At 31.1% G+C, this 115,343-nt stretch carries 102 protein-coding genes, 1 riboswitch and 1 other annotated feature (2 of these 104 only partly in view); of the genes, 18 read left to right on the top strand and 84 right to left on the bottom strand.

The features are described 5' to 3' along the window. The 9 genes from J2Z43_RS01170 to J2Z43_RS01130 form a co-directional block, all read right to left on the bottom strand. A protein-coding gene (locus tag J2Z43_RS01170) for an alanyl-tRNA editing protein (RefSeq protein ID WP_209455481.1) crosses the window boundary here: on the bottom strand, positions 1-711 show its 5' portion. It extends 498 nt beyond the left edge of the window; 711 of the gene's 1,209 nt are visible here — the first part of the coding sequence; its start codon is at positions 709-711; its stop codon lies beyond the left edge, outside the window. Between the two features lie 190 nt (positions 712-901). Further along, a complete protein-coding gene (gene msrA, locus J2Z43_RS01165; RefSeq protein ID WP_209455480.1) occupies positions 902-1,855 on the bottom strand; it encodes a peptide-methionine (S)-S-oxide reductase MsrA in 954 nt (317 codons plus the stop codon). 211 nt (positions 1,856-2,066) lie between these two features. Further along, positions 2,067-3,035 carry an ABC transporter ATP-binding protein gene (locus tag J2Z43_RS01160; protein ID WP_209455479.1) on the bottom strand — a complete coding sequence of 323 codons (969 nt, stop codon included), beginning with the start codon at positions 3,033-3,035 and terminating at the stop codon, positions 2,067-2,069. Between the two features lies 1 nt (position 3,036). Continuing rightward, a complete protein-coding gene (locus tag J2Z43_RS01155) occupies positions 3,037-4,023 on the bottom strand; it encodes an ABC transporter ATP-binding protein (RefSeq protein ID WP_209455478.1) in 987 nt (328 codons plus the stop codon). Positions 4,024-4,032: 9 nt separating this feature from the next. Further along, the gene (locus tag J2Z43_RS01150) at positions 4,033-4,866 is read right to left on the bottom strand and encodes an ABC transporter permease (RefSeq protein WP_209455477.1); all 834 of its coding nucleotides are present in this window, start codon (positions 4,864-4,866) and stop codon (positions 4,033-4,035) included. An 11-nt stretch (positions 4,867-4,877) separates the two neighbouring features. Beyond that, positions 4,878-5,822: an ABC transporter permease gene (locus J2Z43_RS01145; protein WP_209455476.1), complete on the bottom strand. Its 945-nt coding sequence runs from the start codon at positions 5,820-5,822 to the stop codon at positions 4,878-4,880. A gap of 197 nt (positions 5,823-6,019) precedes the next feature. Then, positions 6,020-7,600 (bottom strand): ABC transporter substrate-binding protein, encoded by a 1,581-nt coding sequence (locus tag J2Z43_RS01140; protein ID WP_209455475.1) that lies wholly within the window; start codon positions 7,598-7,600, stop codon positions 6,020-6,022. Between the two features lie 303 nt (positions 7,601-7,903). Beyond that, a complete protein-coding gene (locus tag J2Z43_RS01135) occupies positions 7,904-9,481 on the bottom strand; it encodes an ABC transporter substrate-binding protein (protein ID WP_209455474.1) in 1,578 nt (525 codons plus the stop codon). A 264-nt stretch (positions 9,482-9,745) separates the two neighbouring features. Beyond that, positions 9,746-10,648: a patatin-like phospholipase family protein gene (locus J2Z43_RS01130; RefSeq protein ID WP_209455473.1), complete on the bottom strand. Its 903-nt coding sequence runs from the start codon at positions 10,646-10,648 to the stop codon at positions 9,746-9,748. Between the two features lie 440 nt (positions 10,649-11,088). On the opposite strand from J2Z43_RS01130, the gene J2Z43_RS01125 reads away from it, so the two are divergent. After that, a complete protein-coding gene (locus tag J2Z43_RS01125) occupies positions 11,089-13,710 on the top strand; it encodes a cation-translocating P-type ATPase (protein WP_209455472.1) in 2,622 nt (873 codons plus the stop codon). A gap of 224 nt (positions 13,711-13,934) precedes the next feature. Here J2Z43_RS01125 and J2Z43_RS01120 read toward each other — a convergent pair whose 3' ends face one another. After that, a complete protein-coding gene (locus tag J2Z43_RS01120; protein WP_209455471.1) occupies positions 13,935-14,681 on the bottom strand; it encodes an ATP-binding protein in 747 nt (248 codons plus the stop codon). A 107-nt stretch (positions 14,682-14,788) separates the two neighbouring features. Between J2Z43_RS01120 and J2Z43_RS01115 the strand changes: the two genes are divergently transcribed. The 4 genes from J2Z43_RS01115 (at position 14,789) to J2Z43_RS14645 (ending at position 16,573) form a co-directional block, all read left to right on the top strand. After that, positions 14,789-15,469, top strand: a complete 681-nt coding sequence (locus tag J2Z43_RS01115; RefSeq protein WP_209455470.1) for a Crp/Fnr family transcriptional regulator — start codon at positions 14,789-14,791, stop codon at positions 15,467-15,469. A gap of 375 nt (positions 15,470-15,844) precedes the next feature. Beyond that, positions 15,845-16,081, top strand: coding sequence for a cupin domain-containing protein (locus J2Z43_RS14655; protein WP_327786910.1), 237 nt, complete (start codon positions 15,845-15,847; stop codon positions 16,079-16,081). Positions 16,082-16,138: 57 nt separating this feature from the next. Further along, positions 16,139-16,276, top strand: a complete 138-nt coding sequence (locus J2Z43_RS14650; RefSeq protein WP_234925919.1) for a hypothetical protein — start codon at positions 16,139-16,141, stop codon at positions 16,274-16,276. A 48-nt stretch (positions 16,277-16,324) separates the two neighbouring features. Beyond that, the gene (locus tag J2Z43_RS14645; protein ID WP_234925918.1) at positions 16,325-16,573 is read left to right on the top strand and encodes a helix-turn-helix domain-containing protein; all 249 of its coding nucleotides are present in this window, start codon (positions 16,325-16,327) and stop codon (positions 16,571-16,573) included. A gap of 215 nt (positions 16,574-16,788) precedes the next feature. Here J2Z43_RS14645 and J2Z43_RS01105 read toward each other — a convergent pair whose 3' ends face one another. Continuing rightward, complete coding sequence (locus J2Z43_RS01105; protein WP_209455469.1) at positions 16,789-17,496, bottom strand: C40 family peptidase; 708 nt, start codon at positions 17,494-17,496, stop codon at positions 16,789-16,791. Between the two features lie 515 nt (positions 17,497-18,011). After that, on the bottom strand, positions 18,012-19,334 hold the full coding sequence (locus tag J2Z43_RS01100; protein ID WP_209455468.1) for an FAD-dependent oxidoreductase: 1,323 nt from the start codon (positions 19,332-19,334) through the stop codon (positions 18,012-18,014). A gap of 354 nt (positions 19,335-19,688) precedes the next feature. Here J2Z43_RS01100 and J2Z43_RS01095 point away from each other — a divergent pair, with 354 nt between their 5' ends. Then, entirely contained in the window at positions 19,689-20,432 is a 744-nt protein-coding gene (locus J2Z43_RS01095; RefSeq protein ID WP_209455467.1) for a LysR family transcriptional regulator substrate-binding protein, read from the top strand. Positions 20,433-20,779: 347 nt separating this feature from the next. Here J2Z43_RS01095 and J2Z43_RS01090 read toward each other — a convergent pair whose 3' ends face one another. Continuing rightward, a complete protein-coding gene (locus J2Z43_RS01090; RefSeq protein ID WP_209455466.1) occupies positions 20,780-21,202 on the bottom strand; it encodes a 4Fe-4S dicluster domain-containing protein in 423 nt (140 codons plus the stop codon). Between the two features lie 58 nt (positions 21,203-21,260). Further along, the gene (locus tag J2Z43_RS01085; protein ID WP_209455465.1) at positions 21,261-23,381 is read right to left on the bottom strand and encodes a molybdopterin-containing oxidoreductase family protein; all 2,121 of its coding nucleotides are present in this window, start codon (positions 23,379-23,381) and stop codon (positions 21,261-21,263) included. Positions 23,382-23,585: 204 nt separating this feature from the next. On the opposite strand from J2Z43_RS01085, the gene J2Z43_RS01080 reads away from it, so the two are divergent. Continuing rightward, positions 23,586-26,747: a DEAD/DEAH box helicase gene (locus J2Z43_RS01080; protein WP_209455464.1), complete on the top strand. Its 3,162-nt coding sequence runs from the start codon at positions 23,586-23,588 to the stop codon at positions 26,745-26,747. Between the two features lie 495 nt (positions 26,748-27,242). Here the strand turns inward: J2Z43_RS01080 and J2Z43_RS14640 are convergent, their stop codons facing one another. The 17 genes from J2Z43_RS14640 to J2Z43_RS00995 form a co-directional block, all read right to left on the bottom strand. Then, on the bottom strand, positions 27,243-27,734 hold the full coding sequence (locus tag J2Z43_RS14640) for a glycoside hydrolase family 73 protein (RefSeq protein WP_209455463.1): 492 nt from the start codon (positions 27,732-27,734) through the stop codon (positions 27,243-27,245). Between the two features lie 57 nt (positions 27,735-27,791). Further along, a complete protein-coding gene (locus J2Z43_RS01070; protein WP_209455462.1) occupies positions 27,792-28,043 on the bottom strand; it encodes a hypothetical protein in 252 nt (83 codons plus the stop codon). 350 nt (positions 28,044-28,393) lie between these two features. After that, the gene (locus J2Z43_RS01065; RefSeq protein WP_209455461.1) at positions 28,394-29,557 is read right to left on the bottom strand and encodes an AI-2E family transporter; all 1,164 of its coding nucleotides are present in this window, start codon (positions 29,555-29,557) and stop codon (positions 28,394-28,396) included. A 455-nt stretch (positions 29,558-30,012) separates the two neighbouring features. Further along, complete coding sequence (locus J2Z43_RS01060; RefSeq protein ID WP_209455460.1) at positions 30,013-31,854, bottom strand: ABC transporter ATP-binding protein; 1,842 nt, start codon at positions 31,852-31,854, stop codon at positions 30,013-30,015. Then, complete coding sequence (locus tag J2Z43_RS01055) at positions 31,847-34,177, bottom strand: ABC transporter ATP-binding protein (RefSeq protein WP_209455459.1); 2,331 nt, start codon at positions 34,175-34,177, stop codon at positions 31,847-31,849. The genes J2Z43_RS01060 and J2Z43_RS01055 overlap by 8 nt, the downstream gene beginning before the upstream one ends. A gap of 127 nt (positions 34,178-34,304) precedes the next feature. Then, the gene (locus J2Z43_RS01050) at positions 34,305-34,769 is read right to left on the bottom strand and encodes a MarR family winged helix-turn-helix transcriptional regulator (protein WP_209455458.1); all 465 of its coding nucleotides are present in this window, start codon (positions 34,767-34,769) and stop codon (positions 34,305-34,307) included. A gap of 245 nt (positions 34,770-35,014) precedes the next feature. After that, the gene (locus J2Z43_RS01045) at positions 35,015-35,578 is read right to left on the bottom strand and encodes a beta-class carbonic anhydrase (protein ID WP_209455457.1); all 564 of its coding nucleotides are present in this window, start codon (positions 35,576-35,578) and stop codon (positions 35,015-35,017) included. Between the two features lie 76 nt (positions 35,579-35,654). Beyond that, entirely contained in the window at positions 35,655-36,548 is an 894-nt protein-coding gene (locus tag J2Z43_RS01040) for an alpha/beta hydrolase (protein ID WP_209455456.1), read from the bottom strand. Between the two features lie 195 nt (positions 36,549-36,743). Next, positions 36,744-37,712, bottom strand: a complete 969-nt coding sequence (asrC, locus tag J2Z43_RS01035) for a sulfite reductase subunit C (RefSeq protein ID WP_209455455.1) — start codon at positions 37,710-37,712, stop codon at positions 36,744-36,746. Positions 37,713-37,723: 11 nt separating this feature from the next. Beyond that, the gene (gene asrB, locus J2Z43_RS01030; RefSeq protein ID WP_209455454.1) at positions 37,724-38,518 is read right to left on the bottom strand and encodes an anaerobic sulfite reductase subunit AsrB; all 795 of its coding nucleotides are present in this window, start codon (positions 38,516-38,518) and stop codon (positions 37,724-37,726) included. Position 38,519: 1 nt separating this feature from the next. After that, on the bottom strand, positions 38,520-39,527 hold the full coding sequence (gene asrA, locus J2Z43_RS01025; RefSeq protein WP_209455453.1) for an anaerobic sulfite reductase subunit AsrA: 1,008 nt from the start codon (positions 39,525-39,527) through the stop codon (positions 38,520-38,522). Between the two features lie 277 nt (positions 39,528-39,804). Continuing rightward, a complete protein-coding gene (locus J2Z43_RS01020) occupies positions 39,805-40,491 on the bottom strand; it encodes a Crp/Fnr family transcriptional regulator (protein WP_234925917.1) in 687 nt (228 codons plus the stop codon). Between the two features lie 63 nt (positions 40,492-40,554). Then, positions 40,555-40,971, bottom strand: coding sequence for a hypothetical protein (locus tag J2Z43_RS01015; protein WP_234925916.1), 417 nt, complete (start codon positions 40,969-40,971; stop codon positions 40,555-40,557). Positions 40,972-41,303: 332 nt separating this feature from the next. Next, a complete protein-coding gene (locus J2Z43_RS01010; RefSeq protein ID WP_327786909.1) occupies positions 41,304-41,603 on the bottom strand; it encodes a rhodanese-like domain-containing protein in 300 nt (99 codons plus the stop codon). Between the two features lie 240 nt (positions 41,604-41,843). Beyond that, on the bottom strand, positions 41,844-42,785 hold the full coding sequence (locus tag J2Z43_RS01005) for an ATP-dependent DNA ligase (protein WP_209455452.1): 942 nt from the start codon (positions 42,783-42,785) through the stop codon (positions 41,844-41,846). Beyond that, a complete protein-coding gene (gene ku, locus J2Z43_RS01000) occupies positions 42,786-43,571 on the bottom strand; it encodes a non-homologous end joining protein Ku (protein ID WP_209455451.1) in 786 nt (261 codons plus the stop codon). Positions 43,572-44,223: 652 nt separating this feature from the next. Then, positions 44,224-44,781, bottom strand: coding sequence for a hypothetical protein (locus J2Z43_RS00995; protein WP_209455450.1), 558 nt, complete (start codon positions 44,779-44,781; stop codon positions 44,224-44,226). 411 nt (positions 44,782-45,192) lie between these two features. On the opposite strand from J2Z43_RS00995, the gene J2Z43_RS00990 reads away from it, so the two are divergent. Beyond that, the gene (locus J2Z43_RS00990) at positions 45,193-45,657 is read left to right on the top strand and encodes a ferritin-like domain-containing protein (protein ID WP_209455449.1); all 465 of its coding nucleotides are present in this window, start codon (positions 45,193-45,195) and stop codon (positions 45,655-45,657) included. A gap of 550 nt (positions 45,658-46,207) precedes the next feature. Here J2Z43_RS00990 and J2Z43_RS00985 read toward each other — a convergent pair. The 11 genes from J2Z43_RS00985 to J2Z43_RS00930 all read right to left on the bottom strand — a co-directional run bounded on the left by J2Z43_RS00985 (position 46,208) and on the right by J2Z43_RS00930 (position 57,913). After that, positions 46,208-48,370, bottom strand: a complete 2,163-nt coding sequence (locus tag J2Z43_RS00985; RefSeq protein ID WP_209455448.1) for a cell wall-binding repeat-containing protein — start codon at positions 48,368-48,370, stop codon at positions 46,208-46,210. Between the two features lie 139 nt (positions 48,371-48,509). After that, positions 48,510-48,713: a hypothetical protein gene (locus J2Z43_RS00980; protein WP_209455447.1), complete on the bottom strand. Its 204-nt coding sequence runs from the start codon at positions 48,711-48,713 to the stop codon at positions 48,510-48,512. 17 nt (positions 48,714-48,730) lie between these two features. Beyond that, complete coding sequence (locus tag J2Z43_RS00975) at positions 48,731-48,952, bottom strand: phage holin family protein (RefSeq protein ID WP_209455446.1); 222 nt, start codon at positions 48,950-48,952, stop codon at positions 48,731-48,733. 518 nt (positions 48,953-49,470) lie between these two features. Further along, entirely contained in the window at positions 49,471-49,608 is a 138-nt protein-coding gene (locus tag J2Z43_RS00965; RefSeq protein ID WP_209455445.1) for a hypothetical protein, read from the bottom strand. 70 nt (positions 49,609-49,678) lie between these two features. Continuing rightward, positions 49,679-49,846, bottom strand: a complete 168-nt coding sequence (locus tag J2Z43_RS00960) for a hypothetical protein (RefSeq protein ID WP_209455444.1) — start codon at positions 49,844-49,846, stop codon at positions 49,679-49,681. A gap of 12 nt (positions 49,847-49,858) precedes the next feature. Then, complete coding sequence (locus J2Z43_RS00955; RefSeq protein ID WP_209455443.1) at positions 49,859-50,008, bottom strand: hypothetical protein; 150 nt, start codon at positions 50,006-50,008, stop codon at positions 49,859-49,861. A 443-nt stretch (positions 50,009-50,451) separates the two neighbouring features. Continuing rightward, positions 50,452-51,849, bottom strand: a complete 1,398-nt coding sequence (gene asnS, locus J2Z43_RS00950) for an asparagine--tRNA ligase (RefSeq protein ID WP_209455442.1) — start codon at positions 51,847-51,849, stop codon at positions 50,452-50,454. Between the two features lie 49 nt (positions 51,850-51,898). Further along, positions 51,899-52,128, bottom strand: a binding site (T-box leader). A gap of 244 nt (positions 52,129-52,372) precedes the next feature. Further along, entirely contained in the window at positions 52,373-52,567 is a 195-nt protein-coding gene (locus tag J2Z43_RS00945) for a CDIF630_02480 family spore surface protein (protein ID WP_024621112.1), read from the bottom strand. Positions 52,568-52,904: 337 nt separating this feature from the next. Beyond that, positions 52,905-54,524, bottom strand: coding sequence for a S8 family serine peptidase (locus tag J2Z43_RS15100; protein ID WP_209455441.1), 1,620 nt, complete (start codon positions 54,522-54,524; stop codon positions 52,905-52,907). 198 nt (positions 54,525-54,722) lie between these two features. Continuing rightward, positions 54,723-55,988 carry a glutamate 2,3-aminomutase gene (gene eam, locus J2Z43_RS00935; RefSeq protein ID WP_209455440.1) on the bottom strand — a complete coding sequence of 422 codons (1,266 nt, stop codon included), beginning with the start codon at positions 55,986-55,988 and terminating at the stop codon, positions 54,723-54,725. A 386-nt stretch (positions 55,989-56,374) separates the two neighbouring features. Further along, the gene (locus J2Z43_RS00930; protein WP_209455439.1) at positions 56,375-57,913 is read right to left on the bottom strand and encodes an Ig-like domain-containing protein; all 1,539 of its coding nucleotides are present in this window, start codon (positions 57,911-57,913) and stop codon (positions 56,375-56,377) included. 370 nt (positions 57,914-58,283) lie between these two features. On the opposite strand from J2Z43_RS00930, the gene J2Z43_RS00925 reads away from it, so the two are divergent. Both J2Z43_RS00925 and J2Z43_RS00920 read left to right on the top strand, forming a co-directional pair. Next, the gene (locus J2Z43_RS00925; RefSeq protein WP_209456334.1) at positions 58,284-59,234 is read left to right on the top strand and encodes a PTS transporter subunit IIC; all 951 of its coding nucleotides are present in this window, start codon (positions 58,284-58,286) and stop codon (positions 59,232-59,234) included. Between the two features lie 31 nt (positions 59,235-59,265). Next, the gene (locus J2Z43_RS00920) at positions 59,266-60,654 is read left to right on the top strand and encodes a peptide MFS transporter (RefSeq protein WP_209455438.1); all 1,389 of its coding nucleotides are present in this window, start codon (positions 59,266-59,268) and stop codon (positions 60,652-60,654) included. A gap of 224 nt (positions 60,655-60,878) precedes the next feature. Here the strand turns inward: J2Z43_RS00920 and J2Z43_RS00915 are convergent, their stop codons facing one another. The 5 genes from J2Z43_RS00915 to J2Z43_RS00895 form a co-directional block, all read right to left on the bottom strand. Next, complete coding sequence (locus tag J2Z43_RS00915) at positions 60,879-62,672, bottom strand: aminopeptidase P family protein (protein WP_209455437.1); 1,794 nt, start codon at positions 62,670-62,672, stop codon at positions 60,879-60,881. Between the two features lie 494 nt (positions 62,673-63,166). Continuing rightward, positions 63,167-64,960: an aminopeptidase P family protein gene (locus J2Z43_RS00910; protein WP_209455436.1), complete on the bottom strand. Its 1,794-nt coding sequence runs from the start codon at positions 64,958-64,960 to the stop codon at positions 63,167-63,169. 374 nt (positions 64,961-65,334) lie between these two features. After that, entirely contained in the window at positions 65,335-66,327 is a 993-nt protein-coding gene (locus J2Z43_RS00905) for a peptidylprolyl isomerase (RefSeq protein WP_209455435.1), read from the bottom strand. A 157-nt stretch (positions 66,328-66,484) separates the two neighbouring features. Further along, on the bottom strand, positions 66,485-67,576 hold the full coding sequence (locus tag J2Z43_RS00900) for a hypothetical protein (RefSeq protein ID WP_209455434.1): 1,092 nt from the start codon (positions 67,574-67,576) through the stop codon (positions 66,485-66,487). A 71-nt stretch (positions 67,577-67,647) separates the two neighbouring features. After that, positions 67,648-68,388, bottom strand: coding sequence for a tyrosine-protein phosphatase (locus tag J2Z43_RS00895; protein ID WP_209455433.1), 741 nt, complete (start codon positions 68,386-68,388; stop codon positions 67,648-67,650). A 295-nt stretch (positions 68,389-68,683) separates the two neighbouring features. Here J2Z43_RS00895 and J2Z43_RS00890 point away from each other — a divergent pair, with 295 nt between their 5' ends. Together J2Z43_RS00890 and J2Z43_RS00885 are read left to right on the top strand one after the other, a co-directional pair. Further along, a complete protein-coding gene (locus J2Z43_RS00890) occupies positions 68,684-68,845 on the top strand; it encodes a hypothetical protein (protein WP_161627540.1) in 162 nt (53 codons plus the stop codon). A 504-nt stretch (positions 68,846-69,349) separates the two neighbouring features. Continuing rightward, complete coding sequence (locus tag J2Z43_RS00885; protein ID WP_209455432.1) at positions 69,350-69,646, top strand: YciI family protein; 297 nt, start codon at positions 69,350-69,352, stop codon at positions 69,644-69,646. 133 nt (positions 69,647-69,779) lie between these two features. Here J2Z43_RS00885 and J2Z43_RS00880 read toward each other — a convergent pair whose 3' ends face one another. Together J2Z43_RS00880 and J2Z43_RS00875 are read right to left on the bottom strand one after the other, a co-directional pair. Beyond that, positions 69,780-70,496, bottom strand: coding sequence for a flagellar motor protein MotB (locus tag J2Z43_RS00880; protein WP_209455431.1), 717 nt, complete (start codon positions 70,494-70,496; stop codon positions 69,780-69,782). Positions 70,497-70,508: 12 nt separating this feature from the next. Further along, the gene (locus J2Z43_RS00875) at positions 70,509-71,327 is read right to left on the bottom strand and encodes a MotA/TolQ/ExbB proton channel family protein (RefSeq protein ID WP_209455430.1); all 819 of its coding nucleotides are present in this window, start codon (positions 71,325-71,327) and stop codon (positions 70,509-70,511) included. A 570-nt stretch (positions 71,328-71,897) separates the two neighbouring features. Between J2Z43_RS00875 and ytvI the strand changes: the two genes are divergently transcribed. Next, positions 71,898-72,953 carry a sporulation integral membrane protein YtvI gene (gene ytvI / locus J2Z43_RS00870; RefSeq protein WP_234925914.1) on the top strand — a complete coding sequence of 352 codons (1,056 nt, stop codon included), beginning with the start codon at positions 71,898-71,900 and terminating at the stop codon, positions 72,951-72,953. Between the two features lie 117 nt (positions 72,954-73,070). Here ytvI and J2Z43_RS00865 read toward each other — a convergent pair whose 3' ends face one another. Further along, a complete protein-coding gene (locus J2Z43_RS00865; RefSeq protein ID WP_209455429.1) occupies positions 73,071-75,188 on the bottom strand; it encodes a DNA topoisomerase III in 2,118 nt (705 codons plus the stop codon). A 269-nt stretch (positions 75,189-75,457) separates the two neighbouring features. On the opposite strand from J2Z43_RS00865, the gene J2Z43_RS00860 reads away from it, so the two are divergent. After that, a complete protein-coding gene (locus J2Z43_RS00860; RefSeq protein ID WP_209455428.1) occupies positions 75,458-76,255 on the top strand; it encodes a PIG-L family deacetylase in 798 nt (265 codons plus the stop codon). A gap of 267 nt (positions 76,256-76,522) precedes the next feature. Here the strand turns inward: J2Z43_RS00860 and J2Z43_RS00855 are convergent, their stop codons facing one another. The 4 genes from J2Z43_RS00855 to J2Z43_RS00840 all read right to left on the bottom strand — a co-directional run bounded on the left by J2Z43_RS00855 (position 76,523) and on the right by J2Z43_RS00840 (position 80,329). Further along, positions 76,523-77,239, bottom strand: coding sequence for a hypothetical protein (locus J2Z43_RS00855; protein ID WP_209455427.1), 717 nt, complete (start codon positions 77,237-77,239; stop codon positions 76,523-76,525). A gap of 189 nt (positions 77,240-77,428) precedes the next feature. Then, positions 77,429-78,949, bottom strand: a complete 1,521-nt coding sequence (locus tag J2Z43_RS00850) for a phosphohexomutase domain-containing protein (RefSeq protein WP_209455426.1) — start codon at positions 78,947-78,949, stop codon at positions 77,429-77,431. Positions 78,950-79,055: 106 nt separating this feature from the next. Further along, complete coding sequence (fsa, locus tag J2Z43_RS00845) at positions 79,056-79,706, bottom strand: fructose-6-phosphate aldolase (protein ID WP_209455425.1); 651 nt, start codon at positions 79,704-79,706, stop codon at positions 79,056-79,058. 50 nt (positions 79,707-79,756) lie between these two features. Next, complete coding sequence (locus J2Z43_RS00840) at positions 79,757-80,329, bottom strand: xanthine phosphoribosyltransferase (RefSeq protein ID WP_209455424.1); 573 nt, start codon at positions 80,327-80,329, stop codon at positions 79,757-79,759. A 531-nt stretch (positions 80,330-80,860) separates the two neighbouring features. On the opposite strand from J2Z43_RS00840, the gene J2Z43_RS00835 reads away from it, so the two are divergent. Next, positions 80,861-82,360 (top strand): IMP dehydrogenase, encoded by a 1,500-nt coding sequence (locus tag J2Z43_RS00835; protein WP_027702337.1) that lies wholly within the window; start codon positions 80,861-80,863, stop codon positions 82,358-82,360. A 358-nt stretch (positions 82,361-82,718) separates the two neighbouring features. Here the strand turns inward: J2Z43_RS00835 and J2Z43_RS00830 are convergent, their stop codons facing one another. The 3 genes from J2Z43_RS00830 to J2Z43_RS00820 form a co-directional block, all read right to left on the bottom strand. After that, positions 82,719-84,287: a BCCT family transporter gene (locus tag J2Z43_RS00830; protein WP_209455423.1), complete on the bottom strand. Its 1,569-nt coding sequence runs from the start codon at positions 84,285-84,287 to the stop codon at positions 82,719-82,721. A gap of 137 nt (positions 84,288-84,424) precedes the next feature. Continuing rightward, entirely contained in the window at positions 84,425-85,735 is a 1,311-nt protein-coding gene (gene grdH, locus J2Z43_RS00825; protein ID WP_209455422.1) for a betaine reductase selenoprotein B, read from the bottom strand. A gap of 19 nt (positions 85,736-85,754) precedes the next feature. Next, positions 85,755-87,080 carry a glycine/sarcosine/betaine reductase component B subunit gene (locus tag J2Z43_RS00820; RefSeq protein WP_209455421.1) on the bottom strand — a complete coding sequence of 442 codons (1,326 nt, stop codon included), beginning with the start codon at positions 87,078-87,080 and terminating at the stop codon, positions 85,755-85,757. 206 nt (positions 87,081-87,286) lie between these two features. Between J2Z43_RS00820 and J2Z43_RS00815 the strand changes: the two genes are divergently transcribed. Then, the gene (locus tag J2Z43_RS00815) at positions 87,287-88,444 is read left to right on the top strand and encodes a PucR family transcriptional regulator (protein ID WP_209455420.1); all 1,158 of its coding nucleotides are present in this window, start codon (positions 87,287-87,289) and stop codon (positions 88,442-88,444) included. A gap of 125 nt (positions 88,445-88,569) precedes the next feature. Here J2Z43_RS00815 and grdD read toward each other — a convergent pair whose 3' ends face one another. The 19 genes from grdD to saoD form a co-directional block, all read right to left on the bottom strand. Further along, positions 88,570-89,715 (bottom strand): glycine/sarcosine/betaine reductase complex component C subunit alpha, encoded by a 1,146-nt coding sequence (grdD, locus tag J2Z43_RS00810; RefSeq protein WP_209455419.1) that lies wholly within the window; start codon positions 89,713-89,715, stop codon positions 88,570-88,572. Between the two features lie 10 nt (positions 89,716-89,725). Continuing rightward, positions 89,726-91,261 carry a glycine/sarcosine/betaine reductase complex component C subunit beta gene (grdC, locus tag J2Z43_RS00805; RefSeq protein ID WP_209455418.1) on the bottom strand — a complete coding sequence of 512 codons (1,536 nt, stop codon included), beginning with the start codon at positions 91,259-91,261 and terminating at the stop codon, positions 89,726-89,728. A 137-nt stretch (positions 91,262-91,398) separates the two neighbouring features. Next, the gene (gene grdB / locus J2Z43_RS00800; RefSeq protein ID WP_209455417.1) at positions 91,399-92,709 is read right to left on the bottom strand and encodes a glycine reductase complex selenoprotein B; all 1,311 of its coding nucleotides are present in this window, start codon (positions 92,707-92,709) and stop codon (positions 91,399-91,401) included. A gap of 26 nt (positions 92,710-92,735) precedes the next feature. Beyond that, a complete protein-coding gene (gene grdA / locus J2Z43_RS00795) occupies positions 92,736-93,215 on the bottom strand; it encodes a glycine/sarcosine/betaine reductase complex selenoprotein A (protein ID WP_209455416.1) in 480 nt (159 codons plus the stop codon). A gap of 112 nt (positions 93,216-93,327) precedes the next feature. Further along, positions 93,328-94,614: a glycine/sarcosine/betaine reductase component B subunit gene (locus tag J2Z43_RS00790; RefSeq protein ID WP_027702347.1), complete on the bottom strand. Its 1,287-nt coding sequence runs from the start codon at positions 94,612-94,614 to the stop codon at positions 93,328-93,330. 105 nt (positions 94,615-94,719) lie between these two features. Further along, a complete protein-coding gene (trxA, locus tag J2Z43_RS00785) occupies positions 94,720-95,037 on the bottom strand; it encodes a thioredoxin TrxA (protein WP_027702348.1) in 318 nt (105 codons plus the stop codon). 67 nt (positions 95,038-95,104) lie between these two features. Then, positions 95,105-96,052: a thioredoxin-disulfide reductase gene (gene trxB / locus J2Z43_RS00780; protein WP_209455415.1), complete on the bottom strand. Its 948-nt coding sequence runs from the start codon at positions 96,050-96,052 to the stop codon at positions 95,105-95,107. A 277-nt stretch (positions 96,053-96,329) separates the two neighbouring features. Further along, a complete protein-coding gene (locus tag J2Z43_RS00775) occupies positions 96,330-96,704 on the bottom strand; it encodes a GrdX family protein (protein ID WP_209455414.1) in 375 nt (124 codons plus the stop codon). A 100-nt stretch (positions 96,705-96,804) separates the two neighbouring features. Continuing rightward, a riboswitch (glycine riboswitch) is annotated at positions 96,805-96,921 on the bottom strand. Between the two features lie 292 nt (positions 96,922-97,213). Further along, complete coding sequence (locus J2Z43_RS00770) at positions 97,214-98,908, bottom strand: M3 family oligoendopeptidase (RefSeq protein ID WP_209455413.1); 1,695 nt, start codon at positions 98,906-98,908, stop codon at positions 97,214-97,216. 155 nt (positions 98,909-99,063) lie between these two features. Beyond that, complete coding sequence (gene saoL / locus J2Z43_RS00765; RefSeq protein WP_268828375.1) at positions 99,064-99,687, bottom strand: MerB-like organometallic lyase SaoL; 624 nt, start codon at positions 99,685-99,687, stop codon at positions 99,064-99,066. 9 nt (positions 99,688-99,696) lie between these two features. Next, a complete protein-coding gene (gene saoA, locus J2Z43_RS00760) occupies positions 99,697-100,449 on the bottom strand; it encodes an ABC transporter ATP-binding protein SaoA (protein WP_209455411.1) in 753 nt (250 codons plus the stop codon). After that, entirely contained in the window at positions 100,449-101,258 is an 810-nt protein-coding gene (saoP, locus tag J2Z43_RS00750) for an ABC transporter permease subunit SaoP (protein ID WP_268828374.1), read from the bottom strand. Before saoP ends, saoA begins: the two co-directional genes overlap by 1 nt. Beyond that, the gene (gene saoB / locus J2Z43_RS00745; protein WP_349817853.1) at positions 101,225-102,031 is read right to left on the bottom strand and encodes an ABC transporter substrate-binding (seleno)protein SaoB; all 807 of its coding nucleotides are present in this window, start codon (positions 102,029-102,031) and stop codon (positions 101,225-101,227) included. The genes saoP and saoB overlap by 34 nt, the downstream gene beginning before the upstream one ends. A gap of 12 nt (positions 102,032-102,043) precedes the next feature. Next, positions 102,044-103,150, bottom strand: a complete 1,107-nt coding sequence (gene saoX, locus J2Z43_RS00735) for an ABC transporter substrate-binding subunit SaoX (RefSeq protein ID WP_209455408.1) — start codon at positions 103,148-103,150, stop codon at positions 102,044-102,046. Between the two features lie 57 nt (positions 103,151-103,207). Further along, complete coding sequence (saoX, locus tag J2Z43_RS00730; RefSeq protein ID WP_209455407.1) at positions 103,208-104,305, bottom strand: ABC transporter substrate-binding subunit SaoX; 1,098 nt, start codon at positions 104,303-104,305, stop codon at positions 103,208-103,210. Between the two features lie 25 nt (positions 104,306-104,330). Next, entirely contained in the window at positions 104,331-104,807 is a 477-nt protein-coding gene (gene saoC, locus J2Z43_RS00725) for a Cys-Cys-COOH (seleno)protein SaoC (protein WP_234925911.1), read from the bottom strand. Next, on the bottom strand, positions 104,785-105,867 hold the full coding sequence (gene saoE / locus J2Z43_RS00720) for an efflux transporter SaoE (protein ID WP_330617421.1): 1,083 nt from the start codon (positions 105,865-105,867) through the stop codon (positions 104,785-104,787). The genes saoC and saoE overlap by 23 nt, the downstream gene beginning before the upstream one ends. A gap of 126 nt (positions 105,868-105,993) precedes the next feature. Next, entirely contained in the window at positions 105,994-106,245 is a 252-nt protein-coding gene (gene saoT, locus J2Z43_RS14955) for a thioredoxin-like (seleno)protein SaoT (protein WP_268828373.1), read from the bottom strand. 168 nt (positions 106,246-106,413) lie between these two features. Beyond that, a complete protein-coding gene (gene saoD, locus J2Z43_RS00710) occupies positions 106,414-106,746 on the bottom strand; it encodes a DsrE-related protein SaoD (RefSeq protein ID WP_209455405.1) in 333 nt (110 codons plus the stop codon). Positions 106,747-107,024: 278 nt separating this feature from the next. Here saoD and J2Z43_RS00705 point away from each other — a divergent pair, with 278 nt between their 5' ends. Next, on the top strand, positions 107,025-108,491 hold the full coding sequence (locus J2Z43_RS00705) for a carbon starvation CstA family protein (RefSeq protein ID WP_209455404.1): 1,467 nt from the start codon (positions 107,025-107,027) through the stop codon (positions 108,489-108,491). 281 nt (positions 108,492-108,772) lie between these two features. Here the strand turns inward: J2Z43_RS00705 and J2Z43_RS00700 are convergent, their stop codons facing one another. Then, the gene (locus tag J2Z43_RS00700; protein ID WP_209455403.1) at positions 108,773-109,792 is read right to left on the bottom strand and encodes a LacI family DNA-binding transcriptional regulator; all 1,020 of its coding nucleotides are present in this window, start codon (positions 109,790-109,792) and stop codon (positions 108,773-108,775) included. A gap of 156 nt (positions 109,793-109,948) precedes the next feature. Between J2Z43_RS00700 and J2Z43_RS00695 the strand changes: the two genes are divergently transcribed. Beyond that, a complete protein-coding gene (locus tag J2Z43_RS00695; protein WP_027702366.1) occupies positions 109,949-110,254 on the top strand; it encodes a DUF1540 domain-containing protein in 306 nt (101 codons plus the stop codon). Between the two features lie 134 nt (positions 110,255-110,388). Here J2Z43_RS00695 and J2Z43_RS00690 read toward each other — a convergent pair whose 3' ends face one another. The 7 genes from J2Z43_RS00690 to J2Z43_RS00660 form a co-directional block, all read right to left on the bottom strand. Continuing rightward, positions 110,389-110,529, bottom strand: a complete 141-nt coding sequence (locus J2Z43_RS00690; protein ID WP_209455402.1) for a hypothetical protein — start codon at positions 110,527-110,529, stop codon at positions 110,389-110,391. A 61-nt stretch (positions 110,530-110,590) separates the two neighbouring features. Next, on the bottom strand, positions 110,591-111,115 hold the full coding sequence (locus J2Z43_RS00685; RefSeq protein WP_209455401.1) for a flavodoxin domain-containing protein: 525 nt from the start codon (positions 111,113-111,115) through the stop codon (positions 110,591-110,593). A 334-nt stretch (positions 111,116-111,449) separates the two neighbouring features. Next, entirely contained in the window at positions 111,450-112,016 is a 567-nt protein-coding gene (locus J2Z43_RS00680) for a transglutaminase-like domain-containing protein (protein WP_209455400.1), read from the bottom strand. Between the two features lie 652 nt (positions 112,017-112,668). Beyond that, on the bottom strand, positions 112,669-113,361 hold the full coding sequence (locus J2Z43_RS00675; RefSeq protein ID WP_330617420.1) for a YczE/YyaS/YitT family protein: 693 nt from the start codon (positions 113,359-113,361) through the stop codon (positions 112,669-112,671). Between the two features lie 165 nt (positions 113,362-113,526). Next, a complete protein-coding gene (locus J2Z43_RS00670) occupies positions 113,527-113,949 on the bottom strand; it encodes a DUF3785 family protein (RefSeq protein WP_209455399.1) in 423 nt (140 codons plus the stop codon). 227 nt (positions 113,950-114,176) lie between these two features. Beyond that, complete coding sequence (locus J2Z43_RS00665) at positions 114,177-114,374, bottom strand: hypothetical protein (protein WP_027702374.1); 198 nt, start codon at positions 114,372-114,374, stop codon at positions 114,177-114,179. 492 nt (positions 114,375-114,866) lie between these two features. Continuing rightward, a protein-coding gene (locus tag J2Z43_RS00660) for a biosynthetic peptidoglycan transglycosylase (RefSeq protein ID WP_027702375.1) crosses the window boundary here: on the bottom strand, positions 114,867-115,343 show its final stretch. It continues 483 nt past the right edge of the window; 477 of the gene's 960 nt are visible here — the last part of the coding sequence; its start codon lies off the right edge, out of view; it ends in the stop codon at positions 114,867-114,869.

Raw genomic sequence — 115,343 nt, 5'->3', positions numbered from 1 at the left:
ATGTAACATATAATCTACTGCTCTTTTACCTGCTAAAAATTCAACTCGAGTAGCTTTTTTATGTTTTTCAAATCTTTTTATCTTAATAACCCTAAGGTCTCCTGTGCTACTTGGGTGAACACCACAACACGCATTTATATCTAAATCTTCAATCTCGACCACACGTATTTCCTCTTCAGTATTTGGAAGATCTCTTCTAAGCCACATTTTTTTAAGTTCTTTTCTAGAAGGAGTTAAAAAATTTACTTTTAGATTTTCTCTTATCTTTTCATTCGCAAAAAATTCAACCTTTCTAATATCTTCTTCATTTAAATATCCTTCTATATCTACTATGCTTATATTACTTCCTAAATGAAAACTCACTGTATTTGCATTTAAAAGCTTATAAAATGATCCTGACAAAATATGTTGTCCAAAATGTTGCTGCATTCCATCTTCTCTTTTGTCCCAATCTATACTGCACTTAACTTTGTGAAGCTTTATCGGTTTTTCCTCAACAACATGATAGACTTTCCCTTCAACATCGTATACATCTAATACTATGTGTTTTTCTATGTTTCCAGTATCTCCAAACTGACCCCCACCACCTGGGAAAAATGCAGTTTTATCTAATAGTACATGAAATTTTCCGTCTACTTCTTTAATTTCTAAAATTTCCGCGGTAAAGTTTTTTTGATACTGATCTTCGTAGTACAATTTTTGTGTAACCAAAACACCACTCCGTTCTCTATACAATATACAATTAAAAAGAGAAGCAATGCTTCTCTTTTATATACTGATTTATTAAATTTACAAACCAATTATAACACTGAGAATTAATACTTAAATACAGTTTTAATATATTCTACCAAATAGCAAAAAAATTGTATACTATTTAATATCTATCTCAATGTAAATTTTATTAATCTAATAATTTTAGATATTCTCCATAGCCTTCTTTATCCATATCTTCCTTGGCAATAAATCTAAGAGAAGCAGAGTTTATACAATATCTCAGACCTCCAAGTTCTTTTGGTCCATCTTCAAATACGTGTCCAAGGTGAGAATTCGCCTTTGTGCTTCTAACCTCAGTTCTGCACATTCCTTGTGAAAAATCAGCCTTCTCCATTACGCTACTATCCTCTACAGGTCTGGAAAAACTAGGCCAGCCACATCCTGCATCAAATTTATCTTTTGATGAAAATAGCACTTCTCCGCTTACTATATCTACATAGATACCTTCTCTTTCGTTATTGTAGTACTCATTCTCAAAAGGAGCTTCAGTCATATCGTTTTGAGTTACTTCGAATTGCAATAACGTAAGAGATTCTCTAAGCTCTTCTCTATTTACATTATTTCCATCCCAGTAACTCTTAATAAAATTATATCTACCCGAATTCTTAAATTGCATTTTATAGTGTTCTGGTTGTTTTTTATAGTATTCTTGATGATTCTCCTCAGCTTTATAGAACTCTCCAAGGGGTAGTATTTGGGTAACTATCTCTTTATCAAATACACCACTAGTTGCTATTTCCTCTCTAGATTTTAAAGCCATCTCTTGTTGATCTCCATCTTGGTAGAATATAGCTGTTCTGTACTGAGAACCTCTGTCAAAGAATTGACCTCCATCATCTGTCGGATCAATCTGTTTCCAGAATATATTTAAAATATCTCTATAATCCATAATCTCGTCGTCATAAGTTATTTGAACTGCTTCAAAATGACCTGTATTTCCTCCACAAACCTCATCATATGTAGGATTTTCTACTAACCCTCCTGTATATCCTGAAACAACTTTATATACTCCATCGTATTTATCAAACGGCTTTACCATGCACCAAAAACATCCTCCAGCAAAAGTCGCAAGTTTTTTCATAGTTCACCACTCCAATCCATCTGTTTATTATATATATATTCCCTACAATCTCTTAATCTAATCTTTTAGTTTTATTTAGTAGCTTTATCTTACCAAACTACTCCCCCCTTGTAAATTTTAACTTACCACGAGAAAAAGTTTTGTTCTACAGGATTGAAATTTGTGTAGAACAAAACTTTTTATAAAATGTTGTTATAAACTAAAATCTAATCTAATATCTATGACAATAAACTAAATGCTCTTCTCCAAAGGAACTTTCATCTGGCTCTACATTTTTACATTTCTCAGTTGCATACTTACATCTGGTTCTAAATCTACAACCGCTTGGTGGATTTAAGGGACTTGGCAAATCTCCTTCTAATATTTCTTCTTCCAAATCTTTATCAATAGTCTGTATACTGCTAAGAAGTGCCTGTGTATACGGATGTTTTGGATTTTCGTATATATCTTTACTGGTGCCTATTTCAACAATCTTTCCTAAATACATCACACAAACTCTATCGCTAATATGTCTTACCATAGACAGATCATGTGCTATAAATAGATAAGTAATCCCAAACTCTTCTTGCAAATCTTCAAGTAGGTTTATTATTTGAGCTTGAATAGATACATCTAAAGCCGAGATCGGTTCATCACAGAATATAAATTCAGGCTTAACAGCTAATGCTCTAGCAATTCCAATACGCTGTCTCTGACCTCCACTAAATTCATGAGGATATCTGTTTTCATGTTCTTTACTTAATCCGACTTTAACAAGCATCTCACTCACAACACTATCCTTTTCTTCTTTACTCATATCAAAATAAAGATCTAGCGGTTCCTCTACTATTTCTTTGACAGTCATATTTGGATTCAAAGACGCATATGGATCCTGAAATATTGTTTGAACTTTTTTCCTAGCATCTCTAAGCCCTTTTTCACTTTTACCTGCAATATTATCTCCATCAAAAATAATTTCACCATCTGTGACATCGTAAAGTCTTATTAAAGTTCTTCCCAATGTAGACTTACCACATCCGCTTTCTCCAACCAATCCTAGAGTTTCTCCCTTTTTAATATTAAAGCTTACATCGTCGACTGCTTTAACGCTTTTAGTCTCTTTTTTTATTATCCCACTTGTCTGAGTAAAGTATTTTCTCAGGTTTCTAACTTCAAATAAATTTATATTATCTAAATCCATATTACTCAACTCCATCTAATTGCCAGCACATTACACTGTGAGTACCACTCAAGTTTTTTATATCTGGCAGTTTATTCTTACATATTTCTTTTTTCCTATCGCATCTATCATAAAAAGGACATCCGCTACTAGGATTAAGTAGACTTGGAGGAGTTCCCTCTATAGAAGACAACCTTTCTTTTTTAGAATCTCGTCCCTTGGGAATTGACTTTAGAAGACCTATTGTATAAGGATGTTTGGTTTCCTTAAATATTTCTTCTACTGTTCCCTTCTCCATTATCATTCCGCCATACATTACTATCACTCTATCACAGGTATTGTAAACCACACCCAAGTCGTGAGTAATTAAAAGTGTAGAGTTTTCATTTTTATTGTTCAGATCTTTAATAAGCTTCAGAATCTGAGCTTGTATAGTCACATCTAAAGCCGTTGTTGGTTCATCTGCAATAAGTAACTTTGGAGATGAACTAATTGCCATCGCGATACATACTCTTTGCCTCATACCTCCGCTAAATTCATGAGGATAATTATCATATCTTACCTTAGGATCAGGTATTCCTACCATACCTAAAATATCCATAGCCATATTTTTAGCTTCTATCTTACCTACTTTTTGATGTCTAATTATTATCTCAGTCATTTGTATACCTACTTTTATAAGTGGATTTAATGCTGTCATAGAATCCTGAAATACCATTGATATCTCGTTTCCTCTAATATTTCTCATCTGTTTCTCACTTAAACGCATAAGGTCTACATTATTAAATAAAATTTCTCCAGATTTAATATATCCTGGATTTTCAATAAGTCTCATAATAGATTTTGAAGTTATGCTCTTTCCGCTTCCACTTTCTCCAACTAATCCTACAATTTCATTTTTATATACATCAAAACTTACATCTCTAACCGCTTCTACTTCTCCTCTTTTAGTGCTAAAAGAGGTTTTTAAGTTTTTTATATCTAATATTTTATCTTTTTTATTATTCAATTTAATCACCTATCTCTCATTAGCCTTAGCTTCAAAAACAGATCTCAATGTGTCGCCTATCAGGTTAAAGCTAAGAACTGTTAATAGTATGAATAGCCCTGGAAACAATGCCATGTGTGGAGCATCCGCTAAAAATCCCTGAGCGTCTTTTAACATACTTCCCCAAGATGAATTAGGCTGTTGTACTCCTAAACCTAAGAAACTCAAAGAAGATTCCATAAGTACAGAGTTGGCTATATTTATACTAGCTGCAACAATTACAGTAGGAAGGATACTCGGGATTATGTGTTTAGTTATTATCTTCATAGGTCTTTGCCCTAAACTTTTAGCGTAAAGAACATACTCCCTCTCCTTGATAGATAATGTTTCAGATCTAACTACTCTTGCAACGCTCATCCATCCTAAAAGACCAATTACTAGTATTATATTTTTTATACTCGATCCAAAAAATGAATTTATAACAAGTATCAAGAAAAATGTTGGTATACTCATTAGTACATCTAAGCATCTTGTAATAATTGCATCTACTCTTCCACCGAAATATCCACTTACAGCTCCTACAAGGGTTCCAACTGACGTAGAAATAAGCATAGATAAGAATCCAACAGTAAGCGATACTCTTCCACCGTACAGTGTTCTAGTAAAGTAATCTCTACCCATATTATCTGTACCAAAAATATTAGTCTTATTTGGGGATAATAGTCTCTCCGTAATATTTATTTTATTTGGATCAAACGGGCTTAGAAATGCAAGGATTGAAGCTAAACAAAATACAAAAATTACTATAAAGGCTATCATCGCCAATTTGTTTCCTTTTAAATTATCTTTTAATCTCTCTAACATTTTTCTACCCCCTACTGCTTAATTCTTGGATCTACAAGTTGATAAAGTATATCTGCAATCAGATTTCCCACTATAAGCATCAGGGATGAAATAATTGTTATGCCCATTACTACAGGATAATCGTATCCAAATATAGAGCTAACTCCTAACTGTCCCATACCAGGCCACCCAAAAATCGTCTCAGTTATAAACGCGCCTGTTACAAGTTGTGGTAAAGCCATTGCCATAATAGTAATTACTGGAAGCAATGTATTTTTAAGTACATGATTAAAAAGAACTTCCACAGTCGATGATCCATACGCCCTTTGAGTAAGTACATAGTCTTCTCTAAGCTGACTTATAGTGCTTGATCTTATATATCTAGTAAATACACATAAATTGTAATACGCTAAAACTATTGTTGGCATTATCATGTGTTTTATCAAATCCGAAATAGTATTTACTCCTGCTGTTCTCATTCCTATACTCGGAAGCCAATTAAATTTTACCGAAAAAGTATAAATAAGTATCATTGCAAACCAAAAGCTTGGTATAGAAATTCCTACATATGAAATTACGTTTAGAACATTGTCTACAAGTGAGTTCTTTTTGTACCCTGAAATTAACCCTAGAGGAATTGCAATAACTATAGAAATAATTAAAGCTCCAACTGTTATAAGCAATGTGTTTGGAATTCTCTCGGCTATCATACTAACTACTGGTCTATGTGTAACCATAGAGTAACCTAAATCTCCCTTTAAGGTGTTAACTAACCATTTGAAATACTGAACTAATATCGGTTGATCAAGTCCCATATTATGTCTTACTTTTTCTATATCTACCGCACTCATTTGAGGAGTTATATATGCTTGAAGTGGATCTCCTGGAGCTAAATGCATAAGTGTAAAAGTCAGTATCGATATAAAAAAAAGCATCGGTATAATACTTATAGCTCTTTTAATAATTTTATCCTTCATACTATCCTCCTATTTTGATATTTTTGTATCATTGATATTTTGGCTATTTCTGTTGATGTCTAAAATCTCTTATAAAATGACATCTGACAAAAGTGATTGAGCGATCGATTTTATAATGGTATTAACTGCATGTAAACATTACATACAAATTTAATACATCACTACAAACAATCAATCGCCCATTTTTTAGACTGTTTCTATTTTAATTTAAGTTCATTTACATCTCTAAACATGTATATTGGAGCTGGTGTAGCTTCTTTTGCCCCATCATACTTTTTATCAAGTGCAACTATAGATTTTGAATAAGCTATTGGATAAAGTACCATATCATCAGCTAAAGTTTGTTGAATTCCCTTATAAATTTCATCCCTTTTTGTTTTATCTGTTTCTTTTAAAGCAGCTGTAAATTTATCATCCAGACTTTTATTTTCATATCCACCATAATTGCTCATATTTCCCGATATAAATAATGGAGCGTAATCATTAGGCTCATTTCCCATTACATATCCATTTAATCCAAGATCAAAATCTATAGAAGATGGATTGTTTAGTTTTGCAAAATATGCGCTCTTTTCCATAGGTTTTAATTCAACATCTATTCCTATTTCTTTAAGATTACTTTGTACGACTAAAGCCGTTGTTTCCAACTGGCTCTTATGAGTTCCAAATGCTATTGTAAGTTTTAAATCCTTAATACCTGCATTTTTTAGTAACTCTTTTGCCTTATCTTTATTTTGTTCATATTTTTCTACATCATCACTATAACCCATTACATTCGGTGCAAAAAGAGAATGTGCTTTGTCTGCAAATTCATCAGACTTGTATGATGCTTTTATAAGCTCTTCTTTATTTAAAGCATATGCAATCGCCTGTCTAACTTCCTTTTTCTTTAAATTATCATTTTTTTGTTGGAAAAATATTATATTGTCTACCATTCCTTCATCGTAAGTTATTATATCTACATTGTCCTTCGACTTAACATTTTCAACTTCATCTGGAGTTACATATTTAGCATTTACCTCTCCATTTTGAAGCGCTACATTTGCAGAGTTTGAATCTGCTATAATTCTATAGTTTACCGTATCTATGTTTGCCTTTTTTCCGTAGTACTCATCAAATTTTTCTAGAGTTATAAGCTCTCCTGATTTGTATTCTTTAAATTTATAAGCACCATTTCCTATTGGATTAGCATTTTTCTCGCTCTTTGAAAGATCTTTTTCACCTTCATAAATATGTTTTGCTATAGGTCTTATCTTCCCAATAGCACTTTCCATAGCTGAAGATACTTCAGGTAAAATAAATTCTATAGTAGTATCGTCTTTTTTCTTAATTACTACTGGTTTCCCGTCGATTATAAAAGAATCTGTATTAAGTGAATTTTGATTTTTATCTAGTATACTGTCCATTGTAAATATAATATCGTCAGCTGTCAGAGGTTTTCCATCATGCCACTTTAAATCCTTTTTAAGTTTAACAGTGTATGTTAAGAAGTCATCTGAAGCCTCAATACTATCAGCTAAATAAAATACTTTTTCACCATTATCATCTATAAAATACAATGGATTAAACATTGAATTCATTACTGTTATCGATACTCTATCATTAGCATACAGCGGGTTAAAGTTTATAGCATCTCCCCCAGCTGCAAATACTATAGATTGAGTTTGAGCCGAGTTTTCGCCTTTTGATTCATTTACTTCTCCTTTTGATGAGCATCCTGCGGTAACCAACATTGCTCCAACAATACCCACTGCTAAAATTCGTTTTGTAAATTTCATAAAATACCCCTAACTTATTAAACATCTTCGGTTTAATAAAATAATTTATTTTTATATAATATTGCGTTGACTATCAAAATGATAATCGATGTTCTTTATCTATATTATCATTTTGATAGTAAAAGTCAATAATTATTTCTTGCAAAATAAATAATTATAAGTTAAGAGTCTTGAAACTGCTCTATTTTAACCAAATTATCTTTTGGTACAAAACATACTTTATAAGACTTGTTCTATAAAACTTTTTAAAATTTATTTAAAATCATAAATCGATAATTTAGTTTATTTTAAAAAATTTTTACTTTATTTTAATTTTAATTCATTTAGATCTCTAAACATATATATTGGAGCAGGATTTGCTTCCTTAGCTCCATCGTATTTTTTATCTAAAGCAACTATCGATTTTGTATATGCAATTGGATAGAGAACCATATCATCTACAACAATTTGTTGAATCTCTTTATAAATTTCATTTCTCTTTACTTCATCCATCTCTTTTAAAGCATTTGCAAACTTCTCATCGATATTCGGATTATCATATCCTGCAGGATTATTTTCTCCATCCTTAATAAATAGTGATGAATAATCTGCTGGTTCTTTTCCCATTACATATCCATTTATAGCTAAATCAAAATCCGCTGTAGAAGGCTCGTATATTTTTGAGTAATACGAACTCTTTTCCATAGGTTTTAACTCTACATCTATGCCTATTTCTTTTAAATTACTTTGAATTACTAAAGCAGTAGCTTCTTGAGAACTTTTATGTGTACTAAATGCAAGTCTTAACTTTAGATTTTTTACCCCTGCATTTTTAAGTAATCCCTTAGCCTTTTCCTTATCTTGATTGTATTTTTCTACATCGTCACTGTAACCCATAGCATTTGAAGCAAATAGAGAGTATGCTTTATCTGCATATTCTTCCGACTTATACGTAGCTTTTATTAGCTCTTCTTTATTTAATCCATATGCAATTGCTTGTCTCACTTCCTTTTTCTTAAGTGCATCATTTGACTGTTGCATAAATATTAAGTTATCGACCATTCCCTCATCATATGTAACTATATTTACATTTCCCTTAGATTTTACTTCCTCAACTTGATCAGGATCTACGTATTTAGCATTTACCTCTCCATTTTGCAGAGCTACATTTGCTGAATTAGAATCAGCTATTATCCTATAGTTTACAGTATCTAAATTAGCTTTTTTTCCATAAAAATCATCAAATCTTTCTAGAGTTATAAGTTCACCTGATTTATACTCCTTAAACTTATATGATCCATTTCCAACAGGATTCATATTTTTCTCACTTTTAGATATATCTTTTTCACCTTCATAAATATGTTTAGGTATAGGTCTAATATCTCCAATTACACTTTCAATAGAAGAAGATACATCTGGCAATACAAACTCGACAGTAGAATCATCTACCTTTTTAGCTTGAATTGATTTTCCATCAATCATAAATGAGTCTGTATAAAGTGAATTTTGATTTTTATCACAGATAGCTTCAACCGTAAACACTATATCATCCGCTGTTAGCGCTTTCCCATCGTGCCATTTTAAATCATCCTTCAACTTAACAGTATATGTAAGAAAATCATCAGAAGTCTTTATACTATCTGCCAAATAAAAATCCTTTGCACCGCTATCATTTATAACGTAAAGAGGATTAAATATTGCATTCATAACAGTCATAGACACCCTATCATTAGCATAAAGCGGATTAAAGTTCATAGCATCACCGCCTGCCACAAAGGTTATAGAAGATGGAGCCTTTCCATTTGATGAGCCCCCTTGTCCTTCATTTTTTGAAGAACATCCTGATGTAACGAGCATTGCACCTACTAAACCGAGTGTTAAAATCCTTTTTTTAAATCTCATAGTACCCTCCTACTTAAACATAAGTTCATATTTTATTTGAATATAGAAATTTCTAGAATTTAAAGTAAGTAGTTATCTATTAATAATTTAATTTTCTATTTTTTTCTACATTCAACCATATAATATCACACAATATTACCTATCTATAATAGATTTTTTTTATACGCAAAATAGAAGTATAGTCTATTTAAATAGGAGAAAATACACAATTTGAACACTTTATAATGTATTAACTATATTTAAAAATAACTATACTTCTTAAATTTACTGCCACTTCATACCAAGCCAGCTTAACACATGCTCTATATTATAATTTTCACCTAAAGAATTTAAATAAGGTAGTGAAGCACAGTCATCCATTGGAATATTTTTCCCTAATTTGGGATCTAACCTATAGTAGTTATCCTTTAATAACTTCTGAGAAAAATACTGGCTTACCAATGAATTTCCCGCTAAAGTTATAGATAAAATAGGTAAACTAGGATCTTTATTTACCATCCAATCAATAGCACCCCAAGTCGTAGTATCATCTGATATACTATTGTGTTCAAATCCTGTACCAATAGACAACAATCTTATATCGTCTAGCCTTACTTCCATACAAGAATCTAAGGCATAAACAATACATGCCAAACTTGGATCAGCTGCAATTATTCCTCCGTCGATATGTCGATTATACGCTGGAAAAAAAACTGGTGCTGCACTGCTAGCAAGAGCGACATCTACTACATTGAATTCAGATGTCAAAGAATTTGGTAAGTTATTATAAAAAATAGGCCTCCAAGGCTCATTCCTATCACCTATATACAAAGATGGTATTAAAACCATCTTTTCTAAATCTCTAAGCTTCAAATCCTCAGGGAATATTCTAAGTAAAACTTCTTTCAAATTGTCATTATCGTACTTTGGTCTCAGCATCTCTGAGTGCTTATCTCCAAATATAAATTTAGAATTTTCAATAGAATACAGTTCTTTAATTTCTATAGGACTAACTCCATACGCTAGACCTAGGGCAATTAAGCTTCCAGTAGATGTCCCCCCAATTAGATCTGTATTTTTAAGTACATCATCTCTTCTATCCAGAATTTTTACAAAAATATCAATGCTAAGAGCTCCCCTAATTCCTCCACCATCAAAAGTCAATATATTAAAATTTGAAGTCTCCATAAAATCCTCCTATACAACGTAAAAGTTAAACTCATAATATATATATTTTTTATATTCTAAAAATATACAACAGCACTATTAATAGATAACTATTCGTGTTTTCCAAAATCTTCTTGCTTCTATTGTTTTTTGGTATAAGATCGCATATCCTATACCCTTTCAAGTATGTATTAATTATACTTAGTGGATAATAAATTTCGAGCTGTATCAAGTCTATCTATGTTTAAAAATCTGAAAACCAAAGTTTAAATAAAATATGACAGTATATTAAATAAATATAAGGATGATAATATTTAGAGATTGCTCATTTTAAAATAATTGTTAAAAAAATATTGTAAGAGCAGATGACTTTTAATACTATTAGACAAAAATATTTTTAAAATATACTTTTTATGCTATCTTATTCACACCAAAAATAAAATTTTTAGGAGGTAGAATTTATGATATGGTTTACTGAAGATATTGTCAATATTATAAAAAAGATAAACACAAATATTCAACAGGGACTGACCCAATCAGAAGCAGAAGATAGACTTATACTTTATGGAGAAAATCAATTTAGAGAAGAAAAAAATGAAACAATTCTTCAAAAAATCGGCCACCATTTAGTAGAGATTACCACCATTATACTATTGATTGCAGCAGGGATTTCTGCTTATATGGCAATTACCCTAGGGTATGGATGGCCGAAAGTATTTGTCATTTTATCTATTATTGTTTTAAATATCATTCTTGGTGTTTCACAAGAAAACAAAGCTGAAAAGTCTTTAGACGCCCTAAAAAACATGAATGCTAATTATACTACGGTAATTAGAGACGGCCTTAAAAGTAAAATCTATTCCACAAAACTGGTTGTAGGAGACATTATAGAACTTAACGCTGGTGATATGATACCCGCTGATGCAAGACTAATTGAAAGCAATTCTTTACTCGTTGAGGAGTCCGCACTTACTGGTGAAAGTATTCCAGTTGAAAAAGATACAAATTCACAAATATCAAAAGATGCCCCTCTGGGTGATCGTCTAAATATGTTATATTCTGGCTGCCTTATTGCAAACGGACGTGCAAAAGCCGTTGTTGTCGAAACTGGGATGAATACAGAAATGGGTAAAATTGCCGACTTGCTTAATAACACTTCAAAACTCATTACTCCGTTGCAGATACGCTTAAGACAACTGGCAAAACGATTGAGCATTGTCGCATTACTTGCGGGAATCTTAATATTTTTGGTTGGTGTATATATTCATGGTGAAACTTTAGTCGATATGTTGCTTATAGCCATTTCTCTTTCAGTAGCGGCAGTGCCTGAAACTCTCCCTGTAATTGTAACTATTATACTGGCTTACGGAGTTCAGAATATGGTTAAGAAAAATACTATTATCCGTCAGATTTCCGCAGTAGAAACCATTGGTAATACATCTGTTATTTGCTCCGATAAAACAGGCACGTTAACTCAAAATAAAATGATTATTCGACAAATATGGCACGTTAACTCTGAACCTAATTATGCAAGCCAACCATTTACAAACGAAGAATCTTCATTGCTGGAAATGCTTGCTGCTTGTACTAATGCAACGATTGAAACAGATAACGGTGAAGAGAAAATAATTGGTGACCCTACCGAAGTTTCCATAATTCGTCTCTTACTAGACATAGGTATTAAAAAATCAGAGGTGGAACAGAAATATCCACGTGTTTATGAATTACCGTTTGATTCAAATAGAAAATTAATGACAACAATTCATCAGGTAGATGATGGTTTCCTAGCAATTACAAAAGGTGCTTTTGACCGTATTCCAGTGCATTTTAACGAAGATTTATTGCAAAGAACTACAAAAGTGCATGATTCTTTTGCAGAACAAGCATTAAGAGTAATCGCCATAGGATATAAAAAATACAATACTATGCCAGCCGATTTGAATGCAGAAAGTTTAGAACATGACCTTACATTTCTTGGATTGGTAGGTATGATTGACCCTCCACGTCCTGAAAGTAAACAAGCGGTATATGATGCGAAAGCAGCTGGAATTAAAACGGTAATGATTACCGGAGATCATGTAGTTACCGCATCAGCAATTGCGAAAGAAATTGGTATTATGAACGATGGAGATCGCTCTTTAACAGGTTCTGAACTTTCACAAATGAGTGAAGGTGAACTAAAAAATCAAGTTAAAGATATTTCTGTTTATGCACGAGTTAGTCCTGAAGATAAGATTAGGATCGTTCAGGCTTGGCAATCCCATGGTGAAGTAATTACCATGACAGGTGATGGCGTAAACGATGCACCTGCGTTAAAGGCTGCAGATGTAGGAGCAGCAATGGGGATTACCGGTACAGATGTATCCAAAAATGCAGCTGATATGGTTATAACTGATGATAATTTTGCGACAATTGTAGATGCAGTCAGTGAAGGTAGAACTGCATATGATAATATCCGTAAAACCGTTTCATTCTTGCTCAGTGTTAATTTTGCAGAAATTCTCATTATGTTGATTGGGATTATTGTTGGATGGGGTCCTCCTGTAATTGCAATTCAGCTTCTTCTTATAAATGTTGTATCAGATGGAATTCCCGGTTTCTTTTTAAGTGTAGAGAAACCAGATAAAGACATAATGACAAGAAAACCTTTGAAGAAAAATTCAGGAATTTTTACTGCTGGTTTAGGTAAAACAATTGCACAAAGAATGATAATTTTCGTTATTATTACTCTTACTGGATTTTACATCGGTCAATTTGTTAAAATTAGTAATTCTACACTTCCAAGTTATGAAGTAGGAATGACAATGGCTTTTATCATTCTATCATGGTCATCAGTTCTCAATATTTTTAACGTAAGGAGTAATGAGTCTATTTTCAAAATTGGATTTTTATCTAATAAACCACTATTTTATGCTACAATATTCTCTATATTGTTTAGTGCTTTTATTGTACTTTTTAAACCATTAGCAAATATCTTCCAACTTGTACCAATTAGTTATATACATTGGATGCTTGCAATTGCTTTATCAATGGTACAACTAATTTTCGTAGAAATACAAAAATTTATTCAAAGCCGCAGTTAAAGATTCTAAAACTTATATATTTGAGAAATTTTAAAATAAATAAATCTTTAAAATATAAATAATTAGAAATTTATCTAAATATTAAATCACAAAAATGGTTGGAAATTAATTTCCAACCATTTTTGGAGTTTTCAGAAAACCATTCCACATCAATTATTATCCGAAATTATATATTTTATAAAATTAACATCTATTATTGACTTCTAATCCACTAACTCTATATTTTATAATTCATCTATTATTTTACCATCAGTAGATATAGTAACCACCTTCCAAGGAATAACTTTTCCACTGTTTTGTAATGCCTTTTTAACTGCGTTTGTAATACCACTACAACAAGGGACTTCCATACGAGTAACTACTAAGCTTTTTATATCATTTAATTTTAATATCTCTGTAAGTTTATTTGCATAATCTACTTCATCTAGCTTAGGACAACCTATTAAAGTAACCTTATTTTTCATAAATTTGTTGTGGAAGCTTCCATAAGCATAAGCTGTACAATCTGCAGCTACTAATAAATTAGCTCCATTAAAATACGGCGCATTTACTGGAACTAACTTTATTTGAACTGGCCATTGATTTAAGCTAGACTTAACTTCTCTATATTCCATTACATCATCTAAAGTATTATCACTATTAGGTAAGTCTTTTTCAGTTGTTCTATCTATACTCTTAGCCATCGATCCAGGACATCCGCATCCCATAGTCTCTTGATTTTTAACTTCTTCTTTAGCTTTAGCATTTGCTAAAACTGCTTCTTCATCATAGGGAAGGGCTTCTCTTTCTTCAAATGAAAGCGCATCCATTGGACATGCAGGCATACAGTGACCTAAGCCATCACAATAGTCATCTCTTAAGAGCGTTGCTTTTCCATCTATTATTGCCATTGCATTTTCATGACATGCATCAATACATAGTCCACATCCATTACATTTATCTTTATCTATTTTTATAATTGTTCTAATCATAATTTTATTCTCCTTTTTTAGTTCTCACATTATTTTTAACTTTTTATTAATCTAACTTGTGTTTATGTATATATTATAGTATAATAAAATCAAAATTTCGGTTGCATATGCAACAAGGATGTGATTTTATAAAAAAATATTTAGAAATCCTAAAAACTGTATCTTTATTTACAGGTTTATATGATAGTGAACTAATTGAAATGCTAAATTGCCTAGGCGCTAACAAACAAAACTACGAAAAAGATAGTATAGTAATCTCTGTTGGTAATAGAATTTCATCAGTAGGCATAGTCTTATCTGGTTGCGCAAATATAATAAAAGAAGATATTAACGGCAACAGAAACATTATCTCCGAGCTGAAAGCAGGTGACTTATTCGCTGAGGTATTTGCTTGCTCTGGAGCTCCAAGTTCGATATCAGTTACAACTCAGACTAATTGTGAAGTTCTATTTGTAGAATTCGAAAAAGTTATAAATACATGTTCATCAACATGCAAGTTTAATTCTAGACTAATTGAGAATATGTTAAAGTTAATCGCTTTTAAAAATATACAACTTCACGATAAGATTGATATCCTATCTAAAAGAAGTACAAGAGAAAAACTTATGGAGTACTTTTATAAACAGGTTGATCAAAATAACAACCACAAATTCAAAATACCATTTTCTAGAAATGAAATGGCAGATTTTCTATGTGTCGACAGAAGTTCACTTTCAAGAGAACTTGGTAAAATGAGAGATGAAGGAATTATCAATTTTAATAAAAACAGCTTTGAAGTAATTATTTAACACTTCAAAGCTGTTTTTCATTACCTTAATTAATTCTTTGTATTATTATATATAATTATTTTCAATCTTCAAATCAAGTTATAATGTGGCTCTAACCACTATTCCCCACCCTCTTTGCCAACCCACTACCTATACAAGACATTATCAATAGTCTCCTCTCCAAAAATTATTATAAGAAATAAATCTAATCAAAGATACCTGTTTATATTAATTTCTAATAAAAATGTTGACCATAGGTCAGATCTATGGTTTATACTTAACCTTATTAAGGAGGGATTCTATGGAACTTGAATATATGACTATTGGGAAATTTGCTCAATTAATGAAAGTATAAAGCAGTCTATGCAGATCTAATATGTATACTTAGCCAATATTTTGTTGTGGCATTGGCATAAGGAACTACAATTTTCGTATTGCCTTTATGATAAGGTAATCTTTTTTATTGAAAACCAGGAAATATCTTTAGAAGCTGGAGAAGGAATTATGGTAAATTCCAATGTACTTCATCAAGTTAAGCCATCTGACAATAATAATTGTATGATGTTTTCCATTGTCTTCAATCCAACTTTAATTGGAGGTACTCAACAGTCACTTATTGAAAAAAATACTTAAATCTAATCATTGAAATCCTTAAATGAAATCTTTTCCTTGTCGAATGAAGAACAATATGTGTTCGAATTAGAAATGAGAAATTGTCTATGTAGTCTTTGGCTAAATTTAGTTAGAGAAGTGAAAGAAGAAATTAAAGACGCTGAGCCCACAGTCCCAGTCCCATATGATGAAGAACGTGTAAAGCTGTCTATTTAATATATACACAGATATTACGCAAATAATATTCAATTAGAAAATATCGCAATGGCAGCTAGTATTAGTAAAAGTGAATGCTGTCGCAGTTTTAAGAGGATTTTAAGAGTGACTCCTTTCGAATATTTAATGGAATATAGAATTTTAAAAGCATCAGAACTACTATTGAAGAGTAAAAAATCTATTTCTATCATTGCTTTTGATGTAGGCTTTAATGGAACAAGTTATTTTGGAAAAGTATTTAAGAGACATATGAATTGTACACCTTCTGAATATAGAGATAAATATAGTGTAAAATAGTATCAGAGTTTAATACTATTTTACACTACAATCTCTTTATACTCTTTTGTAAATAGAAAAGGAAATTATTTTAGAAAATTCTTTTAAGGAATTTATAGCTAAATTTGATATACTTTATGTAAAAATCTATCCCTGGATATCCTGGTAATTTATACGAATCATTTATCTTGGATTTTCTAAACTTTTAAAAAAATATATTACATCTTTAAAGCTATTTATGGTCTTCTAGCACCTCTATAAGTTTTTTGGTAATAAGATGATGATAAATTAGATTTTTTAACTCCATCCCTGGCATTTGATGCATGAATAAACTCATCATTGCCTACATAAATACCAACATGGCTTACTCTACCTTTACCCATAGTATCAAAGAATACTAAGTCGCCAGGTTTTAAATTTTCTTTATCAATAGCTTGTCCAGTTTTACTTTGTTCATAAGATACCCTAGGTATGTCTTTTCCTAGAGCATTTTTATAAATGTATCTAGTTAATCCAGAGCAATCAAATGAGTCTGGACCGTTAGCACCCCATACATATTTTTTCCCTATTTGCGCTTCTAATAGCTTTATAGCATCATTCATTTTAGTTGATGCTGTAGATTCTGATGTTGTAGACGCAGCACTCGAGATATTTGTATTATTAGCAATATCATTGTTACTTAAGTTATTAATATGTGCTACATCTAATTTTACACTATTTAAATAACCAGTAAGTGTAGTCAACATAAGTAATTTACTTATTTCACCAATACCGCTACAAGAACATCCATCATTACTTCCAACTAGAGTATTTAATGTTTCATCAAGTATGTTATTAAATGAATTTGAGTTTGACTTAGAATACATTGAATTTCTATTATTTTCATTAACTCTACTTATATTATTTAAAAGAGTGGTTGCTACTATTTGATTTATATCGCTCATATGTACAGCTCCATTTCTGATTTTTTTATGATTTTAAGTCGGTTTATATATTAATTAAAAAAATTATTCGAATTGAACTTTTCTTAAAGTTCCTTTATCTTTTTAATTTAGTATAAATTTGTTATTTAATCCCATTATATTATCTTTTGTAAGGATATGCAATTTTTTAACATAATATTTGAATTATAACAACTAAGTCAAAATTATATTGTTCCTATATTGCTGTGTTTGGATATATCAATGCAAAGATTACTAAGTAAATCAAGACTAGTTTAACCTTACTACACATCTTAAAAAATTAATCAATTCTATCAGAATGGTTGTTTATTCTGCACTCGTGTGTATCGAGTCTATGATCAACTAAATTCATTCATATATCAATCTCCAATCATTATTTTATTGTAATAAATAAAGGGGTGTCTCAAATTATTTGAGGCATCCCTTTCTTGTACAAATTAATTATATTAAACAAGTTATGCACGTCTTCACACAAAATTAATTCAGTATATCACTAATTATAGATTTATTCCTTGAGGATAGTAAAATAAGTTAAATTGATCATATTTTTCTTTTACAATTTTTAACCAAGATACATTATTACCAAAATAACTATATAAGTAATTAGGTATATAAATGTCGCAATAGTTAAGATAACCAAAGCCCGCATATGGAAGTAAGGATGTTCTTAAACTGTTTACCCACATAATTGTCTCATTGGCATACATACTATACTCAAGAATCCATTCAGCCTCTATTTGTATTAATACTTTAGCACTCCTATGAGGATATGCGCTAGGCAGTTGTTCATTTTCTGAAATCTTTCCACCCAATAGTAGGAATTCAACTTGTACAGGTGGCTGTATAGATGGTGAATTATCTAAATAGTCAAAGAGTATTTGACAAGGTGCTTTTCCTAGATGCTCATAAGAAAATAATCCTGTATTCTTAAATCCTTTTGGTGTAGACTCAAAATCCGATCGTTTCTGTATATATTCTTTGTAACCTATATTCTTTATTGTATAATTCGTTTTATTAGGAACTTTTAATAATATACTTAAAGCTTGTTCCATTTCTTTTTCTGTACTTCTTAATCCTACTCCATATAGTTCAATAGCATCTTTAGTCATAGAAACCTGAATCGTATACTTATTATCCAAATGTTCTCCTACATTTTGGAATGCCTGAATTACTTCATATCTACTATTTTTAGGCCATTTAGCAGCCACAACTGTTACTTTATCAATCGTATGTACTTTAAAAGTAAGTGATACCACTACTCCAAAATTATTACTACCCGCACCTCTTAATGCAGCCAATAAATCTTGATTTTGATATGAATTAGCAGTTATTATCCTACCAAAAGCATCAACTATTTGTGCTTCTGCTAAATTGTCACATGCTAACCCATATTCTCTTTGTAAAAAGCCTACTCCCCCTCCTAATGCAACTCCTGTAACGCCAATAGAACCACAACTTCCTCCTACAAACGCATATCCATATTTAGTTATCATATGATAAAGTTGTTCTTGAGTATATCCTGCCCCTATTCTTATATAACCTTCGTTAGTATCTATCTCAAAACTATGTAAATTAGAAACATCTATTACAACAACATCATTTGCCACGGAAAACGATTCGTAGTTATGACGTCCACTTCTACAGCGTATATTTATTCCTCGCTCTCTTGACCAATTTACTGCATTAACTACATCAGTTATATTATTAGGGTATACTATTACCTTTGGGTAGTAACTAAAATACATATTTTCATTTCTACGAACATTATTATAGCTTTTATCTTCTTTAGTTATAACAAGCCCTGTTAACCCCTCTATCATATTGTTTTCCTCCATCCTTATTAACCATAAATTTTAATATTACATGCCATGATATTATATATGGTTATAACTTAGGAGCTATTCTTAAAGAAAATACATTGGTTACTATGCTAAAAGATCTTTTACTAGGAAAAACTTAACAAAAATTTTTTTGAAGTTAGGGTTTTAATAGTAAAATTTAATTTTCTCAAAATAGCTCAAACCATCTTTATTAAAATATGTTTATTAATATGTACTTTTAACAATAATGTTAATAGTGTAAAATATCTTTATAGGAAAAAATTGCTATTTTCCTAGTCATTTTATTTAAGTTCTTAAGAAAAATATAAATTTTATATAGAGGAGTAAATGTAAATGAATCTATATCAATTAGAATATGTAAAAGCTCTATCTAGGTTTGGTGATACGAAAAAATCATCTAAAGTAAGTCAGTACTTTTATGAAAAAGCCGAAATAATATTGGATCAAGAATCATCGCTAAAAGATCACTTTTTAAGTGAGGAAATAAAAAATACTGTTCGTATAGCAGCTCTACCAAATATAGCTTACATTCTCTTACCTCCAATTCTAAAGGAAATGAGTATGCTTGGCTATCACTATGAAATTTTTATAATTGATGAAAGTAAAATTATAGAGGAACAATTTTATATGGATGAATACGACATTGGCTTTGCTCAGGATCTAAAGCTGGGATCAATTTGTATGATAAAAGAACCGTATTATGCTATAGTACCTAAAGACTCACCGTTTTCAGAGAAAAACGTTACGACTATTCACGAACTTATGGATACTCCGCTTATTTTGCCAGACGTAAATTGTGATATTAGAATATCTTTTGATAAGTTACTAAAAAAATATAGCTATTGTCCAAATTCTTTTATAGAGGTTTCTCAAAATGAACCGATTATCTCTTTTGTAGAATGTGGTATGGGAGTAACAATTGCTCCAAAGATGATGATCAGCAACTTACCAAATAAAGTAAAAGCTATAGAGATCCTAGATGATAATTTTTATCGGACTGTAGACCTTCTTAGTAATTCCTATAGGCTGACAGACCTTATAGTGTCTACAGTGAACTTATTGTCCCGTTACAGTTAATATATAATAGTAAAATCAATAAAACTCACTAGGTATACAAGGCACTAACTTGTATTTTCTAGTGAGTTTTATTGATTTATATTAAACTTAGAGGTTTACAATTTAAAGCTACATTTATCATCTAAACGCACATTTTATTATATATCTTTTATGTAGAAATAACTAATTGCTCTTTTCTATATAAAAAACTGCCACTATTGCTAATACTTATATCCGTATATTTCTTTATCTATATTATGTTTGTTCTACTTTTTTAGTATGTTTTAGTTAGGTTTAATCATGTTTTATATAATTATACACCAATTGTTATATTTGTGTCCACCCTTTTAAAATTTATTAATTGAATTTTAAATTTCAAGCGTTAGAGCACCTGTTGGACAGACTTTAACACATGGTGCCCCTAAATCTCTTTCTAGCCTTTCTTTACAACCATTGCATTTATTGGCTTTTCTATCTTTACTAAAATTTATCGCTTCAAATTCACATGCACTGCTGCATTTTTTACATCCTATACACAAGCTGTTGTCTAATATCACAAAATCCCCATCTCTTGAAAAGCAGTTTTTTGAACATTCGTCCATACATTTTGCATCTCCACAGTGTAAACATCCTAATGAAAAGTACTCTACAAATTCTCCATCTTCTCTTGTAAAAATTTTACGAAATAATTCCTCATTGTCTATATCACTGTCATTTTGATCTATACATGCAAGTAGACAAGCACCACAAGCTGTACACAAATCTTTATTAAATTTAAATATACTCTTCATAATTAGCTCCTCTTTATCTAAATCCAAATTTATTATATTCACCTACTTGTAATTTTATCTACTCAGCCTTTTCTAATTTACAAATACAACTTCTAAAAGCCGGAAACCCTGAATACGGGTCGAAGTCATCACATACTATACTATTGATATCTGCTTCCCTGTACCCATGGTACATATGTACATTTTTTTCAAGTACTCTATCAGTTATATTTGATTTTACACAGATACTACCTAACTTAGTAGTTATTTTAATTAAATCACCGTCTTTAATTTCTAGTTCTCTCGCATCTTTACTATTGATATCTATAGTAGCTTCGTTTTTTAGTACTCTAGACATTTTTGTATCGTGAAGCTTAGAATGAAGTGCATTAGGTAACCTCGCTCCAGCTGATAACATAAACTGATACTCATCAGTTACTACATTATTAAACTCTTTGTAAGTAGGCAGTGAGTCAAGACCAAAATCGTTGTACTTATCAATTATGCTTGCTTTTAATTCAAATTTTTTAGATTTTGTATTGTATCCTTCTTTAGTATAATCTCCAACTACATAAGATTTGTAATCCAAGCACTTCACAGGAAGTTCACTGTCCTGTATCTTATCTACATCTACTACTGTATCTTTTAGCATATATCTAATACTAGCTTCGTATCCAGCTTTTATGAGACTATCATCTAGATTCATAGCATTTGCAAGCTCCGATATTATTTGAACATCTGATTTTGAATCAAATGAAGGCTCTATAACTTTATTTGTATATGTTATATATCCTCCTGAGTAACTTTTGCATTCTTCCCTCTCAAATGATGTACATGCAGGTAATAATATATCGGCGTACTTGGACGCATCAGTCATAAATAAATCGACATTTACAAAGAAATCCACTGTCTCAAGCATTTTAAACATCTTTTGAGAATTAGGGAACATTCGTGGATTTATTCCATGGCAGTAAAGCGCCTTTATATCGTGAGGACTTTTCTCTTCAATTTGTCTTGCTAGATCCATAGCCTGCATTTGTGTAGTCATTTCATTCCATAGAGGATATTTGGTTCCGCCTACCCTATCATGTAAATTCTTAGGTAATACCACTTTTACAAAGTTTGCTTCATATGTATCAAGTCCTCCTAGAATCCCAGCGTAGAAATCTTTTTTAGGAATATTTCCTCCTACCTTATCGTAGTTTCCAGTTATCGCTGATAGAGCCATAATAGCTCTGTAATTCTGGAATCCATTTTGATGGTGTACTACTGGAGCTGCACTTTCATTTATGCAAAATGGACCTTCTGCTAGCATCTCTACTGCTAGTTCTATGTCTTTTTTATTTATACTAGTTATTTCGCTAACTCTTTCTAGATCAAACTCTTTTACGTATTCTCTATACTCCTCAAATCCATATACATGATTTTTTATATATTCATTGTCTATATATCCTCTTTGTATAAATAAATTTGCCATTCCTAGAGCTAATGCTCCATCAGTTCCAGGTTTTATTCTAAGGTGGAGATCAGCCAGTTTTTGAGTTGATGGAGTTATACGTGGATCTACTATTATAACTTTCATTCCTTTTTTCTTCATCTTTTCAACTGGTATAGCATTTAAAAACTTAGAATAGTATGAATTAAATCCCCATCCCAAGAAAGTCCTTGTGTTAGTAAAGTCTAACATAGTAAAACTTCTTCCAGTTGCAGCCTCTCCCGCCATCTTTGCAGATGTTGAACATGAACTAGATTCGGTTCCATAGTTTGGAGATCCAAATGAAAATGCAAATCTTTGAAGGAAAGGTCTATACCACTTTGGATATCCTGTAAAAAATGCAACTTGCTCAGCTCCATATTCCTTTTTAATTCCATTTAACTTTTCAGCTATCTCATTATATGCCTCATCCCAAGATATTTCTTTAAACTTGCCTTCTCCTCTTTTTCCAATTCTTTTTAGTGGGTACTTTAGTCTATCTTCTCTATAAATAAATTCTTTATTGCAAAGTCCTTTAGTACAAAGTAATCCTTTATTCATAGGATGTTCTTCTGTACCTTCAATTTTTATAACTACTCCATCTTTTACGTAGGCATCGATTCCACAATGTATCCCTGGAGAACATATATCACAAAGAGTTCTTTTTATTTCAATCCCCGTTTCTTCACAAGGTATTTTCGATATAATTAAATTCTTATTAATCATAATATCTACCCTTTCTGTATAAACTATTATTTAACATCAATTTAATTATATAGTTTTTTTGAATATATTACCTATAGAATTTACTGATACAGCTAATCCAAAATATCTATAGTCGTTACTTTATAAAAATAAAGCTATAAGTCGTGTAAATTAAATCTATTTGGATTATAATATAAGTTATAGTTTAAAAGAAGAGGTGATAAAATGGTAACTGGAAAAATTTATAGCTTAATTAAAAAAATTTCACTTCCTTCAAGATGGTTAAGAGGTTTAAAGTATTTTGATAAGCAATTGATAGATTCAGTAGATGTGAGGATCCACGAAAATTACTTGGAATTTCAGAGTGTTGTAGAGTCTGAATACAACAATGAGGTATATCCAAACACTCTATATATAGATTTTGAAGATAACGAATTAGCTAATGCGTACTGTTCTTGTCAGGATTTTAAATCAAATTATAAAACTGACAATAATTTTTTATGCAAACATTTAGTGGCAACTGCCTTAAAAGGTATAGATAAAGTAGAAAGTGAAGAATACTTAAACAAAGGTTTCTCTGATGCTATAATAGCAAGTCATATTTCTAAAACTGTAGTTTCAACACCAGATAAAAAGCTACTTCACTATTTTAAAAATGCAAGTAAAGAGCAGATAAATCTAGATGTTGAAATAAATATTATTCCTGGAAGAATGTATGCTGAATTTAAAATTGGTCTTGATAGGATGTATATAATTAAAAGTATTAAGGAATTCGCTAATGCAAGACTTAACAACAAAAAATTAGAATACGGTGTGAATTTTACATACGATCCTAACAGCCAGTATTTTACTGAAAAAGATGAGAAGATAATAGAGGTATTGGAAGGATACGGAAACAATCTTCCATCGTACTCGCTTTCTTCTAATACTAAGAAATATTTAGAGTTAAATGTAAGCTCACTTAAACCATTTATGGAGTTATTAACAGAGAAAGACTTCTCCTTAGTTTATGCAAAAAATAAATATAGACCTAAAATTATAGCAGGCCCTTTGCCTATTGAATTTGAATTTATAAAAACAAATGATGGTGTATCGCTTACGGCTCAGGACTCTCTGCCTATACCTATAACGAAAAAGAACGACATAATTTTATATCAAGGCGATATCTATTTACTAAATAATGATGATGCTAATTACTATGGACAACTTTATGAAACACTTAACGAAAATAACACTGTTGTGTTTCAAAGAGAAGATGTTAAAGACGTACTAAATTTTATGCTTCCAAAGATCAAATCAATTACAGATAATGTCTACCTAGACAAAGAAATTGAAGATAATATAATTACATCTTTTAAAACGGAGCTTTATTTCGATATCAAAGGCTCTCAGGTTACGTGTGATCTAAAGTTTGTTTATGATGATTCTGAAGATAAATTTATAGTTCCCGATATTGAAAAGGAAAATCAAATTAAACTCGAACTTCTTGGATACAATTTTATAGAAAAGAGCAATGCCTTTCTATTTGCTGGAACAGATGAAGATTTATTTGAATTTTTAGATGTAGAACTTGAACAATTAAAAAATTTAGGCGATATATACTACTCAGATAAATTTAAAGGCAATAAAATCTACAAATCTGAATCGATTAAAGCATTTATAGATGAAAAAATCGGTAGTTACATAGACTTTAGTTTTAATATTGCCGATATTGATTTAAATGAGTACGATGATATAATGACTGCTTTTAAAGAAAGTAGGACTTTCTACAAGTTAAAAGATGGCAGCTTTATGGATTTAAGAGAAGATAAAACAAAAGACTTTTTAGATTTTATAGAAAACCTAGGATTTGAAGGAAAAGAAACAAGCTATAGAATACCTAATAATAAAGCTCTTTATATGGAAGAGTATATTAAGGACAAAAGTTTGGACTTTATTGAAGGAAAAGAGATTGTAGAAAATATTTGCAAAGGCTTTAAAAATCTAGATAATCTCGATTTCACAATTCCAGAGGAATTAAATGCCGAACTAAGAGGTTATCAAGAAAACGGATTTAACTGGTTTAAAATTTTAGATAACTACAACTTTGGTGGGATACTTGCAGATGAAATGGGACTTGGTAAGACATTGCAGACAATAGCTTTTCTACTTGCACAAAAAAATAAAAAAAGTATTGTTATAACCCCTACTTCAGTTATCTACAATTGGAAAAGCGAGTTTGAAAAATTTGCACCAACATTAAATGTACAGATAGTACACGGAGATAAAAATGACAGAAAAAATCTTATAGAAGATCACGAAAAATACGATATTGTTATAACAACATATGGAACATTTAAAAACGATATTGAATTGTATCAGGGCATCAACTTCGATTACTGTATAATTGATGAGGCGCAAAATATAAAAAATCCTACAGCCCAAGTAACAAAGGCGATTAAATCAGTCAATGCCAACTGTAGATTTGCCTTAACAGGTACACCAATAGAAAATAATCTCGTTGAACTGTGGTCTATATTTGACTTTATAATGCCTGGATATTTATTTAATAAAAAGAAGTTTCAAAATGTCTACTTAAAAAAAGAAGCAAATTTACAAAACCTGAAGTTACTTATAAAACCTTTTATGCTTCGTAGAACAAAAAAACAGGTTATGACAGAACTACCTGATAAAATTGAAAAGAATTACTTTGTAGAACTAAATAAGGACGAGAGAAATATATACAGCTCATATGCAAAAGAAGTTCAGAAAAAATTAATGGGAAGAGATCTTAAAAACGATAAAATAGTGATCTTCTCATACTTAACTAGGCTAAGACAACTTTGTCTAGATCCTAGCATAGTTGTTGAAGGATACAATCATCCTAGCTCGAAAGTAAACACTTGTATGAGGATAGTTGAAGAAAGTATTGAGAACGACCATAAGGTCTTACTATTCTCTCAATTTACAACGGTGTTAAAGAAGCTTGCATCAGAGCTTGATAAAAACAAAGTTAATTACTCATATATTGACGGTAGCACTAAAGCAAAAGATAGACTTGATTTAGTAGACGAGTTCAATGAGGAAAAAGAAAAGAAAGTATTCTTAATTTCACTAAAAGCTGGAGGTATTGGGCTGAATTTAACTAGCGCTGATACAGTAATTCACTTTGATCCTTGGTGGAACCCTTCAGTGGAAGATCAAGCGACTGATCGTGCCCATAGATTTGGTCAGAAAAACACGGTTCAAGTTATTAAGCTTATAGCAAAAGGTACTATTGAGGAAAAGATTCTTAAACTTCAGGAAAATAAGAAGGATCTTATTTCTCAGTTTGTTAATGGTAGTCTTGCTAATGAGAATATTCTTAAGAATTTGTCTGATAAAGAAATTGTTGATCTATTTAGTTGATGTTGATATGGATAATAAAAGAAATATGGCGTAAAATAATATTGCCGACTACCACAGCTTGGACTAAAGGCTGTAATGTAGTCGGCAATATTATTTTACGCCAACTTCCTTTTTATTTATTCCATCTTTCTTATACTTCCTGTTGGTTGTAAGGGCGAGATTTCTGTTCACAAATAAACATATACAGGATAGAACTGTCTAATCTATGTACTTTTATTTAAAATCATCTATGTTGCGCTGTGAAATATAAATTGATTCGTTGGTACTTTTAATCATCTCATTTCTAGCGTACATATATTTAAAGTAAATAAATAAATAGGATAATAACAAATTAAAGAGATTATGAATATATGGTTTATGGCAAATATTATAGCTCATGAATTTATGCCAGAAGATTACTGGGTAAAATAATTATAGTATTGTCGAAAATTAGTATCTACCTATTTCAGATACATTTGTGTATCAAGATGATGATATTATAAGGATTTATGAGTATTATAGATAGCAATAACCTGCTTTTTCAAGTGCATTAGCTTGATATATATAAGTCTTAGCATCAAAAACTCCATTTTCACTATATCTCTTATTTTTAAATAAAAACTCCGCATGGTCCTTTATAGAATTACCTTTGTCATCATATCTTCTAAACTTACTATTCACCATTGTGTCTTTATGTTCAAGCGTTTCTAAAGTTACATACTGGCCTTTCCAATTTGAATCAGCTTTTATACCAAATAAATTGTTGTAGTTCTTTGATAGACTTGACTCTCCCCAATTTGATTCAAGTATTGCCTGGGCTATAGTTATCGATGGCAGTATTCCGTATTCTTCATAGTTTTTAATAGAATCTACCTTTATATCATTAATAAATTTCATATATTTACTGTCTGAATGCAATCTATCTGGATTTGTTCCAAAACCTTTTAAATCATCTAGGTATCTATTTGCTAATTTTTTCTCCCTTTTATCAAACTTTAAAACCTCCATAACCTCATTTAGAGTATATAATTTTTGATCTTCTCCATCATTATCCTTGTCTATAAACTAATTTGCTAATTTATGTATCTGTACATCACTTATATCTTTCATTCTATTTTTATTTGAAACTGCTAGTATAGCTGCAACCTCTTTCCAGTTTACCTGAGCATAATTTCCACTCACTAAATCCGTATTTTCAATGTATTGATTTATATCGATTTGACTTTTATTGATTTCTTTTACATATAGTTTGTTAACTAATGAAACAACTAGAATTACCACTGCAATAAATATAATAATAAACTTTTTACCTCTCATAATTGCATCCTCCATATTGTCGATTTTCTCAATTGTACAATAGAATTGTTACAATAAGATTACATACAGAGTAAAATTCTATTAAAATTCATATAAGAAGAATAAATATTTCATTTTACAAAAAAGACTATTCAATTGTGAATTAAACAAAACAATATATCTATTAAACATCTAATTCGGAGAATTCCTAAGATACAGTTCCAAAATAAAGAGTTAAAAGATAAAACGAATTTTTATATGTATTAGTAACGATAATACTATATAAGTATACCAATATAGTAGCTAATTTCCATAGAAAGATAAAAAAAGCAGCAACCCCATAAAGGTCGCTGCTTTTTGCTTTAAATTAATTACATATAATCTTCCGTCTCTTTGGGGAGACCTCGTTTCTCTAGTTTATATTCAACAATTTCTTTAATTATTGAGTAAATAACTGCAAATAAAGGAACACCTATAATCATGCCTACAAATCCTAAAAGTTTTCCAGTTACTAGTAGAGAGAAAAGTATCCAAAACGCTGATATACCTATAGAATCTCCAAGTATCTTAGGGCCTATAATATTTCCATCAATCTGTTGAATTATAAGTATTATAACCATAAGCCAAAGAGCTTTAACTGGTGATACAAACATTACAATGATGATTGAAGGTATTGCTCCAATAAACGGTCCGAAGAATGGAATTATATTAGTTACGCCTATAATTACAGATATAAGCAACGTATAAGGCATCTTAACTATAGTTAAGACTATAAATGTAAGTATACCTATAATAAATGAATCTAATATCTTTCCACTTAGGAATTTACCAAAAGTATCATTACTTCTATGAGTAAGCTCTACAACTTTATCTGCAACCTCTTTTGAAAATGAAGCAAATATAATTTTTTTACTAAGTCCGAAGAATTTCTCTTTATCTATAAGTAGATAAACCGATATAATTAATCCCAATGCAATATTCCATATGCTAGAAAGAATATCTTTTAGCATTACCCCAAGAAGAGGAATTAAGTCAGTAGCAAAGTTTATAACATATTCTACAAAGTCGTTCCACTTTTGTGTAGCAAACTCTAAGTACTGCCCGCTAAGATTAAGATCATTCATAATTTCATCAATCAACTTTGTTGTCTGAGTTACATACCTAGGTATATCATTGACCAAACCAATTATACTCTCAATAAGTTGAGGTAAGACAAAGTGAATAAATAGATACATAAGCAACGCGCCAGTCAAGTATGTAAGAACTATTCCCAACGCTCTTTTTAACTTTGGCTTCATCTTTTTCAACCCATCAATGTTAAGCACCTTCTCTTCATAAAACCTAAGAATAAAGTTGAGGATATACGCAAGTGCAAATCCAACTATAAATGGCTGTAGTGTTGATAAGGCATTGCTTATCATACTATTAAACAAGTCCATCTGAGAAGCTATTAAATAAAACACTGTACTACAAATTACAACTAAAAATAAGTAGACGGCAATTGTAGTGTATTTTTTATTCCAATTTATTTTCATATTTTCCTCCTAATTACTGTCTATTTAGAGTTTAACATACATTGAGTTCTTTTATAACAAATTGTCATATAATCAATAAATTAAATCTAAATAAGAAAATAATATATCCATTCAAGTTTAAAAATAAATGTATGAGCAGGCACATTGTACTCATACATTCCTTCTGGAGTCTCCTTATCAGTAGAAACAGAAATAAGTAAACATTTTATGCACAAAAATGCGAGCATAAATATCTTTTATATCAAATATAACATTTAAAGAGATTATTGCATTAACAGAATGATATATTTATATTCGATGAATATACCAATTCAAATATATAAATTCAGTCCATAAATAATAAAGCACTAATAAATATAAGTTGCGAATATTAACTTGGATCAAAACTATCTCAATAATAAAAGGAGCTAATCGACAAATTGTATAACATTTATCGATTAGCTCCCGATCATTCCCTACATTGCATCTTCAAATTGCGAATTATAAAGATCTTTATAGAATCCACCAGCAGCAAGAAGCTCCTCATGGCTACCTTGTTCAATTATATCTCCATCATTCATAACAAGAATCATATCTGCATCTCTAATAGTTGATAATCTATGGGCTATTACAAAACTTGTTCTGCCCTCCATAAGATTATCCATAGCTTTTTGAATAAGTATCTCTGTTCTAGTATCTACAGAACTTGTAGCCTCATCTAGTATAAGTATCTTAGGATCGGCAAGTATAGCTCTAGCTATTGTAAGAAGTTGCTTTTGCCCTTGAGAGACATTATCTGCATCTTCATTTAATTCCATATTATAACCATCAGGTTGAGTCTTGATAAATCTATGCGCATAAGCTGATTTAGCCGCATTTATAACTTCTTCATCAGTTGCATCAAGTCTACCGTATCTGATGTTTTCCATTACTGAACCGTTAAATAGCCAAGTGTCTTGAAGAACCATTCCAAATAATTCTCTAAGCTCTCCTCTATTAAAATCCTTGAGATTGTGTCCATCGATTAATATTTCACCGCTGTTTATATCGTAGAATCTCATAAGAAGTTTTACAATTGTAGTTTTACCAGCACCTGTTGGTCCAACTATTGCTATTTTTTGTCCCGGTTTAACACTTGCACTGAAGTCGTTTATAACAGTTTTATCTTCTTTGTAACCGAAGCTTACATGTTTAAAGTCAATTTCGCCTTCTATATTATCGATAGAAACAGGATTTTCTGCAATTTGTTGCTCTTCATCTTCTTCTAAGAATTCAAATACTCTTTCTGAAGCAGCAGCAGTCGATTGAAGTAAATTGGCTACTTGAGCTATTTGAGTCATAGGTTGAGTGAAGTTTCTAACGTATTGTATAAATGATTGTATATCTCCTACCTCAATAGTCTTTTTTATTGCTAACCAACCACCTAGTATAGAAACTACAACATATCCTAGGTTTCCGATAAACGCCATCAGCGGTTGCATTATCCCAGATAAAAACTGTGATTTCCATGCTGAGTTGTACAGTTTATCGTTCAATTTATTAAACTCGTCAATACTTGATTCTTCACCGTTGAATACTTTTACTATATTTTGACCACTGTAAGCTTCTTCAACATGTCCGTTGACATTACCCAAATACTCTTGTTGCGATTTAAAGTATTTTTGTGATCTTTTAACTATTACTGAAATTAGCAACATAGATACTGGTAAAATCAATAGTACAGCAGCTGTCATAATCCAACTTATAGATAACATCATGAAAAGTACCCCTACCATAGTTGTAACAGATGTTATAAGTTGGGTCATACTTTGGTTTAAACTTTGATTAAGCGTATCAATATCATTTGTAACTCTAGATAAAATTTCACCATTAGTCTTTGAATCAAAGTACTTCATAGGAAGTCTGTTCATCTTTTCAGACAATTCTTTTCTCAAATTATAAGTAAGTTTTTGTGATATACCGCTCATTATAAAACCTTGAGCAAATGAGAATATCGAACTTATAATATAAAGTACTACTAATGTAAGTAAGATTTTTGAAATTCCATCAAAATCAATACCAGCTCCATTTATACCTGAAATTTTATTCATTAAGCCTTCAAATATTTTTGTAGTAGCTTTACCTAAAATCTTAGGACCTACAATTGAAAACGCCGCACTTCCTATTGCGAATATTATTACAAATATTATCGATACTTTATACTTCGACATATATGAAAGCAACTTTTTCATCGTTCCTTTAAAATCGGATGCTTTCTCTCCAGCACCACTCATTCCTGGACCCATCGGCCCTCTTTTCGGTCTATTATATTTACTCATTTTCCAGCTCCTCCTTTGAAAGTTGAGATAAAGCTATTTCCTCATAAACCTCACAATTTTTTAGAAGCTCTCTATGTGTACCTTTTCCAACAATCTTTCCTTCATCTAACACTATTATTTGTTCTGCATGTAATATAGTACTGATTCTTTGAGCTACTATAAGCATAGTACTATCTTTAACTTCTCTGTTTAAGGCTTTTCTAAGTTTAGCATCAGTTTTTAAATCTAGTGCAGAAAAACTGTCGTCAAATATATATATTTCCGGATTTTTGGCTATAGCTCTGGCAATTGAAAGTCTTTGTTTTTGACCTCCTGATACGTTCGTACCACCTTGTGATATCTCAGTATCATATTTATCCGGTTTTGTATCTATAAACTCAGTTGCTTGCGCTATTGTAGCAGCTAGTTCTATTTCTTCTTCAGTTGCATCTTCTTTACCGTATTTAAGATTTGACTCAATTGTCCCTGAGAAAAGTACACCTTTCTGCGGAACATATCCTAGTTTTTCTCTTAAATCGTGTTGAGACACATCCCTTACATCTACTCCATCTACCAGTATTTCACCTTCTGTAACATCGTAGAAACGAGGTATTAAGTTGACTAAAGTTGTCTTACCACTACCAGTACTTCCTATAAATGCAGTAGTTTGACCTGGCTTTGCAGTAAATGAGATATTCTCTAGTATTGATTCTTCAGAATCAGGGAATTTAAATGATACATTTTTAAATTCAACATATCCTTTTTTGTTATCGTCAAATTTCTTAGCAACTTTTGGATTATGTATAGTTGCCTCAGTTGTAAGAACTTCGTCTATACGATTAGCTGATACTGACGCTCTTGGTAACATTACAGATACCATTGATATCATTAAGAACGACATTATTATCTGCATTGTATATTGAATAAACGCCATCATATCCCCTACTTGCATTGCGCCTGAATCAATTCCGTAAGCCCCCTTCCACACTATTAGAACTGTAATAAGGTTCATAATAAGCATCATCGAAGGCATCATACAGACCATCATTCTATTTACAAATAAATTAGTCTTTGTAAGATCTCTATTTGCTTTGTCAAATCTGTTCTCTTCATATTTTTCGTTACTAAACGCTCTTATTACAGGAATACCTGTAACTATTTCACGAGTAACTAAGTTTAGTTTATCAACTAATTTTTGTACTAGTTTAAATTTAGGCATAACTAGCGCAAATAAAACTACAACTAATGACATCATAGCAACAACTGCAACTGCAATTATCCAAGCCATAGATGTATTTGTATTAAGGACTTTAATTACGCCCCCAACTCCCATTATCGGTGCGTAAAATACTATTCTAAGTAGCATTACCATAAGTAGTTGTATTTGTTGAATATCATTTGTACTACGAGTTATAAGTGAAGCTGTCGAGAATTTATTTATCTCTGTATTTGAGAAGCGCATTACTTTATCGAATACTTCTCCTCTAAGTCTTCTACCAACTCCGGCCGCAACCTTAGCCGCCAAAAACCCTACTGAAACTGTAGCTACAACACTTATAAGTGCTATTCCAATCATCTTAGCACCTGTAGTAAGTATGTAGTTGTTTTGAGTTTTCTCTGTATCAATTCCTACATTTTCGTACTCTGCCTTAACAAATTTAACTGCACTTTGAGCTACTATTGTGTCTGGCATATCATCTATTTTTTTGTATATCTCTTCGTTTACTTCTTTTAAGTTTTCTTTAGGCATTGACGAAAATACCTCAAACAAATCTATATCTTTCGCATCTGGAGTTTTCCCAGTTGGAACATTTTCTTGATCAGTTGGAACTTGCCCTTGCATTTGCTGTTGTTTCATCTGCTCCTGCATTTGCTTTTCCATATTTTTTTGCATTTCTTCTTTTATTTTCTTAGTCTCTTTACTGTCACTTTCAAAAGTTGATACTACAAGCATCGGCTTTGCAAAAATATCGTTTAGATTCTCTACAGTATCTTTATTTTCTGTGTTTAACATATAAAGTTTTTCAGATTTTAATTTAGGGTACTTATCCTCTAAATCTTTGTACTCCGACTCTGACATATCTTTCTTGTCTATTATTTTGTAGTTGTCTAATATCTTGTCTTCGTCCTTAGAATCTACAAAAAGCAATATTCTATCTAATTCACTCTTTCTTATCACCTCAGGTACTGCATTTACTACCCCACCCTGTTGTATACCTACATTGACAATATCAGAAGTATATGCTGGTAAAGAAAGGTCGCACATAGCTTGAACTACTAGCAATATTACAATTAATACGATCGATAAAAAAGATTTCTTTAAATATTTGATTAATTTGAACATACTCGGTTTCCTCTCAAAATTTTAACTTTTTATCTCTTTAGTCTATTCTATTTTTATTTATTCACTTTATATTTTCTACCTTTTCCTCTTACTCTTTTTTACTTACTCTCATTTACTTATTCTCTTCCTATTTATGTAGATGTCTACATTCTACTTTTGTATTTTCTAGTTTTATATTATCAATCATCTGCATAAGAAGACGCTTTAAAACTATTTTTTCTTCTTCGCTAAACCCTTTAAATGACTCTACCTCTAGCTCTTTTTGCAGCTCTTTGAGTTTATCGCAAACTCCTGATCCTTTTGCTGTCAAAAATACTCTCGTAATCCTTTGATCTTCGCTGTCCTTCCTTTTCTCAATTAACTCAGCCTTCTCCATTCTGTTTAGCATAACAGTATTTGTAGAAGGTTTTACACTTCTTATTTCCGCTAATTCTCTCTGACTCTGCCCATCCCTTTTAGATAACGATAACAATATTTGAGGTTGACCTGGGTACAATCCCAGCTTTTCAAGTTCATTATGCGATCTTATAAAGTGGGTTCTTATAAGTTTATGAAGAATAGTATTCACATTTTCTTCTGATTCGTGTTCCATATTTACCCTCCTTTCAAATATTAGTTAGACGACTAACAGTTATTATACTTTATCTAAGCTATTTCGTCAATATTTCTATATTAATTTAAACAAAAAATTTAAAATATAGCATTTTTTAAGTTTTTATTATAAAAGAAAACGTTTTATCATTAGCTGGCTAATAAATAATAACAGGCTAAAAACATAGATATTCGATGTTTTTAGCCTGTTATTTTATTGTTTTATTGTTTTATTCTTTTGTTTTTTTATTTTTCATAACCATTTACTATTACATCTATTTTTCCAGTTTCTGGCGACATAAGCAGTCCATGTACTACTACATTTTTAGGGACTAATGGATGATTTTTTATAAGATTTACACAGTCATTAACTGACTCTTCAGCTGAGTCAAATCCATGAAGCCACTTTCTAACATTTATCCCAGAATTATAAAGCGTGTCTATAACATCTTGTGATATACCTTTTTCGATCAGGTTGTCTACAACGCTATCTACATCTACTCTGCACATTCCGCAACTGTGATGCCCAACAACCATTATTTCATCAACACCAAATTCACTAATGGCTACAACTATACTTCTAGTCATACTCCCAAACGGGTGAGTTATAGTCGCTCCGGCATTTTTTATAATTTTAGCATCACCATTTTTTAAATTCATCGCCTCTGGTAGTAAACTAGTTAGTCTTGTATCCATACACGATAAAACCAATAATTTTTTATTTGGATTTTTTGAAGTAGCATAATCTACATACTTTTTATTATCTACAAAACCCTTATTAAATTCTAATATTTGATCTAATTTTCTCATCTCGCACCTACTTTAAAAAATTAATTGCTTTAAGATAATTATTTATACCCAAAAGCAAATAAGAATCATATTTATATTATTTTATATTTTTCAAAAATTTCAAAATACTACTTGTAGTAATATCTAGTTGTTTTTCTTGACTTACAATAGCTTCATTATCACCCTTTTGATCGCCATAATCCGCAAATTGAGAGTGATTTGCTCCTTCAATCTCTACATAAGTAGTGTCATCTGGAAGGTTTGCTTTCGCGTTTATTAAGTTTTCAAAATTTAAAACTCCATCCTTACTTCCCCAAATTGAAAGTACATCTTTGCCTAAATCTTTTAGCTCATCTCCCATTGGATAAGAAGCTAATAGAACAACTCCGTCTACATTATTATTATTTCTTGCAAACTTAGCAGCCATAGTTCCTCCAAGAGAATGTCCCCCCACTATCCAAGTATCAATGCTCTGGTATTTATCTATAACTTTTTCTCCTTTGTTTATAGATAATGTCGCTAAATTCAGGGGCATTGGAACGATGACAACTTGATATCCTTTTTCGGCAATTGCTTTACATAGAGGTGCGTATGCCTCTGGGTCTATTTTAGCCCCAGGATAGAATATAAAACCTTTAGTCGGAGTCTTTCCTATTGGTGAAAATGATATGAACTTGTTAACTGAGACTTCAACATTTTTATCACTGACTAGAGCTTCTTCAGCTAACATCTGTGGTTTATATGTAATATTAGCCCAGATGACAAATACAATGATTGCCATAATTAAAATTGCTGATATGCCTATCATAACTTTTTTCATAATGGAAGGCTTTATACCATTATCTCCATCATTTTTATTGTTGTTGTTCGTTTTATTACTTTTATTATTTTTATCATCCTCTAAATCGTAGAGTAATGGTTTTTCCAACTCCATAGTTATACTAAATGTGTCATATTTTTTCTTATTCTTTGCTTTAACATCTTTCCCCATTAATTTTACCTCCAAAACTGTTGAATACTATTATAGTTTAACGTAACTAAAATATTTTTTCAACTGACGAAAAAACTAAAACTTAGATCTTTTTTTATAATTATCTTTGTTATTATATCTATATAGTATATAATAAATTATCAAACAATAAAGTCATATATTTTATTAAAAATATATGACTTTACATTAAATAAATTAATACTTAATTCCACTCCAATATATATTATCATTCATATGTGTAATTTCTGTGAAGTTTACATCTTTTAAAGCATATTTTTTAAATTCCATAAAGCCAGTTCTATCTATAATATATCCTATGTGCTCTTTTCCATTAGTAGCATCCTTTGCAATATATTCTTTCACATATTTGTAAGTGTTAAGTATTATTTTTATTATATTTTCTTCGTCGACCCATTTTAGCCAATCTTCAGCTAGTCTTGGATCCTTCTTTCCAGTTCTTCCCATTATAACTAATCTATAGTATTTATTTTCGCTTCTAGTCCATGCAGATGTTGGGCAGTTTAAAACACATTCTCCACATCCAATACAAGTTTCTTCGTTTCTAACCACTTTGTTATTTTCAGTTTTAAGCGCTCCTACTGATACCTTTTTACACTTTTTAACACAAGCACCGCAATTTACACATCTATCCATATCGTAAACCGGAAGCGCCATTCCTATTATACCAAAATCATTCATTCTGGCTTTTATACAGTCATTTGGACATCCAGTTAAGGCTACCTTAAAATGTAGATCATTTGGAAATACTGCAGTTTCAATGCGCTTAGCAAACTCTGTTGTATCGTACTGTGCCTTTGGACAGGCTTTGTTTCCAACACATGCTGCTATATTTCTAGTTCCAGCTGCTGGATATCCTGCGCCTCTCTCTGCTTGATTTATATCCATTTTATCTATAACAGGTTGAATTAGTTTATTTACTTCTTCCATATCTTCCATCTTTATACCAAGTATTTCAAATCCCTGTCTTGTAGTTAAATGAATTCTACCATCTCCATACTCTGTAGAAATCTTTGAAACTACACTTAAACTTTCCGAATCTACCAATCCCCCGGGAACTCTGACCCTTAAAGAAGTCATATATTTATTCTTCGTTATTCTATAAGCATTTTTCATTACTTTTCTTGTATTTAAATCTCTAATCATTTTTTTCACCTCTAATCCACTAAATTTTTTGCTTCAGCATAATTAAATACAGGTCCATCTATGCAAATGTAAGTGTCGTCAATTTTACAGTGTCCACACTTTCCTAGACCACAACACATCTTTCTTTCATATGAAACCCAAATATTTTTTTCTGTAACACCGCGTTTTTTTACTTCAGCTATTGCAAACTTCATCATAATCGGAGGGCCGACTATTACTGCTGATACATTATCGATATCTTTTATCTCAAGTTCCGGTATATACTTAGTCACTAGGCCTACATTTCCCACGTAATCTTCACTAGCTCCATCTACAGTTACAAGTACATCTAACTTATCAGCCCATTTTTCTAAATCATCCTTAAATAGCACATTCTCTGGTGATCTAAATCCTGATATTAAATTTAGTTTTTCACATGTGTTTACATTGTTGTAAAAATATTCAACAATACCTCTAACTGGCGCTAAAGCACTTCCACCCGAAACTATAATAAGTTCTTTTCCTTTGTATAGATTTACATCAAATCCATTTCCGTATGGTCCCCTTACAAACAAACTATCGCCAATCTTATAGTTGTAAAGTTCCTTAGTTACTTTTCCTACATTTCTAATTGTAAAGTCTATATACTCGTCTGTAATACCACATACTGATATTGGACTTTCTCCGAATTTTGGTATAGATATTTCATAAAATTGACCAGGGAGTACCTTATCTGAATTCTTCTCCACTCTAAAAGTCCACTCTTTCTCTGTATGCTTTATTATGTCGAGAATCTTTGCTTTCTCAGGGATATATTTATTTTCCATACTATTTACCTCCTCTTTCTTTCTCGAATTTGTCTATTTTCTCAACACAGCTTGAGAACGATATATACTCTGGACAGGCATCGTCACATCTTCCACAGCCAACACACATGTTGTAACCAAATCTACTTTTAAAGTCGCTTATTTTATGCAGAACTTTGAATCTCATTCTGTCACCTTGGCCAGTTCTAAATGAATGACCACCAGCTATATCAGTATACCCTTCTACTTGGCAAGAAGCCCAAACTCTTCTTCTCTCACCCGCATTTTGGTTTTCTTTGTAAAAAATATCTTGCATTGTAAAACAAGTGCACGTAGGACAGACAAAATTACATCTTCCACACCCTATACATCTCTTGTCGTACTCTTCCCAAAGTGAATCACTTTTTATAGCTTCTACATCTATTTTTTGAGGGACTTCGATAGATATTTTGTTTTCTTTGACAAAATCTATCTCAAAGTCCACTTTTTCACCGTTAAAAACTTCTAGATCTTTATCTTTAATATCCATGTAAATAAAATCATCCTCTAAATTCATCCCTATTGAATAATCTTCAGTTTTATTTGATCCCATACTTGCGCAGAAACAGTTTCTAAAGCTCTCTTTGCATCCTATTAAAACAAACTTTACTTTATCTCTGATTCTCTTGTAGAAATAATCTTCTTCATTGCCGTTATTAAGGTAAATTTGATCAATTCTTTTAACCCCGTGAATATCACACGACCTCATAAATACAAGTAATTTCTTATCTTCTGTACTGGATTCTTTATACTGATCTTCAGTAAAATAAAAAAGAATCTGGTTAATAGGTAAAATTGTCTCCTTTGAAGAATAATTTGACTTTCTTTCAAACTCAATCTCATCAAATCTCTCTATCTCGCTGTAAGATATGAGATCAGTGTCAGAATAAGTGCCCTTAAATGGCATTACAGTCGGTGCAAATATTTTATACTCTTTGCTCAGTTCTTCTAATGCACGATTAAATTCAGATGTATCTATTTTTATCTTCATAATCAACCATCCCTTCTCAATTTAATATCTATATTGTTAAATAAAATTTTATCATTCTCTTAATTTTATTTCTGTGATTAATATCACATGCTATAAATTACTTTTAAAACACCTTATACTTGTGAAACTAAATAAGTATAAAAATAAAAAAGTAGTATCTCTTAAATGCATTTCACATCCTTAAGATACTACTCTTTTAAAATACTCAATTATTTAATAGAGTATTTTATATTGTTTAACCTATTATTAATGTAATAAATTTTCTATCTATTACAAACTATTCCTTAAAATACTTTACCAACTTATCAGTCTTAATATAAATCTGTTTGCCTTCATACCTTACTAAATTATTCTCTTGAAGTGTCTTCATCGCCCTTGATAAAGTTTCCCTCTTTGTTCCAAGCATGTCGGCTAAATATGTAATTGTGATGTTTAGATCTAGAAAAGTCCACTCTCCATCTTCAATTCCAAACTCTCTGCTCAACCTATATAATTTTGCAGCAAGCTTCTTATCTACCCTAAGAGATATAGAATTTTTTAATTGTCTGTATAGTCTTCTCATTCTTTTTTCAGTGTAATTAAATACATTAGCAGTTAGTTTAAAATCTTTCTTCATCATACATTCAAAATCATTTAAACTTATCTCTGCTAATAATGATTTTTCAAAAGCTTCACAAGTTACTGTAGATGTATGCTTTTCTTCAAATGATATCTCATTTATTAAATCTCCACTGTTTAGAATAAAAATTATTTTAAGTTCTCCATCCTCACTCATCTTCGATATAGATGCCTTTCCATCTATCAGAACATAGACTTTATCTACTTCATCCTTTTCATGTATTATGGTCTGCTTTTTTCTGTATGTTTTAAGTTGTGCTAACTCTAAAAATTTATTTTTTGTATACGGACTTGTATTCTTTAAAAATACAATTTTCTCAATATCGCTCATACTCAATTTATCCAACAAGCATCACCCAACTTTATATAATAATTACTGACTATTTGGTACATTAACAAAATTCTTCTTCTATTCTAATGAGTTCATAAGCTCTTCAAACTTATCTAAATCACCGATTACTAGTTTTTCAAAGCCTTTATCTTCTACATCAACTATCCACTGCTTATCTTCTCTGTTCAATTTAATTATTCCTTCACGCTCAGTAACTTTTGCATTTTTTATCTTTTCAATAAATAGCTTATTTATATCACTTTCTACATCGTTTCCATTTAAATAACCTGTTAACGACTCTTTAAAAATCTTAACAGTTAAATCTGTAAAATCAACTCCAGCTAGTTTAACTTTGACCGTAGCTGTACCACCGTCCACTTTTTCAGACAACACTTCTACTTTTATTTTTTTAAGGGCATCAACCATAACTTCTTGAAATTCAACTTCTTGCTCTGGCGTCATTTTTTCATCATCAAAGTTCATAAAGTCTTCCATATCCTCATAAAAATCGTTTTCTGATATTTGATTGAAGAATTCCTCTGTAGCTTTAGAAGGTGTTTGCCTTGCACATCCGGCAAATACCAGAGCAATACTTAAAAATACTGTAAGTAATGCTACTAACTTTAATTTTTTTTCATAACAATATCCCCCCGCCCCTCACTTTAATTATTCCTCGTATAAATTTTCCCAAATCAATGCAACTTTGTCAATATATTAATAAAATTCTTATATTTTATACTTTTTTGTTTTAAAATAGGGATGTCCTCAAATAAAACTATATTATTAAAGCAATATAGATTTATTATAGGACACCCCTAATATAACTGCTAAATCTCGTTATCAATACCGTTTTTTAGATTATAAAGATATCTAAAGCCCATATCGTACAAAATATTACATGCTATCACACTTCTATACCCGTGGTAACAGTACACTATAATTACTTTATCTTTATAGGCTTCAATCATATCTATATCATGATATAAGTCTTGTAATGGAATATTTACTGAGTTTTTTAATTTTTTTATATTAAAATCATCATTTGACCTTACGTCTAGCAGTAAAATATCCTTATTTGAATTTATCATATCCTTTAGTTGTTTAAAATTTATCTGCTTATAGATCACTCACCACCCCCAAAGTTGCAAAATTTGATACTGTATAAACATACCCAATAAATACACAAATAATCTTTTAACAATTATCGTGTATATTTACATGTATGTTCACAAAACAAAAAATGTGTGCCCTTTAAACAAGTATATTTAAATAATGACACACATTTTAAACTATTAATTTATTAAATTTTTTAGTTACAATGTTTTAATTCAAATTAACTCTTGAGGTGCACTTCATAATTACTACCCTTATTGCTCTTCTCTACATTCTATTGGCAATTTATCTTCTCTAATACCTTTTAAAACTGGTTGTCTTAATGCTCCTTTATCGTTTGGCATATATTCTACTATTGCAACTAATGTAGGTTCTAACCAAACAGCATTCTCATTTCCTTCTGGAACATGTGGTATCGATGGACTAGAAGCTATCTTATAATTATATTGTTCTAATTTCCTCAAACTTACTCCTAAAGTAACATGACCTTTATAAACTAATATTCCATCGTTTCCATATTGTGCGATAACTAAACTAGCCATATTATTTTCTTTTAATATATAACCACAAACTACAAAGTCCTTATCCTCTAAGAATTTAATCTTTATCCAATCCTTAGATCTTTTATCAAACAAATACTTACTACCTTTTAATTTTGCAACAATGCCTTCTAACTTCTGCTGTTTAGCAAGTTCAAATAGCTTTATTCCGTTATTTTCTATATATCTAGATATAGCAATTCTATCGTTTTCTTTTACTATCTTCTCTAAGAGTTTCTTACGCTTTATTAAATCTAGATCTGTTGTTAGTTCTCCATCTATATATATTATGTCGTAGGCTACAAAACTAGCAGGATGTTGCTTGTCAGCCAATCTAATTTTAAACGGATCACTCATCATTGATCTTCTTTGTATCTCAAAGAAATCTGGTACTCCGTTCTTTGATACAATTAATTCTCCATCTAATATGCACTTTTTCTTTACTTGTTTGTGAATTTCGTTTAACTCAGGGAAACGCGGCAACAATTTAAAATCTCTCTTATTTATTAATTCTGAACTATTTTTTTCTGGATCTAAATATGCAATACAACGTATACCATCAAGTTTAAGTTCAAATATATAGTCTGGAGAATCAAATGGCTCTTTCAGCTCTGAAATTAGCATGGGTCTTATGCCTTTTTTATCGAATAAATCCATTTATTTAGTACCTGTTTTTAAATCGTTATTCTGAGCCATATCCACTGTCTTTTTAAGTGCTTCCATGAGGTCTATTACATTGTTAGGCTTGTCGCTATCCGCAGATATGATCTCTTGCCCTGCAATTTTCTTTTCTATAGCATCTCGTAAACGTTCTTGGTATTCGTCATGGTATACCGCTATGTCGAACTCTTTAGTCATAGATTCTATTAAGCTATTAGCCATATCTAACTCTGACTTTTCTACTTGCGCTTTACCTTTAGACTTAGGCATCTCTTGTACTTCCTCTGCATAGAACAGAGTCTTTGCAATAATTCCTTCCTTAGTTGGATACAAAACAATAAGCGTTTCATTTGTCCCCAGTACTGTTTTTGCAATTGCAACCTTCTTTTGCTTTAGCATAGATTGCCTAAACAACTCATATGCCTTCTCTCCACCTATGTCTGGAGCTATATAGTAGTTTTTATCGTAGTATATATTTTCTATTTCACTCATTTTTGAAAATTGGATAATGTGGATTGTCTTATCTTTCTTAGTTTTTATCTTCTCTAATTCATCCGATGTTATTGTTACATATTTATCTTTTTCAAATTCGTACCCTTTTATAATGTCTGGTGCTTTAACTTCTTTACCGCAATCTCCACAGAATTTTTTATATTTAATCCTCTGATGTGTGTCTTTACATAACTGATTAAAATTTATGCTTATATCCCTTGTTGTTTTATACAATCCGCATGGAATATATATCATCCCAACAGATATAGCCGATTTATGTGCTACTGCCATACCAATCACCTCAAATTATATTTATATTTTTAGTTTAGTATGTGTAATATATGCAAATTTACACATAAGAAAAGATTGATATTTAATCTGACGCTTATAGAAGCATAAACTATAGAAAATAACTCATTTATTTAATATAATTACAACACTAGAGTTATCTTATAATTAAATATACAATAATAAATGTTATAATTTATATAATAATCAATCATGAAAAAGTCCATAATAGTTTTACTCATCAAGAACTTTATAACCAAGCTGAAAATGTAGGATTCAAGGATATTCGTATTCGAATTTTTTATCGAGGAAAGAAAATATTTTTTAATCAAGATGCCTCAATATTCATTTTTAAAGCGAAAAATAGTGTACCCAAAAGGGTCAATACTTTATTGTAAAATTACTTATATAAGAGAAGATTAAAATAAATTACAACTATTTAAGTCTAGATATAAACCTTATACTAAACAAGTCGAATTTTCATGAACGTTGTCAAATATAGGAACCTTAAACTAAAAAATAAGAGTAGCATATTTTGCTACTCCTTTACATTATTCTTGCATTCATTCCCTTTAATACAGGAAACAATCTAATTTTTATATTATTAGGTAAATTTAATATATGCTATTCCGTTAATTACGTAAAGAGTATATCACTATTTGATTGCATCCTCGTAAACATTTTTAGTATTTTCTTCCATCTGTTTTAATCTATCCTTAATACTATTTAGTTCAGACTTAGCCTTTTCTGACTCTGATTTATATTGATCCGTTTCAGCTTTTGCTCTACTTACCTCATACGATTTTTCAGAGATCTCTTTTGTTTTCTCCTTTATCTCATTTATTTTCTGTTGAATCTCATTTTGTTTATCTAACAACTGTTGTTTTAAATTTTTAATCTCTTCTACTGATGATTGGCTTCCTTGTCGCAATGAGTTCAACTCATTTTCTAATTGTTGTTTTTTAGACTCTAGTGTTGTTTTATCAACTAGTAATTGATCTTTATCTTTTTGTAAATGACTCGTTTTCTTCTCTAAAATCTCATTATCAGCCTTGCTTCTTTTTAAACGACTAGCTAGATCGTTTACTATATGTTCAGTTTTGGCTATGATCGAATTCCAATCAACTGAAGATTGTAATGCTAAGACTGTTCCTCCAGAAAATACAACGGCGGATATTATAACACCTATCCCAAATTTACTTAATTTTTTCATATTATTACCCCTTATTTTAATAGTAATTTACTTACAGCTTATTGATATTAGCATATTAGTTAGTTTTTGTAAATACATTTTCTACTCCAAAACTACTTCATCTAAATTATCTATACATATTCCTTTTATTACTCGCAACCCACAGAATATAAAATATAATTACCACTATAAAAATTATCTAACTTTAAATACATAATGGTAAATTATATTTAGTCTTTACTATCTTTGAAAACATATAAAATAGCGATTTGCCACTGAGTTAAAATTTACGGTGGCAAATCGTTATAATTACTATAAATTAAAATTTTAGGTGGGACAAGAAGAAAGTATAATATTCATTTGTAATATCCTTTTTGTATCCAAAATATTAATAGTACATATATTTATAGTAAAACAACTAGGAGGCTTACTATGTATGAATGTATTTACCCAAATCCTATTCAATTACAAAATTCAATAAATATGATAGGTGACTCTATAGAGTCTGAAAAAAAGGATGCGCAATTTTATCAATGGCTGATTGATAATATTCCATCCTCACTTAGTTCAAATCAAGCAAAGCAAATAAAATCTATAATAGAATCTATAAGAAATGATGAGCTCAATCATAATAAAATGTTTCAAAATATGTATCATCAACTGACTGGCAACATAGTGACACCAATTGATGAAGAATTCATACCACCAGAGAGTTTTAAAGTTGGGATAACAGATGCTCTAATGGGCGAATTAGAGGCTGTTAAAAAATATAGACTTATAATGTCTGGACTTCCTTCTCTATATTATAGAGATATAGTTTTTAATATATTAACTGACGAATTAAGACATGCAAGTTTATATAATTATATTTTTGCAAACTTATATAATTTAGTTTAGTTCCATATTCTATTTCTATAAAGCCAAAAGATATTCCATCATTTGGCTTTATTTTCATCTCTAAAGCAGAGTTCATCTACACCTCAACATTAGCTTTAATACCCTTTTTCATCGAATATATCCAACTATCTACCTACTTTGACTAGTATAGTCAATTATGGTTGTTTTAAGCATATTTATATCATCCTTTTTTTCATAGCTCTTCCCTTTTAATTTAATATTCACATATTATTTAAAACTGCATATTATAAAGTATCCATAAGATTATCTCTAATAATGGGTTCCTTTTCAATTTTATTGTTAGATTCATAAACAACTCCATTGTCGTGTTCATGGATCATATTAAAGTATCTTCCTTCCGGTATGTAAGATATAGTAAAATTAAAATGCCATCTTATTAAATATATAAGGTGGTGTTTTTTTGCATTTCCTTTTTTTTATCGAATATATCCACACTATCACCTCTTAAGTTTAGTATGAGATTATTTTAAGCATAAATAAGAGCTAGTAATTTTAAATTATCTAGCTCTTTTAATACTATAAATTAAATCTATTTTTCTCCTATTCCTATATTTACTTCGGATAATCTTTGGGAAATCCTCACTGCTGTTTCATATCTGTCCTCTCCAGCAACCCTCTCTTTTTTACTTACTCCTAGGTTATTCTCTAAATTTTTAGAAACTGAGTTGTATCCTCCGCCTATTAATACATTTTTAATTGACCATCCATTTATCTTTTCAGATGTTATTTTATTTAAATGATCTGGCTCTGTTAGCATTATTGGCGCTTTATATCGCGATGCTAAACTGTTTATTGTTATTCCATCGGGGAAATTTGTTCCATCAACTAGTATCATATCTGCTTTGTTACCGGTTAGACTTCTAACTTCTGTTCCTATTAATTCAGCCATTTCATATCTGTCTGCCCCACCTAATCTACTTACTTTGTCTATATCCAGACCATCTTCTATTACTTTAGATACTGAGTTATAACTTCCTCCTATAGTAATGTCATTGATTGCCCAAGTTTTTATAGTATCTTTAGTAGTCTTACTTAATTCACTTGGATCTGTTAGTAATATAGGAACTCTCTTTTGTGATGCTAACGTTGACATTGTTATAACATCTGGGAAGTTTGTTCCGTCCACTAACATTGCACTAGTTTTATTTCCTGTTATATTTCTTATTTCATTTCCGATCTTTTTAGCAGTTTCGTATCTATCAGATCCTGCTATTCTAGTTACTTTATAATCTAATAACTGTGATACTACCTTTTCTGATACTGAGTCTACCCCACCGGATATTAAAACCTCTTCAGGATTAATTCTTTTTATTTCTGCCATTGTATTATTATCTACTGAATCTTTTGTAGATAGAAGTATTGGTGCATCTTTTTCATTACCTAGTACTGTTGCTGTAAGTACATCTGTATACTTCTCTCCACTTGCTAATATAACTGTCTTGGATGAAGCTGGCGGGTTTACTGGTGGATCTATAGTTCCACCACCTCCACCAGAGTTGTTCTTGAAGTCTAATACTAATGGTTCATTGTATTCTCTTTCCTCAAGATGTTTATATGCTGCATTTTCACCTGTGAAGTTATTTATGTTAGAAGTCAATAAAAATGGTGTTAAAACTAATTTTCCAACTTTATTTAAATATTTTGAGCTTACTTTTTCAGGTATTTTTATTTCAGTCTCTAATATTTTTGTATCTCCTGGCTGTATTGTTCCTGGTATAACATTACTATTATTTTCACCATACTTTAATTCAACATCTGGATTTCCCTCTGTTTTTACAGGATTTTTAATAATTTCTTTTTCGCCGAAATCAACTCCAGACATAAGCCTGCTGTTTGGTATATTTTCACTAAAGTTTTGAATCTCTACTTTTAACTTTACAGTATCACCTGGTTTAAATACTTTTGGTGCTTCACTTAAGCTAAGTTTAATATCAGAAGTTTCGTAATATAGCCAATTTATAGGGTATGCTTTACTCATATGGTTATTAATATCTCCATTTTTATACCACTCAGCAACTCCATTAAGAGTACCATATGGCTTTTTAGTTGGTTTATCAACTACTTTATATGTTACCTTGAAAGGACCATCATTTGAAACTCTATTATAATTATCTATCTTAATTTCCGGATCACCATTTTCATTTAAAGTATTCATATATAAAATATTCTTATAAAGCTCTCCTAAATATGAATTATTTTTCTCTATATTCGCCATTATTTCATCTCTACTAATCGTAATTTCTTGTTTTTCATTTGGTTTTGTAATAGAGTTTTTAACCTCGTCAATCGTCTTTCTTAGAAAAAGTCTAAAACTACTATTTGTTCCTGTATTAATCCATTTGCCATCTTTAAACTTTTCAACAGTTATATTTGGAACATGAACTTTTTCTAGTTGGAAAGAATCAATATTAATAAAATCTGGATTATATTTATCAGTTTCTTCAAAATTTGAAAACTCAATTCTATAATCACTACCTATCGAATCCTCTGTATTTTCATATCCAAAGTTATCAATATTAAATGTAATTTCATTTCCAATTCTTGGAACAAACTTGTCTACTGTAACAGTTGTTTCTGTTGGTTCCTTTGGTAATTCTTTCTTATCTTCTGCAAATGTATTTAAACTTAAGGTTGTAAGTATTAAATTCAAAGCCAATGTTGCTGATAAAATCTTTTTTATCCTCTTATTCATTTTAACCCCTCCTGAAATATGTGATTCATAGAATTCTATAATATTATATAATGTACAATTAATTATTTGATTAAAATGTAGTGAAAGCACATTTTTTTGTAGTAGAATAACATATATTTACAAAATTATAGTTAATAAATTAAAAAAGAGCAGTACAATCATATATTTTATTTACATATGGTTTTGCATATTCTTTTATATATTTAACTACTAATCTATCTTGAGTACTTTCTTTTGTAATTATTGTGTTAGATCCATTATAAACAACTCCTACTGCACCAGAACCAGGTTTACCATCTAAACCATGTCCACCGTGTATTGCTAAGCTGTTAAATTTAATCATAAGTTATTCCCCCTTATCTACTGTTTAAATTGCTTAACTGTTTGATTTACTCCTATAGCTACACCCCAACACAAGATACCTTGCATTACTGATGTGACATTGAATCCAACTAAGCAAACACTAAATACAATTCCAAGTAATAATAAAATTACTGGTATGTATTTATTATTTAACTCGGGGTATCTTTTGCATGCTTCCCCTAATACGTACAGTGTTGCAACTATCAAGTCTATGTTCAATTAAATCTTCATTCATATATTAATCTCCAATCTTATTATGAAAAAATTATATAAGGGATAGAATTATGTACCCCACTGTTTTGTTTCAAAAAAAAAGCACCTACTACTGTAGATGCTTAACGTGAAAAAACACCTTTAGCATAGGGAAACTAAGGTGTTTTTTTCAAAAAGGAAATACTAGACACAATTAGTGATCAATTAATATTTGTTCAGTGTTATAATATATATACTATTTCTACTTAAAATTATTCATAAAATATAAAAGCATAAAATCACGAAAAAACACCTCTGGAATAGGAGTTGGAAGCAACTAATACCAGGGTGTCTTTTCTAGAGAAATTTATGTTGAGTACAATATTATTATGCTATAATTTATTATATTTATTCATAAAAAAAGACTACTTAGTATAGTCCTCGCTCGTTATTTCCTTATATTGTTGTGCTGTTATTACGTTTATTTTACTGCTAACTGTACTTGCTCTATATCCCATAACTTATTGTTATAGAAGTAATTTATATTAAAATACCAATTCATTAGTTAGTACCTCCTTGCAGTTGCATTCTTTTCCTGGTATGTTTTCTCCTTCTGTAATAGTTTCTACTAAAAAACCAGTTTTTAATAATTCTTCTTCTGTTTTTCCATAATTCTTTATCAAAAGGATAGAAATGTCGTGTTGTAACTATATTATTTTTATTAATTTCAATATATATCATTTTTATTCCCCCTTATCTTTTTTCAATTAGTGCGTATTCTGGATCAATTTCGGTATAATTCTCTTGAAGTATTACAGAATTTCCTGAAGATTGCCCACTAATAAAAATTTGTTTATTTGATGAAACTCCAATTGAAACTCCTCTATCCACTGGTCTCCACAATGAACAAAAAATCTGCATATTTTTTCTATATCATATATATATAAATGATGAAACATCATTAGACCCTTTTGATAATAAATATATATACCCGTCTATAATGTCAAAATCTATATAACCACCGTCGGCACTATATACATTTTCCAAACTTTTTCTAAGTTTGACTGTAGTATCCAAACTCACTAGCTCTCTGATTTAAAAGTGTATCGTAATTCTAAGTTAACATCACCTTATTGAATTGGTATGCAAGTTCTATATACAATTGTGCTAGTTCCGTATTGGTTGGTTCCAACATATTGTATAAAAAAGAACCCTCGCCCTTGTAGACTTTTAAATCTACGCTGTTAAGAGTTCTCTCTGTTATTTATTCAAAAGTTTGTTCATTATACACTTACTTCCACCTCCCCGTAAAATGGTTAAATCCTAAAGAGGTTCAAGTAAGATTAGGACATGCTAATATAAGTATAACATTAGATACCTAAGCTCATTCTTCGGATGACTCCGCTAGAAAGGTAGCTGATATTTTTGAAATTTTATAAAATGTAATTTGCCTACGAGTTTATAGCTCCGTAGGCAAATTACTGTTTTTATTGTTTTTTATATTTTGACATCAATCCATGTATCCCTTAGAATTCAGCGTTTTTAGGAGTTCTAGGGAATGGTATTACGTCTCTTATGTTGCCCATACCAGTCATATACATTATTATTCTCTCAAATCCAAGTCCGAAACCAGAATGTGTAGCAGTACCGAATTTTCTAAGCTCTAAATACCACCAATAATCTTCTTTGTTTAATCCCATTTCATTGATTTTAGCTAACAGAACATCTTCTCTCTCTTCCCTTTGAGATCCTCCTACGATTTCTCCAACTCCAGGAACTAGTAAATCCATAGCTCTAACAGTTTTTCCATCGTCATTCATTCTCATATAGAAAGCTTTTATGTCTTTTGGATAATCAGTTACGAAAACTGGCGCTCCGTATATTTGCTCTGTAATGTATCTCTCATGCTCAGTTTGTAAGTCGCATCCCCACTCTACTGGATACTCAAACTTGTGACCTGATTTTATTAACAACTCAACAGCCTTAGTATAAGTTATTCGAGTAAACTCTGAATTAACTAAGTTGTTTAATCTCTCTAACAATCCTTTATCTATAAATTGGTTAAAGAATTCCATCTCTTCAGGGGCATTTTCAAGAACATAACTTATAATGTATTTTATCATGTCTTCTGCAAGGTCCATGTTGTCTTCTAAGTCTGCAAAAACTATCTCTGGCTCTATCATCCAGAACTCAGATGCGTGTCTTCCTGTATATGAATTTTCCGCTCTAAAGGTAGGTCCAAATGTATACACATTTCTAAATGCAAGTGCCATTATCTCTGCATTTAATTGACCACTCACTGTAAGATGTGCTTCTTTACCAAAGAAATCTTCTGTGTAGTCTACTTTTCCTTCATCATTTTTTGCTACATTGTCCATATCTAAAGTAGTAACCCTAAACATTTCCCCTGCACCTTCTGCATCACTACCTGTTATAATTGGCGAATGTGCGTACACAAAGTTTCTCTCTTGGAAAAATTTATGTATAGCATAAGCAGCCATTGATCTTATTCTAAATACTGCAGAGAAAGTGTTACTTCTAGGTCTTAAATGAGCAATTGATCTTAAATACTCAAATGAATGCTTTTTCTTTTGAAGAGGGTATGAACTATCTGACTCCCCCTCTACAACTACTTTGTGCGCTTGTATCTCTACTGGTTGTTTTGCTCCTTCAGTTGAAACTAATTTTCCTTCAACTAATATTGCTGAACTTATAGCAAGTTTAGATATATCTTTAAAATTTTCTAATTTTTCATCGTAAACTACTTGCATATTTTTAAAGAAACTTCCATCATTTAGCTCTATAAACCCGAAATTCTTAGAACCTCTTGAAGTCCTTATCCAACCTGCAACAGTTACATCTTTACCGATATACTGTTCTTTGTCTCTATATAACTCTTTTACCGTTATAAAATCCTTTTGCATTTTTATTCCTCCTTGAAAATTTAAATAAAAAAAGCCCTTCATCCCTGTATATAGGGACGAAAAGCTATAATTTCGCGGTACCACCCAAATTGCCATATTGGCCTCTTAGTAAGCATTTGCTTAAAGTCTGTAACGGGACTTCCCGTCTAGGTCTACTAACTTTCGCTTTCGATTAGAAACTCCGAGATGTTCTTCAATATAAATGTCATATTGAGCTTTCACCATCCTCAACTCGCTGAAAATCTATATTATACCTACTCTTCTCTTCATAGTATTTATTTTATCATTATTTGCAATAATTAATAAAAGTATACCAAGTAAAGAATTTTAAGTCAATGCTTAATTACTTCTATTAAGTTATATATTTATTTTTATCGGTATCATTTATTATTTTTAACTTTTTTGTATCGAAATTTAAAAAATTAAATTAAATAAATTATAAAAAGCCAGCTTCTACAATTTAGTAAGAAATTGGCTTTTTAATTTAAAGTACATAGTTCTCAGCATATCTTTTTATATCTATTTATAGTCTACTGCCATTATCTACCCAATCTTTAGCATCCTCTACTGATTTTAATGATGGAACCGATACATTTGTTTCTTCTCTCAACTTATCTACATCTGCCCAAGCTGCTGTAGATTCAGTTCCAACTTCTGAATTTTTCTTCATTATTTTTTGGTTTACACCTTTTAATACTCTTTGCTTTTTACTTGACATATTTTCACCTCTAATACTTAATATTTAGTATTAGTTTTGGCAAAACTACTATAAATTATCCGAAATTTTTTGAATCGTCGCTATAAAATCTACTACACCATATCCTTGGGAATAATTAGAATAATCGTAGATATTTTTTCTTGTTGCACTTAAAAACAAATAAGATTTTAAAACTTGTGTATATAAAAGCCTACAGATTTGATTTTTTTACTATCTTTTTTATTATTTTTGTTTGTATATCTCCATTATTTATCATAATAATCAACCACTCTCTCTAAACTACTTTATCTCACTGCTATAAATTGTATAATTCATCGACATAATCATTTTAATTAGATCAATAATATTCCCCTGCCTCTGATTGATAATTAGCCATATTAGTAATATAAAGACCAGACATATCTAATTTTCCAAAACCACTTGCATCGTTTGGAAATTTTGTATCTGCGTCCCTTCTAGCTTGCTCTATTATAACAGATTTCGACCTTTGAGAATACATAAATAAATCATTTCCATCTGCTATACCCCACTGCATAAGAAGTGCACATACCCCTGTAACATGAGGTGTTGCCATGCTAGTTCCACTTAGCGCACCTAATGTTCCACCTGGTAAATACGATGAAATCCCTTCCCCTGGAGCCAATAAATCAGGTTTTATTATCCCTGAATTTACATCCCCCTCGCCTGAAAATACAGATACTTGATCCGTTCTTGAATTATAACTTCCTACTGTGATTACCCTAGAAGCCGTCCCAGGAACAGTTGTTGTAAGTGTTTTTGAAGGTGTTAAAAATCTAGTATTTACACTTAAACCTTCAGATGTTGGTAGGTATATATCTATACTGCCCATAACTATATCTATTGGCTCGAAGACTATTTTCCAGATACCAGCGTCGATTGCAGTATTTGATCTAAGTTGTATAGAAACCCTTCTAGTTGTAGAGTAGGGTGCAATCGGATAAAAATATCCTTCTATAGTTGTATTTAGTAATCTAATATTTAACTCCCTAGCTTCAATTGACATAAAATTTGTCCTTGTATTCGCTGGAGTTATCAATCCTACTCTAAATGTATCTACAAAATGAGGCCATAAATTTATGTTTAAAATCCGTTCATTTTCACCAATGACAAACTCGACTTCCTGAGCTAAATTATTAGAAAGATTTATCCTAGTATGACCCCCTTTATCCCCATTATTTCCAGCAGCAACGACTATATTATTTTTCCAAAATAAACACATGTCGTCTATATACTGTTCGAACAGTGAAAGCCCTCTATGTGATCCTTCATTGGTCCCATAGCTGATATTTATAGCAACAGGCAGTCTTAACTCAAGCGATCTATCTAGTATAAATTTTATTGCCCTCATAAACTCTGTACTTCTCGAAAATACATCTGTCTGTCTAGTGCCCACTCTAACAAATATTATACTTGCATCAGTAGCAATTCCTGCACATATTCCGGCTACATGTGTACCGTGGAGACTAGTTGTAGATATAGGTATAGTTTGTGGTCCATTTATCGATTCGTTTATTTGGGCATTATCGTAGACAGTCCCCTCTATAAATCCAGCTGGAGGATTTCCTTCTATAGATTGATCCCAATAGTAAAGTATTTTTGACTCACCTGTTGCAGTCCTAAAAATAGGCAAGGTATAATCAATTCCAGAATCTATAATTCCTAAAATAGTTCCCCTACCAGTTAGACCTGTTCTACTTTTAAACGATGTTATTCCCGTACTTGAAAAGCTTTGAACATCTTGAAGACCCAAAGTAAACGGTCTTTCTATATATTCTATTTCAGGGTATAGAATTAGCTGATTTACTTGTTCTATATTTTGAAAAGTTATTATCGCGTACATTTGGCTCAATATTTCTACTCTCACACCGAGTTCTTGCTCCAGACGCATTACATCTCCATTGTATTTAACAATAATTTCATTATCTATACTCCTCACCTCTATTCTAATAGTTATATATTCATATATATGTTCTCTTAATATTTTTTATTATATTTTGATATCATTTGATAATAATAAATAATTTAATTTTGCATAAAAAATAAACCAGGCTCAAAAGTAATTAAAATTTACTTTTGAGCCTGACCATTTTTTATTTAACAAATATTTATATTTTATTTATATTCTAATTATAATTTATTTAATACTTTTATCGATTACTTTTTTTATATCAAAGGCTGGATTGTCTTCCATCTTAACTACTTGACCTTCCCACGTCCTCATCATAATATAGTCTGTCCCTTTTGAAATCAAATACTGAGGCAGTATAGGCGTTTTTCCACCACCTTTAGGCGCATTTATAATATAAGTAGGAATAGCTAACCCAGATGTATATCCTCTTAGGTATTCCATAATTTCTAAACCTGCATCTACTGATGTATTAAAGTGTCTCGTACCCTTAACATGTTTACTTTGGAAAATATAATAAGGCTTTACTCTAATTTTAAGAAGTTCATGATTTAGTGATTTCATAACAAACTTATCGTTGTTTACACCATTTAATAAAACCGCTTGATTACCTAGTGGTACACCTGCATTAGCAAGTTTCTCGCACGCTTTTTTCGATTCCTCTGTTATTTCCATTGGATGGTTGAAATGTGTATTTATATATACTGGATGATACTTTTTAATTATTTCGCAAAGTTCATCTGTAACCCTCTGTGGCATAGTAACTAAAGCTCGACTGCCAAGACGGACGTAATCTACATGAGGTATACTTTTAAGTTCGCTAAGTATCCACTCTAGCATATCGTCTTTTAGTGTAAGAGTATCTCCTCCTGTTACAAGTACATCTCTTATCTCTTCATTTTTTCTAATATAATCTATTGATTCTTGTATCTTTGTCTTTGAATTATGGGAATCTGTTTGACCAATGTTTCTTCTTCTTTGGCAGTGCCTACAGTACATTGCACATTCATTTGTAACATTGATGATTAGCCTATCAGGATATCTTCTCGTAATACATCCCGCTGGATTTGTGTATTTTTCATTCATTGGATCTAGATCATTTTCATCGTCATCTAGCTCTACCTTCATCGGAATTGACATTAATTTAATTGGATCATATGGATCTTCTGGATCTATAAGACTTAGATAATATGGAGATATTGCCCATCTAAATTGTGAAGCTACCTCATTTATATTTTCTTTCTCTTTTTCGCTTAAATCTAAAACTTTTGATAACGTCTCTACATCGGTTATCCTATTAGAAAGTTGCCATTTATAGTTATTCCAATCTTCTTCAGTTCCATTTAAAATATTCAATATTTTTCTTTTTCTTCCTTGAATTTCTTCTTTTTTCTCAAGACCCCTTGATATTGACTTTCTGGCAGACATATAGTCATCTATTTTGTGTTTTAAAGTCTCAGCTCTTTCCAAGGAAATTCTAGTTTCTTCATTCATAACTAATTTATTATCAAGATACGCTTCCTTGATAATTCCTCCTTTCTAAATCATTTTAGCCTATAAATAGTTAATCGAATCATACGACTTTTCTGAATTTATTTGACAACTATCTATAATTTTACCTTTATTTGGTATAAATTGCAATTTTTCTTTCAAAAAAAATTAAATGCAATTTTAATTTCTGTCAGTTATTTTATCACAAATTATTTTTAACTACAAGTGATTATTATTGCCAAATCACCCTTTTTTATCTTATAAATACCTTTATTAAGACTCCATTTACAGCAAAAAAGCCATATCCAAAACTTATAATTAGTATCGAATACGGCTTTTCGTATTAAAAAATTTTTTTGTTAACTATCTTTCATTCTTATGGATTAAAATTACTTTAAATTTGCTACATCACTAGGTTTTGAATTGTTTCCATTATGTGTAGCTACAACGTAGACATCTATATTTAATTCTCCATCTTCATCTATTTCAGGTTTGCTAAAGGAATACTCATTTTCATAAATACCATTTTTGTATAAAGTAAAATCATTTTCTCCTACATCATTATTTCTAACATATACGCTATAAGTAGAGCCTTTAAAACTTACTTTATCCCATTTTAAATAAATTCTGTCGCTTCCATCTGTACTTATAGATAAATTTTCCACTTTAGTATTTCCAATTTCATTAGTTGTCTCTTCACCATTGCTGATATTGACTATTTTACTAGGTTTTGTCTGCAATCCATCGCCATTTCCCACAATATATACATCTATATCTGCTTTTTTATTTTTATTTAGATCTACTTCCATAGTGTAATAGACTCTTCCATCAGATCCTATTTCTTTACTAGTTACTTTTACAGATCCAAACCTTAAAAACTTTCCTGTTGTTAAATTATTTTTATAGAATATATCGTAGTTATTTACATTTGGCATATAGTCCCAGGATAAACCTATTATAATTTTATTTCCTTTGATAGTTTGGTTGTACATCAGATTTTTAATGCCTTTATTAGATATCAAATCTTTTACTACATTAACTGTTATAGTTTTAGACTCATTACCACAACTTATTTGTATTTTCTCTTTACCTGGTCTAAGTCCAACTATATTTCCATTTTTACCTAAGCTTATATTTCTTTCAATCGGAAGTTTAGATTCTGCTAAACTGTAGATAATTTTTGGAGGTTCTAACCCCTCTGGACTAGTTTCAACTTCTGGATTTATATTGTACTCTTGATCCACTTCTATAGTTATATTTTTACTTATATTGATACTGTCTACTAATGCTTGAACATCGAACTCTTTTTCAACTTCTTTATCTCCACATGTTGCAGTTATCGTAGCACTTCCTACTCCTATAGCCTCCACTCTTTTACCAACAATTTTCAGCACATCTGTATCGCTACTAGTAAATTCAGGCGTATACGCTACTTTAAATTTATCGTAATCAACATCTACAACACTCTCTATTTTTGCAGAATCACCTACATAATTTAACTTACCATCTATCTGCATATCTAAAGAATTCACTTTCGGATCTACTACTCTTATAGTAGCCTTTTTTAAAACCCTCGAATTTTTCATTATACCAATTGATGAATAACCAACCTTGAGAGCTGTCATTTTATTGCCTTGTATCTTTATTGTTCCGTTATTATCTAAAACATTGAACCATATGTTAGGATCTTTTGCATAAGAAGGTACCTTTATATACTTTCCTTTAGATAATTCTACGGTATCATTTAACTTTATAATATACTTATCTATATCCTTTATAAAATCTCCTTCAGATATTTCAATCTCTACTCCTTTAACCATTGGTCTAAATATCCCAATTTTAAATAGGTAAAACTGAGCTATTAGCAGTATAGGAATAGATAATAAAATAGCTATTTTTAAAGTTTTATGTTCTTTTATATATCTCATCCTCCCACTCCCTCTACTAAAATAATAATGATTATTAAAATATTTTTACCCTAAAAAGGATTTTTAAATACTTAAAATTCCAATTATATTAATTAGGACCTTATTTTTAATTATAAACTATAAATTAAAAATTTAAAACTAAAATTACATTTGATAAAACACCACCAAACGACTCGTAGCACTTATTTTAAATAGTATTTGCCAATATTGTACAAAATATATATAATAAACTCATGCTATAAATATTATTTTTTTAGGAGGTTTAAAAAATTTGAATCCAGATAATGCAAAAAACGGCGTTAAAGGTTTTTTAGAAAAGAAAAAGATAGAATTTTCGTTAAAAAATTATCTTGTAGATGCCACAGGTTTTATGGCTCTAGGATTATTCGCTTCCCTTTTAATCGGCACGATATTTAACACAATAGGTACAAAACTCGATATCAAGCTTTTTACTGAGGTTATTAGCCCAATAGCTACACAAGTTACTGGACCAGCGATTGCTGTTTCAATAGCTTACGGCTTAAAAGCTCCTCCGTTAGTGCTTTTTTCAAGTGTACTCGTTGGATCATACGGAAATGAACTCGGAGGACCTGTAGGTGCGTATATTGCCACAATATTTGCTACAGAATTTGGTAAATTGATATCAAAAGAAACAAAAGTTGATATATTAGTAACTCCTGCTGTTACAATACTTGTCGGAGTTTTCGTTGCTGGACTAGTCGGGCCAGTTATTTCTACGTTTATGACTTCATTTGGTAATCTGATAATGAAATCTACTACAATGCAGCCAATTATAATGGGTGCACTTGTATCTGCCTTAGTTGGAATCGCTCTTACTCTACCTATAAGCAGTGCTGCAATTTGCATTATGTTGAGCCTTGGTGGACTAGCTGGTGGAGCTGCTACAGTAGGTTGCTGTTGCCAAATGATTGGATTTGCAGTTATGAGCTACAAAGAAAATGGCGTAGGTGGTCTAGTTGCTCAAGGCATAGGAACATCAATGTTACAAGTGCCTAACATAATCAAAAACTGGAAAATATGGATACCTCCTACACTCAGTTCTATAATACTCGGTCCCCTCTCGACAACAGTTTTTAAAATGGAAAACATACCAATAGGATCTGGAATGGGTACATGCGGATTGGTCGGGCAATTTGGAACAATTACAGCTATGGAAAGCGTGGGTAGATCTGGACCTTCTATGTGGCTTGGAATTATATTACTTCATTTTATTTTACCAGCTATCATAACCCTTATCATAGCTCAATTTATGAGGAAGAAAAATTGGATTAAAGACGGAGACTTAAAATTAGACTTATAATTAATACACAATCTTGGAGGAGTAACAAAAAATGGATGCAATACTAAAAAAAGAAAACACAATTAAACAACCAAAAGCTTTATATTTCTGCTGTTCGATATTTACTATAGTTGGGCTGGCATATTATGGTGTTAAACTAGTTCTTTTGCTATTTTTAGCCGAAAATACTATAAACGGTGGTTTAGGCTTAAGTGCTGCACAAGCATCATCTATGGTGGCTTCTTTTCTGTCATGGGCATATTTCTCTCCAATAATAGGAGGTTGGGTTAGCGACAGGTTTATCGGTTCAAAAAACTGCATTAAAATAGGCCTAGTCCTAGTTTCGATAGGGTACTTCATCGGATATTTCGCTTTAAGTGAAAGCTCAATACACATAATGATATTTTTGACAGGGCTTGGGATAGGCTTTTATAAATCAAACCTGCATACTTTAGTAGGGAGTCTTTACAAGAATGAAGACCCCAGAAAGGACAGTGCATTTTTGATTACATACACTTCAACAAATATAGGAACACTAATTGGACCTTTTATAGGTGGACTTATAGCTAATGCTTGGTTTTCACATAAACTAGGTTCTGATGTTGTAGTATATGGATACAGATATGTATTTTTAATCGCTTCTATAATTACTATTATCGGATTGTTCGTTTTTATAATAGGGGATAAAATCTTTTTTAAAGAGGATTACGCCGAAAAACAAAGCAGAAAAGCAAAAATGAAAAGTACTTTAGAAGAAAAAAAGAAATTATCTTTAGTTCCGCTTACTAAAAAAGAGAAACAGAGAATCCTAATGATTTTAGTTTTAGCTTTCTTTACGGTATTCTTTTGGATAGCGTACAATCAAGCTACTATGTCAATCGCACTTTACACAAAAGAAAATATAAACTTATTTATAGGTAATTTTGAAGTTCCGACTTCTTGGATAGATTCATACAACGGGCTTTTATGTGTAATACTAGGTCCTACTATTTCTTATTTATGGATCAAAATAGCAACAGTTAGAAAAAAAGATGTAAGCGTAGTAAACAAGATGGGGTTAGGATTCTTAATACTAGCTATTGGATTCTTCTTTATAATTGGAGCAATCAAGCAAAACACATCTAGTGTAGATCCAGCATTTAAGGCAAGCATACTTTGGATAGTCGGATTTTTAACTTTCCAAAGTATTGGAGAGATTTGTTTTTCACCAATCGGATACGGAATGGTCAATAAACTTTCACCTGAGAAATATGTATCATCTTTAACAGCAGTTTGGTTCCTTGGCAAATTTGCTGCAAATAAAATTTCAGGTTATACACAAGCTATAATTGACAGTATAGGAATGTTAAGTGTATACATTGCAATTCCTACTGTGCTTATTATTTGCGGATCTATTTTATTTTTATTAAATAGATGGCTTATGAAATTGACTGAAGAATAGGGGGTGCCGCCCGAGTTATCGGGGAGAAGGAGATAAAATATTCATTTTATATTTATATTAGATTAACTTCTTTTTTAAACCCTCTTTAAGATCTCGTTTTTAAATTAAAACCGTCTCAATATTTTCCTTTGAGACGGTTTTTTATTCTTATTATGTATATCTATATCTGGTTAGTTTTTCCGATTTTCAGATTTTTATATAATATATAGTGTTAGTGATTAAAATTAAATAGCTCTTGTATATTCTTTCAACCATTCTCTCTCTTCATTAGTTAAATGTGGAGATATTTTTTCAAATACTTGTCCGTGGTACCAGTTTAGGTAATCTTTCTCCTCATATGTCATAAGCTCTGGCACAATTCCGTCTAAGTCTATTGGAGCAAATGTAACAACCTCAAAATCCATAAACTGACCGTACATATTTTTCTCAACTTTTCTAGTAACTAACTCATTCTCTGTTCTGATTCCATGGGAACCTTCTATATATATACCCGGTTCATTAGTAGTTACCATTCCCTCTTCAAGAACTGCTGTCTCAAATCTATCAGGATTTACTTTCCATCTAAATCCATTTGGAGATTCGTGAACGTTTAGAACAAATCCTACGCCGTGTCCAGTACCGCATTGGTAATCTATACCCATCTGCCAAATAATCCCTCTAGAAAGAACATCTAGGTTATATCCTATACAACCGTATAAAAACTTAACTCTAGATAAGCTTATCATACTTCTAGCCACTGATGTAAAGTGAAGTTTGTGCTCATCACTTATAGGTCCAAGTACTAATGTTCTTGTGATATCTGTAGTACCGTCGTAGTACTGTCCGCCTGAATCTATCAAGAACATTCCCTCAGCTTCAAGTTTGTAATCAGTTTCTGGAGTAGCACTGTAGTGCATCATAGCAGCGTGATCTTTGTATCCAGCGATTGTATCAAAACTTGGCTCAAAGAATCCATCCTGCTCTTTTCTTAAATCCTCTAGCTTTTGACTAGCGCTCATCTCAGATATTTCTATCTTTCCAATATTGTTTTTTACCCAGTACATAAATTTAGTAAATGCAACACCATCTTTTATATGAGAGTTTCTTATATTCTCTAATTCAACTTTATTTTTAACAGCTTTAAAGAATAGAACAGGATTAGTCTTGTCTACTTTTTCAACATCTTCTGGTATATTGTTGTAAACTGCGTAGTTGATTTTTCCACCATCAAGCAATACTCTCTCACTGCTGTCTATTCCTTTAACAAATTCATATATATCGTTATATGGTTTTATATTAACGTTTTCCTTTGCAAGTTCAGCGTTTATTGCATCGTTTAGTTTGCTTTCGTCAACAAATAGATATACATCATTTAAAGTTACTACTGAATAAGATAAAACTACTGGACTGTACTCAACATCTCCACCTCTTATATTAAACAGCCAAGCTATATCATCAAGACTAGTTATCACATGGTATGTAGTGTTTTCTTCTTTCATTTTTTCTCTAACTCTAGTTAGTTTTGAGCTAAAGCTCTCACCAGTATATTTTACATCTAGTAAAAATGCTTTACTCTCAGATAGCGCTGGTCTATCTACCCAAACCTTATCTATTAGATCGTATTCGTACTCTATTTTGATTCCTCTTTCTGCCAACTTATCAGACAAACTTTCACCTTCTTTGGCTGATATAACTCTACCATCGAAGCCTAGTGTCCCACCTTCTGGAATGTTTTCATATAAATATTCAGCAGTTGTTGGAACTCCTTCTTGTGCCATTTTAAATAATCTTACCGTACTTCCTTCTAATTGAGCTTCTGCTTGTATAAAATATCTTCCATCAGTCCATAGACCTGCATCATCTTGAGTTACTATAACTGTACCTGCTGATCCTGTAAATCCCGAAATAAATTCTCTCGATTTGAAATAATCACCTACGTATTCACTTTGATGACTGTCTGAAGATGGAATAATATAGGCATCTATATTCTTCTCTTTCATAAGTTCTCTTAACTTAATCACTCTATCTTTTACGTTCATCACAAATACCTCCAGATATTAATATTTTTGTGCATTAATTGTCAATACAACATACTTTAAATATATCACCAATTAAAGGAGTACTCAATATCTTTTTTCATAGTCATTATATTTTTATCAATATATGAATTTCCATATTTTCTGTAAATTGAATAATTCTTTTCATTTATTTTTTAGATATACAAAATACTCACCTTGAATTTTCAGCATTATTTTCATAAATATTAAAAGTAAAAATTATTTTGTAAATTAATTTTCTATAATATTTTACTTGTCCGTTCTATCTTATGATATTTAATTTTTATATTTATAAAATCAACAACTATAACCATGAAATTCGCATACTAATCATAATTTTTTAAAATCACTCTATTTTTAGTTTAACTTATTTCTCTAACGAATATTAAGCTTACTTCTCTATAAAGCAAAAACGTGCTAAACGGCACTTCTATGCCGAATAACACGCTTAGACATTTATCTAAATATAAAATTCATTATATAGCTCTTGTATACTCTTTTAACCATTCTCTCTCTTCAGCAGTTAAGTGAGGAGAAACTTTTTCGAATACTTGTCCATGGTACCAGTTTAAGTAATCTTTCTCTTCTTTAGTCATTATAGCTGGGTCTACAGCATCTAGGTCTAATGGAGCTAATGTAACAACTTCAAATTCCATAAACTGTCCATACATGTTTTTCTCAGCCTTTTTAGTTACTATTTCATTTTCCAGTCTTATTCCATGAGAACCTTCTATGTATATACCAGGCTCATTAGTAGTTACCATTCCTTCTTCAAGAACCGCACTGTCAAATCTCTCAGGAACAACTCTCCATCTGAATCCATTTGGAGCTTCGTGTACGTTAAGAACAAATCCTATTCCGTGTCCTGTTCCACATTGATAGTCTATTCCCATTTGCCACATAATTCCTCTAGAAAGTATATCTAGATTATATCCTCTACATCCGTGTAAGAATTTAGCTCTTGATAGTCCTATCATACCTCTAAGTACTGATGTAAAGTGAAGTCTTAACTCATCACTTATTGGACCTAGTGCATAAGTTCTTGTAATATCAGTTGTTCCATCGTAGTACTGACCACCTGAGTCAACTAGGAATAGATGTTCTGGCTCTAGTTTGTAGTCAGACTCTGGAGTTGCACTGTAGTGCATCATAGCAGCGTGCTCTTTGTATCCTGCTATTGTATCGAAACTTGGCTCGATAAATCCTTCTTGCTCTCTTCTCAAATCTTCTAGCTTTTGAGTTGCACTTATTTCTGTTATTTCCATTTTTCCTACGTTATTCTTTAACCAATACATAAATTTAGTAACAGCTACACCGTCTTTGATGTGTGAGTTTCTTATATTCTTTATCTCAACTTCGTTCTTTTGAGCTTTGAAGAACATAACTGGGTTAAATTGATCTATTTTTTCAACTCCCGCTGGTATGTTGTTAAGTATAGCATAGTTTATTTTAGATCCATCTATTAATACTTTTTCGTCTTTTCCAACTTGTTTTACAAAATCATAAACATCATTATAAGGTTTTATTTGTACGTTTTCTTTAGCTAATTCCGATTTTATTTCGTCGTTTAGTTTGTTTTCATCAAGGAATAAATGAACTTCATTTAATGTAACAACTGCGTATGAAAGCACAACTGGGTTGAAAGTAACATCCCCACCTCTTATATTAAATAACCAAGCTATATCATCAAGTGTAGTTATTACATGATAAGTAGTGTTTTCTTCTTTCATTTTGTCTCTAAGTCTTGCAAGTTTTGAACTAAAAGTTTCACCAGTGTATTTTACATCTAGTAAAAATGCTTTGCTATCAGATAGAGCTGGTCTATCTTCCCAAACAACATCTATTAAATCATATTGGTACTCTATTTTGATTCCTTTTGCAGCTAATTTCTCTGCATAAGCACTACCTTCTTTAGCAGATACAACTCTACCGTCAAATCCTAGAGTTCCACCTTCTTTTATTGTATCTAATAAGAATTCTTCGATTGATGGAACGCCTTCTTGTCCCATTCTGTATAAATCTACTGTGCTTCCTTCTAATTGTGTTTCAGCTTGTATAAAGTATCTACCATCTGTCCAAAGACCAGCCTTATCCTTAGCTACTACAACTGTACCTGCTGATCCTGTAAATCCTGAGATAAACTCTCTAGATTTAAAATAATCACCTACGTATTCACTTTGATGACTATCAGAAGATGGAATTATATAGGCATCTATATTTTTCTCTTCCATAAGCTCTCTTAATTTAAGTACTCTGTCTTTTACATTCATTATAAAAAACCTCCTCAAAATATTTCTAACCAAATATAAAGATATTTGAAATTATATATTCAACAAGTGGGTAAATTTACCTTCTTGATACGAATCATTAAATTTGTTATTACAGATTATTTAGATCCATTTATTTATATGAAACCGTTTCCATAATTAATCTTATAGATAAATGATATCATCTATTTATCTAATTCTCAACATTTTATTACTAATTTTTACATTCTTTTTTATTTTTACAATATAGTGTAGGTTAAATAAATAACCTTTCTTTTTCAAGAATTATCAGAATTTAAAGCAATTATTTAAATTCAAACTAAAAAATAACCTATTAATTTAATAGGCTATTTAAATGACTGAAAATTAGTTTAAATTTATTTTTTATAGTTGTATTCATCTACAATATTTAGATTGTATTTGTCCTTTAACTGTCTTATCAAATTGCTTTGTTTCTCATAAGAAATATTGTTTATTATTTCATTTTTTACTTCAATAAAATCTTTATATCTTTGTGATGTTCTTTTAATTATATGATAACCGTAGTCGCTCTTTACGACTTTATCGTAAATCTGATTATCATTTAATGAGAATACCGCTTTTTCAAACGACTCAACCATTTCTCCTCTTCCAAAATACCCCAAGTCCCCTCCGTACTTCGAGCTCGGATCTTCAGAGTACCCTTTAGCCAAATCTGCAAAATTAATTCCAGTCAATGCTTTTTTCAGAATTTGATCTGCCTTATCTTTAGCTTTATTTTTTTGCTTTCCTTTTAATTCATTTCCCTTAGAATCTATATCCTTTATTAGTATATGCGATGCCCTAATCTCTAAAAAATCATCTCTATTGTCATTGTAGTATTCCTTTGCCTCTTCATCGCTTACCTTACACTCTGTAGCTATAAACCTTCTCGCTATAAGCTCTTTATCTAACTCATTTTCAATGGCAAGCTTATCTACACTCAGTTTGTTTAAAATTCCGTCCTCATTTAAAGAATACTTCTCTTTAAGTTCACTTATTATTGTCGTATACTGTTTATTTATTTCATCGCCAGAGATTTTTATTCCACTTGATTTCCCTTCTTTGTACAGTATTTCAGTCTTTGTCATATGGTCTATTAAGTTATACTCATATCTCTTAACTTCCTCGCTACTCGTAGGTGATTTATCAGTAAGGCACAAGATCTGATCCATCTTTGTCTTTAAATCTTCTTCAGTAATACTAAATCCACTCATAGTTGCAACTATCTTGTCCTTACTATATGTTTTCTGTGAATACAGTATCTTTTTAATCGTAAACTTTCCTGACATATATATACCTAAAAATATTAGTCCTATTAAAGTTATGATAGATATTTGTTTTATTCTCAATAGATTACGAGATTTCTTATGTTTAAACTTTGAAGCTTTCACTTAATCTATCAGGCTCCTTCCGAATTATTACACAATTCTTATTGTATATTATTTTACATTATAAAAATTTTTATTGTGTGAATAAGAGTCGAAACTAATATGAATTTTTAATGAATCATATTTTTCTAAAACTATATCTAATATAATTTCTGTCTACTTTTGTATCTCCGCATTTTAACATTTCATGTACTTTTGTTTTATCTATTTCGAGGTAATTTGCACACTCTTCTATAGATTTAAACACCTCTAATACATCACCATTTTTCTTAACGAGCTCTACTTTTTTCTTACCTGTCCTTTTTATTATCTCTTTGTACTTATGAAAATAATCGTCGTATTCAGAATCTAAACACTCAAATGAGTAAGTCATACTAATCGGTTCAATTGTAGAGCTTCCCAATATATAGCCTCTCTTCTCTTCAGAAACCTTTGGCGAAAAAATTCGATCATTTAATTGCTTATAAGTTTCAAATGGATTTTTCCCACTATCCAAATACTTATCGCTCTTTCTTGAGTACTCCATTAACCCAAGCTGCTCACCGATATAGTTTATAGCATCTCCAAAGTAGTCTGTATATCCATATAAAATATTTTCTTTAATATAGCTTAAAGGTACTTTTAATTTTCGACTACAATCTGCGTGAGTTTTAAATTCTATATTTTCATTGGTATAAATGTTTATAGCTTTTATAGACTTTGCTCTTTTTATCTTTACCTCTTTTATAAAATCAGCGTCTACTTCTTCATTTTCTACTTCAAGTTCATTATTGGCAACGTCTTGATTATCATTTTCTTGAAGTGTCTCTTCTATTTCAAATACTTTTTCATCTCTTTTATCTTCAATCAGTTCTATATTATATTTTAATTCATTAGATTCATCAGTTTCTTCCGCCTTTTCTTCAGCTTCTTCTGATTTTTCTGATTTTGTTCTATTCTCAAGATCATTAAAACTATTATTCTCTATTTCGCTTTCTTCTTTTAACTCTTCTTCTATTTCACATTCTACTTCATTTTCTATTCTTAGTTTTTCAATGTCAACGTCTTCTTTTTTACTTTCTTCTGTTTCTATTTCGTCTTTAATAACTGTTTTTATCTCATCACTAATCTTCGCATCTATTTCTATTTCGTCTTCATATTCTGATAAAACTTTTTCTTCATGTTCATCTGTTTGCTTTTTTTTGATAATGTTAAACCATTTTTTTAACACTAAAAAATCCCCCTAAAATTTTTATAACAAAGTTATACTTAAATCCTAAGCTGTTAATTTCAAGATTTATATTACTCTAAATACATATTTCTCAGATTATTTAATTCATCTAAGTCTAATCCGAACTCACCATTTAAGTAGTCTTCTACAGTTTTGTACTCGTCATCTATTCTGTCAAAAGCAGCATTTATATAATCTAAATTAACACCAAAAATATGGTTTAATTTTTCTCTGTCTACTTTTTTAAACTCAGGTTTTTGTTCTATTAGATTATTTATTTCATTTTCTGCAAAATCATTGCTCTTTAAGTAATCTTTAATAATATTTTCTCTAGATACTCCAAGTATCATTAAAATTATAGCGCTCCCGACACCTGTCCTGTCTTTTCCTGCTGTACAGTGATTTAGCAAAGGAAGCATATCTGGATCTCTTACAAGCTCTAAAAGTCTTCTATACGAAGGATTATTTATCGGAAGCTCATGGTAATTCTCTTTAAGCATATTAAATGCACCAGATTTTTCAAACATATTGTCTATCATATCTTCGATTGATCCAAATTTAACCCCACTGAACTTTTGTAAATTCATCGCGGGAACTTGAATATTTTTAATACCTTCAATTTCTGTTGATGGATGGTTATTTGCTTCATTATCACTTCTATAATCGAAGATACATTTTATATTTAACTTCTTTAAAGTATCTACATCTTCTTTAGAAAGATTCTCTAAGTTTGCTGATCTATAGAAATACCCCTTTTTTACGACCCTGCCATCTTGAGATGCTATTCCTCCCAAGTCTCTAAAATTTTTCATATTTTCACCCCATTATTTTCTTCCTAATTTTTTAAAGTTATTTCTAATAATTAATATCTTAATTTTACCAATCTTATTTTCAAAACACAATAGAATAAGATTTTTTGTCAAACCTTATTGAAATTTATTTTATTATGTAAGAGTTCAAAATTAGTCATAAATTCAAAATAATTGACTACAATTGAATGAATTGCATACTGTATTTATATGATATAATATTAGAGAGATTACATAACAACCGGGTGTAAATCCATATAAAAAATTATCCCTTCATTATGATTGGAGGTGATAATATATGGGAGATTTTTTGAGTATATTATTTTTTATCGGCAGCACAATTACTGCGATAACTTTAATATTGAACAGGCTATCTAAGCTTATCAATACATATTTAAAGTTGAAAAATGACATCAAAAAATTAAAACACCCGAACGGCAATTCGGATGCTTCAGATTAAAATATTAACTATTTTATATTCTTTGGAGATACACCCTAAGCCCATAGTATGTAATCTCTTTTTCCTTAATAAAAGTATACCCTAAATAAACATTCTTAGTCAACCTGACTGAACTATTATAAAAACACTCCTAATCTATATATATGTAATATCTAATATAATATATCAGTATTTTTATTAAAAGAATTTGATATCCGTATATATCTTAAAGCAACTCAGGATCATATTATTTAATCATAATGTAATTATTACTTAATTGATATTCTTTAAGACTTATCATTAAGTTAAAAATATCAACCTCCTAAGCTAATCTAGTTTTCTTTTTATATCCAATGTATGTCTAACAAAATATATAAATAGCTATAGTTATTTATAAAAATATGTGGTGTTCTATAATTAAGTAAATAATTGTTTATTGATTAAAAAAAGATAGTATGGGTATTTATTACTTAAAATAAACTAAGATTAGAAATGAAAGCTATAAATTCAAGGAGGATTACAAAAATGAAATATTTTATTGTTGAAGGTATAATAAAAAATGCAGATTTAGCTGATGAAAATACGATGGAAAATCACATGGCTTATTCTCAAAAAGCAATGGATGAAGGCTTAATATTAATGTCAGGACTTAAAGCGAATATGAGTGGCGGAGTATTTATTATGAAAGCTGAAACTATTGAAAAAATAGAAGATTACTTATCTTCTGAACCTCTTAAAATTTCCGGCGTACAAGATTACAAACTTATGGAGTTTTCACCTCATTACTTTAATCAATCACCCAGCGGATGGTTTAATAACTAATTTAAAAATACCTTATGCGTGACTAAATATATAACGAACTAAAAAATCCAATAGATTTAGTCTATTGGATTTTTTAGTTCAAAACTATTTAATTTGTTGTAGATACAAATATCTAGGTAAGTAATAAAATAGATTAATTAATTCTATTTTTAGCATCTATTAAAATCTCAACCCTTCTATTTAGTTGTTTCCCTTCTTCCGTATCATTTGATGCAATCGGTTGATACTCTCCATATCCTGCTGTACTAAATTTTCTCGGATCTACCCCAGAGGTTTTTAACATATTTTTTAAAAAATTAAATGCTCTCTTTTGACTTAACTCTATATTATCTTCAAATTCATTATTATGTACAGGTACGTTATCTGTATGCCCTACAATAGTTACCTCTATATCTTTACCTTGATCTACTATAAGTTTTCCTATTGTATTAGCAAGTTCAATATTTCTTTCACTAACCTCAGCACTACCTGGTTGGTAAAGTATATTATTAGCTATTACAATTTTCAGTTTATCATTATTAGTTTCAGCTGAAATCTCATTTGTTAGATTATTTTCTTTTATGTATTTATCCATATTCATCTTTATTTGCATAACACTTTTAGCATATGCTGATAGTTCATCACTATTTCCTTGTGCAATTTGTTTTCCAATTGTATCTTCGAACCCAGTACCTTTAGAAGATACTACAATATTTGCAAATGAATCTGCCATATCTTCCATCTTTTTCTGATCTACTTTACTTGTAGCAAATAAAACAATAAAAACCGCTAGCAGTAACGTCATTAAGTCTGAATATGGTAATAGCCATCCTTCATCAAAATCTTCTTCATGCTTATTTTTTTTAGCCATTCGCCTTCACCCCTAGCTGACCTTATTTCTTGCTGCATTATTATTTTTATTTATCACATTATTTTTTTCTAAAATTAATATTTCTTCTTCTGTTAAAAAAGATATAAGTTTTTCTTTCACCATATTAGTTCCTGAACCTTTTTGAATCTCTAAAACGCCTTCAATTATCATCCGTTTCTCAAATATTTCATGTCTACTTTTTGTTTTCAATTTATTTGAAAAAGGATTCCACAAAACATATCCTGAAAATATACCTAAAATAGTTGCTATAAACGCCGCTGCTATCGCCTCTGCCATAGCATCAGTATTATCTATATGTGCCATTGCAGCTATAAGACCAAATACTGCTCCCATTACCCCAAGCGTTGGTGCATATCCTCCTGCTTGTTTAAATATAGATGCATTGATAGAATGTCTTTCTTCTATAGCTTCAATTTCTGACTCCATAACACTTAAAATAAAATCTCCGTCCGCACCATCTACAACCATACGTAAGGCTCTTTGCATGAATTTATTATCTAACTGATCTAGCTCTTGGTCTAATGCTAAGAAACCTTCTTTTCTCGCTATATAAGAACAACTAATTAAATCATTAATGGCTCCAATCTTAGATTCATTTTTCTCTGAAGTAAATAATACCTTAAAAATTTTACCCAAATTTTTCAAGTCTCTACCTGGATATGCATTTAAAACTGTGGCAATAGTTCCAACTATTATAACCATAAATGCAGCTGGATTTATAAGGACTGACAAACTGATACCTTTAAATATCATTGCTCCCACAACAAAAATGATAGCGAATATAATTCCTAAAAATGTAGTAACTTCCATAATTAAAACCTCCATATAATGATATTTACACTTTTTATAGTAATAGAATACATAATTCTACTAAATACGCTAAATTAATTATAATACTAAAAAATTAAAATATATAAAATCAATATTAGATTTGTGTTAATTTTTTGTTATATTCTACCAAAATTTCAATATTATTTAATCTATTTAATTAAAAAGTATTTTTTTTTAATATTCTGATTTTATATCACAGGATATCTTAGACAAATAAAAGATCATTATATAAAATAATAGAAGATACTCATTACCATTCACTAAATATAATACAAACACGTTATTAGAATATCAAAACTTATACAATTATTAGAGACATGCTAATAAGTAAACAGTATTTAATCATAATTTAACTGGTACTTAGCACAAAATAATGCTAAAATTAACTCAATCACTAATCTATATATCGATTTTAAAATTAAAAGAAAGATTTATTATTTTAAACTAGCCTTTCTAATATTAACAGTATTTTATATAAAGCTTTTAGTATTATATTTTTATAGAGTTTAGTCAATATTACATAATATAACAATGACTTTGGAGGTTTCTATGATCAGTACAGAAAAACAAAGAGCTTTTATTATAAAGTTTACATATTTTATCTTGATAGCAGCTCTAATATTTGCAAGTTTTAAATTTATCCTGCCGCTATTTATGCCATTTGTAATTGGATTTTTTATTGCATTTATATTAAGACCCGCTATAAATTTCTTAACAGATAAAATTAAGATTAATCCCGCATTGACATCAACATTAGTACTACTTTTATTTTATGCAATTACAATTGCAGCACTTACTAGCTTCGGAGCAAAGCTGTTCAGCAAGATAAGTGAAATGGTACTTACTCTACCGGATGTATACAAGTACTCTATAGAACCAAATCTAGACACATTTTTTTCTAAAGTGGAATCACTTGCACCAAACGTAGATATATTTGGATGGGATAACTTATCTCAATCAATAATGTCCTTAGTAGCTTCTTTTTCATCAAATGCCCTTAACTTTGTTACAAGCGCTGCTACAAGAGCTCCTGCTTTTATGATAAAGTTAATCATAACTATAATCGCTTCTTTTTTCTTTACATTTGACTATAAAAAAATTATTAATTTTGTATTAAATCAGTTTTCAGAAAAAAACCGCGAGTTTATACTAAATGTTAAAAAAAGCAGTATAGTTGCCGTATTTAAATTAATTAAAGCGTATGCGATTTTATTATCAGTTACTTTTATTGAACTTTGGATAGGACTTACTATACTTAAAGTAGATGCTGCTTTTCCAATAGCTATTTTAATAGCATTGGTTGATATACTACCAATTTTAGGAACTGGAAGTATTATAATTCCTTGGGCTATAATTTCTTTAATAAACGGAAATAGCAGTATGGCTATAGGGTTATTTATAATCTACACTGTAATAACTATAGTTAGACAAGTCCTTGAGCCTAAGGTTGTAGGTAGTCAGATAGGGCTTTATCCTCTGATTACATTAATGTGCATGTTTATAGGGGCTCAGTTATTCGGTATTGTCGGTCTATTTGGATTCCCGATAGCTGCTACAATAATTAAGAATTTGCATGATACAGGAGCGATAAAATTTATAAAATAAAGCTAAAAAAAATAATCGATTGTTTAGCTTCTATACTGATCATTACTAAATTAGTATATCGATAGGCCAATCAATCGATTATTTTTATTTGTTAATATATTTATCTATTTTTTTAATCTATTTCTTTAGTTTAGCAAGAGCTTCTGCAAATGGATTATTAAACACTTCGTTATCTTTATTTTGTTTTTTTAGATATTGGTTTACATCTCTTTTGCTTGCTTTTGATTTTTCTTCATTTTTTCTCTTATTGAATGAAGATAATTTCTCTCTATATCCACAAGCACATGTAAATATCTTACCATCACCTTCACCTCTTAGCTCTAACTTCTTATGACAATTTGGACATCTAGAGTTTGTAGTCTGTGAGATAAGTTTTCTTGTTTTACATTCTCTATCCTCGCAAACAAGCATTTTTCCCTTTTTACCATTTACCTCTAACATATATTTTCCACATTCAGGACATTTATTTTTAGTGATATTGTCGTGTTTAAACTTACTATCACTGTTTTTTATATCTTTTATTATTGTCTTTGTATAATTTTTCATATCATCGATAAACACATTTTTATTTAGCTTACCAGTCGATATATCCTGCAGCCTTTTTTCCCAAGAAGATGTCATTTTAGCAGACTTTAGTTCCTCTGGTACCAATTCTAGTAGCTGTTTGCCTTTAGATGTTATGTGTATATCTTTTCCTTTTTTCTCTATTGAAAACGAATTAAATAATTTTTCAATAATATCCGCTCTCGTCGCTACTGTACCAAGACCATTTTTCTCCATATGAGTAAGTAAAGTACCTTCATTTAAGTAAGAAGGTGGATTTGTTTTTCCCCTACTCATATTAGTATTTAAATTTTTAAGTTCATCGCCTTTATTTATGCTTGGCATAGTTCTAACTTCATCATCATCTTCGTAATCTCTGTAGTTTTCTTTCCAACCTAACTTTATAACTTTATTTCCAGAAGCCACAAAAGTTTCACCCTCAATTTCACCAGTTATCTTCGTATGTTCGTACTCATATGGCTCTGATAAAACTGACAAGAATCTCTTTACTACCAAATCAAATATCTTTCTCTCTTTATCGCTCAAATCACTTATAAACACACGCTCTTCTGTAGGAATAATAGCGTGGTGATCTGTCACTTTAGAATTGTCTACAAAGCTTTTGTTCTTTACAATTTTACTCTTAAGAAGTTTGTTGCAAACTCTAGAGTATTCACTTACATTAACCGCTTTTATTCTATCCTTTAATGTATCCACTATATCATCAGTTAAATATCTAGAATCAGTTCTTGGATATGTAAGAACCTTGTGGTGTTCATATAGTTTTTGCATAATAGATAGGGTTTCTTTTGCTGAAAATCCAAATATCTTATTTGCATCTCTCTGCAGCTCAGTTAAATCGTATAAAGCTGGCGAATATTTCTTTTTATACGCTTTATTTACATCTACTATCTCTATATCTTTTCCACTAATTTTAGATATTATCTTCTCTATTTTTTCTTTATCAAAACTAGATGTCGAATTATTTTTATCATGCCAAGAAAGTTTTATTTTAGAACTTCCTTTAATTGCATTTATATCAATTCCAAAATACTCTTTCGATTTAAAGTTTTGTATTTCATCTTCTCTTAATTTAATTATAGAAAGTGTCGGAGTTTGTACCCTCCCACAAGATAGCTGAGCATTGTATTTAGTCGTTAAAGCTCTAGTTGCATTTATTCCCACAAACCAATCCGCTTCTGCTCTAGCAATGGCTGAGTAGTATAAATTATCGTATTTATGCCCATCTTTCAAATTATTAAATCCCTCTTTAATAGCTTTATCCGTACTAGACGAAATCCAAAGTCTTTTTATCGGTTTATCGGACTTAGATTTTTCTATTATCCATCTAGCGACAAGTTCTCCTTCTCTACCAGCATCTGTTGCTATTACTATTTCATCTACATCATTTCTATTTATCTGACTTTTTACTGTATTAAACTGTTTACTGCTCTTTTTAATTACCACAGTTTTTAAATACTTAGGTAACATAGGAAGATCTTCCATATTCCACACTTTATATTTTGGATCATAACTTTCTGGATCTGCATGTGTAACCAAATGTCCTAATGCCCAAGTCACAATATATTTTGGACCCTCTATAAATCCATTTTTTTCATTTTTACAACCCATTACTTTTGCTATATCTCTACCAACGGATGGTTTTTCTGCTAATACTAATATTTTCCCCATTCTTTATTCCTTTCCAATATCTTTATCTATTTTAATTTTTATAATTTTTTTAACATTACTTTCCTAAAATACAATTATAACACAAATAAACACATAATTTTGAAGAGCTATATGATACAATCTATCAATCTATTTAATAAATTAGAAACTTTATAATTTAATTTATTTTTTTGGTTAGAATGTAAATAATTAACCAGGTAAATAATCAATAATTTTGATGCTTTTGAACGATAATATATACAGGATAAAATTTATTAGGAGATGATTCTATGGATTTTTTCAAAAAATACTTATCACTTAAATATATAGTTTTATCTGCTATTTTATCCACTTTTTTTGTTTCTACTACTTATGATATATACAGCCAGCAAAACAACGAAAAATTCAAAGATCATGTAGTATTTTACTGTCAACATCAAGACGACGAAGTCTTATGGGCAGGAAGCGCCATTATCAATGCAATCAACGAAGTTGGTAGAGACAATGTATATATCGTTTTAGTATCAAACGGATCTGGGATAGCAGTATTTGATAAGTATAAAAAATACGAAAATTTAAAAACCAAGGATAAAATAGAATGCAGAAACAGGGAGTTTTTGGCATCAACAAAAAGTTTGGGTGTCAAACCTGACAACACTATTATACTATCAAAGACAAATTCAAACGGAGATTCATACTTTGAATCCATGGAAAACATCGCAATCGAATTTGAAAACAAGTTTAAAAGTGTAACTCACGTAGCTCATACTTACAAACTGGATGACCACCTCCAACACATAAAAAATGGATCTGTAATTCAAGGTTTATACAACGCAGGGAAAATCAAAGATGCCAAATACTTCATAAAACCAAAATACGAAGACAAAATAACCATGAAAAACAAAATAATCTACACAGTAAAATCAGAAAAAGACTACAACAAAATAAAAAACGCATGTGAGCAATACAAATTTATCGACTCACACAATTTTCGTGAAGGCATAGGTTATAAATCAGATTACAAATCATTTGACAAGCTTTTAAAAAACAGAACTGCACCATCAATACTTCACACACCATATTTATAGCAAACCAAAAATGACTTTCTATAGTAGATAAAACTACTACCATAGAAAGTTATTTTTTCCATTAAAAAGCCCTTATTCTTCTTGCTCTTGCCCTTTTTCTTACTTCTAAAGGAATTTTAAGATAGGTGCAGGAAATGAAAAGGGAGTTGACATAAACAAACAACACCGACTACAATTACAGCCTTTAGTCCAAGCTGTGGTAGTCGGTGTTGTTTGTTTATGGCAAACTCCTTTTCATTTCCTGCACCTATCTTAAATTATCCTATACTATCTTATAAGTTCCAAATATCCACTTGGATGGAAGAAGTAAACGCTAGAGCTAGCCTTATCAACAAAGTAAGCTAAATCTCCGTCAACTTGTGGTAAGAAAACATATCCTTTTAGACCTTTGTCTTTTATAAACTCAAAAGTATTTTCATCACCTTCATAGTAGAAACTTACATCAGGCATATGATTTTTAAGTAGATTTAAAGATTGTTCTTTGCTTAAATATTCGACAGGTTTTTCTTTACTTACATCTTCTTTCACTTTATCATCTTCCTTGCTATCATTTTTGTTTTCATTGTTTACTACACCTTGTTTTTCTTTATCCTCATTTACTTTATTATTATCAACTACATCGTTTTTATCTTTGTCTTTTTCTTGAACTACATTTTCAGGTTTATTATTTGATACAACTTTATCTTTGTCTAAGTTTTTATTTTTGTCAGCAACATTTTCTTTTTTAACTGCATTTGCTAATGCTTCACTTAATTTTATCGCACTGTTCTTTGTGTCACTTGTAAGGTTTACTTTAGTGCTATCTATGTATGATTTTTTCTTAATTATTTCGTTTAAATTTTGATCTTCTCCATTAGCTCTTGAATCTACCACAATAGGAGTTGTTTTATTAGTTACCTCTGCTCCATAACTAACATTCTTTAATGGACTAACAACTAACAATCCTGTGCATAATACTGATACTACTGTAACTAACTTTTTCATAAGATTCACTCCCTTTTTCATTATTTAATATAGTTATAATTGCTTATTTATCTTATACCCATATAATAACATAGTGAATCTCTATTTACAGTTACATCCCTGTTACCTGAGTTTACAAAATTGTAATCTCAGGTAACAGGGATGTAATAATATTATTTTAATTAAGTTTTTTATGGATTTACTAAACTTTTATAAGCCACTCAAACTGTATTTAGATAAGAATTTCACGAGTTTAGCGTATATAACATCGATTCCACCGATCTTATTTGATTCTATATTTAAGACTAAAAGCGGCTCGTGAAGAGAAATTCTAAGTAAAAACCATCCGTCACCGTTTTCTTTGTCACAATTTACTCTTATTCCTTCATAATTTTTAGGAACTACACTCCAACCATCTAAATTTAAAATATGTTCTTCTAAATCTTTTATAATATCTTCTGCATAAGAATTAAAATCTTCTACATCTATTTTTATTCTAAACTCTCCGTCTTCTTTAGCTTCTTCCAAGTCATTAAGTAGGTCGTCGACAGTCATTCCATTTGATCTGAGCTTTGCTACCTCTATAAGTATTTTAGCAATTAGGTAAGATCCATCGTCTAAGAAGTAGTTTTCTTTTAATGCAGCGTGGCCTGAAGTCTCAATAGCTATATGACATTCTTTCCCTTCTTCATTTAATCTTACAGCCTCATTGATTACGTTTTTGTAACCCCTCTTAAATCTATGGTGTATTCCACCTATATTATCTATAAATTTAGTAAGTCCATCTGAAGTTATAGAATCTGTTACAATTGTAGTATTTGGATGCTCATTTAATACGATCTTTGAGATAAGAGCTATTAGAGCATTTTTATTGATAGGTTTTCCGCCCTTTCCTACTAATGCTGCTCTATCTACATCTGTATCAAATATTATACCTAAATCACTTTTGTTTTTAATCACTGAATCGCATATGCTTTTCATAGCTTCTTTGTTTTCTGGGTTTGGTATATGATTCGGGAACATTCCATCTGGATCTAAAAATTGGCTTCCAGTTGTATCTGCTCCTAATTTATTTAGAATTTGATCTACAAAAAATCCTCCAGCACCGTTTCCTGCATCTACTAATATTTTTATTCCTTCTAGAGGTTTCTCGTAATTTTCTTTTGAACTAACCCCTTCTCTTATTTTTTCAACTAGTATATGAGAATAGTCTTCAATAAGTTTCGGATATGTCACTTTACCTTCTTTAATATTTCCTTTTATATTGTCTAAAGTATCATCTGCCTTGTCTTGAATAAGCTCTGAGGCTATATCTAATATTTCCTTAATATTCCCTTTTTCCAGACCACCATCTTTTGTAAAAAACTTAAACCCATTATGGTAATAAGGAAGATGACTTGCTGTAATCATTACCGCTCCATCGCAGTCGTAGCCATCCATAATTGTCGTCATAAACATCGCAGGCGTAGTTGCCATTTTACAATCTAAAACGTCACAGTCTTTGTTTTTCTTTTTCAATACATCTATAGCTATATCTCTGAACTCTTCACCAGTTATTCTAGAATCAGTGCCAATAGCAATACTTAATTTATCTTTGTTCGTTTTTTTCTTTAACCAAATATGGAAGGCTGTAAATATTTTCTCAACAACATCTTTAGTTAAGTTTACTTCCCTTTCATTGTTTGGATAAGCTATTCCTCTTATATCAGATCCATTTTGTAACTTATACATAACTAATCTCCTTACTATATTATTAACCACATATTTTTGACTTCACCTAAATAAAAGACACTAAAACAAAATTAGCTATTCCTAAAGTTTTAGTGTCTTATTAATATTATAATTGTAATGAAGCGCCTTCCCAATCTTTAATAAAGTTTTCTATACCTTTATCTGTAAGCGGGTGCTTAATCATTTGATTTATAACTTTGTATGGAACTGTCGCAATGTCTGCTCCAAGTCTAGCAGCCTCTACTACATGAATTGGATGTCTCACACTAGCTACTATTACTTCTGTTTCTATAGCATTCACATCAAATATGTCAACTATCTCTTCTATTAATCCCATACCGTTCTGTCCTATATCGTCAAGTCTTCCTACAAATGGACTTACATAAGTTGCCCCAGCTCTAGCTGCTAATAGTGCTTGAGCTGCTGAGAATATAAGAGTTACATTTGTCTTTATATTTTTTTGAGATAAAGCCTTTGTAGCTTTCAAACCTTCAGCTGTCATCGGCAACTTAATTACTATATTTTTGTGTATTTTAGATAGCTTGTCGGCCTCTGCTATCATACCATCGTGGTCTAAACTTATTACCTCTGCACTTATAGGTCCATCTACTATGTCAGCAATTTCCTTTACTACTTGTACAAAATCCCTACCTTCTTTCGCAATTAATGATGGATTCGTTGTAACTCCACACACAACTCCTAAGCTGTTAGCCTCTTTAATCTCGTCGACATTTGCTGTGTCTATAAAAAATCTCATTTTATCCCTCCAAGTTATTTAATTTAATTCTAGCTTAATTCAATTTATAACTATCTAAAAGTGACTTTTCCATTAGATATTGATTCTACAACAACTAATGATTCAAGTTTAACTCCTCTGTCTCTAAGTACTTGTCCGCCTTCTTGGAATCCCTTTTCTATAACTATTCCTATACCCGCTATGTTTGCCTGAGCCTGGTTTACTATATCCATTAGCCCTAGTGCCGCTCTACCATTCGCAAGAAAATCATCGAGTATTAATATGTTTTCTCCTTCATTTAGGTACTTTTTAGATGTCTTTACTGAGTAATTTTTTGCTTTTGTAAAAGAATATACTTGTGTTTCATATACATCTTTATCTAAGTTTTTTGATTCTACTTTTTTTGCAAAAACTACAGGTACATTATTAAAGTACTGAGCGACAATAGATGCAATAGCTATTCCAGAAGCTTCTATTGTAAATATTTTATCCACCTTTACATCTTTAAATCTTTCTTTAAATTCTATTCCTATTTCATTTAAAAATGCTACATCTATTTGATGGTTTAAAAAACGATCTACCTTCAGTATGTCATTTCCCGACACACTACCCTCTTTTAAAATTTTTTCCTCTAAGGCTTTCATACTTTCCTCCTAATATCATATATCTATTAATACTATTATAAATTCAAAAATTCCATATATACATATTATTATAACATGGTTTATAAATCAATTAAATTTGTTTATATATGTTAATATTTGTAGTTTTATAATAGTGTAAGTAGATTTTATTTATATTCAGCAATAATTAGTGTATTTATTAATCCAAACAATATATAACTTAAATTTATTATATTTATTTACATATAGGATATAATCTAAATATGTCTTATTACTAAATATTTGAAATAATATTATAATATACTGATAAATTACTAACGAATTATCATTTTTTTTATTAAATGTCTGTTAATATGCCTTCTTACTTTATATAAAAACTACTATTTTGCTATTTTTTTGAAAATAATAAGTAAAAAAACGAATTTTATAAAAAAAACCTTGTTGAAGCATATAAAAATTTATCATAATAAGTTATAATAAATACTAACAATTATAGTCAAGATATAATTAGAAATTAATAATATAAAAAATATATAAGGAGTTGATATTAAAATGGCATTTTATTTTTCTACACCATCACATACATTTAGTGAGTACTTACTAGTTCCTGGTTACTCTTCAATTAAATGTACACCTGATAATGTAAGTTTAAAAACACCTATCGTTAAATTTAAAAAAGGTGAAGAGCCTTCGCTTACTATGAATATTCCCCTGACTTCTGCTGTAATGCAATCTGTATCTGATGATAAGATGGCTATAGCTTTAGCAAAAGAAGGTGGAATATCTTTTATATACGGTTCTCAAACAATTGAAAACCAATCGGCTATGGTCGCTAAAGTTAAATCACATAAAGCAGGCTTTGTAGTTAGCGATTCAAACCTAACTCCTGATCATACTCTTGAAGATGTTTTAGAGTTAAAAAGATTCAGTGGACACTCTACTATGCCTATAACTGATGATGGTACTTCAAATGGTAAATTAGTAGGTATCGTGACTAGCCGTGATTATAGAGTAAGCCGTATGAGCAGAGATGTAAAAGTTTCTGAGTTTATGACTCCACTTTCATCTTTAATATACGCAAATAAAGATATAACTTTAAAAGAAGCTAATAATATAATCTGGGATAACAAGCTTAACTCTCTTCCTGTAGTAGATGACGAAGGAAGACTTATGTACATTGTATTTAGAAAAGACTACGAATCAAATAAAGAAAATACTCTTGAGCTTTTAGACTCATCTAAAAGATATGTCGTTGGTGCTGGTATAAACACTAGAGACTTTGAAGAGCGTGTACCTGCCCTTGTTGAAGCTGGTGCAGATGTACTTTGTATAGACTCTTCTGAAGGTTTCAGCGAATGGCAAAAAATAACTATAGATTATATACGTGAAAAATACGGCGATACTGTAAAAGTAGGTGCTGGAAATGTAGTTGATAAAGAAGCTTTCTTATACCTTGCTGAAGCTGGTGCTGACTTTATAAAGGTTGGAATCGGCGGGGGTTCTATATGTATAACTCGTGAACAAAAAGGTATAGGAAGAGGACAAGCTAGTTCTATTATAGAGGTAGCTGCAGCTAGAGATGAATATTTTGAAAAAACTGGCGTTTATATTCCTATATGTTCTGATGGAGGTATCGTTTACGATCACCATATAACTTTAGCACTTGCTATGGGTTCTGACTTTGTAATGCTTGGAAGATACTTCTCTAGATTTGATGAGAGTCCAACTAACAAAGTTAATATAAACGGAAGCTACATGAAAGAATACTGGGGTGAAGGTTCTGCTCGTGCTAGAAACTGGCAAAGATACGACCTTGGCGGAGACAAGAAACTTTCATTTGAAGAGGGCGTTGACTCATATGTTCCTTATGCTGGTCCTTTAAAAGACAACGTAATGATGACTCTTAGCAAAGTTAGATCTACAATGTGTAACTGTGGCGCTCTTACAATACCAGAGTTACAAAAAAATGCTAAATTAACTCTTGTATCTTCTACTAGTATAGTTGAAGGTGGAGCACATGATGTTGTATTAAAAGATAATAGAAACTTATAAAAATATTCATGTTTGTTATGGTGGGCATTGCTAGATGCTCACTATTTTTTTGTAAAATATTCTTTTTTATGAATTATTCTTTTTTGTGAAATCTTATATACCCATATATGTCTATAGGCCTTCCTTTATACATCCATATAAATATAGATTAAACTTTCTAAATTTGTTTCTATAATATATACATAGTATAGATTCTGACTTCTATATCTGTATATTTAACTAGCTTTTAATTCCTAATAAATAAAAAGACTGCCCAGTTTTTTAGGCAGTCTTCTATAAATATACTAAAGATATTAATCAATCTTTAATTTAACCTCTACAATTTCTTTTGCTTATTATACTTTTTAAATTGTATTTCTTAAAATTGCGCTTCTTTACGTTTTAAAGCCTTGTCTTTTAACATCTGCTCGTTTACTGCATTTAGATCTTCTTCTTTAAGTGACTTAAACAGAGATACACATGCGAAAAACATTATAAAAATAAACGGAAATGCTGCTAAAAGAGATGCTGTCTGTAGAGCCTCTAATCCTCCAGTTAAAAGTAAACTTATAGCTAAAAGCGATTGAGTTATTCCTAGGATTATTTTTCTTTTATTTGATGGATTTAAGTCCCCATTTGACGTAAACATCCCTAGCACAAATGTTGCTGAATTTGCAGATGTTACGAAGAATGTTAACAGTAAGAATATAGCAACTAATGATATTATTGTTCCTAAGCTATAGTGAGATAATACCGAGAACAGTGTTATAGATATATCCTTAGTCATATCAGCTAATTGGGGGCCTGTTACTGTTCCTTTCATAAATAGATCTATTCCTAGTGTTCCAAATACTGAGAAAAATATAAATGAAGCAATAGCTGGTGCTATCATTACTCCGAAAACAAACTCTCTTATTGTTCTTCCTTTTGATATTCTAGCTATAAAAGTCCCTACAAATGGCGCCCATGCAATCCACCACGCCCAATAAAATATCGTCCACTTACCTGCCCAAGTGTTGTCTCCATAAGCACTAATATTCATACTATCAGCAAAAATATTTTGCAGATATCCTCCTAGTCCTCCTACAAATCCATTTATAATTTGTATAGTTGGTCCGATCAATAGTACTACTACTGTTACTATAGCAGCAGTCGCTAAATTTATATCAGATAAAATTTTCATTCCTTTATCTATTCCAGATACTGCCGTCCATATAAATATTACTGTTGTTATAGCTATTATTATAAGCTGTGATCTAATTGTGTTTTCTATATTGAAAATATAACTAAGACCACTGTTAATTTGAAGTGTTCCAAGTCCTAAAGATGTTGCTATTCCCGCTACAGTTGCAAATACAGCTAGAGTATCTATTACTACTCCAAGAAGTCCGTGGACCCTGTCCCCTATTAATGGCTCAAATAGATTACTTATTAGACCTGATTTACCCTTTCTAAACTGAAAATATGCTAGCGATAATCCAATTATACTGTATGCAGCCCATGGATGAATTCCCCAATGTAGAAATGAAGATTTCATAGCAAATGCTGCTGCCTCTGCACTTGTCGGATCAATACCTGCTTTTGGATATAGAAAGTGTGATATAGGCTCCGCAGCTCCCCAAAACACTAATCCTATTCCCATTCCCGATCCAAACAATAACGCAAACCAAGAGCTAGTCTTATAATCTGGTTTTGAATCATTTGCCCCAAGTTTAATATTTCCGAATTTACTAAATGCAAGCCATAAAGCAAAACCAACAAAAATTAACATAGACAGTAAATACAACCATGAAAATCTACTCGTGAAGAAATTAAACGCTGAATTTACAGCATTAGTAAAACTTTCACTAGATAATATCGCCCACAAACATATAGGTATTATAACAATCAGCGAAGTATAAAATACTCTGTTATCAGCTTTTAAACTCTTATCATTGCTCTTTGCCATACTAACCCCTCCTATTTAAGGGTCAAATCTATTATTATGATATTCTAATAATAGATAATATAATATTATTTATATTAGAATCATATTTTTGTATAGATATATGACCCTTTATTTGTATAACTAATGATATCCAAATACTAATTGTACTTGAATACAGTCTGCTCATCAATTTCAGTCGTAAGTGCATCTAAAGCCGTTTGAATTATATCATATCTAAGTTTGTACTGCTCTTCTTTTGACTTTGTTGGGTCTCCCATAGGATATGGTATTGATACTGTAGTTACTATCCTATTTGCGCCGACTGTTTTAGCAACAGGAACTAAGTTACACATTTGCACAATCGGGAATCCCGCTTTTTCAAATTCTCTAACCATCGTTGCGCCGCAACGAGTACAAGTACCTCACGTAGAAACCAGTATTATTGCATTGACGTTTGCATCTTTAAGATATGGAATCATCTCATTTGCCATTTTAACCGCTTCACCTTGAGTTGTTCCAGTACCAACTGTTGAATAAAAGTATTCATGTAGTTTTCCGATATTACCTCTTTTTTCATGTTCTTTTAACGCATCTATAGGAGTTATTACATCTGGATCCCCATTTGCAACAGCTGGGTCAAATCCAGCATGAATGGTTTTAAATACACCAGATTTTAAATCATCCATGTTTGATATATTGTATCTTCCCCATCTTGTCGCAGATGCAGATTGAATTCTATCTGGATTATCGACTGGTACTATTCCGCCAGTTGTAACGAGTGCAACGTTTGCACTACTGATATCTTTTACAGCATGTGCTATATCTACCTTCTCTATAATAGGTATCTCTAACTCAGATACAAAGTTCTGACCTGTAAGTTTTTTTACAATCATATCTACTGCTCTATCAGCCGCCATCACATTGTCTTCTCTCCAAACCTGATGTCTTTTACCTCTTTCAAATATTCCTTCAGTCTCTGCATCTAGCACTTTTTGAACATTTAGTATTTTATTTCCAAGGCTGGCCATACTAGATAAATCTTTTCTCATTTTTCCGGCGCTATTTCCACCCTTAAGTATATACATTTCTTTTTTGAACATTTCTACACCAGGATTTTCTTCGTGCATTGATGTTATTACTTCTACTCCAAATTTATCCTTCACAGCTTTACATATCTGCCCACATGCAACGCCGTATCTACCTGCTTGAAATGCTGGACCTGCAAAGAAGATGTCAAACTCCTTATCCTCTAGAAATCCTAGTACTCTATCTACAGCTTCATCCGTATTTGATCCCATAAAGTTATCTCCACAAATTATTGTGTAAGTTATCTCTGTATTATCCAACAACTTATCTAACTGTAAGCCTGGTCCAACTAGGCCTTCTCTAATTTCTGGCTCAAAATCAGCCTTGTCTTCTCCACCTATTTGACCAAAAAACTGATTTAAGTATAGTACTGCTTTTTTCATAAAATTCCCTCCTATTCTATTAGAATTCTTTCATTGTCTTTGTAGACCATCCTAAAACTTGATCCCCACAGAACATTGAGTTGTTTTCCATTATTATTGAACCATCTTCTCTAACTGAAGGTCCTAGCACTTCATCGCTAGCCCAGCCGCCGGCAAAACCATCTCTGCCTAAAGACTCTAGTTCTCCAAGTACAATTTGCATAGCAGGAAGCTCTACAAGTTCTGAAACATTCCCACACGATACTATTGCATCTAGCTTTTGATCTAACGTTACAAATGGTTGTGAGTTTCCGTCTCTTCCAGTACATTCATTTGAAAGACCCACAACTTTTACTCCCACATCTTCAAGAGCAACTATACAGCCAACAAAGTCTGCATCTGGATTTCCATATCCTTCTTCAGTTACTATAGCTCCATCAGCTCCTAGTGATTTAGCTATCTGAGCTACAAAAATTGCCGATCTTTCTTTTTGTTCTAGTGATACATTTAGGTTAGATAGAATTACCCCTAAGAAGTTTAAAGTTTTACCGTGCTCTCTATATAAACTCTTTAAAACTGGCGTGTTTTGTATATCATAAGTAGACCATTTTGATGAGCAAGGCATAAAACTACCTGAAATAAGCGCACCATCTAATATCTCATTTGGATGTAAAAAAGTAGGTACAAAGTGATTCATATCCCATCCATACACCAAATCATTGTAACCAGACTCCTCCATCTGCGATTGACCCTGCATAACTAAAACTACACTAGGAAGTTTGTTTGTGTCATCATTTCTCTTTGTAACTGGATCAAGTTCAAAGATTTCTATATCCTCTGGAGTTAAATCCTTAACACAATTTGCAATGTACTCTGCCAATTTATGCCCAGCTCTTCTAAGCGCATCGTTTTTCTTTTGTTGTTCTTGCTTTTCGAAATCTTCATTTGTATCAGCTACTAACACAATGTTGTTTAGCTTAGAGAAATAAGTGTATTTAGCACCTTCGCCCCCCATATCTATTAAACCATCCTGAAATCCTCCCCAGTGTTTACCTACAACTAAAACACTACAATCCTTCAGTGCATGCGTCTTTCCGCTACCACAAGGAACTACATCACCTATATAACCGGGAAATAGAGGTGATCCATCTAGTTTTATCCTAGGCTCAATTGCTTCTTTTACAGGACAAATTCTCACCAAATCTCCAGGTTTGACGATATGAATATCAGCCTCTGTTATCCTCTCATCTTTTTTAACAAAATCTAGAAGATCTTCTTTATTTAGGGTAAGTTCTCCATTATTAAAAAACGTTTTCTCACCGAAAGTGATTTTTTTAACATAAAATTGCCCAATTTCTAACTTCATATTTAATCCTCCTCTATCATAGATAATTGCTATAGTTCTACCCCTTAATATAATTTTATTACATAATCATTTCAATTGTTTTGTTATTTTTTTAATTAATTCTTGTTTTTTTGGTAATTTTTACAAAAATATATCATTCTACTTTATTATTTGATAGAATATAATTATAGGTTGGTTTATAATTAAATATATTCGGAGGCTTAATTATGTCAATTACAGTAAAAGATGTATTGCAGCTTGACTTGTTCAGAAATACAAAAGTATTAGCTGGTAAAGATGGCCTTAATCGTATTGTAAACAGAGTATCGGTTTTTGATTGTCCCATACAAATTGAGAGGGATCTGATAGTACTCAAAGAAGGGGATTTTTTCGTTTCCAACTTCTATTTTTGGAAAGACGACTATGATGAAGCGATTTTTGCAATTGACTTTTTAAATTCTAGAAAGTGCAGTTGTCTTTGTATAACTAGCGAATACCTTGAATACTTTAGCGAAGAAATGGCCGAACATTGCAATAAAATCAACTTTCCTATTCTCACGATAGACTACTCAGTATCTTATGGAGATATTATGAAAAGCGTATACCTTTTAATGGTTGAAGATCAGAGAAATATTATTCATGAAATGCAGTTGATAAACTTAATAAAAACAAAAGATACTCTTGAAATAAATAAAATAATCAATGAAATAAATCCTCATTTTTTAGGATATGTAACTACCATCTACTGTTACTCAAATGATCCTAACTTTAAATTTTCCAAGCATTTTAGAAACACTGTTAATGAATCAAAACAAAATTTTTGTATACCGTACAAAAATGGTATAATAATAATTTTGTCTTACAACAATATGACTGATAGTAAAATTACCTCATATGTAAATTACTATTTAGAGCTAATAAAATCCAATATTAAAGACTACATAGTCGGTATTAGCAACAATTCAATAAACTTAATAGACATCCAAGAATCAATATCTCAGGCTGTTTTAAGCTGTACATCTCGCACTATAAAAAGTGATTCTATTGTATTCTACGGTAATCTGGGGTCATTCTCATTGTTACTATCATTCAAAGACACTACCGTTATAAAATCCATATACAACAATACAATTGTTCCAATAATACAATACGATAAAAATCATAATAAAGATTTATTACATACGCTTATCAGCTTTGTTGAATGTTGCGGAGATTATAAAAAAACCGCTCAGCACATATATCAGCACGAAAACACAGTTAGATACAGAGTTCTTAAAGTTAAGTCTCTTTTAGGCCTTGAGGATTCAACAATTGAATTTTATGAGAGGATTTCTTTAGGTGTTAAACTTCACAAGATATACAAGCAAATGAATTCAAGCTTTTAATTTATCTATAAAACCATAAAGAAACGGACTCTTAAACTTAATTAAGAGTCCATTTCTCTAATAGTATGAATTTTATAGCATTAAATTCTATATTATAAATTTTTTAGCAAGCTTTTTTACCAATATTAATTGGCAGTGTATCCAGCTTTGATAAGGGTGTCTATTGATACACCGCCCTTATTTTCATTTACCAGTACTATTGGCCCAGTACATCCCATTCCACTCTCAGCGTAGATTCCACTCTTCCACAATTCAGAAACAGCATCTTCTAGATCCATTATATCAATACCATTTATTTGGTATGTTACTACTTCTTTGTTAGGCATTTTTACTTCCACTGAATCAACTTTAGACTCTTTTTTAGTCAGAGATGAGATAACATCATCAAATTTAGCTTTTTTAGCTTTTGAAAATTCATCTTTAGCAACTTTATTTACTGAACCTTTTACTACATCATAAGCGTAATTTAAAGCATTGGCAACAACTGGAGAACCAGATGCTCTAGAAAGAATTAAAACTCTTCTATCATAATTTTCTCCAACACCCGGACCATATCCATATCCTTGAGCCTCAAAATCTCCACCAGTGTTAAATGAAGAAAATATCTTCATAAATATATTTCCTGATAATGTATCCGTTACCATAACGTCTGGAGCTCCAACAAGTAAGTCATTACCTCTCATTACACATCCGCCATCGGCTCTTATAGAATCTGCAAACTCTATATCATATCCATTATCTTTAAGTTCTTTAAGGCCTTTTTCAACTTGTCTTGCTCCATCAACATTTAAGATACCAACTGTAGGATTCTTAATTCCTATTGATTTTGCAGTTGAAATACCGTATATAGCATTTCTAATCATAGCTTCTATCCTATTAGTAGCACTAGTACCTGTTGTAGTTGCAAGTATCATTTCTTTACCCTTAGCAGGAGTAATTACCCTTCCTACTGTAGAAACTCCTATTGGGAAATTGTAGTGCATTGTAACACACGCATCTATATATCCTGAGTCAAGGAGCTCCTCCATTTTAGAGTGCATATCTGATTCATCATTTACTTCAACTATTTCTAAGTCAGTATCGTATTTTGGCCCAATTAAAACTATATCAAACAATCCAGAGGCAGCAAGTTCAGCACCATCAACTATGTTTTTAACTCCGTGCTCACTACCTAGAGTTGTTATACCTATTTTAACCTTTTCGCCAAATTCTCCACTTTCTATTGCATTAGCTACTTCTAAGAATACATCTGCAATTACTTTTTTAGACATATAATCACCCCTATTCTTCCATCATATCTAATGCTAATTTTTTCATGGATTCAGCAATTATCTTCTTAATTTCATCCTTAGATACACCACTTGTAGCGTCTTCTGTAACTCCTGTATTTCTTTCTATAATTACAGAAACTCCATCAAATAAATTAGTCATTCTTCCTAAGAACAAGCTTCCTTTACCAACTATCATAGCTCTATTTTTATCGCCAGTAGTCATATCATCTATTGCAAAGCCAGCATATGGAACTCCTGATGGTATATGTCCTTGAGTTGGAGCCCATCCAGGTAACCCGCACTTAGATACGAAATCTTTTAGATCTTTTTTCTCCATATCTCCACGTTTAACTGCAAGTGCACCTATCATCTTGTAGTTTGCCTCTGGAACATCTCCAGCTCCTGCAGGTTTTGTTATATCAGGGTTTTGCATTTCAACTGAGTATACATCTACATCAGGAATCTTTAGATCCGCTCTATCAAGTCCTGAAGTAATAAGAGAAGTCATAACTGCTTGAGGAGATGATCCTGTTCCAACAGTATGTTTTCCTGTTAAGTCAGTTCTTATAATTGGATTAATTCCATCATTTTCAGATACAAGTACCGCAAATCCACCAACTACATCTTCTAGAACTGGAAGATCTTTTTTGATATGGTCTTTTGAGTTCATTCCAAGTTTAGCACTAGCACCACCAGCAACTATCATAACATTCTTATGAACTCCAGATTTAACAAGCGCTGCTGCTTGAATAAGAGCATGTGTCGGAGCTGCACAGAAACCTCTTGTATCAGAACCAGTGGCATTTTGGAAACCTGCTATTTCAGCTATTGATTTTGCAAAGTTTCCTCCACCTCTTTGATTCATATCTCCACAAGCTTCTTCTGAACACTCTATAACATAATCTATATCATTAGCGTCTATTTCACAGTGTCTAATTGCATGAATAGCAGATAAAACACCTGATGCTTTAACAACTAAGTTTTCAAACATAGTGTGAGCGTTTAGGTTTATATCTACATCATGAGCTCTTTTTATATATCCTACAAGTTCACCGTTGTGGTACAACCCCTCAGCTATATGTTCTTCTATAAGAGCTTTTCCGTCTTCTATATCGTCTCCCTTTATTTTTCCAAAGAATGGAGCAATTTCTGGGTAGTTATTTTCAATTTTAGGTTTTACTTCATTTACAAAGCTTTCTGATAACTTAACAAGATCAAAAGCATCACATATTTGCATAAATGCTAAAAATTCATCTTGAGGCATTATTTCCCCAAACTTACCATTTCTTTTTCCCTCGATTTTTTGGTTACACCAAGGCATTTCTAAATCTTTTAAATCTTCTGGTCTGTTGTTTCCTATATAAACTTGATTTGGCATGTAATTTACTACTTCATCGTAAGATCTGATGTGTTTGCCTACTTCTTTTAAAAATTCTGAATCTGGATGTGTCTGTCTTTCAACAGAGCATGTAGTTCCGTTTTGAACTATCATATCCGGAGTATGGACAAGTATGTAGCCTGCACCTTTTAATACTGGAAAAGTCATTTATTCGCACCCCCAAAGATTTTTTGTTCTCATATTGTTGTGGATTCCACGGATAGAACACCCGTGAAATCCACAGATTGGATAGTATATAGTTAAGTATTTATATGATGTGACATTATAATTTACAGCGTGTATTTCTAGTCTTCAAATACTGTTTGACCATCAACTTCTGTAGTCAATGCTTTTAATGCTTTTTCTACTAATCCTCTTCTTAAAGCCTTTTCTTCATCTGGCTCTAAAGCTGGATTTCCTAGTGGATGAGGTATTGCAATAGTTGGAACTATTCTGTTTGCTCCAACTGTAAGTGAGATTGGAACTACTGTACACATGTGTACAACAGGTATACCCGCTCTCTCTATTTCTTTGACCATCGTTGCACCGCAACGAGTACAAGTGCCTCACGTAGAAGTTAAGATTACTGCATCTACACCATCAGCTTTTAATTTTGCACCTATTTCAGATGCGTATTTTTTCGCACTTGCAACTGCTGTACCATTACCAACCGTTGAGAAGAAAGTTTCATATAGTTTACCTATAGCTCCCTCTTTTTCTAAGTCTCTTAGAACATCAACTGGTAAAACTCTATCTGAGTCTATATTACAGTAAACAGGGTCAAAACCACCGTGTGCTGTTTCGTAAGTTTCTTCTGTAAGGTTTTCTACTCCAGCGATTGAGTAAGAACCATACTTAGAAGCTGATGAAGACTCTATTCTATCAGGGTTTCCTTTTGGAACTATACCACCAGATGTTACTAAAGCTATTGTCGCTTTTGTAATATCTATAACTGCAGGATTTGGATCAACTCTATCGAAATCTGGCATTGGATATTCAGTTTCAAATGCCTCTCCCTTGATTTTTTTGATAAGCATATCAACCGCTCTCTTAGATCCTCTATCTTCATGGAAGAAGTTAACTCTTATTCCTCTTGGCATATATCCTTCTTCTTTAGGAGATCCGATTTCTTCTCCTTTAGAATACTTAATAGCAAATTTAGCTAACTTAGGAAGCGCTTTCCTCATTCCTGCTGCAGAGTCAGAAGTTTCTACTATATATACATCCTTCTTAAACATATCTGCACCTGGGTTTTCTATATACATTCCTGTAACACATGGTATATTTAATGCTTCTTGAACAACTTTAGTTATTGTTCCAGCCGCAACTCCGTATCTACCAGCGTTAAAAGCAGGACCTGCTATGAAAAGATCTGGCTTGAATCCTTTTATCATTCCTAGAACTTCTTCGCCTGCTTCGTCTATGTTTTCATTAAAATAACTGTCTCCGCATACAACCGTTCCAACTATTTCAAATTCATCGCCTAAGTTTTTATTAAGTTGCATACTTATTGGCGGTAAAGTCTCAGCTATGTGAGGCTTTGTATCAGCCTTTTCTTCTCCACCAATACCAGCAAAGAACTGATTTACATAATGAACTACTCTAAGCTTTTCCATACGATTTCACCCCTTTAGATTTTATTTTAGTTGTTGAATTTGCAGAATTCATCTCTTATTTCTTTCATTTCACCCGCAATCTCATCAACTTCTAAAACCATCTCCATCATTCCTACTTGATCTTCATAAACTTCTTCATCAAATAACTCTTTCATTTCTGGCTCAACAACATGGTAAACGCTAAGTCCTAAATCAACTCCAGCAAGTGGTCCAGCGAATGTTGGATCCCCAGCAGTTACTGTTTCAGCTGCAAGACCTGCAGCTTCGGCTTCAGCAGCACCTAGTAAAACCACTAAGTTCTCAGCTCCGAATTTATCAGAAGCGTCTTTAACTCTTTTTTGGTTTTCTAAGTCCATAGCCCCAGCAGCCGTTCAGACAAAACATTCAGTCGATGAAAATATTATCTCTGCCCCTTCTACTGTTTTTACACACTCATCAATCGCAGGTCCAGGTATTCCGTCACGATCACCTATTATAAGGACCTTCTTATTAGTCAATAAGCTCATAATATTCCTCCTAATTTATATTTTTTCTCATTTCACTTACAGTTCTTAATTTATTTATATTTTCTTTTATTTTACTTATATTTTTATTATTAATTTATATTTTATCTATTGTCTAGAATCCTTTTGACGTTAAATGTCCAAATCCAGTTTCGTTTGTAGCTCCAGTTATAGCTTGTATTTCAACTTCGATAGTTCCATCATCTTTTAAACTTCCGTCAGCTCCACCAGCTATTACTTCTACTACATCTAAGTGACCTATAACTTTATCAAGTTTAGGTAAAACTACAACTTGGTTGGCATTCCCACCAGTTACAACAGCATCTGCTTTTGCATCTGCATCTGCAAGTGATTGAGAAGCACCATCTCTACCAGCGTATTCATCTGTAACGATTACAGTTTTAACACCTTGATTTTCTATTTTTTTACAGTTCATGATAAGGTCAGTATCAGGGTTTCCGAAACCTTCTTGAGATACTATAACAGCATCTAAACCTAGGTATTTACATAACTTAGAAGTCCAGTTTGAAGATCTTTCTTTATCAGCTAGGTAAACATTTTCATTAGTGATTATTACACCCATAAAGTTTATTTCTTTACCATGTTTAGCATAAAGTTCTTCTACAACTCCATTGTTTAAGTGAACATAACTTGGGTTCTTGTCACAAGCAGAAACACAGTTACCACTTACAACAGCACCATCCATTATTTCAGTTGGATACAAAATTGTTGGAACTATTTGTTTTGCATCTACTCCGTAAACATAAGTGTCGTGAAGTAATCCTTGAGTTTGAAGCATATAAACATATCCTACTTTTGGAAGATCTGGGTATTCACTTATTTGCTCAAGCAGTGGTTTAGTTTCATAAGTAGATACTTCATCTGGAGTAAGCTCTTTAGCAACTTTTCCTAAGTAAGTAGCCGCTTTAAATCCTATCATTCTAACAGCGTACTCGTGGTTGTGTTGTTTTAAACCATCAACTGGCTCAGCTATAACAACAACATTGTTAAGTTTAGAGAATGGAGTGTATTTTGCACCTTCTCCAGTCATATCTACGATACCCTCTTGGAATCCAACTATTTTACCAGTAGTTACTACAGCTACACCTTTAAGCGCATGAGTTCTACCTTCTCCAACAGTATCTACTTTAGATATAATTCCCGGGAAAATTCCACCATTTCCTTCGACCTTAACTCTAGGTTCAATTACATCTTTTACTGGTGTTATTCTTACACTTTCACCTGGGCGGGCTAATTCGATATCAATTGATTTTATATGCTCATCCCCACCAATTTCTTGTAGCATCTCTTCCTTGTTGATGAATAAAACACCATCTACTACTTTTGTCTCATCACCAAATTGAACATCTTTAATATTGATCTTACCTAATTCAAGACGCATACTGCACCTCCTAATATTTAGATTTATATATACATCTGACCTGTGTCAAATTTATACCTTTGTTAGTTGTTTAATTTATAGTGCAAATCCTTTATATTGTATTTACTATACGTATTTTTTGATCATTTCTTCTATATTAGGTACTGTTGCATCGTCTTTAGTAACCTCGTCTACTTTTTCTCCGCCTTTGTATATAGCTAGAGTAGGAAGCCCTAATACCTTTTGTTTTATAGCTAATCTTCTTGCTTTTGTAGTATCCATCTTGCAGAATTTTATTTTATCTCCATAAGTTTCAGACAGCTTTTCAATATCTGGAAGTAATGCTTTACATGGTTCACAACCTTCGCTCCAGAAATCTACAAATACTACCTCTTCAGAATTTAATACTTCAGTTTCAAAAGTTTCTTTATCTAGTGATAACATATTATTTCCCCCTTATTTTTTTTAATTTTTTATTTTAAGCCCAAAACAATGTTCAGTTTGTCTGATACTATTCTGGGAATTTTTCATCTATATATTTCTCTGCAACTACTGCAGCTATTGATCCATCTCCAGTTGCTGTAACAACCTGTCTTAGTGATTTTTCTCTAACATCTCCAGCTGCAAATACACCTTCTATATCAGTCTTCATGTCTTGGTCAGTTATTATATAACCTTGCTCATTCATGTTCACTTTGCCTTTAAATACATCTGTCTGAGAAATTAGGCCTACGAAAACAAATAATCCCATTGTTCCATCTTCTTCGTCTGCAAAGTACTCGTGAGTTTCTCCAGTGATTTTGTTTTTAAATACTATAGATTCTAGTAATCCGTCGCCTTTAACTTCTTCAACTACTGTATCTAGTAAAAACTCAATCTTTGGATTTGCTTGGGCTTTTTCTAATACACTCTTAGCACATCTGAATCCTTGTCTTCTATGGACCACAGTTACTTTTCTTGCAAATTTTGTTAGATACATTGCTTCTTCAAGAGCACTGTCTCCTCCACCTACAACAAACACTTCAAAGTCTTCAAAGAAGTCAGCGTCGCATGTAGCGCAGTAAGAAACACCTTTTCCAGTAAGTTCTTTCTCGCCAGGGCAACCCATTTTTCTTGGAGATGCTCCAGTTGCAATGATTACAGCTTTTGCTTTATATTCATCTTTTTGACCTTTTAAAACTTTTATTTCTCCGTCGAGTTCAACTGATTCTATAGTATCCTTTACTCTCTTTGCTCCAAATTCATCACACTGTTCAACCATTCTTGCAACTAGTGATGGCCCTGTTGCTTCCCTTACAGATCCAGGATAGTTTGCAACTTCATGGGTAATAACTATTTGCCCACCAGTTTTATCTTTTTCGATGATCAAAGTATTAAGTTTTGCTCTAGATCCATATAATCCTGCTGACAATCCCGCTGGACCTGCGCCTATTATTACTAAGTCATAAACGTTTTCCATATTATATTCCTCCCATTTTGTTTTATATTAATTGATTTTAATTAACTAAATTAGTTTTTGACTATTTTTTAACATTTTCGATTAATTTTTAACAAAAATCTATTGTTAAATATTTTGTCTATTTTTTAACATTTTTGGGTATAAGAAATAAGACCTTATTCTCTCATTTTTTAATTTAAAACTTTCTTTTCTCAGAAAATTCCAACTTATTAAAGTTTAATTAGGCATTTTAACTATTCTTTTAAATATTTCTTGTTTTTCTAATTACTATCTAATGCTATACATAATTGATTCTTTGAACTGTATTGTAAAATATATCAAAGTCTATCACTCTAAAATCATCTTTTACTGATTCAGTCCAATTTGGAGTTATTTTGTCATTTTGGAATTTTGTCGCAGTGTTTATTGATTCTTCGATCAAACTTAATGAGTTTACATCGAGCGTATTGCCTTTTTTTAAAATTATGGTTCTATATGGTGTTTCATTCGGCTTCACACTTCCATATAGTGGATGTGAAAGAAGATTAAAACCCTCATGAATTAAATCTCTACAGATTTTCAGTATCTCTATATAACCAACTTCTTTATATAGAATATTTAAGTCATCACTAGTTTCTTCTTTTACTTTTGAGTTGTTTGTTATTATGATCATTTATACACTCTCTCTTTCGAAATGTAGTTTAAGTTAAAATAAAAAACAGAAAATACAAACATCCAATTTGTATTCCCTGTTAAAATATTCTTCAGAGCCACGTCCACGTACAGTCTTCTATTACCTGAGAATTTCATCTAAGCTCTTTGGATTTACAGATTAGATTTGTCCCTTCGGTCGCCATCATAACAATGTGGCTGTCTCCTGTGCGCTTCAACCGTATGTTTAGTTTTAGTATATAAATCAGTAAAAATATATTGGATAAGTTTTTAACTATTATTTCTAATAGCTTTTAACTATCTCTTTAATTAATAGTATATAAATATTCAATCCAAATTGCAACATATTTTTTACAAAAAAAGTAAGTTTTTTCTTTTTATTCCGAAATTTACTGAAATCACTTACTTTTCATACTATGTTATATGAATTAATTTTCAAAATAATGATCGATTATAATGATTTTTCTAATTTTATTTATTAATTTTATTTTTTAATTACCTCCATCTTCATTAAAAGCACACTTCATTTACAGCATCTAAATACAATTTTACGCTGTTGATAATTTTTGAAAGTGCATTTTTTTCAAATGGAGAATTTAAATTACCGATTTCTATTATCTCAACAAATGATTTGCTTCCACCTACCGCACACATTTTTTTATAATCTGATAAATAATCAGACTTTCTATCTCTACTCTTTTCCCACATTTGTAAAGCACAAACTTGCGCTAAAACATAGTCTATATAGTAAAATGGGTTTTTAAATATATGCCCCTGTTTATACCACCAACCACCTTTTTCCAAAAAATCACATGTGCTATAATCCCTGTGAGGTAGGTATTTTTTTTCTAATGTTCTCCAAATATTTTTTCTCTTATTCTTTGATATATCTGGATTTCTGTAAATCTCATGTTGAAATTCATCTACCAGTGCTCCGTACGGTATAAACTTAATTGCCGAAGATAGATGTGAAAACTTATACTTCTCGCTATCTTCTTTAAAAAACATATCCATCCATGGCCATGTTATAAATTCCATACTCATAGAGTGTATTTCACAGCTATCAAGGGTTGGGAAATTAATTTCTGGTGTCTCGATCCATCTAGACATATAGAGTTGGAACGCATGTCCAGCTTCATGAGTAAGTACATCTATATCGTCGAGTGTTGAATTAAAATTTGCAAATATAAAAGGTGCCTTATGATCTGGTATATATGTACAGTATCCACCTGCTCCTTTATTTGCTCTGGTTTCGTAGTCTATAAGCTCATTCTCTATTATATAATTAAAAAACTCATTTGTTTCATCTGAAATTTCTTTGTACATTTTCTTTGCTGAACTGAAAATATAATCTACATCTCCTATTGGTTTAGCATTCCCATTTGTAAACTCTATGTTCTCATCTATGTAGTCCAACTTTTCCAAATTCAAACGCTTCGCTTGTCTTTCGTACAGTGAATTTGCAAGCGGTACAATATCTGTTATTATCTGATCTCTAAATATTTTTACCATATTTTCATTGTACTCGGTTCTCATCATTCTAAGGTATCCAAGATCTACAAAATTGTCAAAACCAAGTTTTTTAGCCATCATATCTCTGACCTTTACAAGGTCGCCAAACAGATTATCAAATTCATCTTCACTTTCTTCAAAGTAATTGTAGTATTTTTTTGAAGCAGATTCTCTGATTTTTCTATCTTCAGAATACATATATGAATTTAAACCAGATAAATTTTTTATTTGTCCATCAAATTTTATCTCAGCAGAAGCAAGTAGTTTTGTATATTTTGAACAAAGCTTATTTTCTTCTTTTAGTTCAGGTATTATCTCTGATGAAAATGCCTTAAGTGAATAATCACATATTTTTAAAAATTGTTTACCGTAATCTACTTCAATCTTATCTATGTACTTTGAATTTACAATGCTTTTGTAAAACATAGAATTTAATTCCTCATACATTGGGCTGTACTCATCCCAATACTCTTTTTCTTCTATGTAAAATTTATCACTTGTATTCAAACTGTATCTTATCGATACAATTGTAGACATAGACTGAATATTATTTCTAAGTCTATTTAGTTCTTCTATTTGTATTTTTTGATTTATATATGACTTTGATGTATCTATACAATCTACAATTTCTATAAATTTGGACTTAATGACCTTATAATCCGGTCTAGTATATTTAAATTTTGAAAATTTCATAATATCCTCTCCTATAACCCAATAAAAATTATAAATACTATACTATTTTTTATTGCATAAATAATTATAACATATCAAAAGAATAATATTTAAACTTTAAAAATACGATACCCCATATAAAATAAATTGTTTATTTTATAAGAAGTACCGTATTTTTAAAGTTTAAATATTTTATATGCTACATCCAATGCTTCAAGTATATCTAAGCAATAAATATCTTCATCATCATTCATTTCATTTATGTTTATCCAACTCTTATACTCATCCTTCGTCCAGAAGAAATTCATTATGTTTCAACAACTTGCAGCCCATTCTGAGTGTTTATCTAGGTCAACATGTAAAACCCTTAGATTAGGATTGCTGACATACTTTATCTGTTCATCCTCAACTCTAATTTTTATTTCTTGCCCAGTTACACAGCACATAGAGTTGATTGTTACATTTTGATGAAATGTACAAGATGTTCCAATTGCATCTATTGCACACATTGCATAAAATTCTCTTCCATCGTCAAGAGTTACATTGTGGCTTGTAGATAAAGCTGATACAGGATAAATAAAATTGATATTTTCACCTTCAGCTACAAGTACGTTTTCTTTTATAAAACTATCCAATGTATTTTGCAAATATTCTCTATCTATGCTCAACTTCGAACTCAAAACATTCACAACTTCATTAAGCGTGACACATCGTTTTTTTTCAATAATCATATCCATTATGGATACTCTAATTGCTCTTTGAGTATCATCTAAATTTTTATATTTTTCTACTTCGCTCATAATTCCCCCCTAAACATCATAACAAGTTGATAGTATTTCTGATACTTGTGATTTATACTTTTCATACTCATTACAATCTCTATTTCTCGGTCTAGGAATATCAATCTTTATATTACCTATTATCTCACCTTTGTTTCTCGACATAATTACAACTCTATCACTCATATAAACTGCTTCATCGACATCGTGTGTAACCATAACCGCAGTAATTCTATTAGCTGACCATATTTTTTCTAGCTCTTCCTGTAGGTTTTGTCTCATCTTCAGATCGACAGCACCCAAAGGTTCGTCCATAAGAAGTACTTCAGGATTACAAGCTAAAGCTCTTATAACTGCAACTCTCTGTTTCATACCTCCTGAAAGCTGATGAGGATACATACTTTCTTTGCCTTTTAAGTCTGACATTTCTATAAGTTCTTCTAACTTTTTTTCTCTTTCCTCTTTTGGAATCTTCTGCTGTTTCATCGGATATAAAACGTTATCCCTTACAGACTTCCACGGAAATAAAGCGTAGTTTTGAAATATAAAAGCTCTATCAATACCTGGTTTTGTTACTTTATTTCCATTTACTAAAATTTCTCCACTTTCAGGTTTTTGAAAACCACCTATGATAGTAAGCAGTGTAGTCTTGCCGCATCCAGAAGGACCAAGCAAGCATATAAACTCCCCTTGGTCTACTTCTAAACTTATATCATCGAGTACTTCGACATGTTTTTTATTATTTATAAATGATTTGCTTATATTTTTTACGTCCAGCTTCATTAATCTGCAAACCTCCATTTACAAAGAGTTTTGTTTACGAATTTTAATATTAAATCTATTAAAAAACCTATTATAGCTGCCATACACATAAGGGCAACTAATAACTCAGTCCTCATCATAGTCTGAGCTTGTACCATAGAGTAACCGAGACCGGCACTCGTAGCTATGAACTCCGCTCATATTACAGACATCCAACCAGTACTTATTGCAAGTCTCGAACCTGTCAATATATCTGGTAGAGCTGCTGGTATTATAACATTAAAGAAAATCGACACTGGAGATGCACCCATGCTTCTCGCAGCATTGTAGTAATCTTTTGATATAGCTCTAACCCCTTGTATAGTATTTAATATTATAGGGAATACACCTGCAAATGCGATCAAAAATATTGTAGGTCCATCTCCTATACCAAACCATACTATTGTCAGTGGAACCCATGCCATAATTGGCACCTGTCTTACAGAGTCAATCATAGGAGATAAAACTTTTTCACTAGTTATTGAAAATCCCATAATAAGACCTATCGGTAACCCAATTCCAAGTGCACATAAAAATCCTTTTAAAACCCTTTGAAGTGTTATCATTAAATTTTTTACTATTTCAGGGTCAGTAACACAAGTTAAAAAACCTTTAAAAACATCTAATGGCATAGGAAGTAGTAATGAACTTCCTATCTCAATTGCAGCAAATTGCCATACTGTAACTATAACTACTAGAAGAATAATTCTATATAGATTCTCTAGAAGACTTTTAGAATTTTTCTTTTTCCTAATAGCTATTCTTTTATCGGCAGAAATTTTACTTTCCAATTTACTATTTCCTCCATCTCTTTATTTGAAATATCCACGTTCTTATAATTTTCTATGGCCTTTTTAAAGACCTCTCTATCTTCTAAATCATAAACTGCCTCATTGTAAAGCCTTATAAAGTCTTTATATAAGTCATTTTGTTTAAATTCCTTACTTACTACTAATACATAACTTTCATACTCTCTATTAGTTGCTGTAGAAAGTTTTTCTCCCTTTAAACTCAGGGATTTCATAATATCTACTACAATGCCATCCACTAAATTGCTCTCAAGACCATATCCTAGTGCTGTACCTATAAGTGGAACAGTTTCTGCATCTTTATAGTTCTCACTAACCAAATTGTATTGATAATCCCTCTTTTGAGTTACACCAATTCGCTTTGGTTTATCTGTACCCATCAAGAATATATCCGAATTTTTGACTACAGGAGCTATTATTTCAAAGTTTGTATCATTTTTTATATACTCCTCGGCTGCATCTTTGCAGATTATTGCCATATCCATTTCCTCTGAACTCAGAGCCCATTGTGTAGTGCTCGATCAGCAATCTGCAACAGAGTACATATCCAAAAGCTTATCTAACTCCAACCCGTCAAATTCATTTTTTTCTGTCATGTAGTTTATCACAAAACCAGAGGTATCATCAGATACCCCTATTTTCATTTTGCCTTTTATATGTTCTTTTGTATTAAAGTTAAAAAATAGCAAAATCAAACATATAAAGATTATTGTTGCTGAAATAACAATATTTTTAAATTTGCGCATTAATTTCATAGCCTTTTCAATCTATTGTTTATCTAATTCCATTGCTTTAGCCTTCCAATCGTCATAACTCATACCTTTAGGAAATACAGGATCTACCTTTTCCTCAATAAATTTATCAAAGTCGTCAGCCCCGCATGAATCTAATAAGCTCTTGTCCACAACTTCATCATAAGAGGGAACTTTGTCCATTTTCTTGTAATCTTTGTACATTTTTAAGTTGTTTTTGTACTCTTCACCGGTGATTTTCCAAGTAAGTGTTCTACCTTCACCAACAGTCTTTTTGTAAATAGTCATTAGAGCTACTTCTTCGTCCACGTTGTAGTCTTCTGCAAATATTTTAGCTGCTTTAACTGGATTAGTGTATATGTATTCTACTGATTTTGTATGAGCTAAAACCAACTTTTTAGCAAGCTCTGGATGATCTTTTATAAAATTTTTATTTAGCGAGAATGAACAACAGTTGTACTGTTTACCAGTAGATTCTTCTTTGTACTGTGTAGATGCAATTATTTTACCTGTTCCTTCAAATTCAGCTACTGATCCCCATGGATCACAAGATGTAAATGCTTTTATTTTACCTGTTTTAAAAGCTAGGTAAGCATCTTTGTCCGACTCCATATCTATACAATCGTACTCACTTGACTTAGCTGGTATCCCTGCTTCTGGGCCATAATCAGTATGCCACAAAGTATCATTATCAGGATCACCTGCTATCTTTTTACCAATCAAATCTTTTGGGTCTTTTATATCATTCGAAACTATAAGGTACTCTGAACCCCCACTGTGGTTATTTGCCGCAACTACTATAGGAGCGCCCTTTGGGATAGCTCCTGCTAATCCTCCAGTACCTATGTAACCAGCATCCATCTGACCAGCTGCCATTGCTTCTGGCACTTTACCATTTCCTAGAGTCTTTACATTTAGCCCTAATTCTTTGTAGATACCAGCTTTATCCCCTATTGGTGCAGCTGTCATATGGTCACAGTTGTAGTATCCTAAAGTTATAGCATAGTCGTCATTAGCCTTACTTGATTCCTTGCCGTCGCCTTTAGAACTGCATCCTGTTAAGAAAGATAAACCCATTATCCCTGTTAACATTACTACTTGAAACTTCCTAGTATTAAACATCTCTTAATCCTCCAAGTCAATAATTATAATATTAGTATAAATTTTTAAGGTTAATTTCTATTGTTTATCTAACTCTGTAGCTTTTACCTTCCAGTCTGTATAACTCATGCCTTCTGGGAATACTGGTTCTACTTTTTCTTTTATAAATTTATCGAAGTCGTCTGCTCCACTTGATTCTAATAAAGTTTTATCAACTATTTGATCATATGTAGGAACTTCATCTAAGCTTTTGTACTCTTTATAAGTCTCTAAGTTATTTTTGTATTCATTGCCTGTTATATTCCAAGTAATTGTTCGTCCTTCACCTACAGTTTTTTTGTAAATTGTCATTAGCGCAACTTCTTCATCGACATTGTAGTCTTCAGCAAATATCTTGGCCGATTTTATTGGATTAGTATATATATACTCTATAGATTTTGTATGAGCTAGCACTAATTTTTTAGCAAGCTCCGGATGATTTTTTATAAAGTTTTTATTTAATGAGAACGAACAACAGTTGTACTCATTACCAGTTGATTCTGAATGGTATTTTGAAGAAGCTATTATTTTACCTGTTCCTTCAAACTCAGCTACCGATCCCCATGGATCACATGCAGAAAAGGCTTTTATTTTTCCTGTTTTAAATGCAATATAAGCATCTTTATCCGATTCCATATCTACACAATCGTATTTACTTGAATCAGCTGGTAGACCTGTTTCTGGACCATAATCTGTTTTCCATAGTAAGTTCGTATCAGGGTTTGCCCCTATTGTCTTACCTAATAAATCTTTTGGCTCTTTTATATCATTTGCCACTATTAAGTAGTTTGAACCTTCACTGTGGTTGTTCGCCGCAATAACTATAGGAGATCCTTTAGTAACTGCTCCAGCTAAGCCTTGTGTCGATATGTAACCCGCATCCATTTGTCCCGCTGCCATTGCTTCTGGCACTTTACCATTTCCTAGAGTCTTTACATTTAATCCAAGCTCTTCATAAATTCCAGCCTTAGCTCCAACTGGTGCTGCTGTCATATGATCACAGTTATAATATCCTACTGTTATAGCGTAATCATCATCATCTTTTGCTTTGTCTTTCTTTGAGCTACATCCTGTCAGCACTGTAGTCCCAATTACAGTAGCCAACATTAATGCCGTAACCTTTTTTGATTTACTCATCTTCAATCCTCCAAAATAAATTTAATTAACAACAACTCTCCATATTCTCTCCAAACAAATCTTCTAACTTATTTCCCTCTAATCTGTAAATTGCATATCCAATTTTTTTGTTTTTAGAACCAGAAACCATAATCTCCATAACACCTTTTGAGTCGATATCTTTAAATGTTATAACCTGATCATCGACAGGTGCTGTTACTGGTTCAGTAACATAATACTCATTTCCTTTTGTTGCAACGACAACAAGTCTATTGTGGTTTTCTTTATTTTTATAAATTACCACTAAGTCTTTTTTATCGTCGCCGTTTAGATCTTCTTCGGCATAAGTTATTATTTCTTTGTATTTGCAATTTTTTTTGAAGTAATTAAGCGTCTGTTTACTTACATCGGGTAAACCATCATTTTCTTTTAAGTTTTCATCCAACAACTTTGATCCCAGTATCAAAAATACCAACACAACAACTGTAATAATTATTTTTTTACGCATTTTTTTTATTGACATCTTTCATTTTAGGTAATATTGCAATAATACAGAAAATAATTATAGCTATTGAGCATACATATGTAATAGATTCTGGTATATTTAAAAATAACTTATTTGCTAGTTGTATAGATGAACCATTTGCTTGACTGTTTACAAAGTTTGAGTTGCCACTTAAAAGTAGATTAGTTATATAACCGATAATTATAGATCCTATTGTAAGAGTTGCCGTATATATAATTACACATCTTTTTCCAATTACATTGTACATACTTATAAGTTCAGGTAGGTTTGTAGCTGCTCCTGCAATTAAGAAAGTTATTGCTACTCCAGGTGATGCTCCACTTGCTACTAATGCAGCAATAAATGGTATATGACCAACTGCACAAACGTACATAATACATGCTAAAACCGTGATACTAGCCATTGATATAAGACCTGGATTACCCAAATACTTCTGTATTATAGAACTAGGAAAAATTGTAGTAATAAACCCTGCCATGATCATACCTACTACTACGTATTTACTTATAGTAAGAGCGAGTTCGCTAAATGACCATTTCATTCCATCTAATAAATTTTGAAAAAAACCTTTTCTTTCTTCTTCTAACTCAATTGCTTCACTGTCATCATCGCTGGCAACATAAAGTTCGTCTTTGGCAAATGTATTTCCTAAAAAACCAACCAAAATCGGAAGTACAAATCCAGCAATGATGTATATTATTGTTATCTGTGGACCCAACAGTCCAAAACAGAGTATAACCGCTATTGGATTTATAATAGGCGTTGATGTCATAAATGCTAACATAGGTCCTAAGTAAGCCCCCGAATAGTACATACTTATTCCTATTGGAATTACTCCACAGCTACAAATAGGCAAAAACATCCCTGAAATAGTACTCTTTATTAAAGAAGAGGCCTTTTTATTTCCCAAATGTTTTTGAAACTTAGCTGGTGTAATTACATTGTGTAGAATACCTGCTAATACAAAACTTATCATTAGCCAACCTGAAGATCCGTTTAACATTATAAATGCAGTCACCAGAGTATCCTTTACAGCAGTAAAGATTGTTTCTAACATATTCATTAATCTCCTAAAATTAAATTTTAAATATTGCAATTTAAATTGCTTCTAAATATTTTTGTGTCCCTATTCTGTTTCTTATATCTCAGTTCTTTTCTATTTTTTTATATAGTGGCAACTACTCTATCCAATTGCTTCTAATATAGCTTTTTCAATACTTTTTTTGTTCAGTCTATCATACTTCTTCTTTTGACCTATAATCATTGTCCCTTTTGTTATAAGTCCATATTTTTTGACGTATGAAAAATCTTTTCCTGCAGTGTACAATTTTACTTCTAATTTATCGCTGTACTTTTCACCAAGCTCTTTAATAAGCCCTCCATGCTCATCACAAGATGGTCAGGTACTTATAAATTCAACCAATACTTTTGACATATATTCCACTCTCCAAATTCAAAATAAAATCCATTTTTATATATTTAATTTTTTATTAAACAATATTCACTTTTTATTTACAAAAAAAGTCGTATTTTTACGTAACAATCACCCACAGAAAACAGTCTCTATGGGTGATTTTAATCTCTACTTTGTAAAATATATCTCTTATAATGTAATCACTTGATCTATGCCCGCATCCCCCAAGCATGCGTAAAGATTAGGGAAACATCCTATAGTAGCCCCATCTACTAAGCTGTCTTCTATACCTCTTTCAATTGTACATTGATCACATCCCATTATTATCATGCCTGTTTTGTTATGTATTTTGCTAAGTTTTTCACCAACTGGATTGCCTTTTGATAGGAATAAGGTATTGTCCATAAAGAAGAACATACCTAAAACTTCTGCTCCGTGATTCCCTTGTTCTAGCTGTGGAATAATCATTTTGTCTAATATTTTGTGTGCATTTGTACTACTAAAAATATAAGCAACCTTCATTGTAACTACCCCCATAATTATACATTTTTTGATATTCTTTTCTTACATAATTATACATTTAACTAAGTTGCAAAGTACAATTGAAATTTACTATATAATAAACTCTAAATATCGTAATTTTCTATTAATAATTCTTTTTGACGAAAATTATTATCAGAAAATTGAAATAATTTAAGGTTGATTTATTCTTTTATATCATATATAATTACCATAAGTTAATTTTAGGTTAATAAATTAACTTATTATTAACATTTAATAATTAATAAAGAGGTGATATTATGGTAACATTTTTAGTGGGTATTGCACTATTGCTAGTGGGAGGATTCTTCTATGGAAAATATTGTGAAAAAGTATTTGGTCCAGATGATAGAGAAACACCTGCAATAACAGAAAGGGATGGTGTTGACTATGTTCCTATGAAAAAATGGAAAAATAGTCTTATCGAGCTATTGAACATAGCTGGTACTGGACCAATACTAGGACCTATACAAGGTATATTATTTGGACCTATCGCCTTTATATTGATTCCAATTGGTTGTGTTTTCGGTGGGGCGCTACACGATTATATGTGTGGAATGATATCTATTAGAGAAAAAGGTGCTCAGATGCCAGCTTTAGTAAATAAGTTTTTAGGCAAAAAAGTTTATGGAATTTATCAAATTTTTCTATGTTTACTAATGCTACTAGTAGGTACGGTTTTTATATATACACCTGGAGATCTAGTTGTTTCTCAACTACTTGGTCAAAAGCCTGTTATGGGTAACCCTGTTGTTTGGATTGTGTACGGTCTTATATTCTTATATTATCTATGCGCTACACTATTCCCAATTGATAAAATAATCGGGCGTATATACCCTATATTCGGTGCTATACTACTTTTATCCGCAGTAGGTGTTGGTGTAGGAATATTTACAAGTGGTTATCAACTTGCTGAGCTTACTTCAGCTAATTGGCTTGGAATTCATCCAGATGGCATTCCTCTAGTGCCGACATTCTTCGTAACAATAGCTTGTGGTATCGTATCAGGATTCCACTCTACTCAAGCCACTCTTATAGCAAGATCAGTATCAAGAGAGAGAGAAGGTAGAGGTACATTCTACAATACTATGATTTTAGAAGGATTAATAGCTATGATATGGGCTGCTGCTGCGATGGGGGTATATGCAAAAGGAATTGATAGTTCATTTATAGGTACGGCTTCAGTAATCGGAATTGTTGCTAGAGATTTACTTGGATCAGTAGGTGGAGTAATTGCAATAATAGGCGTTATAGTTCTTCCTATAACATCAGGAGATACAGCTCTTAGATCTCTTAGATTGATACTAGCTGAACACTTTAACTTCGATCAAAAAATTAAAAAAAACAGAGTTGCACTTACTATAGGTATATTTATTCCAGTAATAGCAATACTTCTATTTGCTAAATCTAGTGAAAAAGGATTCAATATACTGTGGCGTTACTTCTCTTGGAGTAATCAGACAATTGCAGTCTTCGCATTTGCTATGATAACAGTTTACCTAATTGTTAAGAATAAAAACTACTTTATGTCATTAATACCAGGTATGTTCTACGCATATGTAATATTCAGCTATATCTTGAATGCACAGATCGGTTTCAATTTAAGTATAAATATATCATATATTATATCTGCTCCTTTAACTCTTTTATATGCCTACTTAACAGTTAAATGCGGAAAGAACTTAAAGGAAAATAGTCAAGAAATAACTGGTTCTAAAAATTATTAGGGTCGAGCCAATATAATCATATAATTTAATAAAAAATAGAACGACAAAAAGTCGGAAGTCAATTAGAATTATACAATATCCAAAGTTATTTGGCATTGTTGATATACTAATCAACTTCCGACTTATTTTATTATCTACGCTACATTTTGTTTTATTGACTCGCTACATCTTATTTTATTATCTACGCTACATCTTGTTTTATTGACTCGCTACATCTTATTTTATTATCTACGCTACATCTTGTTTTATTGACTCGCTACATCTTATTTTACTGCCTATTATTAATCTATCGCCTTTACACTACTTCTTTCAATAATTGAAGGATACTGGACTCTAGCGATTTTATCTCCAGGATTTTTATTTATAGCTTCTACCAAATAATCTGTAGCATTTTTTACCACTGCTTCTCTTGTGTCATCAATTGTAGTAAGCTCAGATTTAAAGTAATCTATCAACTCAATATTATTGTATGTAATTATCGATATATCCTCTGGAACTCTTATATTATGGCTTAGTTTAAGTTCCTGATTTATTGAAATTGCTGGTATATCTTGTTGTATGAAAATCGCGGAATACTTTTTTATTTCCTCAATATTTTGACTTACAAATCCAACCTGAGACTCAAAATCCATACTGTTTTCCATTATATGTGGCTCTAAATTAGCATCTTCCATAGCTTTTAAATATCCTGATGTTCTGCCAATATACATGTCGCTAGTTTTATCAGTCGATGTTATAGTAAGTATTTTAGTATGTGATTTCTTTATTAAGTGCTGTGTAGATATATATCCACCGTATTCATTGTCATCCCAAAAATAATTATTTTTTTCTTCTAAATAATACTTAGGTTTAAAGAACATATACGCATGTGGAAAGTTGTTTTTATTAAGAAATTCATATTCTTTTTTTGTTAAATCCTTTGATACTATCAATAAGGCATCGACCATCTGCCCATTTACAAGCTTGTATATATTACTCTCCCCAGAAATATTATTATTTGGTTGAATAATAAAGTCGTATTTATTTGATTCAATTGATCTTATCGAGCTATCCATAGCATCACTAAAAAATCTTCTCATATCTCTATCATTGAAGTTATTTGAAAAAACTACACCAATTGTATTAGTGCTCTTCTTAACTAAATTTCTAGCATTTACATTAAAATGAAATCCTAATCTATCTGCTTCTTCCTCTACTCTTCGCTTGGTTTCTTCCGATACATTAGGACAAGAGTTTAAGCACCTTGACACAGTTGAATAACTAACTCCAAGGTTTTTAGCAATATCTTTTATAGTTACCATTTACCTCATCCTTTATATTTATTCTTACTTACCTTAAAATAATAGTTAATATTTAAATCAAAGTCAATACTATTTTGAAACGTTTCCATAATTTTATGAATAAACAGTACTTTTTTACACATAATAATTGCGACTAATATTTTAGGAGGTAATTCTATGAATGAAAATTTAAATTGTTCAGCTACTAATTGCGTTTATAACTCTAGCCAATTATGTTATGCTGGAAATATCAAAGTTGATGGTAGACAAGCAAATTCTACTGACGGTACTTACTGTGCTTCATTTGAAGATAGAGGGCACTCTGGAATGACTAACAGTGTTGACAACGCTAAACAAGTATGTCCAAATGATATTCACTGTGAAGCAACTAAATGTAAGTATAATGATCAAGAACTTTGTAAAGCTGAAAATGTCCATATAAATGCTAACAATGCTAGTTGTGAGACATTTGCTGCAAAATAGTTTTGATTGATAAATTAAGACAGGCTCAATAAATGGAAAAAAATCAGAATAAATAATAAACGCTGACTACATAGCTTGGACTAAAGGCTGTAACTGTAGTCGGCGTTTATTATTTATTTCAATTTCCTTTCCATCTATTGTGCCTGTCTTAATTCGTTCTTTTCTTCTTTGCCTTCGTTATCGTTTTTATTGATGAATTTATTTTTTAAATATTTTATACCCATTGCTATAGATCTATGTTCTATAGACTGTGTATCAAATTTAAGTACGTACAAGTATCGTCTTAGACTATCGACAAATCCTATGAGAATAACAAATACTAGTTATATATACTATTTATATTGTTCGCAAATAGTCTAATAGAGGTTCGATGGCTTTACGGCTCGAATTATCGTATGAATTATTGATAGCCTCCATCGTTCCTATTTCAATTTTATCTTTATTTTTTTTAGTTTTTAGTACAAGCTTTAGAACATTCATAAGCATTTTATCACTCAATCCCATATCTTTATAGTTAATACCGCTTTGAAAATAAAAAAAAGGAATATTTAACTCAATTGGAATATTGATTTCCTTAAATTGGATAACCTTTTCAGCAGCAGAGATAGGTGTTGCACCAGTCGCAAATATTATTAGTTGAGTGTTTTTTAATGCTTCTAAATTATTTGTTATAAATCTAATACCATTTATTTTACTTGCATGTATTCCACCTCCAAAAATAACGATGTCATATTTAGATACTTCTGAAATATATGCTGTTTCTAAAGGCAGAGCGTGACAATTCAATTCATCTGATATCCATCTGGCATACTTCTTTGTAAATCCAGTTTTAGACTTGTATACTAATAAAATTGATTTCAATATAATACCCTCCAATATTTAAAAATTATTAAAATATAATACTATTTTGCTACTTATGGTCATTTCATCAGTTTTTTATATTATATCAAATATAATAAATTATCTCAGACATATGTTTAAAATCATAAGTATTTATTTAAGCAATTACTATTAATAGTAATTAACTAATTTATTTTCTCGCCTTGAGGATAGGTTGTGATGTTCAGATGGAAAAAGATACGCATCATTTCATTTACCATTGTGCTTTCCTCCAATCTTGTAAATACAATACATATTTAAGACAACGAAAAAAGGGCTATGTCTTTTATAAATGTAGAACATAGCCTCACCTTTTTTACTGACACCGAAATAATTCGGACGTTCTTGGCTTTTCATTTTTATTCCAATTGATTTGTGGTTTTTTAAAATCATTGGTTGCCACACCGTATCCACAGAAACTTCCATTACATTCAGAAAACTTTTCTTGGAGTTTGTTTAAATAAGGAACATCAAGTAAGAACCCCTCTATATTAAACCAGATTCCTTCAAAAAAAATCTCCACCCAACTATGGACAATATTTTGGGGAGCAACACTATACATTAAACTTGTCATAGCACCTTTCTGGAGAGTTTTGTCGATAGTAAACCCGTGAATTCGACATGGGATACCAACAGCTCTAAGCAGAGCCATAAATAGTGTACCTTTAGTATTACACTGCCCATAACCGTCTTCTAAAACTCTACTTGCTTTTATGGTGTCGTCAACATTATAGCCAAATTTTATTTCATCCCTAACAAAATTATATATCTCAAGTATCTTTTGAAACTTATCTTTATCTGTCCATTTCCTATTTTCAACTAACTGCTGTATCACATTACTGTCATAATTCAACATAGGTGTTGCCTGTAAATACTCTTTCATAATATAACCTCCTTATGTCTGATAATCATATTATACAAATTTATTTATAGACATACTTTCATTGTAACAGCCAATGCTTATGCAAGTCTGATATTATACTATTTGTTATAGCACCGGAATTTTGTCCACACATAAAAATATCATTCATTTACTCAACTCCTGTTCAATAATCAGTCTCAGTAACCTGCATTTTCGAATTTCCGCATCCGTACTTTCACATCAAAGTATTATTCTTTTTGTGCGGCACTTTGAAGTGCTGCTACAACTTTACCAGTAAGAAAATTGTGATCAATAAATAAAACTTTAAAATAGCTGTGCTTACTTAAAATCTTTATAAATTATCTCAATTAAAGTACTTTATCCGTTAATTACATATTCTCAATTATCACAAATTTTTTTATAAATCTTTGTTCTTAATTACCGCTAATAACATGTTCCAGTTCTTCATAGATTTCTAAGCAACTTTAGTCACCTTAAGTATTACCCCAGTGGTCCTTTCCAAGGGGTGCCAGCCACGCAGTTTCGTATTTGATTCGTTGCATTTATTTTCTAATCATCAGTTACCTTAACCTTAAGATTATAAATTCACTTTTTATATATTAAAATACGAGTAGGTTATATTTTATTTTCCTACTCGTAGTTAACTTGATTTCTAAGCTGTTAAATCTTTTTCTTTATTCTCTTTTTTCTTATCGCCATATTTATCTTTCAAATACTTTATATCTGCAGTTATAGATCTGTGTTCTATAGTAGATGTATCAAGTTTAAACACTTTAAATACAAACTGCATAACATATCCAAGTGCAATCGCACATATAAAAGTACCAATTCCAACTGTTCCACCTAAGGCCCATCCTACAATAAGTGCCCCTACTTCAAGAACAGTTCTCACTAAACGAACCGACTTCTTAGTTCTTTTGTTTAATGCTATCATAAGCCCATCTCTAGGCCCACTTCCTAAATGTGCTCCTAAGTACAAAAATGATCCTACAGAAGTTAGTATTACTCCGATAAAGTTCATAAATAGCCCCATATATAAATTATGTGACTTCGGTATGAAATCAAGATATATAACCAAATCCATAAATACCCCAATAAATATCATGTTGAGAACCGTTCCCCAACCTATATTTTCGCCCAACAATACATCGATAATGACAATCGTTACACCAACAGTAATTGATGCCTGACCTATAGTCATACCGATTTGATTGGACATACCTTGGTGTAGTACATCCCAGGCCATAAGACCTATATTTGCATTGATCATTAGTACAGAGGCAACAGCAACTACAAAAAACCCTAAAAACATTCTAATTATAATACCTAAGCTAAAATTTTTCACTGTTTATCACTCCCATAATAATCATACCAAATATTTATGAAATAAAATATATAAAAATGAAATATTTTTTTACTTAACTTTTAACTTTTTACACAGTATAAAATTTCAATTGCAATTACTTTAAACCCAAGAACTTTAGTAGTAAATTATTGATTTCCGCGATGCCTAAACAATGCAATTTTCAACTTGAACCACAAACTTACCGCAATTTTTACATACAATTACACTAACTATATAACTATCATCTACTTCATTTCCTCTAGATAGCTTATTAAATGACTTACCTGCATACTCAGTAGATATATCGCTGATTACATATTCTCCATTCTTTGTAAATATATAAAAATGGTACTCTAAAAATGCAAAGAACTTCTGCTTTTCTTTAACTCCATATAAACAGTCTGGACACGCTTCTTGGTAGTACTCCGTATCAAACGCTACATCTTTCTCGGTTTTATTTAATAGCTCTAACGCTTCTTTTAGATTGAATTTACTGACTGGCTTCTCATCATCGTTTAATAATTCTATGCAGTTTTCCTCTGACAAGATGTATTCCTTTTCTTCGTAGTTAAATTTATAAGAACTCATATTTTTCTCCTTTATAGTGTACATATTATATTTTATATTTTAACAGTTTATAATATTTTTTTAAACTTTAATTCTTTAGGTAGGCCTATAAGCTCAATATTTTCAACTTAATATTATTACAAAATCTTAAAAATAAAAAGAGCCCTATTTGCAGAGCTCGAGGTAAAAATTATGTTTAATTATTGTAATTTTAAAGTTTTATTTACTGATTTTGATTAAAAAATTTATTAAAAAGTCCTGTCCTTTAATAAGAGCTTATTTTTTAGATGTTGATTATCTCTTTCTAAAATTTTTATTTTGTAAGTCATATTATCATAATTTTTATTAAACCTGTCTCTATCAATATAATCTTTCAACTTACCCGCATAGAATCCTAAAACGAAGACTTCTAAAGATACAATTAATACAAGTACACTATTTTCCATTTTCTGAAACTCCCCCTTTAAATATAAAAAAATACAAATAAATTAGTAAAGTTTGTGCGATATACTTATTACGATAATATTATTTCATACTTTCTTTATTATACTTATTAGGTTAAAATCCTTCTATTTTTTGTATCTAATATATTTCTAGTTCTAATATTTTTGTAAATTTAGTAACATCATATAGTCATTTTCATTTTCTACAACTACATTAAATCTCTGGATTTTTTATTACTTCCTTTGGTCATAAATCAGATCCCTCAGGTTGATAAATTGCCTCATATAACATCTCTTCTATTATCTTTATCTCTGAGTCTTTTATTTGCCTTATAATGTACTTTAAATTCATTCTATCCATACATCAACTCCTTGTACAGTCTGTAATAAAAAATTTGCCCCTAAGTGTAGTTACCTAGTGGCAAATTAATTACAAATAAAGTATTTTTCTTAACTTAAAGTTTGAAAAATCTAGTTGCTTATTTTTTATATTAATTAATCTATTTCTGACTTAAAATGAACGTCTTCTCTTAATGCCTTTTTGTATTCAGAATCATTTATATATCCAAGTTCATTCATTTTAAATAAAACTCTCTCTTGTCTCTTTTTAGCTTCTCCATAAATCTCATACCTCGCAGGATTATTAGTTATCCCTGCAAGCATTGCACATTCTGCTAAAGATAAATCCTCAACATTTTTTGCAAAGTAAATATTTGCTCCTTTTCCAACACCATAAGTAGATTTTCCGAGATACATATTGTTTAGATATGCTACAAGTATTTCGTCTTTAGTCATTACTTTATTCAACTGAATTGCATTATACATATCCCTGACTTTTCTTTTCATAGTTTTTTCGTTGTTAGTAAGCAAATTCTTTGATACTTGCATATCTATAGTACTAGCCCCTTGAGTTGTATCAGTTCTTATATTATTGACTAAAGATCTTACCAAAGATATTTTATCGATACCATT

It is taken from the genome of Metaclostridioides mangenotii (assembly GCF_017873185.1).
Lineage (GTDB): Bacteria > Bacillota > Clostridia > Peptostreptococcales > Peptostreptococcaceae > Metaclostridioides > Metaclostridioides mangenotii.
Note: the sequence above shows the minus strand (reverse complement) of the source record. Positions and strands in the feature narration are given on the sequence as shown.

Bases quoted from the DNA above. Each gene is read 5' to 3' on its own strand.
- J2Z43_RS00830 (WP_209455423.1), bottom strand. From the start codon at position 84,287: ATGGCAAAGAGCAATGATAAGAGTTTAAAAGCTGATAACAGAGTATTT.
- J2Z43_RS01115 (WP_209455470.1), top strand. From the start codon at position 14,789: ATGCAACAAGGATGTGATTTTATAAAAAAATATTTAGAAATCCTAAAA.
- saoX (WP_209455408.1), bottom strand. From the start codon at position 103,150: ATGTTTAATACTAGGAAGTTTCAAGTAGTAATGTTAACAGGGATAATG.
- J2Z43_RS00855 (WP_209455427.1), bottom strand. From the start codon at position 77,239: ATGAAAAAGTTAGTTACAGTAGTATCAGTATTATGCACAGGATTGTTA.
- grdC (WP_209455418.1), bottom strand. From the start codon at position 91,261: ATGACTTTTCCAGTATTAAAAGGTGCAGGCTACATACTTGTCCATACT.
- J2Z43_RS01040 (WP_209455456.1), bottom strand. From the start codon at position 36,548: ATGGGGAAAGATGTTAAAGCAAAGAATAAGAAAAAATATGACACATTT.
- msrA (WP_209455480.1), bottom strand. From the start codon at position 1,855: ATGAAAAAACTTGCGACTTTTGCTGGAGGATGTTTTTGGTGCATGGTA.
- J2Z43_RS00790 (WP_027702347.1), bottom strand. From the start codon at position 94,614: ATGCGTCTTGAATTAGGTAAGATCAATATTAAAGATGTTCAATTTGGT.
- J2Z43_RS00865 (WP_209455429.1), bottom strand. From the start codon at position 75,188: ATGGGGAAAATATTAGTATTAGCAGAAAAACCATCCGTTGGTAGAGAT.
- J2Z43_RS01090 (WP_209455466.1), bottom strand. From the start codon at position 21,202: ATGAAGAGTATATTTAAATTTAATAAAGATTTGTGTACAGCTTGTGGT.
- J2Z43_RS00930 (WP_209455439.1), bottom strand. From the start codon at position 57,913: ATGAGATATATAAAAGAACATAAAACTTTAAAAATAGCTATTTTATTA.
- J2Z43_RS00990 (WP_209455449.1), top strand. From the start codon at position 45,193: ATGTATGAATGTATTTACCCAAATCCTATTCAATTACAAAATTCAATA.
- J2Z43_RS14640 (WP_209455463.1), bottom strand. From the start codon at position 27,734: ATGGAGGTTTTAAAGTTTGATAAAAGGGAGAAAAAATTAGCAAATAGA.
- J2Z43_RS00680 (WP_209455400.1), bottom strand. From the start codon at position 112,016: ATGAAAGAGTATTTACAGGCAACACCTATGTTGAATTATGACAGTAAT.
- J2Z43_RS00850 (WP_209455426.1), bottom strand. From the start codon at position 78,949: ATGTATAAGTTACAAAATGGATCTGATATAAGAGGAATAGCTTATCCA.
- J2Z43_RS00705 (WP_209455404.1), top strand. From the start codon at position 107,025: ATGGTAACATTTTTAGTGGGTATTGCACTATTGCTAGTGGGAGGATTC.
- J2Z43_RS01160 (WP_209455479.1), bottom strand. From the start codon at position 3,035: ATGGATTTAGATAATATAAATTTATTTGAAGTTAGAAACCTGAGAAAA.
- saoD (WP_209455405.1), bottom strand. From the start codon at position 106,746: ATGAAGGTTGCTTATATTTTTAGTAGTACAAATGCACACAAAATATTA.
- J2Z43_RS00820 (WP_209455421.1), bottom strand. From the start codon at position 87,080: ATGAAGTTAGAAATTGGGCAATTTTATGTTAAAAAAATCACTTTCGGT.
- J2Z43_RS01060 (WP_209455460.1), bottom strand. From the start codon at position 31,854: ATGAGTAAATATAATAGACCGAAAAGAGGGCCGATGGGTCCAGGAATG.
- asrA (WP_209455453.1), bottom strand. From the start codon at position 39,527: ATGAAGATAAAAATAGATACATCTGAATTTAATCGTGCATTAGAAGAA.
- J2Z43_RS00880 (WP_209455431.1), bottom strand. From the start codon at position 70,496: ATGGCTAAAAAAAATAAGCATGAAGAAGATTTTGATGAAGGATGGCTA.
- J2Z43_RS00840 (WP_209455424.1), bottom strand. From the start codon at position 80,329: ATGAAAGCCTTAGAGGAAAAAATTTTAAAAGAGGGTAGTGTGTCGGGA.
- J2Z43_RS00815 (WP_209455420.1), top strand. From the start codon at position 87,287: ATGTCAATTACAGTAAAAGATGTATTGCAGCTTGACTTGTTCAGAAAT.
- J2Z43_RS00775 (WP_209455414.1), bottom strand. From the start codon at position 96,704: ATGATCATAATAACAAACAACTCAAAAGTAAAAGAAGAAACTAGTGAT.
- asrB (WP_209455454.1), bottom strand. From the start codon at position 38,518: ATGGAAAATAAATATATCCCTGAGAAAGCAAAGATTCTCGACATAATA.
- J2Z43_RS01005 (WP_209455452.1), bottom strand. From the start codon at position 42,785: ATGGATTTATTCGATAAAAAAGGCATAAGACCCATGCTAATTTCAGAG.
- J2Z43_RS01125 (WP_209455472.1), top strand. From the start codon at position 11,089: ATGATATGGTTTACTGAAGATATTGTCAATATTATAAAAAAGATAAAC.
- saoA (WP_209455411.1), bottom strand. From the start codon at position 100,449: ATGAAGCTGGACGTAAAAAATATAAGCAAATCATTTATAAATAATAAA.
- J2Z43_RS01100 (WP_209455468.1), bottom strand. From the start codon at position 19,334: ATGATAGAGGGGTTAACAGGGCTTGTTATAACTAAAGAAGATAAAAGC.
- saoE (WP_330617421.1), bottom strand. From the start codon at position 105,867: ATGTTAGAAACAATCTTTACTGCTGTAAAGGATACTCTGGTGACTGCA.
- J2Z43_RS01065 (WP_209455461.1), bottom strand. From the start codon at position 29,557: ATGAAAATAAATTGGAATAAAAAATACACTACAATTGCCGTCTACTTA.
- J2Z43_RS01085 (WP_209455465.1), bottom strand. From the start codon at position 23,381: ATGATTAATAAGAATTTAATTATATCGAAAATACCTTGTGAAGAAACG.
- J2Z43_RS00910 (WP_209455436.1), bottom strand. From the start codon at position 64,960: ATGAATGTAAAAGACAGAGTACTTAAATTAAGAGAGCTTATGGAAGAG.
- J2Z43_RS01055 (WP_209455459.1), bottom strand. From the start codon at position 34,177: ATGTTCAAATTAATCAAATATTTAAAGAAATCTTTTTTATCGATCGTA.
- J2Z43_RS01135 (WP_209455474.1), bottom strand. From the start codon at position 9,481: ATGAGATTTAAAAAAAGGATTTTAACACTCGGTTTAGTAGGTGCAATG.
- J2Z43_RS00980 (WP_209455447.1), bottom strand. From the start codon at position 48,713: ATGATTAAATTTAACAGCTTAGCAATACACGGTGGACATGGTTTAGAT.
- J2Z43_RS00770 (WP_209455413.1), bottom strand. From the start codon at position 98,908: ATGAAATTTTCAAAATTTAAATATACTAGACCGGATTATAAGGTCATT.
- J2Z43_RS00895 (WP_209455433.1), bottom strand. From the start codon at position 68,388: ATGAAAAATTTTAGAGACTTGGGAGGAATAGCATCTCAAGATGGCAGG.
- J2Z43_RS00920 (WP_209455438.1), top strand. From the start codon at position 59,266: ATGGATGCAATACTAAAAAAAGAAAACACAATTAAACAACCAAAAGCT.
- J2Z43_RS01145 (WP_209455476.1), bottom strand. From the start codon at position 5,822: ATGAAGGATAAAATTATTAAAAGAGCTATAAGTATTATACCGATGCTT.
- J2Z43_RS01150 (WP_209455477.1), bottom strand. From the start codon at position 4,866: ATGTTAGAGAGATTAAAAGATAATTTAAAAGGAAACAAATTGGCGATG.
- grdD (WP_209455419.1), bottom strand. From the start codon at position 89,715: ATGTCTAAAAAAGTAATTGCAGATGTATTCTTAGAAGTAGCTAATGCA.
- fsa (WP_209455425.1), bottom strand. From the start codon at position 79,706: ATGAGATTTTTTATAGACACAGCAAATGTCGACGAGATTAAAGAGGCT.
- J2Z43_RS14645 (WP_234925918.1), top strand. From the start codon at position 16,325: ATGGCAGCTAGTATTAGTAAAAGTGAATGCTGTCGCAGTTTTAAGAGG.
- J2Z43_RS00835 (WP_027702337.1), top strand. From the start codon at position 80,861: ATGGCATTTTATTTTTCTACACCATCACATACATTTAGTGAGTACTTA.
- saoC (WP_234925911.1), bottom strand. From the start codon at position 104,807: ATGTCAATAAAAAAAATGCGTAAAAAAATAATTATTACAGTTGTTGTG.
- J2Z43_RS00695 (WP_027702366.1), top strand. From the start codon at position 109,949: ATGAATGAAAATTTAAATTGTTCAGCTACTAATTGCGTTTATAACTCT.
- J2Z43_RS01095 (WP_209455467.1), top strand. From the start codon at position 19,689: ATGAATCTATATCAATTAGAATATGTAAAAGCTCTATCTAGGTTTGGT.
- J2Z43_RS00885 (WP_209455432.1), top strand. From the start codon at position 69,350: ATGAAATATTTTATTGTTGAAGGTATAATAAAAAATGCAGATTTAGCT.
- J2Z43_RS01105 (WP_209455469.1), bottom strand. From the start codon at position 17,496: ATGAGCGATATAAATCAAATAGTAGCAACCACTCTTTTAAATAATATA.
- J2Z43_RS00875 (WP_209455430.1), bottom strand. From the start codon at position 71,327: ATGGAAGTTACTACATTTTTAGGAATTATATTCGCTATCATTTTTGTT.
- trxB (WP_209455415.1), bottom strand. From the start codon at position 96,052: ATGGAAAACGTTTATGACTTAGTAATAATAGGCGCAGGTCCAGCGGGA.
- J2Z43_RS01140 (WP_209455475.1), bottom strand. From the start codon at position 7,600: ATGAAATTTACAAAACGAATTTTAGCAGTGGGTATTGTTGGAGCAATG.
- saoX (WP_209455407.1), bottom strand. From the start codon at position 104,305: ATGAGTAAATCAAAAAAGGTTACGGCATTAATGTTGGCTACTGTAATT.
- J2Z43_RS01130 (WP_209455473.1), bottom strand. From the start codon at position 10,648: ATGGAGACTTCAAATTTTAATATATTGACTTTTGATGGTGGAGGAATT.
- ytvI (WP_234925914.1), top strand. From the start codon at position 71,898: ATGATCAGTACAGAAAAACAAAGAGCTTTTATTATAAAGTTTACATAT.
- J2Z43_RS00960 (WP_209455444.1), bottom strand. From the start codon at position 49,846: ATGCAGATTTTTTGTTCATTGTGGAGACCAGTGGATAGAGGAGTTTCA.
- J2Z43_RS00860 (WP_209455428.1), top strand. From the start codon at position 75,458: ATGGATTTTTTCAAAAAATACTTATCACTTAAATATATAGTTTTATCT.
- J2Z43_RS00665 (WP_027702374.1), bottom strand. From the start codon at position 114,374: ATGGAAAATAGTGTACTTGTATTAATTGTATCTTTAGAAGTCTTCGTT.
- J2Z43_RS00890 (WP_161627540.1), top strand. From the start codon at position 68,684: ATGGGAGATTTTTTGAGTATATTATTTTTTATCGGCAGCACAATTACT.
- J2Z43_RS00700 (WP_209455403.1), bottom strand. From the start codon at position 109,792: ATGGTAACTATAAAAGATATTGCTAAAAACCTTGGAGTTAGTTATTCA.
- trxA (WP_027702348.1), bottom strand. From the start codon at position 95,037: ATGTTATCACTAGATAAAGAAACTTTTGAAACTGAAGTATTAAATTCT.
- J2Z43_RS01050 (WP_209455458.1), bottom strand. From the start codon at position 34,769: ATGGAACACGAATCAGAAGAAAATGTGAATACTATTCTTCATAAACTT.
- J2Z43_RS00985 (WP_209455448.1), bottom strand. From the start codon at position 48,370: ATGAATAAGAGGATAAAAAAGATTTTATCAGCAACATTGGCTTTGAAT.
- eam (WP_209455440.1), bottom strand. From the start codon at position 55,988: ATGAATGAAGAAACTAGAATTTCCTTGGAAAGAGCTGAGACTTTAAAA.
- ku (WP_209455451.1), bottom strand. From the start codon at position 43,571: ATGGCAGTAGCACATAAATCGGCTATATCTGTTGGGATGATATATATT.
- J2Z43_RS01070 (WP_209455462.1), bottom strand. From the start codon at position 28,043: ATGAGAGGTAAAAAGTTTATTATTATATTTATTGCAGTGGTAATTCTA.
- J2Z43_RS01015 (WP_234925916.1), bottom strand. From the start codon at position 40,971: ATGGAAGACTTTATGAACTTTGATGATGAAAAAATGACGCCAGAGCAA.
- asrC (WP_209455455.1), bottom strand. From the start codon at position 37,712: ATGATTAGAGATTTAAATACAAGAAAAGTAATGAAAAATGCTTATAGA.
- J2Z43_RS00670 (WP_209455399.1), bottom strand. From the start codon at position 113,949: ATGAGTTCTTATAAATTTAACTACGAAGAAAAGGAATACATCTTGTCA.
- J2Z43_RS00925 (WP_209456334.1), top strand. From the start codon at position 58,284: ATGGCTCTAGGATTATTCGCTTCCCTTTTAATCGGCACGATATTTAAC.
- J2Z43_RS01045 (WP_209455457.1), bottom strand. From the start codon at position 35,578: ATGAGAAAATTAGATCAAATATTAGAATTTAATAAGGGTTTTGTAGAT.
- J2Z43_RS00995 (WP_209455450.1), bottom strand. From the start codon at position 44,781: ATGAAAAAATTAAGTAAATTTGGGATAGGTGTTATAATATCCGCCGTT.
- J2Z43_RS00945 (WP_024621112.1), bottom strand. From the start codon at position 52,567: ATGTCAAGTAAAAAGCAAAGAGTATTAAAAGGTGTAAACCAAAAAATA.
- asnS (WP_209455442.1), bottom strand. From the start codon at position 51,849: ATGCAAAAGGATTTTATAACGGTAAAAGAGTTATATAGAGACAAAGAA.
- J2Z43_RS01080 (WP_209455464.1), top strand. From the start codon at position 23,586: ATGGTAACTGGAAAAATTTATAGCTTAATTAAAAAAATTTCACTTCCT.
- J2Z43_RS00915 (WP_209455437.1), bottom strand. From the start codon at position 62,672: ATGAACGTAAAAGATAGAGTGATTAAGTTAAGAGAACTTATGAAAGAG.
- J2Z43_RS01120 (WP_209455471.1), bottom strand. From the start codon at position 14,681: ATGATTAGAACAATTATAAAAATAGATAAAGATAAATGTAATGGATGT.